The following is a 111,853-nucleotide window of genomic DNA, read 5'->3' on the forward strand; positions in this document are numbered from 1 at the left end:
GGAGGAACCGACCATCGTTTCAAGCCGCTCTTCGTTTGCCGTAATGCCGTCGATGCAGTTGGTGCGGAGCGTGTGGCAGGCCTGGGCCATCCACGTGATGCTCTGCATGAGTGAGTGCGCGATGACCGGTTCGAAGGCGTTCAGCTGGAGCTGGCCGGCCTCTGCTGCCATGGTGACGGTCATGTCGGCGCCGACGACCGAGAACGCGACCTGGTTGACCACTTCGGGGATGACCGGGTTGACCTTCCCGGGCATGATGCTGGATCCGGCCTGGACGGCCGGGAGGTTGATCTCGCCGAACCCGGCTTGCGGGCCGCTGGAGAGCAGGCGCAGGTCGTTGCATATCTTCGACAGTTTGATGGCGGAGCGCTTGAGGGTTCCGCTGAACGACATGAAGGCACCGGCGTCGCTCGTCGACTCGATCAGGTCGGGGGCGGTCTCGCAGGAGAGACCGGTGATCCTGTTGAGGTGGGCGACCACAGCAGACGCATAGCGGGGATCGGCGGTGATCCCCGTTCCGATGGCTGTTGCGCCGAGGTTGATCTCCGCGAGCAGCCACCGGGTCTCGAGCAGCCTCGCGTGGTCTTCGCCCAGGGTCGTGGCGAAGCCGTGGAATTCCTGTCCGAGCGTCATCGGGACGGCATCCTGCAGCTGGGTCCTGCCCACCTTGAGGACGTGCCTGAACTCGGCCGACTTGCGGGAGAACGCATCCTGCAGGAGAGCGAGTTCGTCGAGCAACGTCTGCAGCGAGAACGACAGGGCGATCTTGATGGCGGTCGGGTAGACGTCGTTCGTGGACTGGCTGCGGTTGGTGTGGTCGATCGGCGAGATGTAGCCGTAGTCGCCCTTCTCGCGCCCGGCGAGCTCGAGCGCGATGTTGGTGATGACCTCATTCGCGTTCATGTTGGTCGACGTTCCCGCGCCGCCCTGGATGACGCCGACGACGAACTCCTCGTGGAACTCGCCGTCGATGATCCGCTGGCAGGCCCTGTCGATGAGGTCGCCCTTCTCGGCGCCGAGCACGCCGAGCTCGACGTTGGTCCTGGCGGCAGCCTGCTTCACGCTGGCGATGGCGACGAGGAGGGCCGGGTAAACCGAGATGGGCCTCTTCGAGATGGGGAAGTTCTCGAGCGCCCTGGCGGTGTGGATACCCCAGTAGGCGTCTGCAGGAATCTCCATGGACCCGAGCGAATCCGTCTCGGTCCGGGTTCTGCCTTGTGACGTCACGTGTGACCCCTGTTCCTGTGGTTCTACCTCGAGTCCGCGGTTGGCGGGCGTGATGAGTCTCACTGTGGCTCCATTGCCTGTCGATGCTTGTGGCGGGACGGTATCGACTTTACTCCGTCCGTCACGGCGGCGGGGTGGCCAGACTGGCATGCAGCGCGCAAGAGCGAGCCAGTCTGTCGCCGTGACGCCGCCACCGGGGAAGAGTAGTCTCCGAAGACCATGACCGAAGGAACATCAGAGACCCCCTGGAAGCTCACCACCGCGCCCGGATCATCGAACTACGAGATGTACGTCTCGGGTGACGAGTTGGTCTGCCAGGTCGGCTCGACTCGGCTGACCTACCAGGCCAGGGCGATCGACGATCTCTACGCCTGGCTCGTCGAACAGGGTGACTGGGTGCCGCTCGGTGCCGCCGATGAGTCGAAACCCGCCGCAGACGGGACCGTGGAGGCGTGGGGCCGTTCAGAGTCCAATCCGGTCGGAGGCTGGTACGGGCTCCGTAAGGGTTACCGTGGACGGTTCGGCATGTACCTGCCCCCGCTGCTCGAAAAGCTGGGGCTCGTCGAACTCACCCACACCCCTCGAAACAACTCCGTCCGCGCGCTCCCGGCTCGCTAGCGATCGCTCGACGGCAGCCTCAGCGCTTGCGCGAGAAGGCCTCGACCCGCTCCTCAGGGCTCAGCGCCTCCATCTCGGCGATGAACTCCTCAGTGAAGTTGTCGGCGGTCTGGAAGTCGCCGATCGGCACGACCGAATGGGTGATCCGGTCGTCGTAGACGTGCACGAGGTTGTACGACTGCCCACCGTTCATCCCGTTCGTCGCCCTCGGCGGGTTGGAGAGGTTCATCGTGTAGCACGTAGCCGCGGCGACGGACACCGGAATCCCGGCGAACATCGCGTGCATCGCGTAGTGGAGGTGCCCGGCGAGGACGGCCCTGACGTCGGTGCCCACAAGAACGGATGCCAGGCGGGGCTGGTCGCGGAGCTCCAGCAGGTCGAACAACGGCTGCGGGGCCGGGGCAGGCGGGTGATGGAGGCCGACGATCGTTCCGAACTCCGCCGGCGTCGCGAGCTCGGCAGCGAGCCAGTCCAGCTGCGCGTCGTCCAGCTCGCCGTGGTGGAACCCGGGGACGCTCGAGTCGAGGCCGATGAATCGGAGCCCGCCGAGGTCCCAGACGCGGTCGACTGGGCCGTCCGACGGCGCCTCGCGCAGAAGCCCCTGCCGCATCGGTCCGCGCTCGTCGTGATTTCCCATCAGCCAGATGAGTTCGGCGCCGAGCCGCTCAGCGACCGGTTCGACGCGATCGCGGAGCCTGGTGTACGCATCAGGTTCGCCGAGATCGGTGAGGTCACCGGTGAAGACGAGGGCAGACGGCCGGATGCCGGTGGCCTCGACCTGCAGGAGCGCCCGTTCGAGGTTGGATTCGGTGGTCACGCCGCCGTGGAGCAGTGCTCCCCCGGCGAGGAAATGGGTATCACTCAGGTGCACCAGCACCTGGCGAGCGGGCGGATACTGACCAAGCTGAACGGACATGCGCCCAGCCTAGCCAGCACCACCGATGGTGGCTCAGCCGAACAGCGCCTCGATCGGCCCGCGCGCGAAGTAGATGAGGAAGCCGGCCGCGACGACCCAGAGCAGGGGGCTGATCCCGCGGGCCTTACCGCTGAGCGAGCGAAGCACCACCCAGGCGATGAACCCGGCACCGATACCGTTGGCGATCGAGTAGGTCAGTGGCATGACCGTCACGGTCAGGAACACGGGAAGCGCCGTGGAGAACTCGGTCCACTCGATGTCCCTGATCTGCGACATCATCAGCGCACCGACGATGACGAGAGCCGCCGAGGCGACTTCGCTCGGCACGATGCTCGTGAGCGGTGTGAGGAACATGGCGAGGACGAAGAGGATGCCTGTGACGAGGTTGGCGAAACCGGTGCGCGCTCCTTCACCGATTCCGGCACCGGACTCGATGAAGACCGTGTTCGACGACGCGGACGCAGCGCCACCGGCGACGGCACCGACACCCTCGACGATCAGCGCGGACTTCAGCCGCGGGAAGTTGCCCTTCTCGTCGGCCAGGCCGGCTTCCTTGCTCAGGCCGGTCATCGTGCCCATGGCGTCGAAGAAGTTCGTGAACACCAGGGTGAAGACGAGCATGAGGGCCGCGAGCACGCCGATTCGCTCGAAGCTGCCGAAGCTGAACTGGCCGATCAGGCTGAGGTCAGGGACGCTGAAGATCTGGCTGGGCAGCGCGGGAACGGAAAGGCTCCAGCCGCCCGGGTTCTCGCCACCGTTCGACGCACCGACGGGGAAGATCGCCTCGGCGATGAGAGCGAGGACGGTGCCGACCAGGATGCCGATGAGCAGCGCGCCCTTCACCTTGCGGGCGACGAGCACGCCGGTGATCAGCAGGGTGAGGATGAAGATGATCGTCGGCATCGTGGCGACCGACCCGTCGGTGCCCAGGCCGACTGGCGGCGACGCCTGCCCCGTCGAGGTGACAAGTCCGGCGTTGACGAACCCGATGAACGCGATGAACAGGCCGATGCCGACGGTGATCGCGATCTTCAGCTGGATCGGAACGGCCTCGAAGATCAGTCGTCGGAGGCCGGTGGCCGCGAGCAAAACGATGAGGAGGCCGTTGATCACGACGAGGCCCATGGCCTCCTGCCACGTGACCTGACCGACGACGCTGAACGCGAGGAACGAGTTGATGCCGAGGCCGGCCGCGAAGGCGAACGGGAGTCGGGCGATGACGCCGAAGAGGATCGTCATGACGCCGGCGGTCAGCGCGGTGACCGCGGACAGCTGCGCGAAGCCGAGGGAGTTCCCGTCGACGTCGACACCGCTCGACAGGATGATCGGGTTGAGGATGACGATGTAGGCCATCGCCACGAATGTGACCAGGCCGCCGCGCACTTCACCGCCGAACGTCGAGCCCCGTTTGGTGATCTCGAAGAATCCGTCGATCCGGTTCTTGATTGTCGGCGCAGCTGTCGATGTCACTCGGGGACCCTCCGAAGGGAAAAGTGGTGGTGGATGTCGCCCGCGGATGCTCACGCGATGCGCAAGGTTCAAGCATATTGCCAGCTGGATGCCCGTCGGCGCGCGCTCGCGATTGTCGGTACGGTAACGGAGGACTCCCGTCCTCTCCCCTGTCACGAAAGAAGCACGAATGGCCCTGCCCTGGAAACTGCACGGCGACGGTAAGAACGTCGGAGCCCTCGAAGTGGTCGGCCCAGCCGAACGCCTGACCTGGTCGAGGATGGTCGGGCTCGGTGCCCAGCACGTTGTCGCCATGTTCGGTGCGACGTTCCTTGTGCCGATCCTCACCGGCTTCCCGCCGTCGACGACACTCCTGTTCTCGGGCCTCGGGACGATCCTCTTCCTCCTCATCACCCAGAACCGCCTGCCGAGCTACCTTGGTTCCTCGTTCGCGTTCATCGCACCGATCACCGTCGCGACGACCGCCCAGGGAATGGGCAGCGCCCTCTTCGGCATCGTCGTTGTCGGCATTCTCCTCGCCCTCGTCGGCCTGCTCGTCCAGGTCACCGGGATCGGCTGGATCAACGCACTGATGCCCCCGGTCGTCTCCGGCGCCATCGTGGCACTCATCGGGTTCAATCTCGGCCCTGCCGCGTGGAACAACTTCCAGAAGGCGCCACTCACGGCGACCATCACCCTCGCGGCCGTGGTGCTGGCATCCGTTCTCTTCCGCGGCATCCTCGGCCGGATGTCGATCCTCGTGGGTGTCGTCGTCGGATACGTCGCCGCCGTCCTGTTCGGTGAGGTGACGTTCGACGCCGTCGGTGAGGCGGCGTGGATCGGGCTGCCCGAGTTCAACAGCCCGGCCAACCCGTTCACGAACCCGGCTCTCTGGGCTCTGCTCCCCGCGTTCCTTCCGGTCGTCCTCGTGCTGATCGCCGAGAACGTCGGGCACATCCGCGGAGTAGCCCAGATGACCGACGACCAGTCGATCAACGCCCTGACCGGCCGCGGCCTCTTCGCCGACGGACTCGCGACGGTGATCGCGGGCTTCGGTGGCGGCTCGGCGACGACCACGTACGGCGAGAACATCGGTGTGATGGCGGCGACCCGTGTGTACTCGACGGCCGCGTACTGGATCGCCGCGATCTTCGCCATCCTCCTCGGCCTCTCCCCCAAGGTCGGCGCAGTGATCAACACGATCCCCGCAGGCGTGCTCGGCGGAGTGACCACAGCGCTTTACGGGCTCATCGGCATCATCGGCGTGAAGATCTGGCTCGACAACAAGGTCGACTTCTCGAAGCCGAAGAACCAGTTCACGGCGGCCACGGCGCTCATCATCGGCATCGCCAACTACACCTGGCAGACCGGGGACGTGATCTTCAACGGCATCGCGCTCGGAACGGTCGCCGCGATCGTGATCTACCACGTGATGAACGTGCTCGGCCGGATCCGCGGAACCGACTGACGCTGCGGCATCCGGTCTCCTCACCGGTTCCGGACGTACTCACCTCGCGTACCCGGTGAGTGCCTCCGGAAAAGCCAGGCCGCACACGGCGTGAACGCGGCCAACGAGAAGCGGCGCGTGACCCTGATGGTCGCGCGCCGCTTTCTGTTCGTCCTGATGGACTCAGCTTCCGCTGAGCGCAGGGACGATGAGGTAGATGCCGTACAGCACGGCCAGCGCGCAGATCGTGAAGCACGTGTAGGCCCCACCGAGTGCGAAGCGCTTCTGCATCGGAGTGAGTGGGTTCTTGCGCGCCGCTTTTGCAGCCTTCTTCGCAGCGGACTTGATCTCAGCAGCGGTGAGCACTGTGATGGCGTCTGTGAACGTGGCGGGGCTCACGACGGGGACGCGGCCCGCGACGACGAGGAGTCGGAGTCCGAGTGCGAAGAAGCCGACGACCACTACGGTTCCGACCATTGCGACGACGAAGACGATAACGAAGGCCCACCAGTCGATCATTTGGTCACCTTCTTCGTTTCGGGTTCAGCGGCCATGACGACGGCCTCGCCTGACGCTGCGACCTCGCTGACGACGTTGTGGTGGCCGACCTGGTCGCGACGGGACCACAGGAAGATGAAGAGGATCACGCTGACACCGACGACGGCATCCACGATGATTCCCCAGGTGCCGAGACTGGCCACGAAAGCCGCGAGCGCACCGACCAGACCGGCCGCGGGCAGGGTGAACAGCCAGCCGACGAGAATCTTGCCCGCCGTCTTCCACCTCACGGTCGAGCCGCGGCGGCCGACGCCTGAACCGATCACCGAACCTGAGGCGACCTGGGTGGTCGAGAGCGCGAATCCGAGGTGGCTGGACGCGAGGATGGTTGCTGCCGTGCTGGTCTCGGCCGCGAAGCCCTGCGCGGGCTTCACGTCGGTGAGGCCTGTACCGAGTGTCTTGATGATGCGCCAGCCGCCGACGTAAGTGCCGAGGGCGATGGCGACGGCACAGACGACCACGACCCAGAACGGTGGACCGGAGTCCGGCGCAAGCAGGCCGACCGAGATGAGGGCCAGGGTGATGACACCCATCGTCTTCTGCGCGTCGTTGGTGCCGTGCGCGAGGGCGACCAGGGAGGACGAGAAGATCTGCCCGTACCTGAATCCCGAGCGGCCGTCCGGCTTGTTGTCGTATCGGCGGGTGATGCCGTAGGCGAGCTTCGTGGCGACGAAAGCGATGAGGCCCGCTGTGAGCGGCGCGAGCACGGCAGGGAGGATGACCTTCGACAACAGAACGCCGAAGTCGATGGCGCCGATTCCGAACCCGACGAGGGCAGCTCCGATGAGCCCGCCGAAGAGCGCGTGCGACGAACTGGACGGGAGTCCGAGCAGCCACGTCAGCATGTTCCAGACGATCGCTCCGATGAGGCCGGCGAAGATGAGCTCAGGGGTGATCAGGACACCCTCGTCGCCCTCCTTGATGATGCCGCCCGAGATGGTCTTGGCGACTTCAGTCGACAGGAAGGCGCCGATGAGGTTGAGGATTGCTGCGAGTCCGACGGCGACTTTCGGCTTCATGGCGCCCGTTGCGATGGGGGTCGCCATCGCATTTGCGGTGTCGTGGAATCCGTTGGTGAAGTCGAAGAAAAGGGCTAGTGCAATGACGAGCACGATAATGAGGGTGATATCCACCGGCATAGTTCTCTGAGTCGGGACTCCCCGGCGCACACGTCTGCCCGGAAGAAATTCACCGGGAGTTCATGGATGCAGGGTTGCCAGTTGAGGCGGCCACACTGATACTTACACCCCTCGCCTGATGCGTCAACTTGACACCCGTTTTGCAGGAAATCGTCAGCGTCCTCCTCCGCCGCCTCCCCCGCCGCCGCCACCCGAGAACCCGCCCCCGCCCGACCCGCCCGAGGTGCTGGCCGTCGCGCTGGCCGACCACGGTGTCGACGATCCGGACGAGGTCGAGAACGCTCCCATCGACGACGCGAAGGCGTATGACGAGAAGCCCGAACGGCTGAAGTACCAGTCCGGGTCGCTCCCCGCCCGTTCGTAGTACCGGCCGAGTTCCTCTGACCACTCCTTGTCGACGCCCCAGAGAACGGCGAACGGCAGGAGCTTTTCGTAGAAGGCGACCATCTGGACGGTGTCGCCAGGGTTCACGATGTCGTCGACGCTCACGCGCTCCGCTCCGGTCGGGCTCTGAAGCATGGCGATCCGGTCCGCCTCGGCGAGCGCGAGGTACTCCCGCAGCCCGAGCAGGTAGTCCCGCACCTCGACCCCGCTGTCGGTGAGCGCCTTCCGTGGGAGGACGGCGATGATCGTGCACACCAGCGCAGCGATGCTGACGATGAGAGCGAGCACCACCCAGGCGTTGGCGCCGTAGTTCGCGACGGAGGCGATGAACAGGGCCATGACCGCTATGAACACCACTGCGGCGATCGCGAGGTACCAGCCCGCGCCTGGCACGCGCCTCTTCACCCGATACCCGGCGTCGACGGATGCCTGGGGCGCTCCGGCAGCGAGCGCTTGTACCGCTTTCGCCAGCTCGGTGTCGGTCGCGCTGAGGTCCTTCACCTCGCCTGCCCTGCGATTCTCTCCGAACAGCTCGTCGAGCACTCCCCTGTCAGCAGCGGATGCTCCCGCGTCGGTGAGGAATTGGAGCCGGTACTCCCGCTTCGACGAGAACATCGACGACGATTCGCCCTCGTCGATGATGCGGAGGTTGCGTCGCACGGCGAGGCTGAGGATGAGGGCGGGCATGGCCTGCGCGGTCTTGCCGATCAGGTCGGCGGCCACGAAGATGTCGAGACCCTTCGGCACCGTGTACTGGGGAACGATGATGCCCCGACCGGCGGCGTCACGTGTGGCCCGTCGCCGCGCGATGACGGCGCCGAGGAGCGAGAGAATCCCGAGACCGGCGAGTCCGGCCGGCGCGACGGTGAACGCGGGCCAGGTGGACGGGATCTCCGGGGTGACGAAGGTGCCCGGTTCGAATCCGATGGCCAGCGAGATGTTCCCGCCTGGGCCGAGCGGCATCTCGGGTGAGGCGAACTCCGTCGCGCCGTCCTCCGTCGTGGTGGAGAGCTCGCAGGTGGTGTCAGACCCCTGCTCACCCGAATAGCACGCGGCGTCTCCTGTCAGCTCTCCGGAGAGTTCCTCGGGCACGACGACCCGCATCTGCGCCGCGGCGAACGGCTGCTCCCAGCCGGTGCCGGGGGCGTCCCAGTAGAACTCGTCCGCCTCGGTGTCCGCGAACGCCCTGACGGCGTCGCGCTGGGTGTACTCGATCACGTAGGTCTGGCTGCCGCGCACGTAGTCGTCCGTGCCGAGGGCGAGTTGGATGAAGCCGTCCTCCGTCTCCGAGTCGTCGAACGGGACCGGGTTGCCGTCGGCATCCGTCACCGAGACGATCTCGGTGTGCAGGTTCACGCCGAGGTAGCCCTCCGGGATGGCCCGGATGATGCCCTTGTTCTGGTCGAACTCGGGGAACTCCGCCACGAACGTCTCGACGGCCCTGAGCGTCGAGTGCCCGTCGGCGTCCCGGCCGAGGGTGTACTCGCCGTCGAACGAACTGAAGGTGAAGTCGGAGACGTCGGAGCGGATGCCTCCGGCGTGGGCCGCTGACGGCAGTGCCATGGCCGCAGTGATGAGGAGAGCTGCAATGACGGCAGCCATGCCTCCGATGCGTCGCTGCGTCGAGCGGGGAACAGGTCCAGGCTGGGGCGTCATGACCCCAGCCTACGAGGACTACATTTCCTCGTGTGTGTTCGGGTCTCCGCCGAACAACCGTCCGTCCGCACGACCGAGGCCGGTGATCGCCGAGAGTTCGTCATCGGTCAGCGCAACCCGCGGAAGATCGAAGTTCGCCCGCTGGCGTTCAGGGTTCCCCGATTTCGGGATCGGGACGACCCCACGCTGCTGGTGCCAGAGGAGTACCACCTGGCTCGGTGTGATCCCGTAAGCCGATGCGATCTCTCCTACGACGGGTTCCTCGTACGGCGCCGCACGCTTGCCGAGCGGGCTCCACGCCTCGGTGACGATCCCGTGTTCGGCGTGGAACTCGAGCAGCCCCTCCTGAGGGAAGTACGGGTGCAGCTCGACCTGATTGACCGCGGGGAGCACCCCGGTCTCGGCGCCGAGCCTCTGCAGGAACTCACGGGTGAAGTTGGAGACACCGATCGAGCGGACCCGGTGGTCCTTCTTGAGCTGGACCATGGCCTTCCACGAGTCGGCATAGCGCCCGACACTCGGATTCGGCCAGTGGATCAGGTAGAGGTCGATCTGGTCGACGCCGAGCGCAGCGCTCGAGGCGTCGAACGAGCGCATGGTGGCGTCGTATCCGTGGTCGCGCCCCGGCAGCTTCGTGGTGAGGACGATCTCGTTGCGGGGAACGTCGGTCGACGCGATGGCGCGGCCGACGGCATCTTCGTTGCCGTAATTGACGGCGGTGTCGATCAGCCGGTAGCCGATGTCGAGAGCGGAGCGCACGGCATCCGTCGCCTCATCGCCCTTCATCGGGTACGTGCCGAACCCGATGGCGGGGATCGACTGGCCGTCATTCAGTTTGCGCGATGGAAGTGTGCTCATGCTTCGACCCTACGCCGGTAGCGTTGGAGGATGGCCCTCCCCACCCCTCCCCGCGCGGCGATGCACCCGACCGAGAGAACCCACCACGGCGACACCGTGATCGACAACTACGAATGGCTGCGGGAGAAGGACAGCGACGAGGTCGTCGCTCACCTGACCGCGGAGAATGCGTGGACCGAGGAACAGAACGCACACCTCGCCGATCTGCGGGAAACCATCTTCGGAGAGATCAAGAACCGTACCCTCGAGACGGACCTCAGCGTTCCTGTGCGTGAAGGCGAGTGGTGGTACTACGGCAGGAGCATCGAGGGGCAGGAGTACGGGGTGCACTGCAGGGCTCCGATCACCGGCCCCGACGACTGGACTCCCCCGGCCCCGGAACCGGGCACGCCTATCGCACACGAACAGATCCTCCTCGACGGAAACCTCGAGGCCGCCGGCCACGATTTCTTCTCCATCGGCTCATACGACGTCTCCCGCGACGGTTCCCGCCTGGCCTACGCGGTCGATGTCCGCGGCGACGAACGGTTCACCCTCCGAGTGCGTGACCTGGCCACCGGCGAGAACCTCCCCGACGAGATCGAGAACACCTCTCATGGTGCGGTGTTCTCACCCGACGGCGAGTTCGTCCTCTACACGACCGTCGACGAGTCGTGGCGCCCCGACACCGTGTGGCGACACCGCATCGGAACGGCGCGCGAGGAGGACGTCGTCGTATTCACCGAACCAGACGAGCGTTTCTGGCTGGGAGTGGGCGTGACCCGCAGCTCGCGATACATCGTCGTTGTCGCCGGGTCGAGCGTCACAAGCGAATGGCACCTCATCGACGCCGAGTCCCCCGAGTCCGAGCCGCGGGTCGTCTGGCCGCGGCAGGACGACGTCGAGTACTCGGTCGAACACGCCGTCATCGACGGACGGGACTGGCTACTCGTGCTGCACAACGACGGGGCACCGAACTTCGAGCTCGTCGCCGTCCCACCGGATGCCGTCGGCACCGGTCCACAGGACGCGACCGTCGTGCGCGCGCACAGCGACGACGTGAGGCTCGAAGACGTGGAGGCCTTCGCCGGGCACCTCGTCTTCGGGTACCGTCGCGACGGGCTCAGCCGCCTGGCCATCGCCGGGCTGGACGGAGTTCCGTCGCCTGAGGCCATCAGCATCGACGAGGTCGGCTTCGACGAACCGCTGTACACGGTCGGCCCCGGATCGAATCCGGAGTGGCACCAGCCGAACGTCCGGTTGTCGTTCGGGTCCCTCGTCACGCCTGCGACCGTGTTCGACCTCGATGTCGCCGACCGGTCGCTGACCCTGCTCAAGCAGCAACCGGTGCTCGGCGGGTACTCGGCGGAGGACTACGAGCAGAGGCGAGAATGGGCCACGGCGGATGACGGCACGCGTGTTCCGATCTCGCTGGTCTGGAAGCGCGGATCGACGGGCCCAGCGCCCCTCCTGCTCTACGGCTACGGCTCGTACGAGGCAAGCATGGACCCGGCGATGTCGATCGCCAGGCTCAGTCTCCTCGACCGCGGCGTGACCTTCGCGATCGCACACGTTCGAGGGGGCGGCGAACTCGGCCGCGCCTGGTACGAGAGCGGCAAGACGCTGACGAAGAAGAACACGTTCTCCGATTTCGTGGCGTGCGCCCGTCACCTCGTCGACGCGGGGTACACGACGACGGATGCCATGGTCGCCGAGGGCGGCAGCGCCGGCGGCCTTCTGATGGGCGCCGTCGCCAACCTCGCGCCCGAGCTCTTCGCGGGAATCCTCGCCGAGGTCCCCTTCGTGGATCCGCTCACGAGCATCCTCGACCCGGAGCTTCCGCTCACCGTCATCGAGTGGGACGAGTGGGGCAACCCGCTCGAGGATCCTGACGTCTACGCGTACATGAAGTCGTACTCACCGTACGAAAACGTCCGCGATGACGTGACGTACCCACGCATCCTCGCGGTGACGAGCATCAACGACACCCGGGTGCTCTACGTTGAGCCCGCGAAATGGGTCGCCCGCCTCCGGGAGGTGGACGCCCCGGTGCAGCTCAAAGTGGAGATGAGCGCAGGGCACGGTGGAGTGAGCGGCAGGTACAACGCCTGGCGCGAGCGTGCTTACGAGCTCGCGTGGGTGTTGGACACGCTCGGGCTGGCACAGAGCCCGGGCTGACGAGATGGCTGGGGGTGGCAGTCCTGTTTCGCAGATTACCTCGGTACTGGCTGCCGCCTTTGTTGACGCTTCGCGTCAACCAAAGAGGATCGCGGCTTCGTCGTATCGTGCCTGTGGCACAGTCTTCAACCCGCCCAACGCGTCAGCGAACGGCACGTTGACCAGTTCCGTGCCACGAAGCGAGACCATGGTGCCCCACTCCTGTTTCATGACGGAGTCGATGGCCGCCATACCGAGGCGGGTGGCGAGAACCCGGTCGTACGCGCTCGGGACGCCACCGCGCTGGAGGTGACCGAGCACGGTGGCTCGCGACTCGATGCCGGTGCGCTCTTCGATGATCGGCGCGAGCAGGTCTGCGATGCCTCCGAGGCGTGGACGGTTGAACGCGTCGAGGCCCTTCTCGGAGTGTGCGGTCTCCATGGTGTCGAGGGTGAAGCCCTCTGACACGACGATGACAGGTGCGCGTCCGCGGTCGCCGACGCTCTTGGCCCATTCGCAGATCTGATCGAGGGACTGCGGCTGCTCGGGAATGAGGATGGCGTGGGCGCCAGCGGCCATGCCGGCGTGGAGCGCGATCCAGCCGACGTGGCGACCCATCACTTCGACGACCATGCACCGACGGTGGGACTCCCCCGTCGTGCGGAGCCTGTCGATGGCTTCCGTGGCGATCTCCACGGCCGTGTCGAAGCCGAACGAGTAGTCGGTGGCGTCGAGGTCGTTGTCGATCGTCTTGGGAACCCCGACGATCTTGAGGCCGGCATCCGTCAACCGCTTCGCCGCGGCCAGGGTGCCTTCGCCTCCGATGGCGATCAGGGCGTTGATGCCCAGACGGTCGAGCGTCGCCTGGATGTTCTCGGGTCCGCCGTGTGGCCCGTCGAACGGGTTGGTGCGACTGGTGCCGAGGACGGTGCCGCCCTGCTTGCCGAGCCCGCGGACGCTGTGCCGGTCGAGCGGCATGGTCAGACCTTCGACGACACCCTTCCAGCCGTCGCGGATTCCCACGAACTCCTGGTTGTGGATCTTTGTGCCTTTCAGCACAGCGCCGCGGATGACGGCATTCAGTCCGGGGCAGTCGCCGCCGCTGGTGAGCACACCAATTCTCATAGGTTGATTCCTCGTACTGGAGCTTGGGGGAATGAAAAGAGCAGCGTCGTTGCTGCATCGAGAATAGCGTGAGACCCGGCCCTTCGTTGGCCGACCCCGTCCACGTCGGATCCCGACACCCCCGAGAAGGCTGCTTTCCTATGAATTTCGTCCCCGCTGACGGCACGATCACGATGTTCTCGACGACCTGGTGCGGCTACTGCAACCGCCTGAAGTCCCAGCTCGACAAGGCGGGGATCGGCTACACCGAAGTCAACATCGAAGAGGTCCCGGGAACGGCCGACTACGTCGCGAGCGTCAACGGTGGAAACCAGACAGTCCCGACCGTCGTCTTCCCGGACGGATCGACAGCAACCAACCCGTCGCTCATCGCTGTGAAGGCAGCCCTCGGCGTCTGACCGCCTGCGCATCCCGAATGCAAGGGGTGGAGCGGTATTCACATGCGAGGCGTAGCCTCGAAGCATGACCAACGAGACCGACAGCCAGAACAGCGCCAGCAACGATCCGCTCACTGATTTTTCCGTCCCGCAGGACGCCGACATCATCGCCGACGACCCCGCGGGCGGCGAAACCGTCGCTGACGACACGGGCGAACACGCAGACAAGGTCGCCGAAGACCCTTCGGTGAAGGCTGACACTCCTGCAGAAGCCGAGGAACTCACCGCCGAACCGGGCGCTTAGCCCCAACGGCTGCAGGTTCCGTCGAGCGCTGCAGGTTCAACGGCACTCGGCCGGATGTGCAGCGCCAGACGTCAGCGCCGCGCGCGCTCGGCTTCCGGCGTGGGCACCCGGATCATCACACCGGCTGCCACGAGGAAGATCGGGGCGATCAGCTGTGCCGAGAACCAGCCCGGTCCGCTCAGGCCGAGTGGCAGCACGGGATTCCACAGCACGATGATCGGCACGAGCGCGAGAAGCCACCACCATGTGCCCGCCTGGATGGCGAACCAGGCGATGACCGCCGTCAGGATCGTCACGACGAAGTGCACGACGATGAACCAGGTGCTGTCGAGAAACGCGACCCCGGCCATCAGGACGATCGCCGCAATGATGGCAGGGGCAAGCGCCGGGCGCGTGAACGCCGGCTTCGGGGGCGCCGCAGCCACGACTACGCCTCCAGCGCGTCGCGCAGCAGTCCGATGAGCGCGTTGAGCTGGACGGAGTCGCTTGACGTGATGTCCTGGTCGCTGCCGTCGAGAGCGCGAGCAGCCAGGCCGTGCTTGCTGTCGATGAGCTCGGCGATCTTCGCATCGATCGTATGTGCGGCGATGATCCGCCAGGCGGTCACCGGCTCGTCCTGACCGATGCGGTGCACCCGGTCGATGGCCTGGGTCTGCTCGGCGGCCGTCCAGCTGAGTTCTGCGAGGACCACGTTGGATGCCGCCTGCAGGTTGAGGCCGACACCCGCTGCGGTGAGCGAACACACTGCGACCGCGACATCCGGATCGTTATTGAACGCGTCGATGGCCAGCTGGCGTGCCGGTGTGGACTGGTCGCCGCGAATCGACACGGTGCGGAGTCCACGACCGGCGAAGACCTGCTCGGCCGTGTCCATGACGTCGATGTGCTTGGCGAAGAAGACGACCTTGCCGACCGAGTGGGCGAGCTGCGCCGTGTAGTCGGATGCCAGCACGGCCTTGGCCTGACCGATCTTGCGCACCATGGTGAACACGTTCTCGGCACCACCAGAGGCCTTCGCCTCGTCGAGTTCGCCCTGGGCGACGAGCCGCATGATGTCGGTGTCCGGCGCTCCGGCGAACGACGCGCGTTCGCCGCGAGCCTCGATGATCCTGCGGTACTTGGCCAGCAGGCGCGCGCCGAGTTCGCGTTCCGCGTCGCGGATGGACCGACCGAGGTCGTCATCGAGTTCGACGGGCATGTCTGCGATCATCTTGGACGGAAGGTCCTTGGCCACGTCGATCTTGCGACGGCGGACGATGCCCATGTCGATTACCGCACTGCGGGCCTCAGGATAGAACTCCCGCTCAGCAGGCGTGAGCCCGGTCTCCTCGAGCTTCTCCATCAGCGCAGGTTCGGGCTTGTCGCCCTTGGTCCAGCCGAGGAACTGCCAGATGGCGTTGAAGTCCTCGACGTCGTTGATCAGCGGGGTTCCGGTGAGCGCCATCAGCAGCGGATTGCCGCCGGGGGTCTGCTTGCGGATGCGCGAGGCCAGCGACAGAACGTGCTGTGAACGCTGGGAGTGCAGATTCTTGATGAAATGCGCTTCGTCGACGACCATGCCCTTGAACCCGAGGGTTCCGAGCCAGGCCAGGTGGCGGTCCAGTACTTCGTAGTTCACGATCACGACATCGGCGAAGGCGTCGAGGTCACGCCCGTCACCGTGCACGACGGTGGCGCGGCGGTTCGGCGTCCAGCGTTCGACCTCACGTGCCCAGTTCATCTTGACGACGTTGGGGACGACGGCCAGAAGGGGGTACGCGTTCGCGACCGATGCGGCAAGGACCGACTGCGCGGTCTTTCCGAGTCCGGGCTCGTCGGCGAGCAGGAACGTTCGGTGACCCTCGCGCACGGCTTCGACGAAGCGCGCCTGGTGGCGCATGATCTCGAGGTCCTTCGGCGAGAGCCGGTCGATCTTCGGCGCCTCAGGCAGGTCCATGCTGGCCGCACGGCCGCCTGAGCCCTGCTCGAATGCCTTGTACAGCGGGCCCATGAGCTCCCAGTTGCCGAGCCGCCCGCGGACGGGCGGCGGCGGGGCCGGCTGGTCGAGGTCGGGGGCGAGGAAGGGGTTCGCAAGGAGTCGCGATTTCACGGACTGCGGGATGACCTGCTTCTCGGCGAGTTCGGCAGGCACGACCTGTTCGACGGCGGGCTTGTTCGTGGTGATGATGAGTTCGTCCGGGCTGAGCTCAGCCCCTGACTCGATCAGCCAGTCCCGGCGGAGCTTCTGCGCGACCGGCGTCGTCGCGGCATCCGCTTCGAGCAGGGTGATGAGGGAGGTATCCCTCGCCGCGGTCTTGGCCAGGATCGTGGCGACACCGTCGAGGCGCTTGAGCAGTTCGACGCGCGACGCATCGCTGAGCTCTTTGTCCGCCTTGACCTTGGCGCGTTCCTCGCGCACGAGGAAGGCGATGACCTGGAACTTGGTCCGGTTGGTCGGTCCGACTTTGCCCTTCTGGGCCTTCGCTTCGACCTCGCGCACCTTGCGGGCGAGGATCGGGATGATCGGGGCTTCGTCGTCGTGACGTGAGCCTGAGCCGCGTGACTGTGACCCGCGGGACTGGGATGATCCACGGGTCGTCTGGCGGCCGGATGAACGGCGTGTACCGGTGTACGGCATGCTCCTCCTGAGCAGTCGAATGGCCAGGCGGATGCCGGTGGCCGAGACATGCGGGCGCTGGGTCGATGGCCGATCAACGCGGAGGGTACTTGCGGATCGACACACCGGGAAAAGCGGGCGCACAGCCATTCTAGGGCATCAGCGCCGGAGTTCCCTGTGCCTTTCGCTGTCGGCGTGGTGGGCCGGTTCAGGCACCCGCCCGGAAACGCCTGAGCCTGAGACTGTTGAGCACCACGAAGACGCTCGAGAACGCCATGGCCGCTCCGGCCACCATCGGGTTGAGCAGCCCGAACGCGGCGAGCGGAAGAGCGGCGACGTTGTATGCGAAGGCCCAGAACAGGTTGCCGTGGATCGTGCCGAGGGTCCTGCGCGACAGCTCGACCGCGTCGGCGACACCGCCGACGTCACCGCGGACGAGGGTGATGTCCGCGGCCGAGATGGCGGCATCCGTCCCTGTTCCCATCGCGATGCCGAGGTCTGCGGTGGCCAGGGCGGCCGCGTCGTTGACGCCATCGCCCACCATGGCGACCCGCGAACCTGTCGACTGCAGCCGGAGGATCTCCGCCACCTTCTGTTCGGGCAGCACGCCTGAGACGACCCGGTCGATGCCGACCTCCGAGGCGACACGCTGCGCCGCGCGCTCGTTGTCTCCCGTGAGCAGGACAGGGGTGAGGCCGAGTGCCCGCAACCGGTCGACGGCCTCGCGCGCTCCGGTCTTGACCCGGTCGGACACCTCGAAGACACCGCGCACCTCGCCGTCCCAGCCGACCACGACGGCAGTGGCGCCACGGGCCTCGGCCGCCGACACCGCATCGGCGAGAGGACCGGGCATCACGCAACCGTGCGCCGCGGCGAATCGGGGCCTGCCGGCGACGACATCGAAGCCGTCGACGGTCCCGGTGACTCCGAGTCCTGCCACCGCGACGAATCCGGCTACCGGCGACAACGGGAGGTCGCCTGCCCCCGCGACGATGGCGCGGGCGATCGGATGCTCGGACGCCGCCTCAAGCGACGCCGCACGGGAGAGCGCGGCAGCATCTGTCGTGGTGATGTTCACGAGCGTCATCGCTCCCGTTGTGACCGTTCCGGTCTTGTCGAGGACGATGACGTCGATCCCCCTGACGCGTTCGAGCGCCTCCGGCCCGGTGATGAGGATGCCGGACTGCGCGCCGCGACTGGTGCCCACGAGCAGCGCGACAGGCGTCGCCAGGCCGAGCGCACACGGGCAGGCGATGATGAGGACGGCGACGGCGACAGTGAACCCGGAGGACAGCGGGTTGCCGGTGATCACCCATGCCGCGAGCACGACAACGGCCAGGCCGATGACGATCGGTACGAAGATCGCCGAGATACGGTCGGCCAGCCGCTGCACCCTGCCCTTCCCCAGCTGGGCGGCTTCGATGAGTCTGGCCATCTGCGCGAGCTTCGTGTCGCTCCCGACGCGGGTCGCCCGCACGACGAGCCGTCCACCGCCGGCGACGGTCGCCCCGGTGACGTGGTCGCCTGCGGTCACATCGACGGGCACGGATTCGCCGGTCAGCATGCTCACGTCGACGGCAGCGCTGCCCGACTCGACGATGCCGTCCGTGGCGATCCGCTCCCCCGGACGCACGAGGAAGACGTCGCCGACGGCGAGCTCGTCGACGGGGATCGTCTTCTCGGCGGCGTCCTGGAGAGCCGTCCCCGGCCGCAGCACCGTGACGTCTTTCGCGCCGAGCTCCAGGAGCGCACGCAGCGCCTGCCCGGCCGTGCGCTTCGAGCGCTGCTCGATGTATCGGCCGAGCAGCAGGAAGACCGTGACCCCGGCGGCGACTTCGAGGTAGATGGCGGATGTCGCATCCGCGTCTGGAGTGAACAGCCGGAACTCGTGGGTCGCCCCCGGCATCCCGGCCATCCCGAAGAAAAGCGCCCACACCGACCAGAGGAATGCTGCACCCGTGCCCATGGTGATGAGGGTGTCCATGGTGAGCGCGCCGTGCCGGAGATTGACCCAGGTGGCGCGGTGGAACGGAAACCCGCCCCACACGACGACCGGCGCGGCCAGGGTAAGCGACAGCCACTGCCAGTTATCGAACTGCCACGCAGGGACCATGGCAAGGACGACTACCGGAAGACTGAGGAGAGTGCTGATGATCAGCCGGGTGCGCAGCGGCGTTGTGGCGACCGGAACGGGAGGATCGGCCGGCGGCGACACCTTCGCGGGTTCGATCGTGGCGAAATACCCGGCCGATTCGACCGCGGCGACGAGTTGATCGGTGGACACAGCGTCCGGGTAACTGACGTGTGCCTTCTCGGTCGCGAGGTTGACCTCCGCCGTGACCCCGTCCAACCGTGTGAGGCGCTTCTCCACCCGGGAGACGCAGCTCGCGCAGGTCATACCGGCGATGTCGAGTGTTGCGGTGTTCCCGGTCATGACGCCCCTCCCGCGCCCATCGGGCGCACGCTGTCCACGATACCCCTAGGGGGTATCGTGGACAAATCGCGTCAGGTTCCAGGGGCGGTGTCCGCAAGCCATCGGTCGAGCTTCGACGGTTTGTCCGTGATGATGCCGTCGACGCCCAATGCGCGCGCCTGCGCCCAAGTCTCGGTCGAGTTGAGCGTGTACACCATCACACCCAGTCCTGCTGCGTGCATCGCATCAACGACATCCGGCCTATTTTCGATCGCCTGCGCCGGCGTGACGACCCCGATCACCCGGAAGGACCTGGCGAATGCGACGACATCGTCGGGCAGCGAGCGGACGATGGCGACGCGCGGCGTGGCGGGCGCCAGGGCCGCTGCGCTCGACAGCGAACCGAGGTTGAAGCTCATGAAGATGACCCTGTCGCCGAGTTCATAGCTGGTGAGCAGATCGGTGACCACACCGAGGTCGTCGACTGACCAGTACCCCTTGAGCTCGAGCAGGGCCTTCTTGCCGCTCGGCGCGAGGACGGCCAGGAACTCTTCGAGGGTGGGGATCCGCTCCCCTGCGAAGTCGCTGGAGTACCAGGAGCCGGCATCCAGTGCCTTCAACTCAGCGAGGGTCTTCTCGGCAACGGGACCACTGCCATCCGTGGTCCGGCCGACGTTCCTGTCGTGGAAGAGCACGGGCACGCCGTCACTGGAGCGGGACACGTCGGTCTCGACGAATTCGAGCGGCGAGTCGATCGCCCGGCCGAGCGCGGCGAGCGTGTTCTCCGGCGCCGTCGACCGGTCTCCGCGATGGCCGGCGACGAAGGACGGGTCGCCGGGATTCCGGAGCTCTCCGAACATGTCTGTGGCGTACACGGGAGTGCTGGCCGGGTTGAGGATGAGCAGGACCACGATGGCAACGGCCGCGCAGAAACTGGCGCCGAGCGGGTAGATCCCCGCTGGGCGCGTGCTGGGTGTCGTCATCGACCACCTGTTCCTTTTCGGGCAGAAATTGGTGTGGATTCACTCTAGGGGCGTTGTTACCATTTCGTTACTTTCGTGTCTCGTCTTTGGGACCCCAGTACGGGGGTGGGTAGCGGAGCAATGGAATTTGCTCCTCAGCTCAGACATTGAGCGGGGTCGCGGAACGATGGTGTCTGCTCCTCAGCTCAAACATTGAGCGAGTACCGGGCCCTCCGGCCGCGGACGGCCTCCGAGCCCGCTACGCGCTCAAAACTCGACACCCCGCAGACACCATCGCTCCGCTCGGCTATCCGGGCGAGACGCCGGATGATCCTCTCGTTGCGGCGCTCGGAAGGCCGACCTACTCGGGCGCGGCGCGGAGCATCCGTTCGGCAGACTCTCGCACGAAGGCCGCGAACTCCGGGTTCCCCTCGATCCGGTAATCGACTCCCGCCTCGATCCACGCCAGCGCTCCGATCATCGCCTCGAACGATTCGCCTCCGATCGGCCATCTTGTCGCCTCGGGTCCCGCTGACGTCGCGCCGTCCGACCACGGACCGAACCGGGCGGTCATGACATCCAGGGGGATATCCATCACCACATCGGCTGTCTGCCGAACCTCGTCCAGCGAAGCGACCGCCGCCTGAATGAACTCGGCAGCGTCCTCGGCGGGAAGTGTGCGCTCAGGACCTCGCACCCTGGTGTTGAACAGCCCGCTCAGCCGGTCGACACGGAAGGTGCGCCAGTCGGAACGGTTGACGTCCCACGCCACGAGGAACCAGTGACGCGAACTCGACACGATCGAGTGGGGTTCCACGAGCCGTTCGCTCTCAACGCCGTCTCTCGCCACGTAGTGGAACCGGATGCGATCGCGGTCGCGGCAGACGAGGGCGAGTTGCCCGAGCAGGTCGGCAGGCACCCGTGGCACGTTGCGGCGGCGCATCGGCTGCACGTCGGCGAGCGCGTTGACCCGGCGGCGGAGTTCAGGCGGCAGCAGCTGTTCCAGTTTCGCCAGGGCCGTCAGGGCGGTCAGCTCGCCGTCGGCAATGCCTTCGGAGGCGTACGACCGAAGTCCGATGGCGAGGGCGACGGCCTCACCGTCCGTGAGCAGGAGCGGCGGCATGTCAGCGCCACCCTCGAGCTGGTAGCCACCGATCGACCCGCGGGTCGCCGAAACGTTGTACCCCAGCTCACGGAGGCGTTCGATGTCTCGGCGCAGGGTCCTGGCGGTCACCCCGAGACGCCCGGCAAGTTCGGGTCCCGGCCAGTGCCGATGCGTCTGGAGCAGGGTGAGGAGCTCGAGGGTCCGGGATGTGGTCTGCGACATACCTCCATCTTTCCTCGCAAAGAGGACAGAAAGCGACCTCTTTCCCTTCTACCGTTGTTTTCATGACGAACGACACCATGATCAGCACCTCGAACCTGGGCAAGCAGTTCCGGGTCAAGAAGACCACGACAGACGCCGTCACCGACCTCAACATCGAGGTGAAACGCGGCGAGCTCGTCGCGTTCCTCGGCCCGAACGGTGCGGGCAAGTCCACCAGCCTCCGCATGCTCACCACCCTCCTTCCCCCGACGCGGGGGTCAGCGACCGTCGCGGGTTTCGACATCCTCAGGCAGCCGGCCGAGGTTCGGTCGCGGATCGGTTACGTCGGGCAGGGAAATAGCGGCGGCCACAATCACCGGGTCAGGGATGAGTTGCTCTACCAGGGGGCGTTCTACGGGATGACCCGCCCGGCGACGGCGAAGCGGGCGGATGAGCTCATCGAGTCGCTCGGCCTGGCCGGGCTGGAGAAGCGCGCGGTCCTCGGGCTGAGTGGAGGCCAGAAGAGACGCCTCGACATCGCGCTCGGTCTCGTCCACTCCCCCGAACTGTTGTTCCTCGACGAGCCGTCGACCGGTCTCGACCCTCAGAGCAGGGCCAACCTGTGGCAACACATCCTGACCCTCCGGCGGGAACACGGAACGACGATCTTCGTGACCACCCACTACCTCGAGGAAGCCGACCAGTTCGCCGAACGCGTGATGGTGATGGACTCGGGACGGATGATCGCCGACGACACCGCGCCCGCGCTCAAGACCAGGCTGGCCGGCGACGTCATCAGCGTGGGTTTCGGCTCTCCGGCCGAGGCTGCCCGTGCCGACGACCTCGTCCGGTCATGGATTCCCGGTGCCAGGACGGCGCGATCGGCGTCGGACGAGCGCACTCTCGAGATCACCCTCGAGCACGGCGAAGGCGTGCTTCCGCGGATCATCCGCGACCTCGACGACTCCGGACTTCCGCCCGTGACTGCGGCGCTCCGCCAGCCCACGCTCGACGATGTGTTCCTGGCCCTCACCGGGCGCAGCATTCGCGACGACAGCGCGACCGAACCGACCGCCGATCCCTCGGCATCCCCCCAGAATGCAGAGGTGTCCTCATGACCGCGATCGCCCTTCCCACCAGATCCCATGTGGTGCGGGACACCTGGAACGTGTTCCGGCGCGAGCTCCAGCCGGTGCTGCACGACCCGTTCTCGCTGATCTTCAGCCTGCTCCAGCCGGTCGTGTTCCTCGGCCTGTTCGGGCCGCTTCTGATCGGGTCGTCTGGCGAGCCGGTCTCCGTGGTGCTCGCGTGGTTCGTCCCCGGCATCCTCGTGATGATCGCTCTGTTCGGAACCAGCGCCACCGGCTCTAACCTGCTCTACGAGATGCAGACCGGGTCGCACGAACGCACACTCGTGGCCCCGATCGCGCGGTCGGCGCTGCTCGTCGGCCGGGCGCTCAAAGAGATGGTCCCGATCATCGTGCAGGCGACCGTCATCGCGCTCGTCACGATCCCGTTCGGGTTCCAGCTCAACGTCGCCGGTTTGGTGGTGTCGCTGGTGCTGCTCGCCATCTTCGGGATGGGCTTCGGTGCGCTGAGTTATGCCCTCGCCCTTGCCAGCCGCGCCAAGGACTGGATGTTCTGGGCGGTGCAGCAGGCGCTGATCTTCCCGCTCATGATCCTGTCCGGGATGCTCCTGCCCATCGAAGAGGGACCCGAATGGATGCAGGTGGCTGCGGCGTTCAACCCGATCAGCTACGTGGTCGGAGCGACTCGCGCGCTGTTCGCAGGGGACTTCGGGTCACCCGATGTTCTCGCGGGTTTCGTGGCAGCAACGCTTCTCGCGATCGTCGGTCTGCTGGTCGGGATCACGGCGATGAAGAAGAGCCACTAGTCGGTCGTACGAGATCCGCGCGAACGACGTGTGATCGGTCCCCGTCGTGCGTGCACACGCGCACTCAAGGGGCTGACGAGTGTCTGCGGGGTGTCGAGTTTTGAGCGTGTAGCGGGTCCGGAGGCCGTCCGCGGCCGGAGGGCCCGCTACACGCTCAATGTCTGAGCTGAGGAGCGGACACTCGTCAGCCCGACCACTCAATGTCTGAGCTGAGGAGCAAACTGCCCTCAGCCCCGCACTGCCAGCAAAACTAGATCAGGCTCTTCGTGTGCCAGACGGTCTTCGTCTCCGTCAACGCCGTGATCCGGTCGAGGCTCGGCGCCGCCAGGTCGGTTCCACCCTCTGGGCGGAGCACCCGCTTGAGTGTCTCAGCTGCGGCGATCTCGAGGTCGACCCAGTCGAGCGCAGCTGCGCCGGTCAGGTCGATGGCGTTGACGTCGGCGTGCGACGCCAGCCACGGTGCCACTTCGGCAGATGATCCCGTGAGGATGTTCACGACACCGCCGGGGACGTCGCTCGTCGCGAGCACCTCGGAGAGGCTGATCGCCGAGAGGGGCAGCCGCTCGGATGCGAGCACCACGACGGTGTTGCCGGCGACGAGTGCAGGAGCGACGACGCTCACGAGGCCGAGCAACGACGAGTCCTGCGGGGCGACGATGGCGACGACACCGGTCGGCTCGGGTACGGAGAGGTTGAAGTAGGGGCCGGAGACCGGGTTCGCGTTGCCGGTGACCTGGACGTACTTGTCCGCCCATCCGGCGTACCAGACCCAGCGGTCGATGGCTTCGTCGACCTGACGTGTTGCTGCGGCGGTCGAGACGCCCTCCGACTGGACGATCTCGTCGATGAACTGCGCACGACGACCTTCGAGAAGTTCGGCGATGCGGTAGAGCACCTGGCCGCGGTTGTACGCGGTGGCGTTCGCCCAGCCGGACAGGGCGCCGCGGGCGGAGAGGACCGCGTCACGGGCATCCTTGCGGGATGCCTTGGCGGCGTTCGCGAGGAACGCGCCCTTCTTCGTCACCACTTCGTAGGTACGGCCAGACTCCGAACGGGGGAACTTTCCGCCGATGTAGAGCTTGTAGGTCTTGGGAACGGCGAGGCGGCTCATTTGTCGCTCCCCTTCTTCTTCGTGATCGTTGCGGTTTCGGTGACGTCGGCTGCCGGAGCTGCCGTGACGGCGCGCGGCGTTCCGGCCGGCTTCAGGTAGGCGGCGAGTCCATGACGACCGCCCTCACGGCCGTAGCCGGACTCTTTGTACCCGCCGAACGGGCTGGCCGGGTCGAAGCGGTTGAAGGTGTTCGCCCAGATCACGCCGGCGCGGAGCTTGTCTGCGACCGCGAGGATGCGGCTGCCCTTGTCGCTCCAGATGCCGGCCGACAGGCCGTATGGGGTGTTGTTGGCCTTGGCGATGGCTTCGGCGGGCGTGCGGAAGGTCAGGACGGACAGCACAGGCCCGAACACCTCCTCGCGGGCGATCCGGTGGCTGGTCGACACGTTCGTGAAGATCGTCGGCGCGAACCAGAAGCCGTCTGTCGGCAGAACGCAGTCCGGGCTCCACCGTTCGGCGCCTTCGCTTTCGCCCACGTCGCTCAGGGTCTTGATCCGCTCGAGCTGGGCGGCCGAGTTGATCGCCCCGATGTCGGTGTTCTTGTCGAGAGGGTCTCCGAGGCGGAGGGTCGACAGGCGTTCCTTGAGCCGGTCGACTACCTCGTCGTGGATGTTCTCCTGCACGAGGAGACGCGAGCCTGCGCAGCAGACATGGCCCTGGTTGAAGAAGATCCCGTTGACGATTCCCTCGATGGCCTGGTCGATGGGCGCGTCATCGAAGACGATGTTCGCGGCCTTTCCGCCGAGTTCGAGGGTGACCCGCTTGTCTGTGCCTGCGATCGCCTTCGCGATGCCCCGGCCGACATTGGTGGATCCGGTGAACGCGATCTTGTTGACATCGGTGTGGTTGACGAGCGCGGATCCGGTTGCGCCGGCACCGGTGATGATGTTGACCACACCGGGCGGGAGGTCTGCCTGCTGGAGGATCTCGGCGAAGAGCAGCGCGGTGAGCGGTGTCGTCTCGGCCGGCTTCAGTACCACGGTGTTTCCGGCAGCGAGCGCAGGCGCAATCTTCCACGCCAGCATGAGCAGCGGGAAGTTCCACGGGATGATCTGGCCTGCGACGCCGAGTGAAGCGGGGCCTGCGCCTGCACCGGCGTAGTCGAGCTTGTCGGCCCAGCCGGCGTAGTAGAAGAACCAGGCGGCGACGAGCGGCACGTCGACGTCGCGGCTCTCCTTGATCGGCTTGCCGTTGTCGAGGCTCTCGGCCACGGCGAGTTCACGGGCGCGCTCCTGGACGAGGCGGGCGATGCGGAACAGGTACTTGCCACGGTCGGCGCCGGACATCCTGGACCAGGTCTTGTCGTACGCCTTGCGTGCGGCGGCGACGGCGCGATCCACGTCTTCGTCGTTGGCCGAGGCGATCGTGGCGATCGTCTTCTCGGTGGCCGGGGAGATGGTCTGGAACGGGGTACCGTGCCCGTCGACGAATTCACCGTTGATGAACAGGCCGTACTCGCTCCTCAGGTTGAGGATCGCGGTCGATTCCGGTGCTGGTGCGTAGTTGAGAAAGCTCATGGTCATCCTTAATCGATCGTGACGTAGTCGGCGCCGGAGTAGTGCCCGGTCGTCATCTTCTGCCGCTGGAGCAGGACGTCGTTCAAGAGGCTCGACGCGCCGAACCGGAACAGGTGCGGCTGCAGCCACTCCTCTCCGACGGTCTCGGCGACGGTCACGAGGTATTTGATTGCATCCTTCGAGGTGCGGATGCCTCCGGCCGGCTTGACGCCGATCTTCTCTCCGGTGAGGCGGTGCCAGTCGCGCACGACTTCGAGCATGAGGAGCGTGACCGGGAGGGTGGCCGCAGGGGCGACCTTTCCTGTGGAGGTCTTGATGAAGTCGCCACCGGCGAGGATCGAGAGCCAGGATGCGCGGCGGACGTTGTCGTAAGTGTTGAGCTCGCCGGTCTCGAGGATCACCTTGAGGTGGGCGTAGCTGCCGTCTGATCGGCGGCAGGCCTCCTTGACGGCGACGATCTCGTCGTAGACCTGGCCGTAGCGGCCGGAGAGGAACGCGCCGCGGTCGATGACCATGTCGATCTCGTCTGCACCGGCGTCGACGGCATCCGCGGTGTCGCTGAGCTTGATCGCCAGCGAGGCCCTCCCGGACGGGAACGCCGTCGCCACAGCGGCGACGTTGATACCCGAGTCGGTGCCGGCTGAGTGGTGGGAGCCGAGCGCGTCGACGGCATACGGGACCATGTCGCCGTACACGCAGACCGCGGCGACTCTCGGGGTCGACGGGTCGGAGGCATCCGGCGTGACCGCCTTGGCGACGAGCGACCGCACCTTGCCCGGGGTGTCGGCACCCTCGAGCGTGGTCAGGTCGATGAGTTCGATGATCGTGTCGAGCGCCCACTTCTTCGATGTGGTCTTGATCGAGCGCGTGCCGAGGCCGGCTGCGCGCTGCTCGAGGCCGACGGCGTCGACCCCGGGGATGCCCTCGAGGTAGCGTCGCAGGCTCGCGTCGGTGACGGGGCCGTCGAAGAGTTCGAGCGCTGTCGGCCGTGGAACCACGGCCTTCTGGGTGTCTGTCATGGATTCCTCCTGTGCGGTGGCCGGTTCAGGCCGAAAATTCGGGATTCAGCAGATCGAGGGCCGTGCCCTCGTCGGTGACGAGTACCGTGCAGAGCCCGCTGGTGACGACGGCGCGGGCGACGGCGTGTTTTCCTTCGCCCGCGATGACCGCGATGCTCGTCTGGGCGTTGCGGAGAGTGTCGAGGCTCATACCGACGGTTCGCTCGTTCAACGACGGGTCGACGATCATCCCTGCGGCGTCGATGTACCGGCCGACGACGTCGCCGACGGCACCACGTCGAACGAGTTCGTCGACGTCGGCCCCTGTGAGGTATCCGCTCTCGACGAGGGCGGAGTCGGCGCCGGCGACACCGGCGCTGTAGAGGTAGGCGGAGGCGTTCGCCGCCATGCTGAGCACTCCGGCCACCGTGCGGTCGGCTTCGATGCTCTGCTTGGTTTCCAGACGTTCGAGGATCGCCGGGCTCGGCAGCAGAGTGGCCTGGCCGGATGCTTTCCGTGCGATCTCGAAGGCCGTGGCGGCAGCGGTTCCCGCGCGCTGGTTGACGCTGACACCTCCGTTGATCTGGACGACGTTCACGCCCGTCGCCCAGTCCTCTGCGAGGTGCTCGGCGACGTCGTGGAGCGTGCGACCCCAGCTGATGCCGAGGGTGCGGGGAACGGGTCGGAGACTCGCCAGGTAATCGGCTGCGCCCTGAGCGGCGCGGGCGCGGAGGTCGTCGGCTCCGTTGGTGCCTGCTGTCGGCACCACGATGGCATCGGAGAGACCGAAACGTTCGGTGAGGGTGCGCTCGAGGGTGAGGCGGCGTGCTCGCGGGTGCACGATCTCGATGCGGATGAAGCCCTTCTCCTTGGCGGATGCGAGGAGGCGACCGACCTTCCACCGGGTGAGCTTGAGGATCGCTCCGACTTCGTCCTGCGTCTTGTTCTCGTCGTAGTACAGCTCGGCTGCGCGGATGGAGAGCAGTTCGTCGTTGTCGATCGTCGTCACCGCTTTTCCCTTCACCCTGGTCGTGTTCCAGCGTAGGTGGAGGCCGTGCTCATATCAACACTCGTAGGGGTTCCTGCTCATATGAGCAGGAGGACCACACCTGTTCCCCCGGATGTTGGGCCGTCAGGCCCCGTCTTCGAGCTTGCCTCCGCGGGCGAGGACGGGCCCGGCGGCGGTGACGGCCAGGGCGAGCACGAGAAGGATGAGAAGCGGCACCGTCCATCCGCCGGTCACCTCGTGCACGATTCCGACCACGAGGGGCCCGAGCGCGCCGACGAAGTAGCCGACGCTCTGCACGAAGCTGCTGAGCGCGATGGCTCCGTCATGTGTCCGTGTCCGCAGGTTGATCAGTACGAGGGCGAGCGGGAAGAGGAGCGGTCCGAGACCGATGAGCGCCACCCACACGATGGTCGCTGTCGCGGGGAAGAAGAGCAGGCCAAGGTACCCGGCGACGAACAGGCAGACGGCGAGATAGACCAGGAGCGCCACGTTCTTCATCCGGCTGGCGAGCACGGGGATGAGCAGGCCGGCCGGGAATCCCATGAGCGCGAAGACGGACAGCATTGCGCCCGCGGTCGCCTCGTCCATCCCGGCGATGTCCTGCAACATCACGGGGAGCCAGGCGAACATCGCGTACGCGCTCATCGAGGAGACGGCGAATGCCGCGGTGAGCGCCCAGGCGAGCGGCGAGCGCCAGAGCCCGCGGACGACATCCGAGCGCGCCTCCTCGACGACGCTCCTGTCGCCGTTCCGACGCCCGTGCACGAGCGCACTGATCCATGGGATCACCGCGACAAGGCTGACGACCGCCCACATTCCCAGCGACACGCGCCAGCCTGCGGCATCCGCGACGGGGACGACGATCAGGGGCGGGATGAACGCGCTCACCGAGAGCATGGTCACGTAGAGGGTGGTGAGGAGGGCGATCCGGTCAGGGAAGTACTTCTTCACGAGCGGCGGCAGGAGAACGTTGCCGATGCCGAGCCCGGCGAACGTGACGGCACTCCCGAGGAGGAGGATGCCGACGTTCCCTGCGGTGCTGCGGATCAGGTGCCCGGCGAAGATCGCCACGAGCGCCGCGATCAGCACGGGTTCCAGGCGGGCCCGACGGACGAGCATCGGGGTGACGATGCCGAAAACGGCGAAGCAGATCGGCGGGAGGGCGCCGAGGACGCCGATCGCCACAGCGCTGAGCGGGATCTCGGCGGAGACGCGCCCGAGGATGGGCGAGAGAGCGCTGACGGCCGCGCGGAGGTTCGCCGCGACGAGGATGATGCCGACGAAGGCCAGGACGCGCCCGGCGAGAAGGGGGCGTTCGGCGGCAGTCACCCGTCAAGCTTAGGCCGCTCATGGCGCTCGACCGCCTCGAGCGGACCCGCGTATGGTGGGGGCATGTCTGCCCCCGGTTCACGCTCAGATCGCTCCGCCTCTGCGCGCGGTGAACGGATCGCCGACGCACTCGACATCGTCTGCGACGGCCTCGACCGCCTCACCGCCTCACAGTGGACGGCCCCGAGCATGTGCGACGGCTGGAGTGTGAAGGATGCGATCGCCCACCTGGTCTGGCGGGTGGGCACTCCATCGCTGAGGCTCGCCGGCGATGTCGTGCACGCGTCTGTGGCCGGGCGCCACCTGAACCCGATGGCGTCGTTCGATGACATCGCCCGCGGAATCGCGGACAGCGGCGGCACGGACGATCTGAGGCGCAGGCTGCGGGCGGTGGCGAGGGACAAGGCGGCCGGTCGCGGTCGGCGCAACCCCGGCGAACTCGTCGAAGCCGTCGTCCACGGGTACGACGCGCTCCACCCCCTGGACGTCCGCCTGCCGTTCAGTGCCGAGACCACCTACGAGGTCGCGACGATCAGCGCGGTCACCGCGACACGGCACACCAGGGCTTTGCTGCGGCACCGCACCCTCGTTGCGGCCGACGCCGGCTGGCGAGTCGGATCCGGGTCGGAGATCGTGGCGGATGCCGCGAGCATCATCCTGTTCCTCAATGGCAGGAAGGCGATGCAGCCACCTCAGCGGTCGGCCATCTTTGCGCCGGCACCGACACCCGGGCTCGCGTAGGACTGCTCGGCCCGGCTCAGGAGAGCAGCTGGCGCACGCGTTCGACGTCATCGCCCATCTGGACGATCAGAGGCTCGATACCGGTGAAAGCCACCATGCCGCGGATGCGTTCGACGAACTGGACCTCGACGATCTGGTCGTAGAGATCGATCTCCTCGTCGAGCACGTAGGCCTCGACCTGCTTTTGGGCGACGCCGTCGAAGGTCGGGTTGTTACCGACCGAGATCGCCGCCGGATACCGGGCCTGGCCGACCTTCAGCCAGCCGGCGTACACGCCGTCGGCGGGGATGAGGCCGTCGGAATCCGGGGAGAGGTTCGCGGTGGGGTAGCCGAGCTCGCGGCCGCGTTTCGCACCGTGGACGACCATCCCGCGCACGGCGGGGGCGTGGCCGAGGAGCACCGCGGCGTCGGAGACACGGCCGTCGGCGAGGAGTTCACGGATCCAGGTCGACGAGACCCTCCGTCCGTCCCTCGGCATGACGTCGCCGACGATCTCCACATCGAAGCCGTGCCGGCGACCGAGCTCGGTCAGCAGGGCGACATCCCCCGCGCCGCGATGGCCGAACCGGAAGTCGCTTCCGACGAGGACGAGCCTGGCGTGCAGCGCATCGACGAGGATGGTCGTCACGAAATCCTCGGGGCTCTGCAGCGAGAGCGCGCGATCGAAGGCGAGGATGAGGGTCGCATCGACCCCGGTGCCGGCGAGCAGGTCGATCTTCTGCTCCGGTCCGACGAGCGCAGCAGGGCATTTCTCGGGCGCAAGCAGGGCGAGCGGATGGCGGTCGAAGGTCACGACGACCGGGCGGAGCCCCTGCTCCCCCGCCGCCTCGCGCAGTCGGCTGATGACGGCGCGATGACCGGCATGCACGCCGTCGAATTTGCCGATGGTCACCGCCGATGGGCCGAAATCATCTGGGACGTCGGCCGGCCTCGAAAACGTGATCATGCAGCGGCACCGGATGCCGGGCGGTGCCTGGCCAGCCACCACAGGCCGAGGATCGGCAGTACCAGCGGAATGAAGAGGTAGCCGCGGCCGAAGTAGGACCACACGGTGTCATGCGGGAAGAGCTCCGGGTCCAGGATGCTGAGCATGCCGATGACGAGGACGCCGACCAACTCGAAACCGATGGTGATCCAGGCGACGCGGTACCAGCCGGAGCCGCTCCGGACGAGCGCGATCGTTGCGACGATGTACACGACGGCGGCGAGCGCGGACAGCGCGTAGGCGACGGGTGCCTCGGAGTAACGGCTGACGATCTGAACGAAGGAGCGGCCGGTGGCGGCGAGGGCGAGGATGCCGTAGACGACGACGAGTACCCTGCCGATGCCCGAGATACGCGCGGGTCGTGCCACGGTCGTGGTGGTTGAGTCTGTCGTCGCAGGAGATTTCGTCATGACCACACCAGTGTATTCGCCATCGGGACCGCCTCAGGTTCGCCTGTCACGGCGTCGGTGTCGTCCAGATCTGCTGCATCCGGTAGACCATGACGGCGATGGCCAGCGCCGCGGTTCCGAGGATCACCGTGCTCCACCTGCTGCGATCGACAAGCGCCCAGAACCCTGCGGCGATCGGCAGGATCACCGCCGAGACCAGGTAGGTGTAGAACTCGAGCACGTTGCCCACCGGTTCGTTGCCCGCAGCGGGCGAGACGATGGCGACCACCAGCTGGACGATCAGCAGGAGTTCGACGAGGGCGAGCGCTCCGAGGCTGAGGTCGCTGGGTTTGCGCCCCGCGAAACCGAGAGAGAGGCAGAGCAGGCCGGCGAGGACGGCGACGACGACCTGGATGGTCGTGAACCACTCGATCATCGCGCGGCCTTGTCAGACGCGGCCTCGTCTGCGGGGAAGTTCACGGCGCTCTTGGCGACACCGTCCGTCACCCGCAGCAGCCCGACGAGCCGGTGGTCGGGGGCGACCGCCGCATACAGGCCGTCGGCTCCGGGCTCGCCGATGGTGCCGAGACCGTCGGCGTCGATCCGTTTTCCGTGCCCGAGGTCGATCGCCTGGGTCTCGGTGAGCGCCACGGCCGGGAAGATGACGGATGCCGCGTCTGCCGGTCCGATGAGGCTGGTCGCGACGTCGAGGTCCTCGAGCCGTGGGGCGTCCGTCACTTCGAACGGTCCGATCCGCGTGCGGCGCAGCGCGGTGAGGTGCCCGCCCACTCCGAGCGAGGCGCCGAGGTCCCTTGCGAGCGCGCGGATGTACGTCCCGGACGAGCATTCGACCCTCACGTCCAGGTCGATCGTGCCTGCGGCATCCGTCCGTCCGAGGACTTCGAAGGTCGACACCGTCACCGGGCGAGGCTTGAGTACGACCTCTTCGCCCGAGCGGACCAGGGCGTATGCACGTTTGCCGTCGACCTTGATGGCGCTGACGCTCGAGGGCACCTGGCTGATCGGGCCGGTCAGGGCCGCGACACCTGACGTGATGGCGTCGTGGCTGACCCCAGCGACGGCATCCGGATCCGCCGTCGTGACGGTGTCGCCCTCGGCGTCGTCTGTCGTCGTCGTCTGGCCGAGACGGATGGTCGCGAGGTACTCCTTGTCCTGCCCGACGAGATACGTCAGCAGACGGGTCGACGAGTTGACGCCGAGGATGAGCAGACCGGTGGCCATCGGGTCGAGGGTGCCGGCGTGGCCGACGCGTCGCGTCCCCGCCAGCCGACGGGTACGCGCGACCACGTCATGACTGGTGATTCCCTGGGGCTTGTCCACGAGCAGGATTCCCGAACTCACTGCACTCCTCTTGCCGGCCGACAGACCATCTTCCCACAGCGGATCGGACGCCGCGGCGGCCTCGAGGATCGTAGGCTGGCGGAATGCGAATCGCCGTGATCGGAGCCGGAGCACTCGGCTGCACCTTCGCCGCCCTGCTCGACCGGGCGGGCCACGATGTGACCCTGGTCGCCCGCGGGGCGCAACTCGAGGCCGTGCAGGCATCCGGTCTGACGCTCTCCGGAGGATTCGGGGACTGGCAGACGACCCGGCTCGTGGCCGCACAGCGCCTCACCACCCAGGCGGACCTCGTACTCCTCTGCGTGAAGGCCCAGGACTCCTCCGCGGCACTGGCCGAGCACGGCGACAGCATCGGCGGCGCGCCGGTCCTCGTCGTCCAGAACGGCCTCGACGGGGTGGCGACTGCGGCCGCCGCGCTCCCGGACTCGTCGTGCTTCGGTGCCCTGTCGATCATCGCCGCGTCCTACCTCGAGCCGGGGTCGGTGACGGTGACCACACCGGCAACCACCTACATCGGCCGCGGTACGGGCGAGCCCGACGACGAGGTGCTGCACTGGGAGGCGGAACTCGGCGAGGCACTCCGGCTGCGGGCGATCGGAAACTTCGTCGGGGCCCAGTGGACCAAGCTCGTGGTGAACCAGATCAACGCCCTGCCTGCGATCACCGGGCTGAGCGCGCAGGAGGTCATCGGCGACACCAGGCTGCGTCTCGTGATGACCAGGAGCATGCGGGAGGCCGTCCGTGCCGGCGTGCTCCGCGGCATCCGTTTCGGTGCCCTGCAGGGACTCGGAGACCGTCGCCTTCGGCTGTTCGCCCGGCTCCCCCTCGTCATCGGCCAGGTGCTGCCGGCCCTGTTCAAGGCGAGGATGGGCCCTGTGCCGAATCCGGGTTCGACACTGCAGTCGCTCAAGCGCGGGCAGCGCACCGAGATCGACTACCTCAACGGCGCCGTCGTGAGGGAGGCCAGGCTGGCCGGGCGCAACGCACCGGTCAACGCGACTCTCACAGCACTCGTGCACGAGGTCGAGGAGTCCGGCCGGTTCCTGACGCCGGCAGAGGTCCTGGCTCGACTCCCCCGCTGACCCGCCGATCTCCTACGTACTCACTCTTTCCGGACCTGCTCACCCGAAACGCGGGGTGAGTGCGTCCGAAACAGGTGAGTGCGCCGGGAATGTCGGCCGTCAGCAGCTGTCGAGGTACAACCGCGACGGATGCGACTCGTCGGTGTTGTCGATGGCGATGGACGCCCTGGTGCGCGGGCCTGAATCGGCCTGATAGATGGCCTGCCCGCCGACGTAGCGTGCGTTGGATGCGGCATCCGGTCGCGGATCGACCCGGATGGACTTCTGCAGCCTCTGGTAGGCCTCGGCGGCAGGGACCTCGAGCCAGATCGAGTAGTGCCACAGTCCGCGCAACTCGGGTCTGTGGAGGAAGACGCCGTCGACGACGAGGAACGCGTCCTTCGGACCGGTGACCCAGCGCATCTCTTCGCCGACGTTCCGTTCCTCGTCGAAGCCGACGAGCTGGAACCCGGTGCTCCCCGCCATCCGGAACGGCTCGATGAGCGCACGTTTGAAGAGGGAGTAGTCGAACGAGTCGTTGTAATACCCGTCAGCCGAGTCACGGCCTCGGGCGTAGCGCTCCTCCCGTGGCCGGTGGAAGTCATCGATCGAGGCCCGGAACACCGCATGATCGTCTTCGCGGAACACCTCGGCGAGATCGTCTGCGAACCCGGCCGTGCCTGAGCCGCTTCTCCCGTCGACCGCGATGATGACCCGTCCGACGCGGTAGTTGTGGGTGATCTCCGTCCGAAGGTCGCGCAGGAGGTCGACCCGCGGCGTGGTGACAAGTCTCATGTTCCCGAGCCTACTCCGCAGGAATTCGCGGCTGAAGTGAGAGCACCGCCCGGTGTCGCCTACGCTGGATCCGATGCGCACCACGCCAGCCCTCGCCACCCGGATCATCGGCTGGTTCGCCGAGAACGGCCGCGACCTGCCCTGGCGCCGACCCGGTTTCCCCGCCTGGGGAACCCTGGTATCCGAGTTCATGCTGCAGCAGACGCCGGTCGCCCGGGTCATCCCCCGGCTCGAAGAGTGGCTCCGACGCTGGCCGACGCCGGCCGACCTCGCAGCGGTGCCTGCCGGGGAGGCCGTGCGCGCCTGGGCCAACCTCGGCTACCCGCGCCGTGCGCTGTGGCTGCACCGGGCGGCCGTCGAGATCACCGAGCGGTACGGCGGTGTCGTGCCGCACGATGTCGACGACCTTCTCTCGCTCACGGGGGTCGGCGACTACACAGCGCGGGCCGTCGCCGTGTTCGCGTACGGCCATCGGCATCCGGTCGTCGACACCAACACGAGGCGAGTGCTCGCCAGGGCCGTCGACGGGGACGGCGAGCCAGGGCCGCCGTCCGCCCGGCGCGACCTCGCGGCCCTGGTGTCGCTGCTGCCCGACGATCTCGTGGAGGCACAGGCGTTCAACGCCGGGATCATGGAGCTCGGAGCGATCGTCTGCACGGCGCGGGCCCCCCGCTGCGAGGCATGCCCGATCGCGGATGCCTGCGCGTGGCGGCTGGCCGGTTACCCGGCGTTCGAGGGAAAGCGGAAGGCCGTGCAGAAGAAGTACGAAGGAAGCGACAGGCACGTACGAGGGCTCATCATGGCCGAACTGCGCGCCGCCCACGTGCCGGTGACGAGACCGGAGATCGATTCGCTCTGGCCGGATGCCGCCCAGCGCGACCGAGCGCTGGCGGGTCTCGTCTCCGACGGGCTGGCCGTGGAACAGAAACAGGGCTACGTGCTGCCCTGAGGCGGCACGCAGCCCTGTCGGTCTGTGTCCTAGTCTTCGTCGTCCGCGATGACACGCGGCTTGACGTACGGGTCCTCGTCGCCGGCGTATGTGGCCGTCGATTTGAGCGCCTCGATGGACTCATCCCGCTCACGCGCCTGGGCGAGGAGCTCGTCCAGGTGCTTGGCGTTCTCCGGGAGAGCGTCGTGGATGAACTCGAGGCTCGGGGTCAACCGGGCCGTGATGTTCTTGCCGACCTCGCTGCGGAACATCCCCTTGGCTGCTTCGAGAGCAGCAGCCGAGTCGGCGCGTTCCTCGTCGGAGCCGTACACCGTGTAGAAGATGCTGGCGTGCTGGAGGTCGCCGGTGACCCGGACATCTGTGATGGTGACGAAACCGAGCCGGGGGTCACGCATCCCGCGCTCGATGCGCTTCGCGATGATCTCCTGGATACGGTCAGCCAGTTTGCGTGCTCGTGGGTTCTCGCCCATGATTTTCTCCTTCGGCCAGGGACCCGGGTCGGGTCCGTGGGAAATTCATCACCGGGAGCCGACGACGGCAGCCTCCGAAGAGGCTGCCGCAGTCGACGAGAGCCTAGACGCGCGGCTTCTCTTTCATCTCAGTGGTCTCGATCTCGTCACCGATCTGGATGTCGTTGAACTTGCCGAGGCCGATACCGGCTTCGAAGTCCGTCCGAACCTCGGTGACGTCGTCCTTGAAGCGACGCAGCGACTCGATGGCCAGGTTGTCCCCGACCACGACACCGTCGCGGATGACACGGGCACGAGCGTTCCTCGTGATCGTGCCGGAGCGGACGATGACACCGGCGATGTTGCCGAACTTGGAGGAGCGGAACACCTCGCGGATCTCGGCGACACCGGACTGGACTTCTTCGTACTCGGGCTTGAGCATGCCGGTGAGGCTTGCTTCCACATCGTCGATGGCGTTGTAGATGACCGAGTAGAACCGGATGTCCACGCCTTCACGAGCGGCACGTTCCCGAGCCTTCGGGTCTGGGCGCACGTTGAAGCCGATGATGATCGCGTTGTCGATGGTCGCCAGGTTGACGTCCGACTCGGTGATCGCGCCGACACCGCGGTGGATGATCCGGAGCTGAACCGAATCGTCGACCTCGATCTTGAGCAGCGACTCCTCGAGTGCCTCGACGGCACCGGAGACGTCACCCTTGATGATGAGGTTGAGCGATTCGACCTTGCCCTCTTCGAGTGCACGGGTGAAGTCCTCGAGGCTGATGCGCTTGCGGGACTTGGCCAGCTGGGCGTTGCGCTCCGCTGCTTCACGCTTCTCGGCGATCTGGCGTGCGGTGCGGTCATCATCAGTGACGAGGAACGTGTCACCGGCGCGAGGCACCGAAGACAGACCCTGCACCTGGACCGGGCGGGACGGCGTGGCGAACTCGACGGCGTCGCCGTTCTCGTCTGCCATGGCGCGAACGCGACCGTAAGCGGTACCAGCGACGATGGGGTCTCCGACCTTCAGCGTTCCCGACTGGATGAGCACGGTTGCAACAGCACCGCGTCCCTTGTCGAGCTTCGCCTCGATGGCGACACCGCGTGCGTCCTTGTTCGGGTTGGCGCGCATGTCGAGTCCGGCGTCAGCGGTGAGCAGCACGGCGTCGAGCAGCTGCTCGATACCGATGTTGTTCCGCGCAGACACGTCGACGAACATGACGTCTCCGCCGTACTCTTCGGCGACCAGTCCGTATTCGGTGAGCTGCTGGCGCACCTTCTGCGGGTTGGCGTCGTCCTTGTCGATCTTGTTCACTGCGACCACGATCGGCACGTTGGCGGCCTGTGCGTGGTTGAGCGCCTCAATCGTCTGCGGCATGATGCCGTCATCGGCTGCGACCACGAGGATCGCGATGTCGGTGACCTGCGCACCACGTGCACGCATGGCGGTGAACGCCTCGTGACCAGGTGTGTCGATGAAGGTGATGGCGCGGTCGACGCCTTCGTGCTCGGCGTGCACCTGGTAGGCACCGATGTGCTGGGTGATGCCACCCGCTTCGCCTGCGACGACGTTCGCGTTCCGGATCGCGTCGAGCAGTCGGGTCTTACCGTGGTCGACGTGTCCCATGACCGTGACAACGGGGGGACGCGCTTCGAGTTCTTCGTCGGTTTCGTCTTCGAGCTCCTGGTCGAGGTCGATGTCGAAGCCTTCGAGAAGCTCGCGATCTTCTTCCTCGGGAGACACGATGAGGATCCGGTAGCCCAGTTCTTCACCGAGGATGCCGAAGGTCGCCTCGTCGAGGGACTCTGTCGCCGTGGCCATCTCACCGAGGTGGAACAGCACGGTGACGAGGTTTCCGGGGCTGGCGTCGATCTTGTCGGCGAAGTCCGAGATGGATGCTCCGCGGCGGAGACGGACGATGGTCGTACCGTCACCACGGGGTACGCTCACGCCGCCAAGCGACGGAGCTTCCCTGAGCTCGAATTCCTGCCTCTTGGCCCGCTTCGACTTGCGCGACTTGCTCTTGCCGCCACCGCGACCGAACGCTCCAGCGGTTCCACCGCCGGGGCCACGGCCACGACCGCCGCCACCTGCGGGACGGTTCGGACCGAAGTTCGAGCCGGGTGCACCGGCAGGTGCGCCGCCTGGGCGCTGGAAGCCGCCGCCTGCAGCGCCGCCTGGGCGCTGGAAGCCGCCGCCGGCCGGACGGCCTGCGCCGCCTGGACGCTGGAAACTGCCGCCGCCTGGACGCTGGCCCTGGCCGGGTCCACCCGGACGCGGTGCGCCTGGACGGGGTGCCCCTGGCCGGGGTGCCTGCGGACGAGGAATGTTGCTCGGGGTGGGTGAGGCCGGGCGCTGGCCCATGCCCTGTGCACTCGCGAACGGGTTGTTGCCCGGACGCGGCGTACCGGTCGGGCGCTGGCCCATGCCCTGCGCACTGGCGAACGGGTTGTTGCCCGGGCGCGGTGCGCCTGGACGGGGTCCGCCTGGTGAGGCTGTCTTGTCTTCGGTGCCGGCTTCTGCGGCTGCGGCGGCAGGAGGCTCGGCAGCGGCGGGAGCCGGAGCCTCGGTCTTCTCCGGGGCAGCAGGAGTTGCGGGAGCCTCAGCTGCCGGCGCCTTAGGGGCGGCCGGAGCTGCTGGTGCGGGGGCCGGAGCGGGTGCAGGTGCCGGAGTGGGGCGTGAGCCCGGCTTGGCAGTTGACTTTGCCGCGGTTTTCGCTGCGGGTGCGCCGTCGCCTGCGGCAGCGGGCTTGGCGCCGTCTGCCTCGAGGGCAGCACGAAGCTTCCGTGCAACGGGGGGTTCAATGGTCGAAGAGGGCGACTTGACGAACTCGCCCAATTCCTTCAGTTTCGCAAGGGCTACCTTGCTGTCGACACCGAGCTCGGAAGCGATCTCGTGTACGCGTGGTTTTCCAGCCACAATTCTCCTGTCTGGGTCCACCCAGACAGGGCAGACCGTTAGTTACGGACGGGTCTCATTTCGAGCCGCTCATTAGTTGTCCATTAGCCGTTCAGCCTGTTCTCTCGTACTGAATTTTCTAGTGCTGCCGTGTCGAGGTTCCCGCTGTGTCGAAGGGCACGCCCGAAGGCCCGCCGCTTCACTGCGAGTTGGTAACACTGGATTTGCGGATGCAGCCACGCCCCTCGACCGGGCAACGTCGCGGTGGTGTCCACCACGAGTTCCGATTCCCGGGCGACGACCCTCAGCAGGGAGGATCTGTCGGCGCGCGTGCGGCATCCGACGCACGTTCTAACAGGTTCCATCCTAGCACCCCGCGAAATCGGTCCCTCTTCTCCCCGGATGGTGTCAGTTGTCTTCGAGGATCGAGTCGGGCTGGATGTCGATCTTCGCGCCGGTGAGCTTCGCGGCGAGGCGGGCATTCTGGCCCTCCTTGCCGATCGCCAGGGACAGCTGGTAGTCGGGGACGAGCGCGCGGACGGCCTTCGTCGACTCGTCGAGGATGAACGAGCTGGTCACCTTGGCCGGCGACAGCGCGTTCGCCACGAACGTGGCCAGGTTCGGCGAGTAGTCGACGATGTCGATCTTCTCGGCGCCGAGTTCTTCGGTGACGGCGCGCACGCGGCGGCCGAGCTCGCCGATGCAGGCGCCCTTGGCGTTGACGCTCGGGTCGTTGGCGCGGACGGCGATCTTGGTGCGGTGGCCGGCTTCGCGGGCGAGCGAGACGATCTCGACGACGCCTGACGCGATCTCGGGAACCTCGAGTGCGAACAGCTTGCGGACGAGCGACGGGTGGGTGCGCGAGAGTGTGATCTGCGGCCCCTTCATCCCCTTGGAGACGCTCGTGACGTAGACGCGGATGCGTGCACCGTGGCGGTACTCCTCGCCCGGGACCTGCTCCTCGGGGGGCATGATGCCCTCGATGGTTCCGAGGTCGATGTGCACCATGCGCGGGTTGGGGCCCTGCTGCACGACACCGGCGACGATGTCGCCCTCGCGGCCCTTGAACTCGCCGAGGATCGCGTCGTCTGCAAGGTCGCGCAGGCGCTGGTTGATGACCTGCTTGGCAGCGAAAGCGGCGATGCGCCCGAAGTCTTCAGGGGTCGATTCGGCTTCACCGATGACAACGCCTTCATCGTCGAGTTCAGGCACGAGGACGGCGACGTGGCCGGTCTTGCGGTTGAGTTCGACGCGCACGTCGGGCTCGGCTTCGCCCGGTTCGGTCTGGCTCTTCACATACGCGGTGCGAATGGCCTGTTCGATGATCTCGACGAGCTCATCGAATGGGATCTCTTTCTCCCGCTCCATCATCTTCAGTACGTTGAGATCGATGTCCACCGGGGTACCCCTCTATTCAGCTGCCACCGCCACGCAAACATTGGCGGATCGATCTACTAACTTACCCGACCTCGCCGGCATCCGTCACCACTCAGGTCACGCAGCCGCGTTACGGGCAGCTAGCAGCTGGCGAGGAACGACTGCGGCGCGAAGATGCTGTTGAGGACATCATCGTGGGCGTACACCCTGACGCCCGGTCGTTCGTCTTCAGGATGAGTCTCGAGCTGGGGCGGGCTCACACCGTCCATGAGTACGTCGATACGGATGCCCTCGTAGTACCAGTGCTCATGAAGGGTGTCAGGGATCTCTGCCAGCAGATCGGCGAATGAACCGCCGATGCGCCCGCCGTGCAGGGTCTCGACGATCATCGTGCTGTGCTCGGCGACCTCGTCGGTGCCCGCGGAGAACCGGGTGGGATCCTTGGCATCCCCGAACACGTAGATCGACAGGCCGTCCCATTCGTAGGTCGTCGTTTCGGGTTCGCAGATGTGGTCGCCCAGGGTGTGCGTCGTCTCGGGTGGCCCATCGAAGAGTCGGGTCATCGTCCCGATCGCCCGCGCAGGGTCCGTCCCGTAGTGGAAGAACGCGATTTCGTCTCCGTCGGCGGTGCGCACCGACAACCCTTCGTCTGCGATCACGACACGGGCTGCGCCCTCGGGCTGGGAGACGGGGATGGGCCGCACCGGCGCCGATGGCGACGGCAACGGTGACGGCTGTGCGGCGGGCGACGCTGGCATCGGCGCACAGCCGGAAACGGCCAGAGCGACCAACACCGCAAGAGCTGAAAGCGAGCGCGCCCGGACCGCCATGATTCCCCCGAAAACCTGTCGGCGTGACCCCGATGTCCGCCGTTGATCACAAGTTACTGGATAAGCCCGAGCTGCGACGTATCGCCTGATAACGAATGGATTCCGGATGCTCCGGATCGAGCGATCGATCCCGCCTTCCGGTCACCGGCTTGCGGTGTATTCCGCTCGCAGCAACGCCCAGATTTCGACGTCGTGATTGCGGCCCTGGTGGTACCACGCGCCCCTGGCCACGCTTTCGAAGGTGAATCCGGACTTCTCTGCCACCCGCCTGGATGCCTGGTTGCCCGGGTGGATGACGAGGCGGAGCCTGTTCACCTTCGTGCGCCCGAACAGGTAGCCGCTGAGCAGCCGCACAGCCTCGGTCACGATCCCCCGGCCGGCGTACTCGCTTGAGTAGAGAATGTAGCCGAGCTCGATCTCGTCGAGGTAGTCGACCGTCGCGAAGAACTCGATGTGACCGAGCATGGCATCACCGTCGCCGGCGATGATCAGCGTGCCTTCCTTCGGCTCCCAGAAGCCCGTCTTCTGAAAGCGATCCCGGAACGTCGGCCAGGCAGAGACACCGATCGGGTAGAACTCGCCACGGTTTCGAATGTCTTCGTGGAAGTCGTACATGCGCTCGAGGTCCGTCTCGCGGACCAGCCTGAGGTGGATCTGGTCTCCCTGGAGCACGATGCCCCCTTCGCTCAGCTGCGCGGGCCGGCGGTGGCCCCCGGCTCACAGGTTACCGATGGCTCCGGATGCCGTCCACCGCCGGCCGGCAGGTCGCGCCGTCCCCGAGAAAAGTGGCCGAACCGACCCGAAACGCTGCCCGCCAGGTCGGCGGACAGCGTTTCGGGTCAACTCAGGAACGAGAGGCGTCAGCCCCTGAGCGCGGCGGCAGCTTCGGCGATCGGCACCGGGGTGCGCTCGCCGGTGCGGCGGTCCCAGAGTTCGACGAGACCGTCTGCGACTCCACGGCCGGCGATCACGATCTTCGGGATGCCGATCAGTTCGGCGTCACCGAACTTCACGCCTGGGGACACTTTGGGGCGGTCGTCGTAGAGGACGTCGAACCCGGCCTCCTCCAGCTGCGCCGCGACCGTGTCCGCCGCTTCGAAGACGGCGGCGTCACGGCCCGTCGCCACGACGTACACGTCGAACGGGGCGACGGTCGCAGGCCAGATCAGGCCCTTGTCGTCGTTGTTCAACTCGGCGATGATCGCGAGGATGCGGGTGACGCCGATTCCGTACGACCCCATGGTGACCGTGACGAGCTTGCCGTTCTCGTCGAGCACCTTGAGCCCGAGAGATTCGGCATACTTGCGGCCGAGCTGGAAGACGTGACCGATCTCCATGCCGCGGGCGAGTTCGACGGGGCCCGAGCCGTCAGGTGCGGGGTCGCCAGCACGCACGTTTGCGGCTTCGACGACGCCGTCGCCGACGAAATCGCGACCGGCCACGAGTCCGAAGACGTGCCTGCCGTCGGCGTTGGCGCCGGTGATCCAGCTGGTGCCGTCGACGACGCGAGGGTCGAGGAGGAAACGGATGCCTGTGGCCGACTTCTCGCCGAGCACAGGTCCGGCATCGCTCCAGGGTCCGATGTAGCCCTTGACGAGTCCAGGATGCTTCGCGAAGTCCGCCTCGGTGGCCGCCTCGATCTCGGCGGGGGCGAAGGCGACTTCGGCGCGCTTGAGGTCGACGTCACGGTCGCCGGGGAGGCCGATGATGACGAGTTCGCGGCTGCCGTCGAGGTGGTTCAGGGCAAGCACGACGTTCTTGAGGGTGTCCGCAGCGGTCCACGCGACACCGTCCTCGCGCGGGTGCTCGGCGTTGGCGAGGTCGACGAGAGTCTGGATGGTGGGCGTGTTCGGGGTGTCGTGCACGATGGCGGCCGCCTGGCCCTCGATGGCGATCGCCGGAGGCACCTCGGTCACCCAGGCTTCGACGTTGGCTGCGTAGCCGCCGGCCGAACGGACGAAGGTGTCCTCGCCGACGGTGGTGGGGTGCAGGAACTCTTCGCTCTTCGAGCCGCCCATCGCACCGGCATCCGCGTTGACGATGACGTACTCGAGACCGAGACGGGCAAAGATCCGCTCGTACGCGTCGCGCTGCGACTGGTAGCTGGCGTCGAGTCCCGCATCCGTGTAGTCGAAGGAGTATGCGTCCTTCATGGTGAACTCGCGGCCACGCAACAGGCCGGCACGGGGACGTGCCTCGTCACGGTACTTGTCCTGGATCTGGTAGATCGAGAGCGGCAGGTCCTTGTACGACGAGTACAGGTCCTTGACCAGCAGGGTGAAGACCTCTTCGTGCGTCGGGGCGAGGAGCATGTCGCTGCCTTTGCGGTCCTTCAGCCTGAACAGCCCGTCGCCGTACTCGTCCCACCGACCGGTGACTTCGTAGGGTTCGCGCGGGAGCAGCGCAGGGAAATGCACCTCGTGGGCACCGGCGTTCGTCATCTCCTCGCGGATGATGCGTTCGATCCTGGCTTTCACCCGCAGACCGAGCGGCAGCCAGGCGAAGATGCCTGGGGCCTGTCGCCGGATGTAGCCCGCACGCACGAGGAGTCGGTGGCTGATCACCTCGGCGTCGGCGGGGTCTTCGCGGAGGGTCTTGAGGAAGAAGTTGGTGAGGCGCGTAACCATTCGTCCATGCTATCGCCGAGGAGAGCGGCATCCCGCCGCAGCAGTTCAGGCGGATGCCGTCACCACGGCTTCTCGACGTAGTCGGGGCTGTTGTCCTGGCCGCGCTGGTTCGAGTCCTGGTTCTGGCGCTCCTGTTCGGCTTCGTCGCCCTTGTCCCTCAGCTCGTCGACCTTGCCGCCGTCGCCCGGCTCCTCTTCCTCCTCCTCAGGCGTGGAGGGATCGCCGTCGTCGTCCTGCTGCTGCTCGCGCTGCAGCCCGCTCTCCCGAAGTTTCTCGGTGAGCCGCTGATCGGCCTGCTCGAGCTTCTCCTCAGTACCCTCGGTCCCGTCAGGCTGCTGTGGATTCGTCTGCTCATCAGGTGGTTCCTGACCGTCCTGCGGGGGCTGCTGCTGGTCGTCGGGGTTCTGGCCATCCGTCGGAGGCTGTTGCTGCTCGCCTTCGTCGGGCTGCTCCTCCTCTGGCGGCGGAGGCTGTTCTTCCTCTGGCGGAGGCTGCTGCTCGAAACAGCCCTCCTCTGCGCCGGCATCGATGACGGCCTTCGCCGTCTCGTACAGGGATGCCGCCCCGGCGAAATAGCCGGCAGCGAAGTAGGCGTCGCCTTGCAGCTCCCAGGCGAGAGCGAGGTTCACCCGCACGTCGCAGCGGCGGTCCTCCGGCGCACGCTCCAGAGCCTTCGCGAGGTCGTCTGTCGCCTGCGAATAGGACTCGCCTGCGGCGAATGCGGTTCCGCGGTTGAAGTACGGGATCCAGTCCTCGACGACGTTGAGGAACATCAGGGCATCCGACGATTCTGCGCTCTGCTCGAATTGCTCGCGGTCGTATGCGTCGATGGCACGCCCGGCGAGCACCGGCATGCTGATGAGTTTCCAGGCGATGAACAGGGCGAGGAGCACGACGGGCAACGAGAACAGGAGCATCCGGCGGCGGGTGCGCGCGACACCTGCCTTCGACTTAACCAGCACGGCGGACCCCTTCCAGCCGGCGGAGGTCGCGAAGTGCCCCGGCGAGCACAGCGATCTCGATGAGCGCCAGCATCCCGAGCCCGATGGCGAAGATCCAATAGAACTCGGGAGTGCTCACGACAGGGTCCGTCCCGGCCTGCACGTCTCCGACGGTGACCCCGGCTATCACCGGTGTGATCGGCTCCCCCGCGTCGCGATGCAGGTAGTCGACGCCGAGTTCGCCGGCGATGCCCGCAAGGGCGGTCTCATCGATGCGGGAGATCGCCTCCTGCTCGCCCGAGTCGCTGAACCAGGTGATGTACGGAAGGTCGGCGTCAGCAGAGTCGTAGCCGCTGAACTGCCTCATTCGTCCGCCTTCTTCGGTCCCGTAGCCGAGCACGGCTCCCTCGTCGATGAACTCGGAGACGGGCTCGAACGTGCCGGGGGCTTCGGCGACCGTCTGCTCACCGTCGCCGAGGTAGAACAGCACCCGCGTCCTGTCCGGATTGGTCTCAGCGTCCTGGGCGAGCCGGTCCGCGATGAAGTCCACGGGGGCGGAGATGCTGCTGCCCCCTGAGTAGACCGTCACTTCCTGGTTCAGCGCCTTGACACCGGACACCACCGCGGACGTGTCGGTGGTGAGCGGAATCCTCTGCACCGTTTCGGCATCGAAGGTGATCAGCGAGAACCGTGCGCCGAGAAGTTCGGTGGTGATCGCTTCGAGATCGGCTCTGACACCGACGAGCCGCGGCTCCTGTGCCGTTCCGTAGTCCTCGGCGGCCATGCTGCTCGTGGTGTCGACGACGAAGTAGACATCGACGTCGCCGGATGCCGTTGGCGGGTGCAGGTTCGTCGGGAGGCCGGGGCGCAGCGCCAGCCCGAACAGCAGGATCACCATGCCGAGCCGCAGGAGCCAGTGCCAGGCGCCCTGCTTGCGCGGTGCCCGCGCAAATTGCACGATCGCGAAGAGGGCTAGTGCACCGAGCACGACCACGAGCATCCCGACGGGGAGGATCGGCGAGAACGTCATCGCTTGAGCCTCCATCCGAAATACATGATCAGAATCGTGCCGGCGAGTCCGATCAGGAACGGCCAGGTGGGCTCGTCCGTGCGAACCAGGATCGGCTCGCCCGTGAGTCGCGTGGTCTGCTGCTGCTCGATGCCGTCGACGATGGACGGGATCGCCGACGGGTCAGCGAGTGCGTAGTAGCCACCGTCCGTGGCGAGCACGACCTCTTCCATCTCTGTGGCGAATTCGGCGATGTAGTCCTTGCTTGACACGTCGCCCGGGTTGATCCCGTAGACCCGCACGTTCCGGTCCCTGGCGAACTCGCCGGCCTCAGGCAGGGTGAGGATCGGTTCGCCGGCCACGTAGTTGTCCGTGGCGAGGACCACGGATCGTGAGCGCTCGGCTTCGATGTCGTCGAAACGCATGACGCAGGACCCGAGACCGTCGCCGATGAGCGACGAGCCCTCGCCGAGCAGGGTCCCGTTGATGAACTCGTAGTCGGACAGCGGCGATGACAGGTCGTTCTCAAGGTACTCCAGCTGCTCGTGGACGAAGGTGTAGTCGCTCGTCAGCGGGAAGTAGGTCACGGCGGAAGCGTTGAACAGGACGAGGCCGATCCGTTCGCCGTCGAACTCGTCGACGAGGTCGCGGAAGGTTCGCACGATCGCTGCGTCGTAGTCGATCATCGAGCCGGACACGTCGAGACACAGCACGATGTCACGGTTGCGCATCTCGGGCTGGTAGGCGCTGATGCTGACCAGCCGCGAGCTCATCACGACCGCCGCGATCAGGACGATCGACAGCACGGCGACGGCGCCGTACAGGGTGGCGCGATAGCGCGCGAGGGCTGCGCGGTATGCGGGAAGTTCGGTGAGCCGCTCGGAGTGCGCCAGGGGCACGGCGTCTGCACCGGTCCTGGCGTGTCTGCGGGCACGCAGCCACAGCGCGAAGGCGACGACGCCCGCGATGAGGACGAGCCAGACGATCGGCAGCCACCAGTAGATCAGTTCCACGTGCCCACCACCTCACGCGCTATGCCGGCCGAATGCGGCACGTCACCCTGGTCGAGTGGTGCGAACTCGGCCGGGTAGTACAGTTCGACGGCGTCGGCGACCGAGCGGAGGTTCGCCTGGTTGAGGTCCTCGAGCGTCATCACCTGCGCTTTCCGGCCGCTCGATTCGAAGACGAAGAACCGCACGAGGGTGCCGAGCTTCTGATGGGCGGCCCGCGTGGTGAGTTCGTCGCGGCGCCAGGCCTCTTCGACCTCCTCGATGAGGTCGTAGTACTTGTCCTTCAACCGCCCGGCCTCGAGGATCGGATTCGTCTCGGGCTGACGCGGCGGCATCCGGTGCTTGCGCCTCGACCACCACCAGACGAACACGTACCAGAGGGCGACCAGCACGAGGATCACGACCCCGAGCATCGCCCAGATCGGATCGTAAGACGTGGGCGGGAAGTAGCCGTCAACGCCGGGCATGGTTGTGCACCTCCAACAGGCGGAACAGCCCTGGCACGACATCGTCGCCGCCGGTCACGCGGCAGCTGGAGATGCCGATCCGGTCGAGCAGGTCTGCGGATGCCGCTGTGCGCGTGGCGACCGCCGTGGCGAAGTCCGCGCGAAGGGCGGTGTCTCTGCGGAGGAACGGCGGGAGCTCCCGGCCGTCCGCCACGTCGAACATGTCGCGTTCGGAATATTCCTCGAGCGTCGGGTCGGCATCCCCCACCGTGACCCAGAGGATCTCGTGCTGGGCATGCAGCAGGCGGAGCAACCGGAGCTCCTCTGTGCGTTCGGCGTCGATGGCGCCGTCGTCTGCGATCACGACCAGGATCATCCGCCTGCGGAAGGTGCGTCTCACGAACTCGAGCTGGCTGAGGAGGCGACTCGGGCCCGCGGCGAGGGTGGTGCGGCGGTGAATGACGCCGAGGATCCGCTCGAGGTGCGATTCGGTTCCCCGGAGTGCGACATGCTCTGTCGTGTCGGCGTCACCGGCCACGAGTCCGACGTGGTCGCCGTGCCGGACCGCCAGATACCCGATCACCCCGGCGGCGAGGACAGCGACGTCCCGTTTCGTCGCGCCACCCGCTGCCATTGCCGCGAAGTCCCTGCCGGTGTCGACGACGAGGAGGACGGCGTGTTTCCTGGCCGCGATGTACCGCTTCGTCAACGGCGAACCGACCCGAGCCGTGGCCTTCCAGTCGATGTCCTTGACGTCGTCGCCAGGCGTGTAGGCGCGGAGATCGTCGAAGTCGAGGCTCTTGCCGTGGAACAGAGAGACGTACTCGCCGTCGAGAAGCCCGCGAACCTTGCGGTGTGCGCGAATGAAGAGTCGTGTCTTGACCCGGTGGAGCAGCTCGTCCACGTCGATTCCTACGGAACGGAGATCGCCGCGAAGATCGCGTCGATGATGGTGTCAGGTTCCACGTTGTCCGCGGCCGCTTCGAAGCCGAGGATGAGGCGGTGCCTGAGGACCTGGTGGCGGAAGAACTTGACGTCCTCAGGGATGACGTGGTCGCGGCCATTGAGGAGGGCGAGCGCCCTGGCCACGGCGCTGAAGGCGATCGATGCCCTGGGGCTGGCGCCGTACTGGATGTACCCGGCCAGCGTTGGTGGAAGGTACTGTGCCGCGTTCCGCGACACGAAGACTGCCTGGACGATGTAGTTGAGGATCGACGGGTCAAGGTAGACCCTCCTGACCAGGGCCTGCAGGAAGAGGACGTCGTCGATCGACGCATGGGGCAGCTCGGTCGCCTGCGAGTCGTAGACCCCGGCGTTGACGCGGCGCACGATCTCTGCCTCATCGGTGAGGCTCGGGTAGGCGAGGATCTCCTTGATCAGGAACCTGTCGAGTTGTGCCTCGGGCAGGTGGTAGGTGCCCTCCTGCTCGATCGGGTTCTGTGTGGCGAGCACGAGGAACGGCTGCGGGAGCGGGTAGTTCACACCGCCGATGGAGGTCTGGCGTTCCTGCATCGCCTCGAGCATGGCCGACTGGGTCTTCGCGCTCGACCGGTTGATCTCATCGAGCAGGACGAAGTTGGCGTGGACAGGCCCCAGCTGGGTGTCGAACCGCCCTGTTCCCGGGTCGTAGATCTGAGTTCCGATGATGTCGGACGGCAGCAGGTCTGGTGTGCACTGGATGCGCTTGAACCTGGCCTGCACCGATTCGGCGATGGCCTCAGCAGCAGTCGTCTTGGCCAGGCCAGGCACGCTTTCCAGCAGCACGTGCCCGCCGGTCATCAGGGCGACGAGGAGACTGGTGCGCAGGCTGGTCTGCCCGACGACCTTCGTGCCGTATGCACGGACGATCGTCGTGAGGATGTCGTGGGCTCGCGACAATTCGGCCGGCTGGACGGGCGTGTTCGGTTCGGCAGTCAAGGTCACAGCGGGCTTCTCCCCGGAAGTCGCGTGGCAGTCGGGCATCGGCGCCCACCCACGATTCGGTCAGTCTAATCGACCGAATCCCCCGCTCCGCTGGGAATTCGCGCACTGTCTTGCGGTCAATCGACGGGAACGAACCGGGCCGACTCCCGACCGTGCGTGCGAGCGATGCGGTAGTAGTCCTGCGGCGTGAAACCGGTGAACGTCTTGAAGGCGCGGATGACGTGGGACTGGTCGTAATAACCGGTCGCCGCCGCGAGTTCTGCCCAGGGCACGTCGTCGCCGAGCGGAAGCTCGTCGATGAGGCGGTGGAACCGGACGACCGTCGCGTAGAACTTCGGTGTGACGCCCGTTGCCCGGCGGAATCGCTCGATGAGGCTCTTGTGGGACAGGCCGAATTCCGTAGCGACCGATGCGACGGAGCGGGACGGATGTTCGCTGAGCACCGCCACGGCGCGCCGGACGACGGGATCGGGCGCGGTGCCGCGCAATGACCGCACGAGAGCGGCGTCGAGGGCGTCCAGCAGCGCCTCGCTCCCGTGCCCCGGTCGATCGAGTGCCCTTCCCCCGTGATCGAGGAGGGCGTCTGCGGCCGTGTCGAGATCCCCATCGAGATCTTCCGCAGCCAGGGCGTTCTCGCGCACCCGCGCGACTTCGGGCAGGACGGCCTCGACGTTCACCACTCTGCCCGTGATCACCGACGGTTCCAGGCCGAGCCGGCCGACGGCATCCGGTTCGATGACGGCACCGAGGTTGAACACTGTCTTCGGATTCTCGCTCAGCGTGAAGTGCGACTGCAGCCCACTGCAGAACACAGCCGTCAGGGGCTCGGATGCTACGCCGTTCAGCGGGTCGGTCGCTCGGTATGGACCGGAAAGATTGACGATCAGATGGGCGAACGGCATCGGGAAGATGCGTTCACGGCTCTGCTGCACCGGCCCGCGCACCAGCCAGAGCGAGCGCACGACGCCGTCGAGAGCTCCGCTCGGTGTGCGTTGCAGAAATTCCATCGGGCTCCTCTGTGCGGGTAAAGATTATCCAATCGGTGCAAAGGCCCTGGCTCCTAGTGTTCAAGCGAAGAAGGGATGCATCATGCCTCAAGCTTTTTGTGACGACACAACGATCCAGGCGTCACCCCACGACGTCTGGAAGACGCTGACCGACTGGTCAACGGCATCGAAATGGATGCCAGGGGTCAGCGACATGCGTGCGGCCGGCGATATCGCGGTCGGCACAGAACTCACCTTTATCGCCCGCGGTAAAGACCGAACCTCCACCGTGACCGCGCTCGAACCCGGCAGGCTCATCACCATGTCGAGCACGATGCCCGGCGTGCTCGCCGACTACACCTATGCGCTGGAACCGGCGGGTGACGGTACCGCCGTCTCGCTCGTGGCCGATGTCGAGACCAGCGGACCGATGAAGCTGATGGGCAAGGTGATCCGTTCGGCGATCGCCAAGGAGGACGGTGTGCAGCTGGCCAGGCTGAAGGCATTCATCGAGTCGCGCTGAGTTGGCGCGTGGTCGCTACGATGACGGACTATGGAATGTCAGATCGACGGAGTTCTGGTCCATTACGTCGAGCACGGTAATGGAACCCCCCTCGTGGCACTGCACGGTGCCGGGGTCGATCACCGCGAAATCGAGGCGGCACTGGAAGCAGTGATACCGAGCACGGGGTACCGCCGCATCTATCCGGATCTGCCGGGGATGGGCCGCTCCACCGCGGATGGTCTTTCGAGCAACACTGATGTGATCACACTGCTCGCAAAGTTCCTCGATCGCCTGGGCGCTGGACCTGTGCTGCTGGTCGGGCATTCATACGGCGCCTACCTTGCCCGAGGACTTGCCGCGGCGAAACCGGACGGGGTGCTCGGTCTGGCCGCGATCTGCCCGATCGGCGAGACCTCGCAGAGTGTCCCAGACCACAGCGTGACCCGGCAGGACCCCGACGCCTACGATGACCTCCCCCTCGAACATCGCGCGGGTTTCGATGAGTACTTCGTCGTGCGCACCCGGGAGACCGCACGTCGCTACCTCGATCACGTGGTTCCCGGCACGGCGCTCGCTGCCGAAGCCGAACTGGAGCGCATCTTCTCCGGCTGGGCCGTGGACGTCGGATCGAGTGAGTTCCTGGCGCCGACCCTCATCGTTGCAGGGCGACGCGACTCGGCTGTCGGGTACGCGGACTCGACGGATCTGCTCGATCGGTATCCGCACGCTTCCCTCGCGGTCGTCGAGAGTGCCGGCCACGCACTCATGCATGAGAGACCCGAACTGTTCGGCGCCCTCATCGATGAGTGGCTGGATCGGACACGATGAGCGGCGACACCGGTGCCGGGCGCATTCTGGACCGTCTCCCCCAGGATGTTGCGGCGGGGTCGGGTGCCGGGCGCGAGCTGGAGCTGTCAGATTTCGCCGGTTCGGTCGACGACTACGCCCGAGCGCACGACCGCGCTCTCTCGGACGGTGAGCATCACGCTCGGGCCCGCGCGTGTTGGGGCCTGGTCGCTCAAGGAGTCGGTTCGCTGGCATGGGTGGAGCACGAGTTGGCCAGCCAGGACGATGAACGGATCGAGGACGCCGCGGGTGTGCTGAGGTGGATCGGTGTGCCCGCAGCGTTGGTTCCGGAGCTGCGGGTGTTGGTGGACTCGTTGCCGGACGGACAGGCAGCCGACGCTGTTGCCGCCGCGTTGCAGAGTGCCGTGGGACCGGAGCCCTCAGCGGCTCCGGTTCCCGTCTCCGGGGAGCTCTTCGACGGATCGCTGGCTGCGTTCACCGGCACGATCTGGTTCGTCGACGCTCCCTTCGACGCTGTTGTCGACGAAGCGACCGCGTGGGTGGCAGAACTCGGCGGCCGCACGTCCACGCGGCTGGACGGGATCCTGCCGACGATGCTCGAGGCGCTGGAACCCTGGGCGATGCCGTCGTGGAAGCAGATTCTGGTGCAGACCCGGTCGAATTGGACGGCGATCTTCAGTCAAGGCAGCGACATCGGTACACACGATGTCGTCGGGCGCAGACTCCGATGCCGAAGCCTCAGAACGAGTTACTCACCCCACACGGTCCGTGACGGTTCAGTGGTCAGCTTCGGTGACTGTGCGTTCTGGTTGAGGAATGCAGACGACTCCACCCGCAGCATCCAGACCTCGTTCCAGTCCCGATGGCGGTGGGACCTTTACGGAGAGCCGCTGGAATTCGAGGACCAGTCTGCCTACGAAGCGAAGCGGATCCCGGAACGGTTCACCCTGGCTCGGATGAATTCGTACTGTCGAGCGCTCGGAATCCGACGGAACGAACCAGACTTCTACCTGCCCCGCGGGTGCCTCATCGAGAAGGACACCAGCGGTTGGCAGCCTCCGCGGACTTTGTCGAGCCGGGAATGGCACGCTCGCAACCGGTGACAGGGCGCCGCTCCGGACGGCGCGATCGGATCGAACCGCAAAAGTCGGGCGAGAGGGTGGATCGACGAGCAGTCTGGAGGCCGAAGGAGGAGAACGTGATCGCAGTTCTGAATCGAGTCGTCGATTTCGTCGAGGAACACCTCACCGAAGACATCGACATCGCCGGCCTGACGAGCGGCCTCGGCACGACCGAGTATCACGTGCGCCGAATGTTCTCGTCTCTGGCCGGCATGCCGTTGTCCGAGTACATCCGGCGGCGGCGGATGACCGTCGCGGCCGCTGAAGTCATCGACGGTCGCGACCTGCTGGCGACAGCGGTGCGCTTCGGCTACGGCTCCACCGAGGCCTTCAACCGCGCCTTCCGGGCGGTGCACGGCGTCAGCGCCGGTGATGCCCGTCGAGACGGTGGCCCCCTTCGAACACAACCACAGCTCAGGTTCCGCCTGACCGTAGAAGGGAACACCACGATGGAAACTCGTATCGCAGATCGACCGGCCTTCCGGCTCATCGGCCACGCCGCTCGCGTACCGCTGATCCACAACGGCCCCAACCCGCACATCCAGGCGCACATTGCCTCGTTGCCAGATACGGAACACGTTCGGCTCAAGGCGCTGAGCAACACCGAGCCGGCGGGGCTGCTCCAAGTGAGCGCAGACGTCGACCCCGACTACGCCGAGGGCAGCGAGCTGACGTACCTGCACGGCGTCGCCGTCAGTGACGGAACGCCGGTGCCCGACGATCTCGAGACGATCGACGTCGCATCCGGTGCGTGGGCGGTCTTCCGCTCGGCAGGGCAATACCCCGCGGCGCTGCAATCAACGTGGGCCGCCACCGCCACTGACTGGTTCCCATCCAACCCCTGGCGGCTGAGGCCGGGTCCGTCGATGGTGGCCGTGCTCGAGCGCGCCGCCGACTTCAGCACCGCGACCACCGAGTTGTGGCTGCCCATCGAACGCGCCTGAAAAAGGCCACTACAAACGTAGTGGTATTGAGCGTATCCTAGGCGCACGACAAACAGTCAGTGTCGAGGAGGTGCGACATGACCACCACAATGACAGCCAGACCCGCAATGCCGGTCGTCGACGGCGTCGATCACGAATTCGTGGCCCTGGCGGACGGACGGATGCATGTCGCCACCCTGGGCTCAGGCGACCCGGTGCTGCTGCTGTCGGGATTCGCGCAGACGTGGTGGGAGTGGCGCGACCTCATGCCTGCGCTCGCCGCGGCCGGGTACCGGGCGATCGCGCCGGATCTGAGGGGCGAGGGATGGAGCGACCTGCCCTTCGATACGATCACGCGGACGCGCCGCACGGAGGACGTCATCGCCCTGCTCGATGCGCTCGGGCTGGACCGGGTGCGACTCGTGAGCCACGACATGGGCGCGATCAGCGCCTTCCAGCTCACCCTCGACTCCCCCGAACGGTTCTCTGCGCAGGTCATGTTGTCGGTACCGCCGCCACAGATGACGTTCTCGTTCGACATGACTCCCGGCATGCGGCACCTCTGGCACCAGGAGGCTCTCGCGATCCCGGGCATCGGGCCTGCCCTCCTGCGGGCGGGACGCCTGCCGCGCCACCTGTTCTCACAGTTCTCGGCACAACGGATGGATCCGGACGTCGTCGATTTCTACGTCTCGTTGTTGCGGGATCCCGAACTCTCGCGGGCCGCGGCGCCCTTGTGTCGACGGATGGTCCTCCCCGAACTCGGACGGATCATCCGCGGGACCTACCGGCACGACCGATTCGCCATGCCGTCCCTGTTCGTCTTCGGCACCGATGACGTCGGATTTCCTCCACACGTCACACGCAAGGTCTTCGCAGATCCAAGCGCTTTCGGCGCCGACGTGCGCCTCGCGCTCGTCGAAGATGCCGGACACTATGTCGCCGACGAAGCACCCGGCCCCACCTCGACACTCATCGTCCAGTTCTTCGCCTCGGTGTCGCCCGCGGCGAGAGATCCGCTCTGACGGCAAGCCGCTATGCAGCTTGTCCGTGAGCGGCCCGAAGGCTGGCTACTCTGGCGAGATGGAGATCATCCTCGCAATCGCCGGATTCGTCGTCTTGCTCGTCTTGTATTGCGTGGGCTCGTTCCTCGTCGATATCTTCGTCGTCGATCCGGTGACCCGTTGGAACGACCGTCGGCTCGCGAGAGGGTCGACGTTCCACTGCGGAATCCGCGTTGTCTCCGGCAAGCTTCCGGGGTTCACCAAGGCCTGGCGCCACGGACCCACCACGATCAGCCCCGGCGTCATCCGATTCAAGGATGAGGCCATCCGCGTGATCGACCTCGCCGCGCACTCCCGTCAGCCCGTTTTCGGTGAGTGCTTCTGGTCCGGCTTCGACCACCGGGTCATCGTCCTCACAACGGAAGCCGGCGAAATCGAGTTCGCTGCACGCAGACCCCAGATGCCAACGATTCGAAAAACGCTCAGCGCAGGTCCCTCAGCCGATCAGTGATGCTGTTCTCCTCGCCTGCTCGGCGCTCATAGGTGACGGCGATGATAAGAAGAACGGCGCCGACGACCGCGAGGGTGATCCACCACGGCATCGACTCGATCCCCCGGCCGATCTGCACGAGGAACACGAGCACGTTTTCGACCGGAAGCACGACGATGCCGATCAGGAACGGCGCCGCGAGCTTGAGACTCGAGCCGACGAGGATGGCGATGAGCGCGATCACGATCACGAAGATCGCCCGCCAGGTCAGCGGATCGGTGAAGGTCGCGATGACGGATGCCAACATCATCGTCACGATGCCCGGGGCGAGCAGAGGCCATGAGCCGCTCCAGCCTGCCGGCCAGCTGTCCACCGTGCTGCCCCGCCAACGATCGCTACCCGGATGCCGGCGCGCAGCATCCAAAACAACGGCGCCTGCAGCGAGCAGGAAGAGGCCAAGCGGCAGCGAGAACCATTCGACACGCAGATCTCGTGGACTCCACGCCACGATCGCGGTGACGAACGCGATCGCGAAGGTGAACCACACCGGCGGCAGGCTGGTCGGTCGGGTGCGCAACCGCCAGGCGATGACGACGACGATGACGAGGTACGCGAGCATGAGCGACCACATCGCCCAGATGGTGAACCAGTCGCGCTCGATCGCCGCCCACGTCGCGACCGCGACGTACAACGCAGCGGGCGCATACAACCAACGGGTGCGGGCCAACCGTGATCCAACCTCGGCGGCCGAGCGGATGCCCCTCGCGGCAGAAGCTGCCGGCAGCGCGCCCGCCATGCCGACGGCGGAGCAGATCAAGATGAGGGGTACGCCGCCGGTCATGATCGTGTCAGCGCCGATCCCGAATCGAACGCCCTGAATCGCACCCGCCGCACCGGCCGCGATCGCGATCGCCAGTGTCGGCACGCGCAGAGCCCGCAACAATCCGGCGCGCTCGGAAGTGCCCCTGCCGAGCAGCAGGCCGAGGCCGAGAAGGAACCACGATGCAGCGACGAGCCCATACCCACGCCAGTGTGCGAGCGCGTTGGCTTCCGAGCCGGACACCGCCAGGACCACGAGGATCGGCGCGACGGCCATGAGGAGTCCGGTCGCATAGAGCGGCACGGCGCCTGAGCCGCGCGCCGTGAGGATCAGGCCGATCGTCGCGGCAGCCAGGCTCGGTGGGAGCAGATACGGTTCGAGGACGTCGATACCGGCGAGGGCCCAGAGGCACCAGAGCGCACCCGTGAACGCGGCTGCGGCGACCCACCACCCGTAGCGGCGCTTCGCCCAGAATGAGGTCGCCGCTGCGCCAAGCCCGAGGATGACCAGCACGATGAAGGTAGTCGGCAGACCAGCCGCGTCGCGGACCAGCGCCAGCAGGACAGCGATCGCGCCCGTGAGCAGAGTAGAGGCTTCGATCGCGATCCGGGCAGCCGACGCATCACGGGGCACGATGCCGCGCTTGGTCAGGACCGAGGCGATCAGGCCGGTGCTGGGCAACACGACGGCGACGATGGTGGCGATCACCGGAAGCGTCACCGGAGAAGCGCTGCTGAGGAGCACCTGTGCTCCGAGGCAGACCACGACGACAGCGAGCGACGGAACGAGGAGACCGGCGGCGATGGCGCGGAGCGCGACTCCGAGGCCGGCGCGGCGGGTCACGAGAAGCGTCAGGGCGAGCAGGAAGATAAGGGCAGTCGAGAGCGCCGTCCAGCCGCTGCGCTCGAAGATCACCTGCACGACCCCGATCAGGAATGGCACAGCGGTGACGGCCAGGATCGCGTACCACGACCGAGGTGCGACCCATCGGAGGAAGGTTGCCGCGATCGCACCAACCGAGGCGAGCGATGTGGTGAGGCAGAGCAGGGGGATGGTGCCGACGCCGAGTTGGTCGAGCGCCGTCGCGAAGACGAACAGCGCGTATGCGTAGCCTGCACCGACGTGCACGAACCGCTCCTGCGACGGGATGGTCCGCGCGACGACCGCGATGGTGGCGACGACCGCGACACCTGCCCAAACAATGACTGCATCGTCCGCCAGGGAACACGCAACGCCCAGCAGTACCGCGAAGTGGCTGCCGACAGCGAGTGGCAGCCGCATCCTCAGCGAGGCGTCCCGGATTCGGGGAACAGTGAGGAGTGCGATGCTTGTCGCCACGGCAAGACCCAGGGCGATCGTGATACGCAGCCACAGGGGGAAGACGGCAAGGCAGGCGAAGGTCAGCCCGGCGAGGGCGGCAAGCCAGAGCGCCAGCGAACCGGTCGATTCCGGCAGCTTCGGGGAGGCAGAGTAGCGCTGTGGGACATCCATCGGGGCAGGGCCGGTGCGCCTGGTGATCACCGAGAGCGCTCCGAAGCCTGCCGACAGGGCGACGAGGCCGAGCACAACGGCGAGATCACCGTTGGGAGGGAGGATGACGTTCTCGCTCAGATCGACGCGGCTGAGCGAGCCGATCACCGTAGCGGCCGCGATCGACGTCGCGAGGAAAGCGGTCGAGAACGCGACCACGCCGATGACCGCGAAGACGCCGCGGAGGAACGGCCGCCGTCTGAGGGTGCGCGATCGCGGAGCAAGGGCATTCAGTGCGAGCAGCGCGGCGGCCCCGGCCGCGGGCGTGATGGCGGGGTACCACACGGACGCATCATGTGCTCCGAGGTCGAGGGCGAACGGCAGACTGACGGCGGCGGCCATGCCAGCAGCTCCGCTCAAAGCGCTCCAGAACGTCCTGGCGAGGTTGCGCGTCGCGAACACGGCGAGCACCGCGACCGCGGCCAGCAGAGCGGCGATCGTCATCCAGAATTCGGTCGTCGTGGCAAATTCGATGAACCACATCTGGGCAACCACGATCAGGGTCGCGACGACCTGCAGCGTCGAGATCGTCATTTCCTCCGACCGCAGGCGCCCATCGAACCGCGGCGCGAACCGGGGTATCGCAGCCATCACGGCGAGCGCCGCGAACGCCACTCCCAGGTGACCGAGGGTGGATGCCAGTGTGTTTCCGCCCGCGTATCCCAGCATGGCGGGAACGACGGTGAGCGCGACGAGCGAGATCCACAGCCAGCTCCGGATGCGCGCTCGCGTCGCCACGAAGACCATCACGGCGCCGCTGACGAGCGTTCCAACCGCGGCGAACGCCCACGCGCTGACCCCGATCGGCGCGAGTTCCGAGAACGCGTAGACATCGAGGGCGACGAAGACCATCCCGAGGCCGCCGACGGCCTCCGCCGAGAACTGCAGGTTGCGGCGAGCAAGCAACCACGCACCGCCGAGGAAGAGCATGGTGATCAGGCCGACGATCACGCTGCGGAGTGCGCGATCGGTGAGGTCGGGGTTGAAGAAGGTGAAGACGATCGCGGAGACCGCGAACAGTCCTGCACCCGCGACGGCCAGCACGGACTGCACCGTCGCGCTGGATCGGGGTGCCGCGCTCGCCGGTGCGCCGGATTGCCCTGGTGCTTGCGGTCCCGGTGTCTGCGCGGGACGGACCGGTGCCTGTGCAACTTCGGGACGAGTGACCCGGTTGAGCACGTCCTGACGTGCATATAGCGCCTGCGCGGCCGCCTTCGAAGCGTCCCAGAGTTCGAGCGCCAGGTCCTCGGTCAGTTCGACGCCGCAGTTGTGGCAGCGCCGATCAACCAACGCGTCTGCCTGACATACCGGGCACGACCTGGTGTCCAGGAGGATGCTGATCGCGACGCTGCTCCAGGGCTGCACTACCTGCGGGATGGTCATGCCTCGGTCACCGCGGTGCCTGCGGAGGCCGACCTCATGGTCCGGGTTTCGTTGTCCATCGTTGGCTCCTGACAGGTAGGGAGGTCTTCTTGCCGGCAGAGTCAGCGCAGGCGACAGAACCACCGACGTTACAGAGCCATGGCGTCGCGCGCGCGTCCCAGAGGTGGGGTGGTTCGGCACTAACCGACGGGACGGTCGTACGCCTGAAGGCGACTCGGTAGGCCGTGATGCCGAGCACAGCAACCACGCGCGGACGAACCCGTTGAAACGGGCCCGATCGTCGCTGACATCATGAGGAGATGACTTTCTACTCGGACTTCGGCCCTCGCAGAACCCGCCAGATCATCGGCGACGTGCTCGCAATCATCCTGATAGGCGCGTGGGTGTGGCTCGGCGTGACCGTCTACCTGCTCGTCGAGAATCTCGCCGCGTTCGGCGTGCAGATGGAGGAGGCGGGCGCGGGCTTCGAGGAAACCATGACCGAGGTCGGCGACACCCTCGGCGGAATTCCGCTCATCGGCGGTGGGATCCGGGCACCTTTCGACGACGCGAGCGGTGCCGGTGGTGCACTCGAGGCCGCCGGGCAGAGCCAGCAGGTCGCCGTCAATCAGCTCGCCACTGGCCTCGGCGTCGGGATCGCCGCCCTGCCGATCATCATGATCCTCCTGCTCTGGCTCATCCCACGCATCCGGTTCGCGCGAAAAGCCGGGCAGGCCAAAGTGGCAGTCCGATCAGGAGCTGGCATCGACCTGCTCGCTTTGCGGGCACTCGCCACCCAGGAGCTCTCGACTCTCTCGACGATTGATCCGGATGCGATGAGCGCTTGGCGGCGCGGCGACGAGGGCGTCATGCGTGCCCTCGCCCAGCTCGAGCTGAAGAGTTCAGGCGTGCGTCTTCGCGAGGGGTGATCGCGCGAACGTCCTGGGCGGCATCCGACCACCTGCGACAATGGACGAGTGACTTCGTGGAAACCCGATTGGACGGACTTCCCTTCGCTCCTCCTGAACTTCTGGACCGAGCGGCATCTGTGCACTCTCGCCTCCGTTCGCGCCGACGGCCGGCCGCACCTTGTCCCGGTCGGTGTCGCTTTGGACCTGGACGAACAGTGCGCCTGGGTGATCACGAACAAAGGCTCGCACAAGGTCACCCACATCTCCGCCGACGGCAGGATCGCAGCCAGCCAGGTAAGCGGGCGCCACTGGTCGACGATCGAGGGCACCGCACAGGTCCTGTCCGATGAGATCTCCGTCGCCCGCGCCGTCGACCGCTACTCTGCGCGCTACCGCGAACCTCGACCCAACCCATCCCGGGTCGCCCTCCGAATCGAGATCGATCGTTTCCTCGTCTCGCCAGGCTTCATAACGGCCGGTTGAGATCGGCTTGCGGCCTGCTCGGCCACACTGGAGCTCAGCAGTCCGGGCTTGGTAGCCTGCAACGCATGCCCATCAAACTGGAGAACGTCGGCATCGCCGTTCGCGACCTCGAAGCAACAATCGCCTTTTTCACCGACCTCGGCCTCACCGTCATCGGCCGTGACACGGTCAGCGGCGAGTGGGCCGACACTGCCGTCGGGCTTGACGGCAACCACGCCAAAATCGCGATGCTTCAAACGCCAGACGGCCACGGCCAGCTGGAGCTCTTCGAGTACATCCATCCCGACGCGATCGAAACGAACCCGACCCTTCCCAACGAGATCGGCATGCACCGCGTCGCGTTCTCGGTCGACAACATCGACGAAGCCCTGGCCATTGCGGCGAAGCACGGATGCTATCCGCTTCGGGGCGTGGCGAACTATCAGGACGTCTACAAGCTTTCTTACGTCCGAGGCCCCAGCGGCATCATCGTGATGCTCGCTGAAGAACTGACAAGGGCTGACGGCTGAATCGGCGGGCCGCAGGTGACGCGAGGCGAGGCCCTCGGAATAGAGCATGATTGGCGCATGCCGGAACAATTCGAATGGGTGCCTGATCTTGCGCGGGGCGAGTGGCTCCGGCCGGTGGAGGATGAGCCGTTTGGCAGCATCCTGTCCGTTGTTCCACGCGGCTTCGAGGCATATGCGCGGATATTCCATCCTGTCGAACGCGATCGCCCGCGTGCCACAAAGTCCTGGTATGGCGTTGATCGCGAGACGTTCTACGACGGTCTGGGAGTCATCGAAGACCACGATGATTTGCTCGAGACCGAGCGGGCTACATGGGCCGATGCCGCGGCATCGTTCAACACCACGTTGCACGCAGAGGCGCAGTACGCGCGGCTCGTGCGGGGCGACTATGGGGATGATGGCGGGATCGCCGCAGATGGATGGTCCTATGACAGCCCGGCCGAAGGCTGTCTTGACACATTGTCGCTCGCGGCGGCGTCGGAAGTTCTCGCTCGCCACACGACGACTCCGGATTCCGGTGTCGCTGCGATCTGGGAGGGATGGGGCGGGCTCGTGAGTTCTGGCGGGGTCAGGTACCTCGCTTTCGAGCCAATGGCCGGATGGCCTTCCGACGGAACTGCTGCGCCGCTCGCCTCTCCGTCGTTTCGTGACCGACTTGCTGCGGCAACCCGGCGCGGACTCGCCCGGGCGAGATACCAGATCAGGGCTCTTCGGCGGCCGGACCTCAATGATCCGGTGCCAGGTACTGGGCTGCTCTCCCCCGAAGTCGCTTCCGGTCCACATTTCGATCTGCATGGAGACTCGGGGCGGCACTACATCCTGTTCGAAGCGGGCGCGAACAGTTTTGCGGACCCTGCCTGGCCCGACCGGGCGCCGTGGATCGATGGGAACCGGTGGTCGCAGTCGCCCAGCATCATCTGGCCGGATGATCACTCGTGGGTGCTCGCCACCGAGATCGACTTCGACTCGACGCTCGTTGCAGGCACGACGGAGCTCATACGGGAACTCGTGCAGACGCCAGGCCTGGAGGTATTCCCCATTCGCATCGACGCCGATCTGACGTGGGGCGGCGACCGGATCAATCACCCCGACTGAGGTCTCAACGCTGGACCCGATAGAGAGTCAGGTGCTGCGGATGAAGGAGACCACGGATTCGAAGCGGGCGGCGCGGAGATCGGTGTCACGGATCCAGATCTCGAGTCGTCCGCCGTCGCCAAAGACCGAGTCGAAGCTGTGCTCGCCAGTGATGTTCAGCATCAGAACGTGTCGGTCGTCTCCGACGAGTGGTAGCTCTCGCTTGAGCAGGTCGACATCCTCATCGGGCAGGTCGAAGTCGTAGCCCTGGACTCCGAACATCCGCGTAGCCGGCAGCTCGGTCCGCGTGAACGGATCGGTGGATGCCTCGAACTCCTCGCTGAAGTTGCCATTGCGCGCCCAGATGTCGGCGAGGCTTTGCAGCTCGACCACCGTCTCCGCTGAGCGATCCGTGACGGCGGGTCCGTTCCCGAAGCTGAGTCCAAAACTCGCTTGGGCTCGCGACGGAGGATAGACCGCGCATTCTGCGTCCAGATCGAGCGGCAGACGATGTGCGAGGCTGGGTTCCGGTAGATATCGCAGGGTCGCTCCTCCCCCCGGAACATCCGGATCGGTGCGGGAGTCACCGGTCGTCGTGTGGAACACCTGGAGCAGACCGTCGCCTGGAACGCCCACACTCTGGAGCAGCCGCAACAGTCGCGGGTCACCCGCGTGGTCTTTCGGGATACCGCGGAAGTCGATCTGGAGGAGGAAGGCGTCTTCGGGCAACCGCAGGCCGGTCACTCGAGAGGGCGTGCCTCCGATGCGGGACAGGTTCCGGAAGGGCTCGTCGTGATCCAGCTCGTCCGCGAGATCCCATCCGTAAATGTCTTCGAGATCACCGGCCGTGTTCTCGGCCAGGTACAGTGCCGGCGCCCCGATGAGTTCTTCGGACGTCAGCGCGACGCGTGGATCGTTCCTGACCGTGTCGACGTCCTCCGCTTCCCACACCACGAGTGGAGCGATCACCAGGTAGACGAAGTCCCGATCGGCCTGGTCCGTGATGTCCGGAACGGCAGCACGCAGCCGGTCCACAACATCGGTTTCCCGAATCGCCCGGTCCGTGGCGGCGAGGAGACGGTCGATCAGCCGGTTCCATTTGCCAGTCGGGATGGCCAGCCAGTCGTCGCCAAGCGCCCGCTTCTCCGCTTCGATATCGAGGGCCTTCTGCCATGCCGGCGCGTCAATGGATCGCAGGTCAAAACTCAAGGTTCACCAATCATTTGGTCTTACGTCGCATCATGAAGCGACCGCTTTCGCTTCGATCTGCCGGAGGATAAGCATCTGTTCATCCTCGCTGACCGTTTTGCGGTCGGCGTCGCGGAGACTGAGGATGAGGTCACGCCGTCTCAGCGCTTCGCGGCGGTTACGAGAAGGTTCCGGGTCACCGTCCAACTGGAGCGCCAACGCCGGACGGGGCCAGTCGCCGGCTTCCTCGGCGAACACGATGCCGTAGATGTCGGCATAGCTGACGCGCAAGGTCGGTTCGGGGTGGCCGGCCTCCCAGAAGGTGATGTCCGTGCCGAAGGCAACACCAATGATCGGCACGGGCGCGAATCCAAATCCGTTGAGGCGCCAACCTAGACGTTCGAGGTCATGACGGGTTCGCTGGTACACGAACACCAGGTACCTCGCGTCGAATGGCCGCTCCTCACCCATGAGCTGCCACGTTCGCCGTGCTTTCCGTGCTCGCAAACGCGACAACACCCAGATGATGATGGCTGCGAGCGCGAGCACGGCGAGAACGGCCGGGCCGGTCACGGTTTGCCAGAGTTCAATCCGCTGTTCCAGGGTGAGGCCGCTGCGACGTCGTCCAGGCAGAAACGTGGAGAGCAACATTCCCGCGAGGCCGACCCCAAGCATCCACAAGACGCCCCGCCACATCTTCGTTGTCATGCTCTCAACCTTCGGATCGGTGCCGGCGGGCGCTCGCCTCATCCGCGGTATACGGGCGCGGTGCAAGTTCGTGCCTCTGGCGCCGGGCGCGATCGCGCTGAGGCGTCGGTCAGCTTTCTCAACATACCGCCAGCCAGCACCCTCCGCGGGAACGCGTTGCCCCCCTTACTGAGGTGGAAGCGTTGCGACCGCGACAGTGATTTGGAGGAACCTACGAGCGGCATCCGAACGGTGTCAGTGGGTCCGCTCGCTTGCCGCCTCAATATGAACGAGCTCGACGACAACGGAGGTGATCCTGCTCACCGGTTTGCTCTTCCGGTTCTCCGGTTGGAGCCGGAACGTTGCCTCTTCGCCGACACGGACAGTATCGAAGTCGGCCACCGGCATTGCTGCCCGGTCCCCCGCGAGTTGTTCTGAATCCGGACGCTCGCCCGGGATTCGGGTGAGCGTCACTGGCTGGTCCTCTTCGTTGACGAGGACGTATTCGGACCCGGAGGCGGTGACGATCCGGAACGTCCCGCGCGTGCCGCAGGTGAGAACTTGGAGGTTCATGGGCTCATCATCAGTTACTCTCCGGCCGCGCGTAACCCCCTCCGACGACTCGAGTGAACCAGGAGTGGGATAAATCAACTCGAGAACAGTCGCCGGAAGACCGCGACGGCTACGATCGACCACACGCCACCCTCGGACAACCAATGCCCCGGGACGCTTCACGATAAGAGCATGAGACCCGGAGAAAGCATGGATGCCCGAGACAACGCGGCGCAACGCCCCCTCCTCATCCTCTTCTGTGGTCTGCCGGGATCCGGTAAAACCACGGTTGCACGCGACAGAGAACGAGAGACGGGTGCCATCCGGTTCAGTACGGATGAATGGATGGCGGATCTAGGTGTCGACTACTTCGATCAGATGCGCGACAACCTGCAGATGCGGCTGAACTCGCTCTGGAAAGAACTGCTCGAGCACGGGCAGAGCGTCATTCTGGAAGACGGGACCTGGAAACGAGAAGAAAGAGATGCGCTCCGCCAACTCGCGAAGACGCTCGACGCCGTTACCGAGATGCACTACTTCGACGTTCCGTTCGATGAGCTCTGGCGGCGGCTCGAAGCCCGCAATGCCGTCTCGACACGCGGAACGGTACCGATAAGCAAAGCACTCCTGGAGGACTGTTTGCACCGGTTCCAACAACCCGACGAGGACGAGCTATCCCTGTTCGATCGACCGATCGTGCACCGTTAGGAAGATTCGACGTCGCGTTTTGCCGGACGATCACCGGCGAGTGCCGCGCGGAGGTCGCCCTCTTCGTGCCCGCCCTTCTCCTTGCCGAATGGCAGCACTTTCAGCAGCGGGTGCAGGATGGCCATGACGATGAGACCCCAGGCGAGTCCGAGGACGGCCGAGCACAGGGTGTTGACGAGCCACGCCAGGAATCCGCCCACCACCGGGATGCCGGCGAAAGGTCCCTCGAGGACATGGACCAGGTCGTACGGCAGGTGCCAACCGAGGTCGTGGGCACCCTGAAGCATGATGTGACCACCCACCCACAGCATGGCGATCGTCCCGATAAAGGTGATCGCTGCCAGGACCGCGGGCATCCCCCTGACCAGCAGTTCGCCGAAGCGCTTGGCGCCCGCAGAGTCTTTCGTGGTCAGGTGAAGGCCGAAATCGTCCATCTTGACGATGAGCGCGACAGCACCGTAGACGGCTATCGTGATCGCCACCGCGACGACGACCAGGATGATGGCCCGGGCCCACAAGGACTCGTCGGCCACCTCATTCATCGCGATCACCATGATCTCGCACGACAGGATGAAGTCGGTGGTGATGGCGCCCTTCGTGACCTTGGCCTCCGCCTCTGGGCCCCGTTCGACCGCCGGCGCCTTCTCCGCCGCGGAGTGGCCGCGGAGCTTGTGCCAGACCTTTTCGGCACCCTCGTAGCAGAGGTACGTGCCACCCAGCATGAGAATGAACGGGATGACCCATGGGATGAACGCGCTGATGAGGAGCAAAGCCGGCAGGATGATCAGCAGCTTGTTCCGGAGCGAGCCCCAGAAGATCCTTTTGATCATCGGCAGTTCGCGGGATGGGTCAGCCCCTGACACGTACTGCGGAGTGACCGCCGCGTCGTCGATGACCACGCCGGCGGCCTTGACCCCCGCCTTGGCAGCTCCTGCCGCGACATCGTCGACGGAGGCGGCGGCGATGCGGACCAGGGCTGCGACGTCGTCCAGCAGGGCGACGAGACCGCCGCTCACCGGGCGCTCCCGGAGTGCTCACGGGTGGACGGTTGAGCGAGGATGCCTCGCGTGATTGGCATGCTCAAAAGTATAAGGTGGCCGGCCGGCCCTCGACCGACTGCCGTGCGTCAGCGCTTCCTAAGCGTCGGCCCTCAAAAGGGCGAGGCGCGTTTCGGAAGCTGAGCCCGGGTCGGCGTGATAGATCACGACCACTTGCCCGGTGTCGCGTTCCCCTACTGAGAGCTTTTCGTACAGGAGGTCGAGTTCCCCCACAACCGGATGCAAGAGGAGGGATCGCCCTGCGGCCTTGGGACGCACGTCGTGTCTTGCCCACAACGAGGCGAACTCCGGACTTTGAACGACCAGCTCACTCACGAGTGCACCGAGCGTCGGGTCACCGTTGTCAGCACCCTGCTGCGCTCGCAGCCCGGCCACAGTTGTTTCCGTCATCCGACTCCAGTCGCGGTACAGCGATCTCACGTCGGGGTCCAGGAACGCAGCCCGCACCAGATTGACACCTGGGGTGAATATTGGCGACAGTGCCCGTGCCATCTCGTTTGACGCCAGCACGTCGAGTGTCCTGCTTTGAACGTATGCGGGCGTGGACGTCCACAGATAGAGCAATTGCCGGAGTCCCACCGCGACGTTGTCGGCCTTCGCGCTCGTCGGCCGAACGAACGGTCGAGCAAGGGCGAAGAGATGGACGGTCGCGTCGTCGTCGAGCTGGAGCGCACGGGCCAGACCGGCGATGACCGACTCCGACGGATGCCGTTCGCGGCCTTGTTCGAGGCGCAGGTAGTACTCACTGCTGATCCCTGCCAACATCGCGACCTCTTCACGACGCAACCCGGGCACTCGACGCCGGGTCGTCGCGCGGATCCCCACATCGGTCGGGGTGATCTGCTCGCGACGCGCGCGGAGGAAGTCACCGATCCGGTTACCCCCGCTGGCCATGCCCCTCATGCTACTCGCGCAGCAAGTCGCTGTCCTGACCGTGCCACTACCAGTACCCGCTCACCCACGACTGCCGGTATGGATGCCGAATTCTCGCTGTTCCATCAGGCAACAGAAGGAGAAGCACATGACCCGCATCACATCCGATTTCGGATTCACCTCAACCGCCGAAGACGTCACCGAAGGCATCGACCTCCGGGGACAACGAGCAATCGTCACCGGCGCCTCATCCGGCATCGGTGTCGAAACAGCCCGAGTCCTGGCGCTCAGGGGCGCCGACGTCACCCTCGCCGTCAGAAATGTCGGCGCCGGCGAACAAACTGCCGCGGAGATCACATCTTCAACCGGCAACCCCGACGTGCGGGCGATTCAGCTCGACGTCTCCGACCTCAGCTCAGTCCGCACCTTCGTTTCAGACTGGACCGGCCCGCTGCACCTGCTCATCAACAATGCCGGAGTCATGGCCACGCCAGAGGAACGAACCGCAGACGGGGTCGAACTGCAGTTCATGACCAACTACCTGGGCCCGTTCGCGCTGGCGCTGGGCCTGTACCCGTCACTCGCGGCCGCCCATGGTGCCCGCGTTGTGTCGGTCAGTTCCAGCGGTCATCTCATCTCACCGGTCGTCTTCGATGACCTGAACTTCAGATTCCGTCCCTACGATCCGCTGGCGGCGTACGGACAGTCCAAGACAGCGTCCATCCTGTTCGGCGTCGCGGCCCGTACTCGCTGGGCAGGAGACGGCATTACCGTGAACGCGGTCATGCCAGGAGCCATCGCCACCAATCTGCAGAAGCACACCGGCGGCCTGAAGACGCCGCCGGCCGGCCGGAAGACGATCGAACAGGGCGCGGCCACAACGCTCTTCGTCGCGACATCACCGTTCCTTCACGACATCAGCGGACGCTACTTCGAAGACAGCAATGAGGCGATCACCGTGCAGGACGGGAACGGATGGATGTCGGGGGTCGCGTTCTACGCGCTCGACCCTGGTAACGCCGACCGCCTGTGGGAGCAGTCGCTCCAGCTCATCACCCTCTGAACCCCTCACACGAAAGGCCCGACATGAACACGCCAACAACCGCTCCCGTCGTCGGATTCATCGGACTCGGCGATCAAGGCGCCCCCATGGCCCGCGCCGTCGCCGACTCCCCGTTCCCACTCCGCGTCTGGGCGCGGCGGTCGGCGTCGCTTGATGCGGTCGCCGGATCGCCGCACACCGTTGATCCCTCCCCCGCTGCCCTTGGCGCGGCATCCGACATCGTCTTGCTCGTCCTCCGCGACGATGCCGATGTCGAAGGGATACTCACCGACGGGGGCCTCCTCAACGCGATGCGCCCCGGGTCGATCGTCGTCAACCACGGCACCGGAGACCCGCAGACCGCCCGACGCTTCGCAACCCTGGCCGCTGACCGCGACATCGCATTCCTCGATGCCCCGGTCAGTGGAGGCGGCCCAGGCGCGGAAGCGCGAAGCCTGACCACGATCGTCGGCGGGGACCACGACGCTTTCACCGCCGCCGAGCCGGTGTTCGACACATTTTCCGACTCCGTCGTCTTCATGGGCGCTTCAGGTGCCGGACAGCAGGCCAAGCTCCTGAACAACGCCCTGACCATGACCAACCTGCGGAACGCGGAGCAGGTCTTCGCGATGGCAGACAGCACCGGAGTCGACGTGGCCGCGCTTCAGCGGCTTCTCGCGACGAGCAGTGGAGGCAGCTTCATCATCCAGGCTCTCGGGACGCAGATCACCCCAGCTCTCGCGCCGCACCTCCAGGGGCTCATGCGCAAAGACATCGAGCACTTCGCCGACGCACTGGGTCGCCTGGGCGCCGACGTCACGGACCTGCGAAACCGTGGTCTTGCCGGCGCGGACGGCCTGATCGCGGTGACCGAGCTCCTGAGTGTGCTCCCGGCCCAGGCGGAGCGCTCGAGGCGAGAGTGACAGAATCGACGTGCATACATCGACGAACGGATAAGCATGGCCCTCCCGACATTTGACACGATCGTCACCTATTCGGACGGGGCGACCACCTCCACGGGGACCGTGCTGCACATCGAGGCACTGCCAGGGGGGCGCTCAGCGGTCATCCTCGACAGGACCGCATTTCACCCGGTCGATACCGCGTGGCCGGATCAACCCGCTGACCGCGGCATCCTCACCACGACCCACGGACAACAGCCCATTGTGGATGCGGTCACTGGCGGCATTCATGGCGGCCGACTTCATCTTGCAGGGGACCTGCCCATCCGCACGGGAACGGACGGCTGGACCTTCGTCGTTGCTCACATCACCGAAGGGCCGCCGCCGGCGATCGGCGATTCCGTTCAGATCGCCGTCGACCAGGACTACCGTGCGTCGCTTTCCGCTGCACACACCGCCTGCCACCTCGCATCGCTCGCGCTCGATGCGGCGCTGGCAGCGGCCTGGACCAAGACCGCGCCAACAGACGGGTTGGGCAACCCGGCCTTCGACGCGCTGGCGATACAGAGCTCACGCATACACCCGCACCGGTCCACCGACACCTACCGCATCGGCAAGTCCCTGCGCCGCAAAGGCTTCTCGCCCATCGCCCTCGCTGATCCCTCCGTGGTCGCAGAGCGCGTCAATGCTCAACTTTCGGACTGGATCGCGTCCGGCGGACCTGTACGAATCGAACGAGACAATGACGCGCTCTCGGCCCGACGCACCTGGGTGTGCGAACTCCCCGCCGGCCGCACCGACATCCCCTGCGGTGGCACCCACATCCGCGACATCACCGAGCTCGCAAGCATCACCACCTCGCTTACCACCCGCGAGATCGACGGTGGATTCGAATTGACCATGGAAACGGTTGCGACCCCGAGCTGAAACCACCTGCTCAAAGTCTCGGCATCCTCACCCCGTTCACTACAGTCGAGCTGCTCGCGCTCGCGCCTTGATCTCGAGGATGATGTCGGTCTTGGCGTCCGCGTAGGCGTTCATGTCGTCCCATCGGTCACGGAGCAGCGACCTCTTCGTGCTCTCGTAGAGACCACGATCGTCTGGGTTGGAGCGCAGCCAGTCCCGGAGCAGCAGATACTCGTCCACCGCAGGATCGCCCTGCTCATAGATGTGCACGTGAACGTCGCGGGCGGGCGTACGCACGAGACGGTGCCCCGGTTCGCGGACCCGCAGTTCGTATCCGGAGACCAGCAAAGCGTCGAGGTAGTCCTCTTCGGCGGTGATGTCGTCGACGGTGACCACGATGTCGATGATCGGTTTCGCCGCCAGCCCGGGAACGGAGGTGGAGCCGATGTGTTCGACGCCGACATGTGCTGCCGCGAGAGCGTCCAGGATCCGGCGTCGGTGATCCCGGTAGAGTCCGACCCATCGCTCGTCATAGGGGTGGAGTTCGAGCTTGAGGGGTTCCGGGCCGCCCACCAGGTCCACCTCGGCAACGTCTGGCCGGCGCGCACCGCTGCTTTTCTTCACGAGGATATCCTCGCACCGGGGACGCGCCTCCTCCTCCGGCGGCTCGTTCAGCGTTGTCGAAGCCTCTGCAGTTGCCATTCGTGGACGTCGGCCAACCATTCCAACGGCGCCGACGGGCCGACCCGCGAATCCGTACTGTCAGCACCGTCTCGCAAAGCACGAAGGTAGGCGCGATCCTGTTCGATTCGCGCCCGCAGTTGATCGGGACCGGCGACGGATCCGTGGCCGGGAACGACAGCGACGACATCGCCTGCCAGTCCCTCGAACATTTGCAGTGCGGCGGCGTAATCGTCGATCGGGTCTGACGCATCGAGGTCGAGGAACGGGATCAGGATGTCGGAGAGCATGTCGCCGGCGACGAGAACTCCGCGCTCCTCGACGACGAGCGCTGCATGGCCCGGCGCGTGGGCCTGGTGCTCGAGGATCCGGACCGTGGGCCCATCCCACGGAACCCGGCTCGCTCCGGCGGGCAGCGCGGTGATTCGTCCGAACAGGTCCATCGGAATCGCCTCCGCGTACTCCGGCGGGAGCATCCCGGCCACCTGCGCTTTCCAGTCCGGTAGTGACAGCAGATCGCTGAGGGCTGCCGCACACCGGGCGGTGCCGTACCGTGGCACATCTCCGAAGTTCGCGTGCCAGAGCGCGTGGTCCCAGTCTGGATGCGTGGCGAAACCCGCGACGACCGGTTTGCCAAGCCTGCGGAGTTCGTCCGCCAGGGATTCCATTTCATCCGCTGTGATCCCGGGGTCGATGAGCAGCACCCCGTCCTGGCCCTCGACGACCACCGAGTTGCTGTGAATGAACTCGCTCTCGTGCGTGAAAACGCCCTCTGCGATCTGCGTGAACATGAGGTTCCTTCCTTCTGTGGTTTCAGGGGATATGGTTCGGGTGCATCGGTCTTCAGCCCAGCGCGATAGCGGCGACCGCGATCGTGCAGACACCGATCCCTGCACGCTGAGCGATCCCGATCCGCTCCCCGAGGAAGCCGGCCGCGAGCGCCACGGTGACGGCTGGGTAGAGGGATGCGAGAACGGAAGCGATTCCGAGATTGATCGCTCCAACCGCGATCAGGAAAGCCAGGGTGCCCAGTGCGCCAAGCACCCCGGATGCGCTCCCCCAGCCGAGCACTCCAGCCGTAGGCCGCCAGACCTGTCCCAGACTCGCGGCCGTGATGATCGTCAGAACGGCTCCGATCGACTGATTGGCGGCGAGCGGCAGCAGACCTGCGTCATCGCCGATCTGCGCCAGCGCGATGAAGAGAATCCCGAAACCCACCCCCGCGAGTGTCCCGTCGATCAGTGCTGCTCGCGCGTCGGTGCGCGGGTGTGGAGAGGGATCGTAGGAGACGAGCCAGATGCCTGGCAGCGCGACACACATGCCCGCCCAGACCAGCCAACCGGGGCGTTCACCGAAGGCGACCCCCGCCAGTACCGGCAGCACTGCCGCCCCGACGGCTGAGATCGGGGCGACGAGACCCATCCGCCCGCGAGCGAGGCCGCGGTAAAGGAAGATGCTCCCGGTCGCCGAGCCTCCGCCAGCAAGGAGCGCCCAGGCGAAGTCCAGCATCGCCGGGCGAGCCGGCAGCGCCATCCCGGCCACGAGCATCACGACCGCACCCGCGCTTTGCCCGACCAGCACAACCTGCCATGTGGAATAGCGGCGCGACCCGACCCCGCCGATGAAGTCCGAGGCACCATACGCGAGGGCTGACGCGAGCGCCAGGAGAATGCCGATGCTCATGGGATCGAGTCTGACCTTGAGGCGGACTGGTCAACAGGTCCGCTCAGGTACCCAAAGAATGGACCATTTGGTCTAATGGGACCATGACGGTGAAGTGGGCACGGAGCGGCCCGGACCTGCTCGTGACGCTTGATCGCGAAGCGGGGGCGGTGGGGAGTCAAATCCAGGATCAGTTGCGGTCGGCGATCCGTGATCAGCGCCTCGGCTCCGGGGAGCGCCTGCCGTCGACCCGGCGCCTGGCCGAGTTGCTCGGCGTCTCACGTGGCACGGTTGTTGATGCCTACGAGCAGTTGCTCGCCGAAGGTTACGTCGAGTCGGTCGTCGGTTCCGGCACTCGCGTGGCGGCGATCCAGTCGTCATCCGGAAGATCGCCCGGGGAAGCCGCCCCCGGCCCTCTCCCGGGGAAAACCGGATCATCCCGGTTGGTAGAGATCAATTTCGAGTACGGCGTCCCCGACCTCGGCTCGGTGCCATTGACCGACTGGAGCTGGGCGGTATCCGAGGCGACACGCACCCTTCCAACCGCGGAGTTGGGCGACGAGGATCTGGCGGGATCGAGCCATTTGCGGGCGGTCGTCACCGCCTACCATCGCCGCGTGCGGTCAGGTTGCGCCGGCGTGGAGGACGCCGTGATCGTCTCGGGATTCCGGCAAGGGCTGACCTTCGCCCTCGCAACGCTCGCACGGCACGGCATCCGGCGCATCGGGCTGGAGAATCCGGGCCCGCGCGAGCATGACGTGATCGCGCGCCGCGCCGGCCTCGACGTCGTGCCGGTTCCCGTCGACGACCTCGGCCTCGATGTTGACCGACTTCGCGCGAGCGGGGCTCGGGCGGTGCTGGTGACACCGGCCCACCAATGCCCAACGGGTGTCGCACTCGATCCATCGCGGCGACGCGAGCTGGTCGCGTGGGCCGACGAGGTCGACGGGGTGATCCTCGAGGACGATTACGACGCCGAGTTCCGCTACGACCGTCAGCCCATCGGGTCGCTGCAGGGACTGCACTCTGGCCGGGTGATCGCACTCGGATCTGTCAGCAAAACCCTCGCACCCGCCATCCGGCTGGGTTGGGTGCTCGCGCCTCCCCAGTTCGTTGGAGGGATCATCGAGGAAAAGCGGCTGAGCAGTCGAGGGGCTCCCGGCCTGGACCAGGAAGCACTGGCCCTTCTCATGGAATCGGGCCGTTTCGACCGCCATCTGCGACGGATGCGGGAGGTTTACCGCGCCCGCCGTGACACGCTGGCATCCGAGGTCGAACTCCACTTCGGACCGGGACGGCTTCACGGGCTGCTGGCCGGATGCCATGCACTTCTCTCTCTGCCCCCCGGGTCATCCGAGCGAGCGATAGCGGCGCGTGCGGCGACGATGGGGGTCCGCGTCAATCCTCTCAGCCACTATCGACTCACGACCGCAAACACTGAGACCGAGTCGCCAGCACTCCCGCCGGCGCTCGTGCTCGGCTTCGGCAACACCTCCGAAGACCAGATTCGCCGCGGCACTCGCGTTCTTGCCGACGCGGTTCGCGCCGAGACCACAATCACGCCCTCGTAGCGGCCGCCGCTGGGCGGAACACTGACGAATGGGTGCCTATTGTCTGTTGGCGTCGATCTCACGCACATGGATGCGAACGAGATCCTCGATCAGACGATTCGGCAGGGTCTTGTCCAGCGTGAATTGGATCGCGTGTTCGCTGGTCTTGTAGTCCCTTGAGCTGGTCCTTCATCTCCTCGATCGCCCAGGACGACGGGTAAAAAGTCATGTGCCTTTTTGACGCCGTGAAGTACACCAGCGCCCGGTTCTTGTACTTGAGGGTCGGCATTCCGTAGCTCATGGTCTCTTCGGTATCTGGCACGAGTTCCGCGACAAGCGCGCGAATCCGTTCGAGTTCTGCCCGGTACGCGGGGTCGAGTGCATTGAGATACTCTTCGACGCTCTTCGCTTTCTCAGCCATGACATGAGTTTAACTGTGGCCACCGTGGGGCGTTCCGTCCTGACATCGGGTGCGAGATAAGGGGCCTGTTCGTCATGTGGCCGCTGTGATCGCCTTGACGATCCTCGTCACGCCGAACTCCCATGCATGCTCGATATTTCCTCCGAGATTGAAGCCACCGTTCAGTTCCATGCTGACAAAGCCGGCGGCCCATGCGGTGAGGGTTCGTGCAGCTTCGAGCGCGTTTTCCGAACCGGCGAGTGCGCCTGCCAGGTGGAGGACGGCCTGACTCGCCGCGGCCCCGAACTCGGGCCGTGCAACCGGAGTTCCGGCCCCGGGCGACATGATCAGCTGAAAGGCAGCGGGATGCTCGTGGCCGAAGGCACGGAACCGGTTCGCGAGTTCCACGAGATCCGGTACGGAATTCAGGCGGTGGGCCAGGTCGGTCAGGCTCGCCTCGGCCACAAGCTGGATGAGTTCATCCCGGCTTTGCACGCGCTTGTAGAGAGAGGGGGCACGTACACCCACGCGATGCGCGACGGCCTGCATCGTGAGACCGCCCAGCCCGTCTTCTTCGAGAAGGTGGCGGGCGGCCAGCACAATGGCGTCGAGAGAGGTCTTGTCCGGAGTAGGCATAGACTCAGTATAGCTATTGACAGTAGCCATGATGGCTACGTACGATAGCCAACATGCAACTCGACAGATTTCTCCACCGCATTGGCAACGACATCGTTGCGGCATACCTCGTCATCACGCCCGAGGGCGTGACCGTCATCGACGCGGGCCTCGCCGGCCACTGGCGGGACCTGCTCGCTGAACTCAACTCGGCCGGTCGCACGATCGATGACATCAAAGGGGTGATCCTGACGCACGGCGATTCTGACCACGTTGGATTCGCCGAACGGCTACGCCGCGACCACGGAGTGCCCGTCTACATTCACCCGGGCGACGCGGGCCGAGCGAAGGGCGGCTCGAAGCCCGCAACCGCGAAGCAGTCGATGCGTTGGGGCCCGTTGCTCGGGTTTGCGGCATACTCGCTCCGCAAGGGCGGGATCCGAACAACCTGGCTTACCGAGGTCGTCGAGGTGCGAGATGGCGAGACACTTGATCTTCCCGGCTCCCCGCAGATCATCGGGATGCCCGGGCATTCCGAAGGGAGCATCGCTGTGTACGTCCCCATCGCAGATGCCGTATTCGTGGGCGACGGTCTCACAACTCGCCACGTGCTCACTGGCGAGACGGGCCCCCAGCCTGCACCGTTCACCGATGAGCCGGACGAGGCGATCACGTCGCTGCGTGCCATCGTTGGCACCGGTGCGACGTGGGTTCTGCCCGGCCATGGGGCTCCATGGAAATCCGGCGTCGAGGCCGCGGTCGCCGCCGTCGAGACTGCGGCGCGCAAGGCAAAGTAGCGCCTCGCAGTTTCACGGGCAGACGCGAACCCTGCGCCCGTCAAAGCTGACGACGTCTCCGAGCTGCAGCTGCCTTCCGCGTCGGCGATCGACCTCGCCGTTCACGGCCACGAGGCCGTCGAGAATGGCCTCTTTCACGTCTCCGCCGGAATCGAAGAGGCCAGCGAATTTCAGGAACTGCCCGAGTCGAATGACCTCACCACCGATCGCGACATCGTCGATCTGAGCCGGATTCGTCATCCCCGAATCCTAGTCGGCCTGATGCTCGCCCCTGAGCCGATCACCGACTGAACACCAACCCTCAGCGGAGTATCCGCCGCAACTCCCTACTACGGCCAGGTAACCTCACGCGCCGGAGCGACGGCGGCATTCAGGATCATGCGATCAGCAAGTGGCCGCTCGAGGTCGACGGTGAACGGTGTCGGCGGATTCGACTGGCAGGTTCGGATTCCGCCCGTATTCGGGTGAACTCCGATGACGAGTTCAACGGTGGTCGCGGTCTCGACGAGTTCGATGAGCTCGATCCGACCGGTCGCCGGCTGGCCCGAGTTGCAGTCGTGCTCACTGACGAGCAGGGCGATTCGTTCGTCTCCACTCTGAGGCAGTGCATCCGGGTCGAGCGTCACTCCAGCCTCGGTGAACGAACCGAGATCTATCGTCGGTGTGCGATTCGTTGATCGCTGAAGCCCCCATGGTGCCTCGAGAGGAAGTGCCTGCTCTGCGCCCGCGCCGATCGTGATCAGTGCGTATGAGCTGATGTCCCCTGCACCCATATCTAGGGGCTCTTCGAGCTCGTGCATGACGGTCACCAGCTCTGCGCTCTCGTGTGCGATCAACCATTCGGAGAGTGGCTCTTCGATGCCAACCAGGGGGTCTTCAAGCACAGCCACCACCTCGGCCGGAAGCTCGGTAGCCGGCCTCGGTGTGGTCAGCGCCTGCGCTGGCACTGGAGTGCCTCGGCACATGAGCATCTCGTCGGAATTGCTGCTGCTCGCCGGCTCCTTCACCGTGGCGCGTTCCGCAGCGGGTGGCGGACCGGCCGAAGCACACGCCGCGAGCAGGAGGACGCTGAGAGCGGCCGGAATCGTGAACGCGACGGCCGAGCGATGCCGTGCCCTTCGAGGGGATACTCCCCGCTCTGACTGTCGTCGCATGTCGTGATCCTACTCAGCGCCGGGGGCGGCGGACAGTGACTCGTCCCGACCCTGTCGGCGTTGCGCGAGGCCACTTGAACAGGCGATAGACCAGAGGATGTTCTCGTTCATGATTGTCCTTCATTGATTCGCGACGGGAGGCGTGCCTGGCACTGAATCCATACCCTGTCTATGTGCCGAACGGACGTCTTCTTGCGTTGCACGACGGTTCACAGTGGTCGGTGAGCCATCGCGACGACCCTCGGTGATCTGACGTGATCGGACGCTCCTTCCGGAGAGAGGCCTCCGAACGAAGCCTCTCGGAGTACGATCCGGTGAAACGCGCTGCGCGCATCAAGGGAGGATCCCGATGAGACCACTTCGATACTCGATCAACATCACGCTCGACGGCTGCTGCCATCACGAGGCGGGGCTTCCCCCTGACGAGGAGTCGATGCGCTATTGGACTGCTGAGATGGAACGAGCCGATGCCCTGGTGTTCGGCCGGGTGACCTACGAGATGATGGAATCGGCGTGGCGGAAGCCGGCCACGGGTATGTGGCCCGACTGGATGGATGAATGGGAGGTCCCATTCGCCGAGACCATCGACCGGGCGAAGAAGTACGTCGTGTCGGGCACGCTGAGCGAGGTCGATTGGAATGCCGAGCTGGTCAACGGCGACGTGGCGCAAACGGTTCAGCGGCTCAAGGAGGAGCCAGGTGAGGGCCTGTGGGTCGGTGGTGTGACGCTTCCCCTGGCGTTGGCAGATCTGGGTTTGATCGACGAGTACGAATTCCTCGTTCAGCCGGTCCTTGCCGGACACGGGCCGACGTTGCTCGCCGGTCTGCGGGAGCGCATCCAGTTGGAGCTCGTGGATCGCCACGAGTTCCGGTCGGGCGCGGTCGCCATGCGATACCGACCCCGCGAGTGAGGGTGGACCCTCATCAGGTCCCGATCCGTATGCGCTCTCCTAGATCGACGCGGTTTCCGCAGCGATCATGGTCACGGCGTAGTTGACGACGATGACAACGGCAAGGATGCTGCCGGCATACCAGATACACCAACTGAGCCGCCGATTGAAAATGATGATCCGCGCTGAGGCGACACGAGCCCGGATGGCGTGCGCTTCGGCGATGGCGGTTTGTCGTCCGTAAATCCAGGGGATGTTGACCACGATCTCCATGACGGAGAGCACGGCCAGGAGTTCCATTGCGACGAAAATGAGACCTGAACCTGAGTTCATGGTGGCAAGGGCGACAACGCCGACAAGGCCGAGCGCACCCGCGTTGATGAGTGAGAATCGCTGCCAGACCGTCGCGAACCCGGCGGCCGCCGCATCAATGCTCGGCGCCGATGAGGCTACCTCCGCGGCTGCTGCCCGGCGAAGACGCACGAGCATGTATGTCACGAACGTCGTGTACGGGACTGCGATGAGAATCAGGCCGAACGCTGCGAACATCGGGATGACCACCACGAAAGCCGACAGCGCGGCGACTGGGACCACGGTCGCGGCGTAAACGAGCACAGTCTTCCGCCACGTCCACGGCGAGTCAGTCGGCGTCTGTACTGGGTTCGAAGAGACACCCTCTCCGTCATGCGCTGGTGACAGGTCGGCCGGCTGGGTCATGACGTCACCATATCGGTCGGGACGCGCGCGATGTCGACTGAGGCAAACTCACCCAACGGAATCGTCGACGCTCTTCGTAGGGCGTCTCGTCGATGAGGAACTGGACGTGGGGTTTTCCTCGGGTGGTGACGTGCAACTCTCCTGGGATGACCCCTGTCAGGCGGACTTCGTTGTCGGACTCATGAATGCTCTCCAGAATCAGGTCGCCGGTGCCACCCGTGGCGTCCCACCTGAAGCTGATGGCGTCAGAGATCCGAAGCAGGATTCGGTACCTCGCGACTGGGCGGCGAGCCCCGAATTCTGTGCCCTCGACGTAGCCCCAGACGGTGAACGCGCCCCCATTGCAGCTTGCTTCATCCATTGGGAAGAACGGGTCATCGATCTGGTCGAATGTGACGGGAATCAACACATCCCCTAACCGCTATGACGCCGCGGGTAGTCGAACCCTCTGAGTGACAACGAGCGGCGGCGGCGGGCGATGATCGCCGCGTGCGGCCGCTTGCCAGGATCGGCTCGGGTGTGGGTCTCGACGATCTCGAAGCCAGCGGCGGTCAACTCATCTCGCATAAGCGGGACCGGCCAGAAGTACGCCGTCACGACGGCGTGGTCGAACGCTGTGATTTGCTCACCCTCGAAGAAGCCGAGAAGAAGTGATCCGTCCGGTTCGATGCATCGGGCGAACTCGCTGAGCACCGCCGGTACATCATGCGGCGGGGTGTGGATGAGCGAGTACCACGAGAGGATCGCGGCCAGTGCACCGTCGTCAGCTGGCAGCGCTTCGAGCGTTGCGACTCGAAATGGAACCTCAGGAAATCGGGCAGTTGCATGATCGATGAACTCACTCACCATGTCGATGCCTTCGGCAGCCACCCCGTGGTCATGCAGGAACTTTGTCCAGTGGCCGGGGCCGCATCCGGCGTCGATCGTCGGGCCGTCGATATCACGAGCCCAACCTGAGATGAGATCCTGATCCTCTTCCGCCATCGCGGAGAGCGAGCCGAGTACCTCCGTGTATTCGCCGGCTCTCTCGGCGTAAGCGCGCCGCACTGCATCCGTCAGCATGCAACCAACCTAGCCGCGCATCATCCCTGCCACCGATGCGCAGTCGACCTGCGCGACAGAATCGTCCCGCACATCCGGCACATTACCCAACCCGTCCGCCCCGCGCGACGAGAGTGCCAGCGTGAGTCAGTCGTCGGTATCGGTCCAGGAGGCGATGTCCACGCCGTGGTTGTCGGGCGACGCGAGCGACCACCAGTCGGGAGCGTGCGAATCGTCAGCAAGCCGTCCTCCGGCGGCGAGCGCGGCGTTCACTCGTGCCTGTGCCTGATCGGCCGGCACAAAGACGTCGAAATGCGTGCGGCCTCTCGCCGGAGTGTCGTCAGTGATCGGGTTGAAGGCGAGCTGCGGCCCGCAGCGCAGCGGATCGACGGCATCCGTGTCGCCGTACGGTTCGTAGCCCAGTGCGGCCGTGAAGAACGGTCGCACGTCGGTCTGGGAATGCTGGGCGACGTAAATGCCGATCGACTGCGCGAGCGAGGGATCGGCGGCCAGCAGCAGTCCGGCTGCTGCCTCGGATACGGCGGCCGCAAAATCTACAGCGGCAACGGGGATGCCTTCCAGACCCCGGTACGGGATGCGCACGACGACACCCTCGGGACGCACGTCGATGTCGGGCAGTATGCCGAATCTCTTAGCGGCGGCGACGATCGGATCGAGAAGGCTTGAGGCGTGGGAGAGGGAGGTCGCGGTGAAGACGCCCTGCGGGCCTGTGCCTGTGACACGCCAGTCCGAAACGCCTGGCCTCCGGTGGAACTCCGCCGCCGTAATCCATTCCAATCCGCTCGTCGACTCGTCCATGGAGAGCTCCTTCGCACGCTGCGAGTCCCCCGCCCCGGAACGGGCGGGACCCCGCGCGGAGTCCACGGTACTCGGACCTCGCGGAGCGGCGCCAGCGTGACGTGACACCGCCGCTGCCGCTGTTCGAGAAGGATTCGTGACGGGCGCCGTGAATTACTCGGTGCGGTTATCCTCCCTCCCCTTTGCGGACCCTCAGCGGGGACCTTCAGCGGCACAAAGTATACGTTCAGGCGGGGATTCGGTAGCGCGCTGTGGATGCCGCGACGTACTATGCGGTGAGATTCTTGCTACGGAGGAGAGGCCGCCCGTGACTCAACACACCCTCGAACTTCCAGAGGTCGACTTGGTCTACGACGTGCACGGGCCACTGCCGACCACGGATAGCCGCCCACCGCTGGTGATGATCGGTCAGCCGATGGACGCGAGCGGGTTCCAGGCCCAGGTGAAGTTGTTCGAGGACCGCACCGTCGTGACGTACGACCCGCGCGGCTTGGGCCGGAGCAGACGGAAGGACGGCGGGGTCACGAACGAGCCGGAGACCCAGGCCGAGGACATCCACGCGATCATCCAGGCGCTGGGCGCCGGTCCGGTGGAGATGCTTGCCAGCAGCGGCGGCGCGGTGACCGCGCTCGCGTTGGTGGCGGCGTACCCGGACGATGTGTCGACGCTTGTCGCACACGAGCCGCCGATCGACTGCGTGTTGCCAGATGCAGAAGCTGTCCAGCGGGCCCGGGCGGCATACACCCAGGTTTACCTGGACAAGGGTTGGGGCGCCGGAATGGCCGCGTTCATCGCGATGACGTCGTGGGAGGGCGAGGTCACGGATGAGCACCTCGCCCAGCCCGCGCCCGAACCTGCCGCGTTCGGAATGCCCACGGAGGACGACGGCACACGGGAGGACCCCCTGCTGTCAGACCGCTCCTGGGCGGTGCCCCTCTACCAGCCAGATCTTGAGGCCCTGAAGGCGGCGCCGACCCGGATCGTGGTCGCGGTCGGGGAGGAATCCATGAAGGTCTATACCGGCCGGACTGCGATCGCGTTGGCCGAACAGCTCGGCCAGAAGGCGACGGTCTTCCCCAGCCACCACGGCGGCTTCATGGGTGGCGAGTTCGGCTACGCCGGCCAGCCTGAGGCCTTCGCGGATAAGCTTCGCGAGGTACTCAACCAGCCCTGAAGCCAACATCGTTTCCCGGCCCGTAGGTGAGGCGCGGTAGCTGCGCTCGTTGCTCCTCGGGGTCGTCCCGCAGCGTCTCGCTGAGGGGCCTGCCGTCAGCCTAAAGAGCACCGCAGGGCGGCCAGCCCCATCAGTCGCTGGAGTTCAACGCGCTGCCTAACAACGCCGTCGATTGCGGGACGAGGTCTGGCAGCCGATCGGGTCGCACCTCGAGCGCCCATCGGATCACGTCCAAGGCCTGCAAGACCGTCAGTTCACGCACAACCGTGGTGGCTTCCGCATCGGTGAGCCCACTTCCCTCGAGCACATTGGCCCAGGCCACATCGCTCACGGCGGATTCGGGATCCTCCAGCAGCTTCCAGCGATGGATCCGCTCGAGATCACCCCAGACGACCGGACCGACTGTCGCCGCGCCCCAGTCGATGAGGGTGTATCGCTCACCGCCCAGGAGATTCCGCGTGGACATGTCGCCGTGAATAAGCCCTTGCGGAAGCGATCGTTGCTGAAGTGAGTCCAGCAGATGGAGGAATCGTGAGCGTTCGCGGGGGCGGTAGAGGCCGATTTCCACCAGTTCGTCGCCCTCGGTGAGCGCTGCTCTGTTGTAGTCGAGGTGCGCCAGCCACGCAGCCCCAAGGTCACGCCCGAAGCGTGAGAACAGCGCCTCTGGAGCATCGGTCACATCGAGTTCAGCAAGCGCAGAGGCGAATCTGCCGATCGATCTCCATGCTCTCGGATCACTCGCCGACGCGGTGCTCCCTGCGACATGGTCGACGACGAGATACGAGAGACCGTTCAGCCATCCCCTCGCGACCATCGGAGAACTGGGGATCCCCGCGGTGGCGGCGGCCCGCAGGCACCACGCTTCGACGTCGAATGGATCGACAATCTGATCGTCGACCTTCGCGAACCGAACGACGAGATCGCGACCGCCCCCGTTCACACGCACGACGTGGTTTTGATTTCCACCTCGAAGTACGGACGTTCGAGCAACGTTGATCCCTAACGACCGCACGATCGAAGTAGCGAGCGCCAATATCTCCACACACCTACGGTAGCGTCAGCAGGCTTGCCACCTATCCGCGCCGGGAACCCATCAGGAACCCCCAGCGAGAACGTCCAGCGGGGCCGGCCTGTGGTGTTGACTGTGACAATGACATCCGCGCCGCCAATCCTGTCCATCAGGGACGAAACCGAATGGCGAGCGGAGAAACTTCCGCAGATCGACGTGAACTTGCGCACCTGCATTTACTACAGCGACTGGTTGGCTGACGCCCCTTCGGCGTTGGACACCGAGCACTCGGAGACTGCTCGTCTCTATGAGACCAACAGCGGCATATCGCCTACTATCCTCGGCGGATCTCACCCTGACCAACCTGGCAAATCAATTCCGATGGGCTACACAAACCTGCAGCTTCTCGAAAAACGCGCCGTCATCTTCGAGGGCGCACTCGTGCGACTGTGGAGTAGTCGCTACAAACCGAGCGTCCCGATGGACGCAGCCGGCTTCGATGCCGTAACCGAAGGCGACACGTGGAAGCATTTGAGGCTGGGCCTCGACCAGTCGATCGGCCACGCGGTGGGCCAAGCCCAGACGCTGTCAGCGCGAATGAACGGCGCCCCCGTAATCGTCACTCGTCTGCTGAGCTCGACGTACTGGCATTGAATTGAGCCTCCTTACGCCGCTCGAGAGACACCCTTTATTGGAACTTCAGCCGGACAGCCCGCGTCGCCCAAGCGATCGCCGAGCACTTCACCTCTGATTGCACTTCGCTCAGCGGGCCCCCTTCTGCGGTGGGTTCCTCGAGCTACGGTTCGGGCCGGAGCGACCCAGGGGCTAGTTCGGCCGTAGGCTCTCTGTCGTGCCTCGCGAACTCTCACTGGTCAATGTAATCGTCTGGCTGGTCATCTCCACAACGACCCTGGTCGTCTTCGTACCCACCGCCGTTTTCACAGTCGCTGCGACGACGGACTGGACGACGGCACTCATAGACGTCGAACGTGGCGAGGTGGATCTGCCTACATGGTTCACGTTCGGCATGAATTGTGGGCTGGTGCTCGCCGCTGCACTCTGCGCCTTCGGGACAGCGGGACTCCTCATCCGTCGCCTGTGAAGACGAGCCGACCCGGAAGCCGAGCCAGCGAGCTAGGCGTACTAGGCCAGGACAAGGCCGCCGACAACCTCGTCGCTCGAAGTCGAGCCTTTGAGGGACGAGGTGTTCTGCCTTCAACCATCGACCTAGCCAAGGGGTCGTCACGCCTCGGATTGACAGATCCCACCTATTGCATCCAGCTGCGTGAAGTCGTGAAGTGTCCGGCACGGTTGTGAAGTCGGAATGCCGCGCCGCGTGCGGAAGCGATCGTCACAGCCGCCAGAACTTGCGCAGTGCTGACCCGGGCAGTGCGGTGATGACGATGGCGACCAGTACGAGCAGTGTGCCGAATATGGTTTGCGGATAGATTGCGCTGCCCGCCACCGGCAGCAGCCAGTCCATGAGCAGGGCTCCGATCAGCTGGCCGGCGATCATGCTCAGCCCCGTGAGCAGCACGCCGATATGCCGAATCAACAAGGCGCTCAGGACGAGGTTGATGCATCCAAGCGCGCCGCCGGTGTATAGCCAGGGCTCGGGCGGAAGTGTGGGCATCCCGCCGGTGAGTGCCAGACTCAGCACCCAAATGAACGCCAGCCCGACACTGCCGACCACATAGTTAACCAGGGTTCCCGGGATTGGCGAGTGGACCTGCGCAGCGATCCTGCCGTTCACGGCGTGCTGAAACGTCATCAGAATCGCGGCTAGGACAACCAGTGCGAGCGGGACCAGCATTCCTTCGGGATTCGGCATGTCCGAGAGTCGAGGGGACACCGCCCAGGCCACCGCGCTCACCGTGAGTATCAAACCGAGTACACGCATCGTGGTTATCGCCCGTTTGCCGCCGGGGCCAATACCGAGCCGGTCTACGGCTAGTCCGCTGACCGTCTGGCCAGTCACGACCGCCACCGTATAGATCGCGATCCCGACGCTTGCGACAAAGCTTGTCTGGGCAAAGATGAAGTACGCGCCAACGATGCCAGCACCGTGGAAGTACCAGGGAACGGTGCCCTCGCGGGTGCCGGAGAGGAGTTTCCCGAAGGCGGCACGTCCAGCGGGTAGCAATACTGTGACAGCGGCCATGATCAAGGCGGCACCGCTGAAGCTAAACAACCCTGCCAAGAGCGGATCCTGTAGTCGTTGTCCCAGTTCGCCGTTGATCCGGGCCTGCAGTGGCAGCGTTAGACCTGCGGTCACGGCCAGAGGGATTCCCGTAGCCAGTGCACGTGCTGCCGATCTAGGCCGCTGAACCACTGGAATACTGACAACCTGCTGCACTTAATAGCCCGTCGGGAAGGCGGTGGCGAGCCCCGGAACGACCAAGGCGGGCGTACCGCTGCGCACAAGCATCGCGGCATCCTCGCTCGCCCTGCAGACGGTTATTGCGACTGCCATATTGCGGTTCCTTCTGTTTGTTGTGCCTGGGCGGTTTGTCGCGACGCAATGAGTTTCGGCGAGGGCGCAGGGGCAGGCGTGGCGCCTTGGCGCCTTAGAAGAGGTCGGCGTAGTCGAGCGCGACCATGTCATATGAGGTCTGCAGGCACTCGAGCGGGGTGCGGCCGTACTGCTCGTCCTGCTCGTCCAGGAGGTACTGGCGCCAATCTCATCGGGATCTGCGAGATCTGCACGGCATGGCTGCCGATCTCCCTCAACTACCGAAGAGTCTCGAAAGGGCCATCGTTGCCTGTACGCCGATTTTCGCCATTGAAATTTGTCCTCCTCGGGCCGGGGTTTCCTTTTGGAAACCGGTTGCCAATTTGTACTTTCGCACACTTACGTCCGACGTGCAACCGTTCGACCCGGGTCTTTCTACGACACTCGTGGGAGAAAACACTAGATCGGCGTCGCAGGGCCAGGCTGGCCTGCACGCGCACACCGCGTCTAAGTGGGGCCCTCGAGGACTCACCAAGTCGGCAGCCATCGAGTTGGGTCTTGGTACCTGAAGTATTGACCCCAGTTCATCCACGAGACCCCAGCCTCAGAGAAAGGTGGCGCCTTCTTCTCGGTCACCGTAGGATCGCAATAGCTGATCCCCCGGACCCTGGGACGTGTAAACAAACATTCCGGGAGATAGCTATGGGTACTCTTTTGTACGACGGCGGCAGCCCCATCGAGTTCGACGACCGCACGTTGGCGCACCTTCAAATCGTGATCGGTTCCAAACTGCGCCGGGGCGAGTCATTCTACTTCAGTTGGCCGGCGAGGGACGGTGGACGAACAACCATCTGGTTGCACCCCACGTTGTCTCTGCGATACGACTACACGACGAACGAGATGCCTGCCCTCAATCGAGCGTGGGTCGACAGGCTCGCGGAACGCGCGTACACGCCGGGTGGTCTCGTCCTCCTCGCGGAACCCGAGACGGCGCACGTCGTCCCGCAACCCCTCACCCCTGTGGGTGCACAAACCGTTGAGGTCAAAGATCTTGCCGGTAGTCGTTGACATAGCTCTCGTAGGAGATATCGTCCTCGAAGTTCGGAATACCGATCTCGTACTCCTCCGACGATTCAAAGAGCACCGGCAACCCGGGCGTGACGATGGCACGGACAGAGTGGGCGCCTGCTGCAGGAATAGACACCGTTCCCCCGCCAGCGCGCATCGCCGCAACCAGCTCGTCTTCCAAATCGGAGACATTTGCATCCTGCACCAAGCGAAAACGTCGGTCGCCGATCGCGAGAGTGGTGATGATCATGGCAGCCGCCTTTCTCAGTCGTAACGATACGTCGAATCGGCAACGGAACGCACGGTTTGCGATCCCTCGTTCGGCTTGCTACGTCCACGGCTCCACCGAAGTTCGCCTTGCGTGCTTTCGCCCTGCTTACTCCTGCATTCCCGCGAGTGCAAAAGATGCTTTCTGTCTTGACATAGTCACCAGCCTGCCCCGAGAGCTGGAGCGTGTTGTGACGGGGGCATCTTGAACGCCGCGCAAGCAACATCAGATCTGGGACGAAGACTCTCCGCCCCCTTCCTCGACCTGCTGCCGATCAACGGTGTGGCCATCTCTGTCCTCAACCGAGACGAGAAGGCTCTGGTCATTCACGCGAGTGATGACACCGCCGCCCAACTCGAGGAAGCCCACCTTGACCTGGGCGAAGGACCGCTCTTCGACTGCGTCGCCGCCGCGCGACCCGTGTTGATTCCCGAGGTCGCGACCGCTGACCGATGGCCGTTATTCCTCGCCCGCGCCCAAGACCTTCAAGTGGCTGCTGTCTTCCTTTTTCCGCTGACCCTCGGCGCCGCCTGCGTGGGCGCCGCACTCTGTTACAGGAACACCCCCGGCGCCCTGGACATTGAAGCCCGCGACGTCGGCCGCTCACTCGGCCGCGCGGTCGCAGGCCAGGCACTCCGCCGGGCGATCGCACTCGCCGACGGCGAGGAGTCCGACGAGACCGCGCCGATCGAAATGCGGCGTGAAGTGCATCAAGCTACCGGGATGGTACTCAGCCAGCTCGATATCACGGCGTCCGATGCGTTGGCTCGAATGCGCGCATACGCCTTTTCCAACGGCGTCAGCCTTCGCGAGGTCGCTCGTGACGTGGTGGACCGACGGCTCGACTTTTCAATATCGAGGGACTGATCTCAGATGAGCAAAGAACACATGGTGAGCGAGAAGACGCGGGAAGCGAAGATCAACGCGGCCTTCATAGCGATGGCCGACGCGCTGATGAACGAGTACGACATCGTCGATCTCCTGTCGACACTTCTGAACGCCTGCACCGATATCCTCGGCGTCGAAGCCGGCGGCATCCTATTGGCGGATGCCGCCGGGGATCTCGAGCTGGTCGCCTCCACCAGCGAAGAAGCGGAACTGGTCGAAACCATCATCATCGCCGCGGGCGAAGGACCGTGCTTCGATTGCTACAACACTGCTGCGCCGGTCACCGTTGCAGACATCGAAAAAGTGGCGGAGAAGTGGCCCAGGTTCCATCGGACGGCCCTCGAGCAGGGATTCCGCGCCACCTACGCCGTCCCGATGCGACTACGGAACGACGTGGTTGGGGTGATGAACCTTCTGCACTCCCAGCCTGGCCCGACTTCCGAAGAGGACGGAAGCGTCGCACAAGCACTGGCCGACCTCGCAGTCCTTGGCGTCCTTCACGAACGCAACTTCCGGACACCGTTCGCAATCACCGAACAGTTGCACCTCGCCCTGGATACCCGCATCCTCATCGAACAGGCCAAAGGGGTGCTCGCTGATACAGAAAATCTCACGATGACAGAGGCCTTCAACTCGCTCCGGCGCTACGCGCGTGCGAACGGCACCACTCTCCGCCGCGTCTCTGAAGCCATCACTCGCGGCACAATACCGACAACTGAAATCGTCTCCGAAGACCTCACCGACTGACCAGGCCCTCGTCCTTAGCCCCGTCGAATACCCCTCTCGCTGTCATTACCTCCAGGCCAAGCCGGCACGCTGAGCTCGTCGACAAGATCGCCAACGGTAGGTACGGTGATGATGGACGCAGCGGAATCGCACCACTGTCACGGAGCGTTTGCCCGAACCTAGGAACGGATGCCCAGGCGCAGATTCCAGACGGACGGGAAGCGCGTGGATACACGTGGATTTGAGCCCATCGGGCCCGGATCGAGGAACTCCGATGGGGAAGTTGACGTACGACGGAACGACAACCGTGAACTGCGACGACCGGGTCCTCGCTCACCTTCAGATCGCGATGGGAGCGAAGCTGCGCCGCGGAGAGTGCTTTTACTTCACTTGGCGGGACGAGTTCAGTTCTCCCAACGGCATCAACACCTTATGGATGGCACCGCACATCTCGCTGCATTTCAAGTACTACGGATCTCGGGTGCCGATCATCAACAGCAACTGGGTAGCGGCGCTCGCGCACTGCTCGAACACGCCCGGCGGCCTTCACATCGTCCCGGAGCCCAGCGACACCCAGCAAACGACACAGGCCGAAGTCTGACCCTGTTCCGAGGACTAACGCCGCCGGCGGTGGAGACTGTGCTGGCACGGCAGCCAATCCGCACGTCAGATCGGTACGAAACTTCCTTGAGGCCAGCTTCATCAACGCGACCCACAGGGCAAGGGGGAACGGTCACTGCGAGCTGACAACCACGACTAGTCCGCCGTCGGCCGGCACAACGATGCTCGGCCCGCCGGGAGGGCTGTAAGTCGCCCCGCCTGACCGGTCGCCCAGCTGGACTAGCGTGTAGGGCGACGTGCGCTTCCACGAGTCGACTCCTGCATCTGTGAACCCGAGCTCACGCAGACGATCTTCTAGCGTGGACGGCGAGTTCTCTATCGAGATCAGGAGCAGCTCAACAGTCGGTCCGCCCTCCTCTATAGCTCCGGACTGCCCGTCGTGAACTTCTGATGCAACGTCCCCGACACTTTCCAACTGGAGGTCGGCGCTGACAGCATCTACAACCTGGAAATCACTCGAAGGCGCACATCCCCCGAGAGTCGCGACTGCAAAAACCGCAAGCGAGGCCGCGAGTACAGAGGCGAAGCGACGTGAGTTGGTCATGGACGCAATCCAACCTGATCGCGTCGACACTATCGAGACGATTGCTCGCGCGCACGCGGGGAGGTTCACCGGGGTGGGCTCTTTCGAATGAGACCGATAACGCTCGCTAGAAGGCCGTCCGAGGGACCTCACGGACGTACCTATCGACAGCCGCTGAGTCCTCTCCCATGGGCCTTTTCGATGGCTCAGGCCTGAGGGGGCGGTTGAACAGCTTTTGAGTGAGGGCCATAATTTGGGCCATGAGCGAAGGCGCTAGATTCATACGAACGCCCGACCAGCGCCTGCGGGTTTTCGTTAGCTCGACCCTCAGGGAGCTTGCGCCGGAGCGGCGTGTGACCCGTTCGATCATCGAACGTCTCGCGCTGTCGCCGGTGATGTTCGAGTTGGGCGCCCGGCCACATCCCCCGAGGTCGCTGTACCGCTCTTATCTCGAGCAGTCCGAGATTTTCATTGGCATCTACTGGGAATCATACGGCTGGGTCGCGCCAAGCGAAGAGGTTTCAGGTCTGGAGGATGAGTACAACCTCGCGCCCGACATCCCGATGCTCATTTACGTAAAACGCAGTGAGCAGCGGGAAGATCGCTTGAGCGCACTGCTCAACCGCATCAGGGACGACGACCGAGTGTCATATGTGGGATTCGATGAGGCAGACGAATTGGCGGCGTTGCTCACATCGGATCTAGCAACACTTCTTGCTGAACGATTCGATGAGGGCAGGCGTCGCCGGGCTGTTCCGTCTAACAGCGCACCCGACATGTCTTCCTTTCCGTTCCTCACCCCGCCCGACCCACTGACCCGCCTGATCGGGCGCGACGACGAGGTGAATCGCGTTGTCGATTTGTTAGCGGTGGACGCATGCCGGCTCGTCACAATTACTGGCCCAGGGGGGATCGGCAAGAGCCGCCTCGCGGTAGCCGCTGCTCGAGAGCTCGAATCGTCGTTTCCCGATGGCATTGCGTTCGTGGCCCTCGCCCCGGTTCGTGACCCGAATCTGGTCATATCCTCGATCGCGACCGCCTTGGCTATTCCCGACACCGGCGAGGTACCGCTGCTGACGAAGCTGAAGCAGGCCCTCGGACATCGCCGTGTGCTGCTCCTGCTCGACAACGTCGAGCAGGTGGTGGATGCCGCCGCAGATCTGAGCGCGCTCCTCAGCGACACTTCTGTGTCGATGCTCGCCACTAGCCGCATCCTGCTCCGTATCGACGGTGAGCAGAATGTCCCACTGACGCCGCTGCCCTCTGCGTCCGCAGTAGAACTCTTCGTCGAGAGAGCGCATGCTGTGAAACCAGAGTTCGAGCTCACCGTCGACAACGCAGATGATGTTGCTTCGATCGCCACCGCCCTCGACAACCTTCCCCTGGCGCTGGAACTTGGCGCCGCACGCCTGCGCATCCTCACTCCCGCTGCTCTCTCCGAACGACTGGATAGTGCGCTGCCCCTGCTTGTCGGTGGAGCGCGTGACCGCCCGGAACGCCAGCGAACGTTGCGCGCCACCATCGACTGGAGCGCTCAGTTGTTGAGCGACACGGAGCGCGACCTGCTCCTGAGACTCGCCGTCTTCCGCAATGGATTCGCGCTCGATGCAGCAGAGTGGATGTGCGAGGGGCTCGAGCCGGAAACAGCCACAGATCTCCTCACGGGACTCGTCGAAAGCAGTCTGGTGCAGGAGCAGGACCGGGGCACGCTCTCATGGTTCTCGATACTGGCAACGGTTCGGGAGTATGCGCGAGACGAGCTCGAACGACGGGGCAACCTGCTGATCTGCCGGCAGCGGCACGCTGAATTCTTCTCGAGTCTTGCTCTCCGAGCGGAACCTCACCTGATCGGTGCCGACCAGGGACGGTGGATGGCGAGGCTCCGCGACGAGATAGACGACTTTCGGGCAGCGGTCAACCACTATTTCGACAACGCTCAGCCGGACGCTGTCGCAGACCTGATCTGGCCGCTTTACTGGTACTGGTGGAGCACCGGGCGTATGCGAGAAGGCGAAGCTTGGTTCAGACGGCTCACCGAGGCCAAGTATGAAATGAGCGACCGGACGCGCTTCAGAGCACAGCTTTACGTCGCCGGGCTGGCGACGTTGGACACGCCCGACCCAGCGCGCATTCCCGAACTCACGGACTGTGTTGCTTATTTCGCAAGCGAGCCCGACCCGTTCGGTGAGTTCCTCGCACGGCTCACACTCGGAGCACTCGAGCTGACGCAAGGCACTTCCGGACTCGGGCGCGCTGAACAGGAAATTCAACGCGCCGAAACCATAGCCAAGACTCTGAATAGCTCTTTCCTTACGTCGATGGCACTGGTGATTGCTGGGCAGGTTTCCCTGGCGCGGGGGGACGTGCCAAGGGCGATAACCACTTTTGAGGGCAGCCTAGACGCTGCAAGAAAGAGCGGAGAGGTGCTCAGCGAATCGGCGGCTCTCTACCAGCTCGGGTGGGCGCGGCTGATCCTCGGCGATCATGACGCCGCTAGCGACTACTTCGCTCAGCAGATGTCCCTCTCTTCGGATGCCCGGCACGACCAAGGCATCGCCAACGGGCTGGACGGCATGTTCGCCGTCGCCGTCGCCGCCGGCGACTTCGAACGAGCGGGCACCCTCGTCGGCGCCGCTGACGAAATACGCGAACGCCGCGGCCTTCTCGGGCCCGCCATGCTGCCCTACTACCAACAGGCCCTCGCGAAGGTTCAAGCGTCCCCGGCCGCCCGCGACTTCGATATAGCCCGCGAGCACGGCCGCCACGCAGATGTCGCGAAGATTGTTGACGAAGCACTCGGCTCGCTTCGCGCTCGCTCCGTAGCGTTCCCCCCCAGAGCAGAAGAGACCTAGCAATGAAGTATCTGCTCGCGATCTGGGACGGGGGCGGCGCAACCCCACCGAACCTCGGCATCGCCCGAATGCTCGTCGGACGCGGCCACGAAGTGGTGGTCTACGGTGACGCAACACTCGCTGCCGATGTGTTTCGGACGGGGGCCACTCACCGGGCCTGGTCGACCGCGCCGCAACGTCGTACGACTGCACTCGCGGACGATGTACTGAAGGACTGGCAATGCCGCACTCCCCCCGGCGCCGTCCTTCGATTGCGCGACCGTCTAATCGCCGGACCATCGGCGCGCTTCGCCGCCGACATCGTCGCAGCTCTGGACAATGAACGGTTCGACGCGGTGCTCGCCGACGGGATACTTCTTGGAGCGTTGGTTGGTGCAGAAGCTCGCGCAATTCCGGCCGCCGCCTTAGTCGGAAGCGTCTACCTAGCACCGTCACGTGTCCGCCCGCCCGCCGGGCGCTTGCCTCCAGCACGGAGAACGCTGGGTCGAGTGCGCGATCGCATGGGCTTCGTCCTGTCGAATCTCCTCTGGGACGGGGGCTTGCGTACCCTCAACGATGCACGGGCCAAGTACGGACTAGCCCCGCTTGCTCATCTTTGGGACCAGTGGGACCGCGCGGCACGCGTGCTGATGCTGACAGGTTCGGCCTTCGACGACCCGCCCCCGGATGCACCCAACGTGAGGTACGTCGGGCCCGTACTTGAGGACCTCCCGGCCGATGATGCGCTCAAACTCCCGCCAGGGGACACCCCACTCGTGGTCGTTGGCCTATCGAGTTCGTACATGAATCAGTACGACCTTCTTGTCCGGATCGCCCAGGCGCTGGCATCAATGCCCGTGCGCGGTGTCATCACGACCGGACCTGCGATCGACCCCGCCGATCTCGCGGCGACGGCGAACGTCGTTGTTGTGCGGTCTGCGGCGCACACCGAACTCATCCCAAGAGCCGACCTGGTGATCACCCACGCTGGCCACGGAACCCTGATCAAAGCAATTGCGGCAGGCGTGCCGACGCTCTCCATTCCGCTCGGTCGGGATCAGCCCGACAACGCCGCCCGCGCGGTACGCCACGGCGTCGGAGTCTCCCTGTCACCGCGGTCAGATGCAACCGACATAGCCAAGGCGATCCTTGAGATGCTCAGCGAGCCGTCTTATCGCGCCGCGGCGGCCGCTCTCGGAGAACGTATCCGCGCGGAAATCGCTTCGGGTTCCCTCGCGGCGGAGCTGGAGGACCTCCCACGGTCGAGCCCTTCGATGGTCGAGCGAGATTAGGTGGGGATCTCCGCTACGCCGGATGATCAACGCTCAGCGGGAAGGCCCACAGCCGGGGATCGTGACCCCGGCGCCTAGGCGGACGTTCCAAACGGCAGTCGCTTCGCGCAGCGGCCCACCCGACCCCCTATGTCCCTCGTGAAGTCGGCAGAGAGGCGATCACACTGTCGGCGCCGCCGAAGATGCTGCCACCGTCGCGGACGGTTTTGATTATCAGGGCGGTCATGGCTGCCTTGTCGTGATTGACGACTGCGATCCATTCAGGCGGCGCGTCAGTGTCGGGGTCGATTTGGGCGCTCCAGTGAGCAATCTCGAGCAGGATGGGGATGAGTGCGAGACCGCGCTCGGTGAGGCTGTAGATGATCCGTCGGGAATCGGAGGGGTCGGGGGCCCGGCTGAGGATGGCGTTGTCTTCAAGCTGAGCGAGCCGGGCTGCCAGCACGCTCGGGGCGATGCGCTCTTCGGCGGCCAGGAATTCCTTGAAGGAGCGCTTGCCGAAGTAGACGATGTCGCGGATCACGAGCAGTGACCACGGGTCGCCGAAGGCCTCCAAACCGAAGTTGATCGGGCAGTGCGATTTTCCGTTCGTCCGTTTCACTCAGACCTCTTGACATTCATACTCGTAGTGATAGCGTCATTTCACTACGATTATCATACTGAAAAGGCAAGGCCATGAGCAGCTCTCATCCGACATTCGAGGTCCGGTCTACGAGGGTGTTCCCGGTGCCGGTTGAAGCGGCCTATGCGGCCTGGACCGAGCCCAGTGTGGTCAAGCAGTGGTGGGGGCCTGCCGGCTTCACTTGCCCAGTTGCGGATCTCGACGTCAGAAGCGGCGGCGTCTCCCTCATCGCGATGCGGGCCCCAGCGGAATTCGGCGGCGCCGAGATGTACAACACCTGGACATACACGTTGGTAGACCCGCCGAATCGGCTCGAATACGACATGCGGTTCTCCACCGCCGATGGACGAAACATCAGCCCTGCCGACGCTGGCATCCCGGGCGGTGTGCCCGACGCCGTCCCACATGTAGTCACCTTCGAACGACTCGAAGACAGCCACAGCAAAGTGAGTGTCACCGAATACGGTTACACCGACCAGGGGGCCCGGGACATGTCGCAAGCCGGCCTCGACGAATGTCTGGACAAGCTCGCCCGTCTCTTTCTGTCGCGATCTTTGTAGCGCGTTCGCGAGTTCCGCGAACACTTGGCTGCGTGAGGCGTACTCCAGAACTTGATTCCTGTATGCCGTGTGAGAGGCAGGTCGAGATACACGAGTTTGGGCAGTCCTAATAAGAACTCGCGGGATTCGCACTCTGACGGCTTGACCCTGACGTTGCGTCAACCCTGCACGCTGGATGGCATGAAGCAGAAGGCAACACGACGCAGAGGGCGAGTGGGGACACCCACGATCAGCACGACCCAGCCCTGGACCGGCATGGTGCCGGTGGATGACACCGCTCTTGCCGTCACCGATTCAGGGGGCTCAGGGCCCACCGTGGTCTACCTCAACGGACAGTTTGCCACCCAGGGATACTGGCGGCGGGTCATCGGCGAGTTGGGGCCGGGGTGGCGGCACATCACCTACGACGAGCGAGCCCGCGGGCGGAAGTCGGGGCGTTCCGCGGACTATTCCTTCGAGGCAAGCGTCCGCGATGTCGATGCCGTGCTCGACGCTCGGGGCATCGACCGAACCCTCGTGGTCGGGTGGTCGTACGGCGCGTTCGTCGCCGCGCACTGGACGAGTCGCAATCCGAACCGGGCGATCGGAGCAGTGCTCGTCGACGGCGCGCAGCCAAACGACTGGCTCACCGATGAGATGGAGCAGGGCATCCGGAAGATCTTCCGGCGGATGCGGTGGCTGATGGTGCCACTCCGCGTGACCGGACTGACGCCCCGGATGACCGCGCCGGAGATGGCCGAATGCAACATTGAAGTGGGCAAGCTCGCGCGCGAACGGGAACTCGGTCCGGTGATGGATAGGATCACTGTCCCGACCCGATACGTCCTCGCGTCCGGAACGTCGTTCGGTAGCAAAGGCGATGGGCAGGAAAAGATCCGCGCGAGCGTGCCTGCGGTGGCCGACCGCAACCCACACATCACGATCCACGCGAAGGTCGCGAGCAATCACGGCGCGATCCTCCGCAAGGACTACCGCGAAGTCGCCGAGGCGGTCCGCGGCGTCGTCCATTGAGGCAGGATGGGGCCATGCTCACGATCAGCCAACTGGCGTCGTACGCCGGAGTGACGGTGCGCACAGTCCGTCACTACCACCAGATCGGCCTGCTCGCCGAGCCCGGACGCGACCACTCCGGCTACCGCAGCTACGACGCAGCCGCCGTCGTGCGGCTGATCCGCATCCGCGTGCTGGCGGATGCGGGTGTGCCACTTGCGCGAGTACAGGAGCTCCTCGTCGCCGGCCCGGATGAGTTCACTCGTGCTGTCGAAGAGATCGACCATGCCTTAAGCGCCGACATCCGTCGCCTCCAGAAAAACCGCAAGCGAATCGCCATGCTTGCCGCCGGCGATCACCTGACCCTCCCCCAGAGCGTCGTGGACTACCTGAACCGGCTGCGCGCGCTCGGTATCGGCGAGGCGTACATCGAGCTCGAAAGGGACGCCTGGATCATGCTCGCCGCGCAGTATCCGCAAATCATCGACTCCGTGATCGCCGAGAAGAACCGCCATCTAGACCAGGACCCTGATATGACGCGGCTCTATCGCCTCCTCGGCTCTGCGCCTGATTGGTCGGCGGACGATCCGCGAGTTGTCGAACTCGCCGACCTCGTCGAGCAACTCCGCATCCGCGCTGTTCAGAGCGGTGAGTTGGAAATTGTCGGCGCCGATCAGACGGATCCGCTCTTGGCCCTGCTGGACGCGGCCATGACCGAGTCCGCACCGGTCGCTCGACGGCTGCTGGCGATCCTCGAGGAACGCGGGTGGCGTGGCTGGACGCAGCTCGAAAAAGTCCCGGCAACGCGAATCCAAGGCGATCGCTAAGCGAGGCTCCATTCGGTGAAGCGGATCGCGAGCTTTACTGCGCTCGTGATTCTCGCAAGGAACCCTCAGCGGGCTCAAACCGACGCTGCGTGTGATTGGCATGCGCATCGTCTGATTTCTCCACGGATCAGCGATCCATTCACGCCTTTCGCGTTGAGCTCCGACAGCGGTGGATTTGCTAACGGTACCGTCGAACCATGCAGTTTGACGTGGAAGCACTTCTGTTCGATATCGATGGCACTCTCGTGGACTCCACGCCAGTGGTCGAGCGGACGTGGAACACCTGGGCCTCCAGGCACGGACTGGACGTCAACGCGATTCTTGCGGTGTGCCACGGCCGACGGACGGAGGACACCGTTGCCGAGTTCCTCCCCGAATCTGAGTGCGCGGCCGGCGCTGCAGAACTCACTCAGCTGGAACTGGACGATTTGGATGGCGTCGTCGCACTACCTGCCGTGCTGGACCTGCTGATGAAGCTGCCACCGGACCGGTGGGCTGCCGTTACCTCTGGATCGCAGGAGCTTATGCGCGCGCGACTTACCGTCGCCGGACTGCCGATCCCTCCGGTCTTGATCGCCGCTGAAGACGTGACCCACGGCAAACCGGATCCGGAAGGCTATATGAAAGCCGCGGCTGCGCTGGGTCGGACCCCGTCAAATTGCCTCGTCATCGAAGACGCGCCAGCCGGCCTCGTGGCGGGCCTTGCCTCAGGCGCGAGGGTACTGGCAGTCGCCACGTCGCAGTCTCCAGACGTCCTGGGTTCTGCCCATGCTGTGATTCCCGATCTGACCTACTGCACAATCGCTGCAACCGATACGGGCATTCGCGTCGAGACGCGCCCGTGAAGATCATCCCACCTGGCGGAACCATCAACCGGCCGGGCAGCCCGGGTGAAAGTGGTTGAGTTGTCGGCGGCGATTCTCTCGAGTCGTTCAGGAAAGTCCCGGAGTAGTCGCTGCCTTCGAGCTTTCTGAGTGTCGATGTTGCGGGGTTTCAAGGCGGCGGCGGCCGAAGGCGCTGCGAGGTGGGCCTGACGTCGCGGCCGGCCCGCGTGAACAAGGCATCAGCCGCGGGTCGGCGGGACCGTCTTACGCATCACGGTCTTGCTCTTGCCAATGTGACGCTCGAACGTGAATCCCGCCTTCTCGAACATGGCCCTCGTGCCGTTGTGGAGAAACGAGGACGACGTCCTCTGGCCCGGCGCGAGTTCGTTGGGGAACGAAACCACCTCGCCACCGCCAGCCCGCGCGATCAGCTCGAGCGCGCCATCCAGCGCCTCCCGCGCCACGCCCGAACGTCGGTGGTCGCGGTCGACGAAGAAGCATGTGATGCGCCACGGCGCCGGCTCGGTCTCCCCTGCGTCGTACTCCCTGCGGTGGTAGATGCGCGGCAGTTCGACCGGGCTGCCGTACTCGCACCACCCGATCGCGTCGTCGCCGTCGAAGACGAGCGCGGCGTGCGCGACGCCCTCCGCCACGAGTCTCTGTTTGAACGTCGGCCCGTCGTACTCGCTCTTGATGGTGTGCTCCGTGTCGTCATGGAAATACGAGCAATAGCACCCGCCCCAGACTCCGTTGTGCTTCTGCGCGAGCGCCAGCCACGCCGGGAAGGTTTCGGGAGTGAGCGGTTTGGTCACGTGTGAAGTCATCAAGCCCATCCTCCGGCGTTGTAGGGGAACGAGTTCAAGAAGGTCAGGAAGCGTGCCTCCTTACGTGTGCCAACCAGTAAATCTGATACCGAACGCTTCTTCAAGAAAATTCAGCACCTGAGTACCGCCTGAAGCGGTCTCCACTAACGCGAACGCGGAAACCAGGTAATCGCCCGCAAGACGGACGTCCAAGGCGCAGCGAACTCGTCGGTCGAGGGCAGATGGCGTCGGTCCCCGATGCCACGGATGACGCGATCGCGGCGAAGGCCGTCCCCCAGATCGGAGAACGGCCTTCGCTGCGGCAAAAGCTGCCTAGTGGCCGTTGTTGTCGTTGTCCTCGTGTCCGCGCGTACCGGACTTCGCGAGGCCGCGGCTGATCAGGTAGCCAACTGTGACGAAAGCGACGTACTGCCAGGCGTGGTCTGCTCCGAAACCCTGGCCGTCATCGCCGTTGTCGGTGACTGCTGCCGCGATGAGGATTGCAACAGACACAATGAGCCACACGTAGAACTCGGTGGTCTTGAAGGCTGCTTTAGATTCGACAGCACGACGGGTCGTGGTGACGTTCTGGTTGGAGGTGCGTGCGTTGTTAGACATAGTTTCGCTTTCGTTGGATGGGCGGATGAAGTCCGCGCAAAGTCGGAAACGCTGCACACAACGGGGTCCGGGCTGGAGCTGCAAGATCTTCGCGACACCAAAGCTACGTTTCCTGCGACGAAACTGCATGGGGATGGAAGCTGATCACATACTGTGCTACCGAACGCGGTTTTGGAACGCCCGGACATTCTGCATCGGTGGTGACCTGTCCTGCGCTGCCCTTGTTGCGCTCGACATCCGGATCGCGGGGATTGATGAGTAAGCCGTCCGAGCCACCAGCCTGGCCTGTGGACAGGGCGCGTCAGTCGGATAGCCGAACCCTCAGCGGGACAGCCCGCGTCGCCCCAGCGATCCCTAACCGCACAAGCGCCGCCGGCTATGCCGCGCTCGCGTTGCCACCGGACCTCAGCGGTCCACCTACGCGGCGATCGCCTCGATCGCGGCGGACGTCCAGGCCCGGTCGGCTCCCGCGATCCCGGCCAGGTAGGCGCCGATGCGCGCGGGTGACCAGTTCCGCGACTCACGCAGTCCAGCCGCCATCACGCGCAGATAGGACTCGGCGGGTGCTGCGAGGTCCCGCTCCCCCGCCGCGGCGCTCGTGAAAGTCACCACCGGGAGGCGCGCACGGGTGCCTACACGGATCAGGGTCTGATAGCGACCGGGCCCGACGGCCAGTCGCCCGGCGCGATGCAGGGCAGAGAGATCGAGGTCGACTCCAGGGTGCTGGCGCGTCTCCTGCGCGAGCACATCCGCCAACTGCTGCCCGGCTAGGAGGTACGCCCGGCCAGCCACCATTCCCTGCGCTTGTGCATCGTAGACCGCCATACCGCCACCCCAGACGCTCGAACGACCGGTGAAGGAGAGCGCACCGGGGATGTCCAGGTCGACGTCGCCACCGGGTTCGGTCCGGTCGCGACACCCGGGATAGGTGCGGGATCCGCCGACAGGTCGTCCACCGACGATGTAGCACCGGAAGCGGGCAAGACTCAGGTTCGTGCCGTACGCGACGTACCAGAGCCGATCCACGGAGCCTCCCTCTACTCCGGGAGTGTACTCTCCATGCCACCGACCGTGGCTTCGTCCAACAGCACGCGTCGCGCGCGCTCGTACAGTTCCATCGCCTGCGCCGGCGTGTCACCGACTGCCGTCATCCCGACACGGCCGTGCTCGGTGATGCAGCTGATCATGTGGAAGACGATGCCTGACTGGCGCGATTGATCGTAGTGGAGACCGTGCCTGGCGACGACGTCGAACAGGTCGCCGACCGAGAGTCCCCGCAGCTCGACCGCCTCGAGATGATCTGTGGCGACGAGGTGCTTCTCGGCGCCATCGGGGGTGACGTACCGACCCGATTCCTGGTCGTACCGGCCATCGGTCAGGAACTGGAGTGTGAGGAACGGATGCGTCGTACCGCCCTTGCGCAGATTGAGCTCGATCGCGTACGCGGACCATTCGCCCGCCGCGTCCCGCACCACTACGAAGTCGACCGCGAACCGCCCGAGCACCCCCTCGGCCGCTAGCCGCTCTCCGATCGCCATCGCCGGCTCGCTGATCAGTCGCGAGTAAGCCGGATCGGCCGGAAAGGTACATCCCAGATAGCTCTGACCACTGGCCCCGCCAAGGAGTTGATCGTGTGTGGAGAGGAGTTCGACGGTGCCGTCCGGCAACGCGCGCAATTGCACGCTCGGGCTCAGCAGACCCTCGCCGATGATGCGTTCCTCCACGATTCCGCCGTCGGATTCGAGCTTGGCCACGTAAGCCTCGAACGGAGTGTCCGGCGACTCCAACTGCATCCCCCTGACGCGTTCTGCGATCGTCGCGCGTCGGTCCGGCGCTGGGAGATCTGCGATCCCGACGAGATCGACGAGCGCATTGCCGGCACCGGAGACCCCTTCATTGAGTTTCACGATCACCTGGCTCATACCCGGTCGCCTGGTCAGAAGTTCTCCGATCGCGTCGACGACATCGTCGAGACCGTGCAGATCCTCGGCGCCGAGCGGATACGGCACGCCGACCTCGCCGAAAAGCCTCCGGCAGCCGGTCTTGGTTCCGAGACCGGAGAGGCGCGGGTCTGCACCGTACATCGGGACGCCGAGGGTGAGGGCGATGTCACGTTCGAGCTCGGTCGTGTTGTACGGGATCAGGTGGCTGTGCGCCCGGTTCGGGACCAGCGCGGCGATCCTGGCGAGCATCCTGGGCCGCTCGAGCAGCTTCTCGCTCAACGGTCGAGGAGACGAGTCGCCCACAGACACCATCGAGAGCCTGGCCAGGGCATGACTCGGAATGACTCCAGGAAGCAGAGCGAGGTAGTACTCGATGATCCGCTGATCGATGGGCATCGAGGTCACGTAGACCATCCGCAGCCTCGGCTGGCGCAGCAGCAGGAGGAGGAAGAGGAAACGCTCTTCGAACGCCTGAGCCATGCTGCCGCTGCCCGGAACCGCCGTGCTCAGCGTGACCGACGGCACGACAATGACCGACTCGTCGTCGAAGTCGAGCTTCATCGAATGCCACACCGATCCCATGCGGTCCTGCAGCATTCGGAACCGGGCGCTGCGGGCTTCGCCATCGAGGTCGGCCAAGGTCGTGGCCGCGCGGGCCACCGCCGCGCTCTCGAGTCTCGTCATGTGCTCACTCCTGCCTTCGTCTCATCGATACCGGTGACCTCGAATGCCCGGATCGGACGGCTGAAGCCCCTCAACTCGAGTTCGCCCACCGGGTTACCGGATGCCACGCCCTCTGCGGCTGAGAACACCCGCTGGGCGACGAGGATCTGCCCGGGGCCGGCTTCTGCACAGAGGCGTGCTGCCAGATTGGTCACGCTCCCGATCGCGGCGTAGTCGAACCGCCCCTCGAAGCCGATCCGGCCGAGCGTGGCGAAGCCTTGGGCGATACCGACGCCGAAACCGAGGTCGTTGCCCTGCCTGGCCCATCCCGCAGCTAGGTCGGCGACCCGATCCCGCATCGCGACAGCCATCGAGACAGCGCGTTCGGCCGCGTCGTCGCAGGGCAGCGGGTCGTTGAAGAACACCATCAGCCCATCGCCCGTGAAGCGTTCCAGGGTGCCCTCGTATTCGTGAATCAACGCGCCGAGCGCGGCGTGATACTCGGCGAGGACTCCCATCACCTCTTCCGGCTCGCTCGCCTCGGCGAAGGGAGTGAATCCCCTGAGGTCGCAGAAGACGACGACGATCTCGCGACGATGGCTGCCGAGGAATGCCTCGTCGCCGGAGTCGATCAACAGATCCACCAGCTGAGGCGACAGGAAACGGCGCAGCCGGTTGACCTTCTGGAGCTCATCCACCTGGGCGCTGACGCGGGCCTCGAGCTCGACGTTCCACCGGGTGAGCTCCGCCGCCTGCCGTTCGATGGTGTCCTGGTAGCGCTTGACCTTGGCCAAAGAAGCGATGCGAGCGAGTAGTTCGCCCTGGTTGAACGGCTTGCTCACGAAGTCATCCGCTCCGGCCTCGATGGCGCTGAGCTTCTCCTGGTCGCCGCTCGCCGTGATCATCACCACAGGCAGGAATTCGAAGCCCGGGCTGCTCCGGATGCGGCGACAGACCTCATAGCCGTCGATCCCCGGCATCACGATGTCGAGGAGCACGAGGTCGGCACCTGATGTCGGCAGCATCGCGAGTGCCTCCTCGCCGGACGTCGCCGTGAGCAGCCGATAGCCGCGGGGGCTGAGGACGGCATCGAGCAGCCTGAGGTTCTGGGGCAGGTCATCCACGGCGAGGATGGTGATGGCGTCAGCGGCCATCGGATCGCCCGTTTTCCAGGAAGCCCCTGACTTGGTCGGGCAGCTCCCGCACACTGATCGGCTTGCCGAGGTAGCCGTCGAAGCCCTCACGGGAGGTGCGCTCCCGGTCCGTCGTCATGGCGAACGCGGTGACGGCGACCACCGGAACATCGCCGAATCCGGGATCCTGCCGGAGCAATCGGAGCGCTTCGTAGCCGTCGATACCCGGCAACTGAAGATCCATAAGCACCAGGTCGGGAGAACAGGTTCGGGCGAGCGCCACCCCCTCTTCGCCGGACTGCGCCTCCACCACCTCGTAGCCGAATGCGGTCAGCACGTCTCGAACGAGCTTGAGGTTGAGCGGGTTGTCCTCCACCACGAGGATGCGATGACCGGACATCAGAGCGCTCCCTTCGACGGTACGGCCTCGCGACCGCCTGGTGCCGTTGGTGACTCGGCATGAAGTCCTCCCGACCGCCGCAGTGCGCCGACGAGCGCATCCCGGCTCACGGGCTTGATCAGGTAGTCCGTCGCACCGAGCCTGATGCCACGCGCCTTCTCGTCGAGGATCGAGACGACGATCACGGGTACCGCCCGCGTGGCCTCGTCTTCACGCATCCGAGTGAGCACTTCCCAGCCATCCATCCCCGGCAGTCGGATGTCGAGCACGACTGCGGCCGGTCCTACGGCGCGGATCAGATCGAGTCCCTCCTGCCCGTCGCGGGCGAGGAGCACCTGGACGCCGAGCCCTTCGAGGTACGCCGTCATCAGGTCGAGGGATGCCCGGTCGTCGTCGATGACGACCACGACGGGAAGGTGCGTCGTGTCGACGTGCGCCGCCGGATGCTCCTCCGCCGCACCGCTCATCGGAACGCTGAAGCCGAAGGTGCTGCCCACCCCGACCTCCGTCTCGAGCCACATCCTGCCGCCGAGGAGCGAGACGATCCTCCGGCACAGGGTGAGGCCGAGGCCGGTCCCCTCCTTCCGTCCCGCACCGCGTCCACCCTGCTGGAACGACTCGAAGATGCGTTCCCGGTCCTCGGGTGGGATGCCGGTCCCGTTGTCCGTGACGGTGATCGTGAGATCGGGCCCGTCGTGACGGGCGGCCACTTCGACGTGGCCGCCGTCAGCCGTGAACTTCACCGCGTTGCTCAGGAGGTTGAGGAGCACCTGCTTGAAGCGGAGTTCGTCCGAGTCGATGGTGGCCAGTCCCGGTTCGACGTCGAGGGTCACGTCGATGGCGTGGAGGGCTGCGCGTTCCCGCACCATGGAGATCCCGTACTCCAGGGCCGAGTGGATCGAGAACGGTGACGAGGCGAGTTCCATGCGTCCGGCCTCGACCTTGGAGAGGTCGAGGATGTCGTTGAGCAGATCGAGCAGGTGTCTGCCGGAACCGAGGATGTCGTGGAGGTACTCGTCCTGGCGTTCGTTGAGGTCGCCGAACATCCGTTCCAGCAGCACTTCGGAGAAGCCGATGACCGCGTTCAACGGTGTGCGGAGTTCGTGCGACATGCTGGCGAGGAACTCGGACTTGTGCTGGCTGACGACCTGGAGCTCTGCGGACTTGGTCTCGAGCTCCCGGAACAGGCGGGCGTTCCATACGGCCAGCGCCGACTGGCTCGCGAAGGTCTCGAGGAATTCGATCGTCTCGTTCGAGAAGTCTCCGGGAGTCTTGCGTCGCACGACGAGTGCTCCGAGGATCTGCGCACCGCGGAGCACGGGTACCGCGAGAACGGATCGCCACCCATCGTCGTACAGCAGTTTCAGGTGCGGGTCCAGCTCGACGGTTTCGAGGTCGGCCACGGCGATGGGGTGTCCCTCCAATGCGGACCGGCCGACGAGGGTGGTCTCCAACTCGATCCGGGTCGCGCGCAACGCGGCCAGGAGTCCCGCGCTGCTCGCGTAGGCGCTCCGCACCGAGAAGCAGCGCTCCTCCTCTACGTACTCCATCATCGAGCCACCGTCACAGCCGGAGAAGCGGACGGCGTTCATGATGATGTTCGAGAGCACCTCGTCCAGGACCAGGCTCGAGCTGACGACACCGCCGACCTCGCTCAGCGCCTCGAGCTGCTCGACCCGTCGGGCGAGCTCAAGGCCCCGCTCTCCGAGCGCGCGTACCAGGTGCACGTTCCTCACTACGATCGCGGCCTGCGCGGCGAACGCCGCCAGCAGCGCCATGGCCCGGTCGTCGAACGGCTCGACCTCTGTGCGGAAGAGCGAGAGCGTGCCGACCACCTCGTCGTCGAGCATCATGGGTGCCGAGATGAGGGTGCGGTATCCGCCGATCGCCTGGAGGTCCTGGCGGCCGTAATCGGGGTCGATGAGCGCATCGGGCACCTGGTTGATCTTGCGGTCCAGGGTCACACGCCCGACCAGCGTCTTCCGGTCGAGTTTGAGCGGGTGGGCGGCTACGTAGCTCAGGAACTCGCCGGTGAGGCCGACGGAGGACGAGAGCACGAATCGGTCTCCGTCGAGGAGGTAGATCTGGCCGGCCGCCGCCAAGCAGAGCCGGCGGGCGCTCTCCACGACCGTGTCGAGCACGGCGTCCGGGTCGGACGCCGACCTGCCGAGCGTGGTCAACACCTCGTTCATCGCGGCGAACTGCTCGGTGGCGTCGGTGTAGTCACGCTGGAGGCTTCGGAACTCCTCCATGCTCACCGGGCGACCTCGCTCGCTGATGGTGGCCTCCCTCTATAGAAACCGCGGGCATATGCGACTGCAGGGGTCATTGTCCTCGCGACCTGCAGGGTGCGCAATGGGTTCGAATCGCTCAGCGACGGCTCCCGTGACGCAACGATCGGCATGGGAACGACGGCGAACGGGGCGGGCGGACGCTCTCCACGGCACGCGCCAGACGGAGGCCCATTCTCGCGGTCCCGGCGAAAAAGTACCTGCCATTTGGAGGTTCCGAAGAGGATCAGTGAGTTCAGTCCTTCAAGGAACCGTGAGCGGGTGAACTCGTTGCTGCTCAGGCTCAGCCGTCAAAAACGTCTGACTCCTCGGATCGTCGACGTGGCCGGACTAAGAGACCCCCTCCAAAGAAGGTCACCGTCCTAGAGAAGCTCGATGAGCAGCTTCTCGGTCGTGGAACGCTCAGCTCGGCACGTGTGTCTGGGTCGCAACGACAGTGGCCTCCGAGCAGGGCCCTAGGAACGCGCTGCCTCAGCTGCGACCATCAACGCTCGATCTGCCTCCGCGCCGAGTTCATGCTCGGCGAGCAGCGCGCTCGCGGCGGCGAGGTCGGAGGCCGGGTCCGCTCCGGTACGTACTTTGAGTTCCGCGCGGTAGAGCAGCGCCTCGAACACTTCGATCGGCGGCGCGTCGGGATGACGGATGAATCCTGCGTCGAGCACCGCGATCGCTTGTGCGTCGTCGCCGCGAGAATCCCCCTGCCGCGCGGCGACGTCGATCACCCGGCCCAGGCCGGACCGTCGTTCCGTCGCGTCGTCCTCGGAGGAGCCCGCCCGATAGAACCGGAGCCAGTTGCCGCCGACGTCCACGACCGAGAACCCGGTCGCGGTGCCTGCCTTGCGTCGCGGGGGAAGCAGGCGCGGGATACCCTTGATCGGAACCTTGCCGAACCGTTCCCGCAGTCCCGCCTTGAACGCGTCGTGGCGCTCTCCGGGCTCTGCGACGGTGATGATGGCGCTACCGTACGAGGTCGCCGGGTCGAAGCCTTCCATCGCAAACAAGTGAATCGCTATGTCGTCCAACTCCACGACCGCGCAGGGGTAGGGACGGCGCTGCTCGAAGCTCACGGTGAACCCGAGCGCGACGTAGAACGCGAGTGCGTCGTCCAGGTCCGCGCATGGCAGCACGGGGTAGGTGCGTTCGCCGGCCATTTCGGTCCCTTCCCGCCGAGTAGTCACCATTCTACCGGCGCAAGCGAGCCAGCCGCGGCTCAGGGCGACGACTCAGTCGAGGGCCTTCTGGGGTCTCGACACCGCGGCCGCGAGCGAACTTCCCATCCTCAAGTGAATCCCGTCATGGCGACGTCAGGCTTCATCCGGGCACCCCCTTTCCCGGTGGTGTGCCCGGGGGGACAATCAGGGGCATGGATGCCCCGGGAGAGTCGGCCGACTTCGAGGAATCGGACGAGTTGCAGCGCCTGCGACGACGCGCGTACGGACCGAATGCCGACATCGCGGGGGATGCGGCGGCTCAGGCTCGACTTTCCGAACTAGAGGCCGCCCAACGTCGAGAGCGGGCCCCCGTCGTCGATGCCGCCGCAGCGCTCCCAGCCCGTGTCTCGGAACGCGTCCCGGTCCCTAAGCCTCTCGAAGGGTCGCGCCCTGCGTCGACATCGATCCCGCAGCCCGTCAACGGGGCGTCCGCCGAGCGTGACCCTGACGAAGGGTCGGTCAGCGAGCAAGACCCCGCCGGGGCGCCGATCGCCAACTCTGGACCGATCGTCGGAGCCCTCTCGGCACCGTGGTGGCGGCGCCGCCGCTCGCTGCCCTGGGTCATCGCAGCGGTGGCGGTGCTGTCCGCAGCCATCGGCATCGGTGTCTTCGTCGTCGATGAGTCGAAGCAGCGCACATCGGTCGCACAACTCACTCCGCAGGGCCAACCCGGGAATGCGTCCATTCCTGTCGACGATGAAGTCCTTGTGAGGTATGACGTGACGGTCGAGGACTTCGTCTCGTACGGCTCGTACGGGCCGCTGCAGATATGGAGCACAACGAAGCCGGAGAATAAGCGATGCATCGCCGTGGTAGTGGAAAACCACATCTCGGTGTTCGAGTGCACGGCGCCTTCTGCCGACACCATCGCCGATTACAACATCGACCCCAACCTGATCCCACCCACGCCGTCTGGTGAGCCGACGCCATACGTCCGATTCGTGCTCCACGATGAGGTCGTCGACGTGTACCGACCGACAGAGGAGGGCGAGTTCTTCGGATCCACGCCGCGCGAAAGCCAGGCGCCACGTCAGACAGTTGTCACGGCTGACTATCAGTTCGAAAACTCGCTCGCCGACTCGGTTGGCGCCGCCACGGAGCTCTCGGCGATCGGTGCCCACGCCACTGGATTCATCGACGAGGCAGTGCTCGGTCAGGCGCGCCCTGTGCTGACGTTCGATCGGGGCAGCGGCCTCGAGCTCACCCGCGCATCGGTGGCGATCAGCAGCGAGTACACGATCGAGTTGGTGTTCCGCTTCGATCGACTCGATGGCTATGCGAAGATCGTCGACTTCAACAACGCCACGAAAGATTCCGGCCTGTACAGCTTCGACGGACGGATTGAGTTCTGGCCGATCACCGCCGGGCTCCGCGCGGCGCTCGAAGCGGACTCGTACGCCCACGTCGTGCTCACCAGGGACGCCACCGACAACGTGGTCGCCTATGTCAACGGGGCCAGGCACCTGTCCTTCCACGACACAGGCGACATTGCCGTGATCGACGCCAACGACACGCTTCGGTTGTTCAGCGACGACACCGTCACACCGAACGAGGACTCCAGCGGAGCGGTGTCCCAGATCCGGCTGTACGACGGACCGCTCAGCGCCAACGACGTCGCCGCGCTCGCCGCCGAACTGTTCCTGCGCTAGGAGGCCGCAGCGGGACCGATTCAGCGGCGCCGTGCTGGTCACCAGAAACGGCGAGGTGCTGTCCAGCCAAGCTGTGGGACTGGCCGCCCTCGACCGCGCGATCCCGAACACCCTCCAGACGCGCTTCCCGCATCGGGTCGATGAACAAGATGATCACCGCGGTCGCCATCCTCCAACTCGTCGAGGCCGGGAAGATCGACCTCACCGCGCATGTCGGCGACTACCCACTACCCGCAACGCCGTCGCGGATCGCCACCAGGACGAAATCGACGCGCAGCTCACCGAGTACCCGACAGAATCCGGGATCTGACTCGACGGCAAGAGACAGCCGTACGCTAGCCTGCAACCACAGAACGCGCGAAAGGTGAACCGATGACGAGTGAAGTCACCGACGGCGCGCATCAAGCGGGGTACGGTCTCCAGCATCGCCGCCGTAGTGGGCACCGCACACCTGCGACCGAAAACAATCCGCACCCCGTCCGTACGCCGGACGATCAATGGAGATTCGCCGCGCCCGTGCTTTCGACAGAGTTTTCCAGCGGGATCAGCGGATCGGACCACTAGCCAGGCTTGTCGAATACGCCCTGGATGAACACCGTGCGCCCGGCGTCGGTGTTGCGCCCGGAGTTACTCATCTTGACGGCTGCCTGTTCTCCCAGCACGAGATGCATTCCAAGCGGAGGAGGGGCGCTGGAGCCGCTCGCACCCGAGGCTTGCGCCTTCGCCTGCTGTGCCTTGCGCGCCGCCACGATGTCGGCGGTAATGTCGCGCCAGGTGCGCTCCAGGAGACCTGCACCGCGGATCAACCCGCGGAGGGATTCCGCATCGGCCAGATGGCTCTGGTTGGGGCGGCTCGCCCATGGGACCGGAAGCTCGATCGGCTCGCCGTTCCCCGCGCAGATTTCCTGGCAGACGAACAGCCCGCCCGGCCTGAGTACCCGGGCGATTCCGGAATACAGGCGGCGCTTGTCCCGGATGTTCATCTGCATTTGTATCGTCCACACCACGTCGAAGCTGGACGCGGCGAACGGAAGCTCCAGGGCATCACCCGCCTGAAAGCGGGTGCGATCGGACAACCGCGTCATCCGAGAAAGGGCGTTGGCCACCCCGCAGAATTCAGGCGAGAGATCGATGCCTGTCACGTCGCAACCCAAAGTTGCGGCGAGGTAACGCGCCGGGCCGCCCAACCCGCTGCCCACGTCGAGCACTCGCGATCCTGGCGGAATCTTTGCAAGCTCCACCAATCCGCGCGTGGCCGAACGTCCCGCGGAGTGAAACTCGTCGGCCGGCGCGAGATCTTCGTGCGTGACCGAGTCCAGGTCCTTGCCGAGAGCTTGCAACCCCGCCACGATTCGCGGCAGAAGTCCGCCCGGCTCGTAGTGACGAAGCATTTCCTCGTGCGACTCGCCCATGGACACAAATCCTGCGCGGATTTCGGGGAGCCGTCAAGTAAGCGCTTGCTCCCACCACCCCGTCACCTGCCCTCCTCCGGCAGGAGGGAGGGTCTGGCCTGTGCCCTAACGAGGTCTCCACTCGACCGCAGAACGGCATCGCAGACCCCCCTGACCAGCAAACGATCTCTGTCCTCCTAAACGACATCGGAAGGGTCGCGGTCGTGCAATTCTCCCTTCGTCCCAAGGGTCCGTGGGTGGCTGACAACCTGGATCAGCGGATAGCTCGCCTCCCCGCAATCGCTTACGGCTTCGTCGTCCGCTGGACCGTTCCCGAGATGCGATCCATGGCGCAATTCCTACTGGTGCTGTCAGGCGTCTTGCTCGGCACCGCAGCAACGCTTCTTATCGAATTTCTCCTGCCCCGCCGTGCGGCAGAGAAGGCAGTGGCGGCGACGGATGCGTCGCGAGAAATTCAAGAGACGTCGCTAGAACTTCTTCGCGAGACTCAACTCCTGCTCGCCCACGCGCAGGCCGAGTTGCGTCAACGACCCTGGTGGCGACGGCGGCCGAAAGGTTCAAGGCGATACAAATAGGAACCTTATCCACCTCGACCCTGTCGTCTCGCGGAGGCCAACGTCGCCGCTCAGCGATCACAGCGAGCCACCAGCGTTCGTAAGCCGGACGCTCACTGCGCCATCAAAGGTCCCGACTGTGAAAGATTGTGCGGACGTTGAGCTCACGGCGCGTAGCGTTGCGATCTAAGGCGTCGATCGCTACCGAGGCGCCGAGCCATTGCGCGCCGGCGAGTTCGACAATCTGCTTGAGCGCGGTGAGTTGGCCCCCTGTGTCGACTATGTCGTCGATGGCGAGAACTCGGTCGTTGGGCGAGAGGATGCCTCGGCGAAGTCCCAACTTCAGATGACGGTCTTGGTAGTCGGGTGGCGTCGTGACGACGATCCACCGATCGCTGTCGACAGCGGCGACCGGCTCCTTGCGGACCGTGGCAAAACCTAAACCTAAATGATTGGCGACCAGCCCGCCAAGGAAGTGTCCGCTCGCAGGCGGCCCAATGATTACCGTCGGTGCGGGTTCAATGAACGGCGAGGCCATCAAGCTCCCAATGCCCGAAAGCACCGTTGCATCTCTCCACACGGTTGCAGGTTCACGTATGCGGACTGGTCACCGCTATCAGTCACCGGAACGTAAAGTTCAGCCATACGTTCACGAACGTCCGAATTGGTCATCCCAGAAGCAAAGGAGATCCGTGCAGGCACCCCACTGAGCGATGCGCGGCGACCCATTCGCGCCTCTCCACTTGGCGCAGATGCGCGATCTTCCGCGTGCTGGATCTTGACCGCTTTGAGGGGGCGGGCCCAGTCTGCGCTTCATGACTGAATTACTGATTGGCTACGCACGCGTATCCACAAGCGAACAGGATCTGACGGCTCAACAAAACGCTCTCGAACACCTCGGCGTGAGACAAGCGCTGATCTATACCGACCACGGACTCACCGGCACCAACCGAGCACGACCCGGTCTGCGCGAAGCTCTCGCAGCTTGCCGCAGCGGCGACACCCTGGTTGTCACGAAACTCGATCGACTGGCCCGCTCCCTCCGAGATGCGAAAGACATCATCGACGAGCTGACCGCCAAAGACGTCAAGCTCAGCATCGGCGGGTCCATCCACGACCCAAACGATCCCGTTGGACGGCTGCTCTTCAACGTGCTCGCGATGGTCGCTGAATTCGAATCCGATTTGATCAGGGCACGAACCCGCGAAGGCATGCAAGTCGCCAAAGCTAAAGGGCGACTCCGCGGCAAGCAACCCAAGCTCTCGAACGCGCAGCAGAAGCACCTGATGGAAGTGCACAATGCCGGCACTCACTCGACAGCGGAGATCGCCGAGCTCTTCAACGTCGCCCGGTCAACTGTTTACCGGACGATCGAACGACAGCTCCGAGCTGGCCACTGACCGCAACTCCACCGGCGCGGCCGCAAACTGGCCTGCGGCCGCATCCGGAACCCTTAGAGGAACCTCGCAGATTCTGAGCAGCAGATAGGTCGAGCCGCCGCAGTGAAGGGACCCTCTACGGGACACTTCCGACAGTTCCGCGGTCGTCACCACAGGCTCCGGTCTAGGGTCGACCTAACCATTTCTCGCGGAACTGGGTCGATGCGAGAGATGCGAAATACCGCGTCGGCGGCACCGAATCGGCTGCCAGACAACGCGAACGGGCTCCCGGGGCGCCAGCGCCCCAGCCCACAGTCTCCGGAGGCGCCTAATGCTCTGGACCGTTGCAGGAGCCTAGGGGGAATCGGCCCCCAATTGATCTGGCTCAATGCCCCGTCACGCGCCTAGGGGATGACCCGCGGCGCTGTATCCCCCGCGATGGATCGCCGGCTGAGTAGTGCGGCGGCGAGGAAGCACAGAGCACCGAGGAACGTTCCGAGGTTGGCCCAGAGGAGGCTGACGAAGCTTCCAGTCGATGGTACGAGGAAGGCACCGACGGCGGATGCTCCGAAAAAGACCGAGCCGAGCATGTTCAACCAGGTGCACCGCCATGTGCGGGCGCGGGGGTCCCACAGTCCCTCGCGCTCGGTCGTGGCGACAACCGCGAACGCGCTGGCGACCAGAAAGCAGATGGAGCCGAAGGCATCCGGTCGCCATCCATCGCCTACCCGCGTATCGGCGTTGGCTGCGGTGATGAGCGCCGCGGTAGTGCTCAGGTTGAAAAAGAGTGTTCCGACGAACTGAACGGCCGCCGCCCACCAGTCCCAGCGGTCGGCCCGGTGCGTGCCGCGCCGGGGCGGGCGCCGGCCGCTTAACGCTAGCTGGATGAGGGCGGCGAGTGTGAAGAAGATCGCTCCTACGAAGAACGTTAGGTTTGTGGCTACCGGCCCGGCGGCCTCCGCGTAGAGCGGCACGGCCCCTACGGCGAAGAACACGGAGCCGATCATGAAGCCCCACGCCTCGCGGCGAAGACGGACACTGCGATCAGGTGCCATAGATCACAGGCTAGTGCGGACCGCGCCGCGCACATCACCCCGATCGTATGAGGCGGAAGCGGCACGCAAAGGCCTGCCTAGGGCGGCATCACGACAATGCCTCGCGGCAGTGAGCTCACGCACTCCTTCACAGGAATCGGCGAACAGAACCTGCACAACCCGATGTTCGCACGCGAGTGGGA

At 65.4% G+C, this 111,853-nt stretch carries 113 protein-coding genes (1 of these 113 cut by a window edge); 44 read left to right on the forward strand and 69 right to left on the reverse strand.

Annotated features, from left to right (window positions below; genetic code table 11):
- Nucleotides 1-1,227, reverse strand: the 5' portion of a protein-coding gene (locus AC1M2K_RS00575; protein ID WP_480238433.1) for an aspartate ammonia-lyase. Its footprint begins 270 nt before the window's first position; the window shows 1,227 of its 1,497 coding nt (coding positions 1-1,227); it begins with the start codon at nt 1,225-1,227; its stop codon lies off the left edge, out of view.
- Nucleotides 1,228-1,446: 219 nt separating this feature from the next.
- Here AC1M2K_RS00575 and AC1M2K_RS00580 point away from each other — a divergent pair, with 219 nt between their 5' ends.
- A complete protein-coding gene (locus tag AC1M2K_RS00580; protein ID WP_480239418.1) occupies nt 1,447-1,845 on the forward strand; it encodes a DUF6855 family protein in 399 nt (132 codons plus the stop codon).
- 19 nt (nt 1,846-1,864) lie between these two features.
- Here the strand turns inward: AC1M2K_RS00580 and AC1M2K_RS00585 are convergent, their stop codons facing one another.
- Together AC1M2K_RS00585 and AC1M2K_RS00590 are read right to left on the reverse strand one after the other, a co-directional pair.
- Complete coding sequence (locus AC1M2K_RS00585; RefSeq protein WP_480237483.1) at nt 1,865-2,761, reverse strand: phosphodiesterase; 897 nt, start codon at nt 2,759-2,761, stop codon at nt 1,865-1,867.
- A gap of 33 nt (nt 2,762-2,794) precedes the next feature.
- Nucleotides 2,795-4,231, reverse strand: a complete 1,437-nt coding sequence (locus AC1M2K_RS00590) for an NCS2 family permease (RefSeq protein WP_480237484.1) — start codon at nt 4,229-4,231, stop codon at nt 2,795-2,797.
- A gap of 169 nt (nt 4,232-4,400) precedes the next feature.
- Between AC1M2K_RS00590 and AC1M2K_RS00595 the strand changes: the two genes are divergently transcribed.
- Nucleotides 4,401-5,678, forward strand: a complete 1,278-nt coding sequence (locus tag AC1M2K_RS00595; protein ID WP_480237485.1) for a uracil-xanthine permease family protein — start codon at nt 4,401-4,403, stop codon at nt 5,676-5,678.
- A gap of 162 nt (nt 5,679-5,840) precedes the next feature.
- Here AC1M2K_RS00595 and AC1M2K_RS00600 read toward each other — a convergent pair whose 3' ends face one another.
- From AC1M2K_RS00600 to AC1M2K_RS00615, 4 genes are all read right to left on the reverse strand, one after another.
- Complete coding sequence (locus tag AC1M2K_RS00600) at nt 5,841-6,176, reverse strand: peptidase (RefSeq protein WP_480237486.1); 336 nt, start codon at nt 6,174-6,176, stop codon at nt 5,841-5,843.
- Nucleotides 6,173-7,348 (reverse strand): inorganic phosphate transporter, encoded by a 1,176-nt coding sequence (locus tag AC1M2K_RS00605; RefSeq protein WP_480237487.1) that lies wholly within the window; start codon nt 7,346-7,348, stop codon nt 6,173-6,175. Before AC1M2K_RS00605 ends, AC1M2K_RS00600 begins: the two co-directional genes overlap by 4 nt.
- Before the next feature lie 159 nt (nt 7,349-7,507).
- Nucleotides 7,508-9,394, reverse strand: a complete 1,887-nt coding sequence (locus AC1M2K_RS00610) for a DUF2207 domain-containing protein (RefSeq protein WP_480239419.1) — start codon at nt 9,392-9,394, stop codon at nt 7,508-7,510.
- A gap of 18 nt (nt 9,395-9,412) precedes the next feature.
- Nucleotides 9,413-10,252, reverse strand: coding sequence for an aldo/keto reductase (locus AC1M2K_RS00615; protein WP_480239420.1), 840 nt, complete (start codon nt 10,250-10,252; stop codon nt 9,413-9,415).
- 30 nt (nt 10,253-10,282) lie between these two features.
- On the opposite strand from AC1M2K_RS00615, the gene AC1M2K_RS00620 reads away from it, so the two are divergent.
- Entirely contained in the window at nt 10,283-12,409 is a 2,127-nt protein-coding gene (locus tag AC1M2K_RS00620; protein WP_480239421.1) for a S9 family peptidase, read from the forward strand.
- A 75-nt stretch (nt 12,410-12,484) separates the two neighbouring features.
- Here the strand turns inward: AC1M2K_RS00620 and AC1M2K_RS00625 are convergent, their stop codons facing one another.
- Complete coding sequence (locus AC1M2K_RS00625) at nt 12,485-13,513, reverse strand: 6-phosphofructokinase (protein WP_480237491.1); 1,029 nt, start codon at nt 13,511-13,513, stop codon at nt 12,485-12,487.
- A gap of 140 nt (nt 13,514-13,653) precedes the next feature.
- Here AC1M2K_RS00625 and AC1M2K_RS00630 point away from each other — a divergent pair, with 140 nt between their 5' ends.
- Together AC1M2K_RS00630 and AC1M2K_RS00635 are read left to right on the forward strand one after the other, a co-directional pair.
- On the forward strand, nt 13,654-13,911 hold the full coding sequence (locus AC1M2K_RS00630) for a mycoredoxin (protein WP_480237492.1): 258 nt from the start codon (nt 13,654-13,656) through the stop codon (nt 13,909-13,911).
- A gap of 64 nt (nt 13,912-13,975) precedes the next feature.
- Complete coding sequence (locus AC1M2K_RS00635) at nt 13,976-14,194, forward strand: hypothetical protein (RefSeq protein WP_480239422.1); 219 nt, start codon at nt 13,976-13,978, stop codon at nt 14,192-14,194.
- A 71-nt stretch (nt 14,195-14,265) separates the two neighbouring features.
- Here the strand turns inward: AC1M2K_RS00635 and AC1M2K_RS00640 are convergent, their stop codons facing one another.
- From AC1M2K_RS00640 to AC1M2K_RS00660, 5 genes are all read right to left on the reverse strand, one after another.
- Complete coding sequence (locus AC1M2K_RS00640; RefSeq protein ID WP_480237494.1) at nt 14,266-14,619, reverse strand: DUF6804 family protein; 354 nt, start codon at nt 14,617-14,619, stop codon at nt 14,266-14,268.
- Between the two features lie 2 nt (nt 14,620-14,621).
- The gene (locus AC1M2K_RS00645; RefSeq protein WP_480239423.1) at nt 14,622-16,811 is read right to left on the reverse strand and encodes a DEAD/DEAH box helicase; all 2,190 of its coding nucleotides are present in this window, start codon (nt 16,809-16,811) and stop codon (nt 14,622-14,624) included.
- A 187-nt stretch (nt 16,812-16,998) separates the two neighbouring features.
- Nucleotides 16,999-19,224, reverse strand: a complete 2,226-nt coding sequence (locus AC1M2K_RS00650; protein WP_480239424.1) for a heavy metal translocating P-type ATPase — start codon at nt 19,222-19,224, stop codon at nt 16,999-17,001.
- A 71-nt stretch (nt 19,225-19,295) separates the two neighbouring features.
- Nucleotides 19,296-20,186: a glycerophosphodiester phosphodiesterase gene (locus AC1M2K_RS00655; RefSeq protein ID WP_480237497.1), complete on the reverse strand. Its 891-nt coding sequence runs from the start codon at nt 20,184-20,186 to the stop codon at nt 19,296-19,298.
- A gap of 340 nt (nt 20,187-20,526) precedes the next feature.
- Entirely contained in the window at nt 20,527-21,492 is a 966-nt protein-coding gene (locus AC1M2K_RS00660) for a helix-turn-helix transcriptional regulator (protein WP_480239425.1), read from the reverse strand.
- 62 nt (nt 21,493-21,554) lie between these two features.
- Here AC1M2K_RS00660 and AC1M2K_RS00665 point away from each other — a divergent pair, with 62 nt between their 5' ends.
- Both AC1M2K_RS00665 and AC1M2K_RS00670 read left to right on the forward strand, forming a co-directional pair.
- Nucleotides 21,555-22,589, forward strand: coding sequence for an ABC transporter ATP-binding protein (locus tag AC1M2K_RS00665; RefSeq protein WP_480239426.1), 1,035 nt, complete (start codon nt 21,555-21,557; stop codon nt 22,587-22,589).
- Nucleotides 22,586-23,365 (forward strand): ABC transporter permease, encoded by a 780-nt coding sequence (locus AC1M2K_RS00670; protein WP_480239427.1) that lies wholly within the window; start codon nt 22,586-22,588, stop codon nt 23,363-23,365. The genes AC1M2K_RS00665 and AC1M2K_RS00670 overlap by 4 nt, the downstream gene beginning before the upstream one ends.
- Nucleotides 23,366-23,615: 250 nt before the next feature.
- Here AC1M2K_RS00670 and AC1M2K_RS00675 read toward each other — a convergent pair whose 3' ends face one another.
- From AC1M2K_RS00675 to AC1M2K_RS00695, 5 genes are all read right to left on the reverse strand, one after another.
- Nucleotides 23,616-24,476, reverse strand: a complete 861-nt coding sequence (locus tag AC1M2K_RS00675) for an aldehyde dehydrogenase family protein (RefSeq protein WP_480237501.1) — start codon at nt 24,474-24,476, stop codon at nt 23,616-23,618.
- On the reverse strand, nt 24,473-25,993 hold the full coding sequence (locus tag AC1M2K_RS00680) for an aldehyde dehydrogenase family protein (RefSeq protein ID WP_480239428.1): 1,521 nt from the start codon (nt 25,991-25,993) through the stop codon (nt 24,473-24,475). The genes AC1M2K_RS00675 and AC1M2K_RS00680 overlap by 4 nt, the downstream gene beginning before the upstream one ends.
- Before the next feature lie 8 nt (nt 25,994-26,001).
- Nucleotides 26,002-27,012 carry a deoxyribose-phosphate aldolase gene (gene deoC, locus AC1M2K_RS00685; protein ID WP_480237503.1) on the reverse strand — a complete coding sequence of 337 codons (1,011 nt, stop codon included), beginning with the start codon at nt 27,010-27,012 and terminating at the stop codon, nt 26,002-26,004.
- Nucleotides 27,013-27,037: 25 nt separating this feature from the next.
- A complete protein-coding gene (locus AC1M2K_RS00690; RefSeq protein WP_480237504.1) occupies nt 27,038-28,000 on the reverse strand; it encodes a sugar-binding transcriptional regulator in 963 nt (320 codons plus the stop codon).
- 123 nt (nt 28,001-28,123) lie between these two features.
- Entirely contained in the window at nt 28,124-29,329 is a 1,206-nt protein-coding gene (locus tag AC1M2K_RS00695) for an MFS transporter (RefSeq protein ID WP_480239429.1), read from the reverse strand.
- Nucleotides 29,330-29,392: 63 nt separating this feature from the next.
- Here AC1M2K_RS00695 and AC1M2K_RS00700 point away from each other — a divergent pair, with 63 nt between their 5' ends.
- On the forward strand, nt 29,393-30,070 hold the full coding sequence (locus tag AC1M2K_RS00700) for a maleylpyruvate isomerase family mycothiol-dependent enzyme (RefSeq protein WP_480239430.1): 678 nt from the start codon (nt 29,393-29,395) through the stop codon (nt 30,068-30,070).
- Between the two features lie 16 nt (nt 30,071-30,086).
- Here AC1M2K_RS00700 and AC1M2K_RS00705 read toward each other — a convergent pair whose 3' ends face one another.
- The 4 genes from AC1M2K_RS00705 to truB are packed head-to-tail and all read right to left on the reverse strand — an operon-like array spanning nt 30,087 to nt 32,806.
- Entirely contained in the window at nt 30,087-31,016 is a 930-nt protein-coding gene (locus tag AC1M2K_RS00705) for a bifunctional riboflavin kinase/FAD synthetase (RefSeq protein WP_480239431.1), read from the reverse strand.
- The gene (locus AC1M2K_RS00710) at nt 31,013-31,465 is read right to left on the reverse strand and encodes a hypothetical protein (protein WP_480239432.1); all 453 of its coding nucleotides are present in this window, start codon (nt 31,463-31,465) and stop codon (nt 31,013-31,015) included. Before AC1M2K_RS00710 ends, AC1M2K_RS00705 begins: the two co-directional genes overlap by 4 nt.
- A 46-nt stretch (nt 31,466-31,511) precedes the next feature.
- The gene (locus tag AC1M2K_RS00715; protein WP_480237509.1) at nt 31,512-31,880 is read right to left on the reverse strand and encodes a hypothetical protein; all 369 of its coding nucleotides are present in this window, start codon (nt 31,878-31,880) and stop codon (nt 31,512-31,514) included.
- On the reverse strand, nt 31,877-32,806 hold the full coding sequence (gene truB, locus AC1M2K_RS00720; RefSeq protein WP_480239433.1) for a tRNA pseudouridine(55) synthase TruB: 930 nt from the start codon (nt 32,804-32,806) through the stop codon (nt 31,877-31,879). Before truB ends, AC1M2K_RS00715 begins: the two co-directional genes overlap by 4 nt.
- A gap of 83 nt (nt 32,807-32,889) precedes the next feature.
- On the opposite strand from truB, the gene AC1M2K_RS00725 reads away from it, so the two are divergent.
- The gene (locus AC1M2K_RS00725) at nt 32,890-33,888 is read left to right on the forward strand and encodes a ketopantoate reductase family protein (RefSeq protein WP_480239434.1); all 999 of its coding nucleotides are present in this window, start codon (nt 32,890-32,892) and stop codon (nt 33,886-33,888) included.
- 99 nt (nt 33,889-33,987) lie between these two features.
- Here the strand turns inward: AC1M2K_RS00725 and AC1M2K_RS00730 are convergent, their stop codons facing one another.
- Nucleotides 33,988-34,662, reverse strand: a complete 675-nt coding sequence (locus AC1M2K_RS00730; protein ID WP_480239435.1) for a nucleoside/nucleotide kinase family protein — start codon at nt 34,660-34,662, stop codon at nt 33,988-33,990.
- Nucleotides 34,663-34,735: 73 nt separating this feature from the next.
- Here AC1M2K_RS00730 and AC1M2K_RS00735 point away from each other — a divergent pair, with 73 nt between their 5' ends.
- Nucleotides 34,736-35,611: an HhH-GPD family protein gene (locus AC1M2K_RS00735; protein WP_480239436.1), complete on the forward strand. Its 876-nt coding sequence runs from the start codon at nt 34,736-34,738 to the stop codon at nt 35,609-35,611.
- A 29-nt stretch (nt 35,612-35,640) separates the two neighbouring features.
- On the opposite strand, the gene rbfA is transcribed toward AC1M2K_RS00735, so the two are convergent.
- From rbfA to AC1M2K_RS00805, 14 genes are all read right to left on the reverse strand, one after another.
- Nucleotides 35,641-36,081, reverse strand: a complete 441-nt coding sequence (rbfA, locus tag AC1M2K_RS00740; protein ID WP_480237514.1) for a 30S ribosome-binding factor RbfA — start codon at nt 36,079-36,081, stop codon at nt 35,641-35,643.
- A 103-nt stretch (nt 36,082-36,184) separates the two neighbouring features.
- Nucleotides 36,185-38,980, reverse strand: a complete 2,796-nt coding sequence (infB, locus tag AC1M2K_RS00745) for a translation initiation factor IF-2 (RefSeq protein ID WP_480239437.1) — start codon at nt 38,978-38,980, stop codon at nt 36,185-36,187.
- An 83-nt stretch (nt 38,981-39,063) separates the two neighbouring features.
- Nucleotides 39,064-39,441, reverse strand: a complete 378-nt coding sequence (locus tag AC1M2K_RS00750; protein WP_480239438.1) for a YlxR family protein — start codon at nt 39,439-39,441, stop codon at nt 39,064-39,066.
- Nucleotides 39,368-40,357 carry a transcription termination factor NusA gene (gene nusA / locus AC1M2K_RS00755; RefSeq protein ID WP_480239439.1) on the reverse strand — a complete coding sequence of 330 codons (990 nt, stop codon included), beginning with the start codon at nt 40,355-40,357 and terminating at the stop codon, nt 39,368-39,370. The genes AC1M2K_RS00750 and nusA overlap by 74 nt, the downstream gene beginning before the upstream one ends.
- A gap of 119 nt (nt 40,358-40,476) precedes the next feature.
- Nucleotides 40,477-41,094 (reverse strand): hypothetical protein, encoded by a 618-nt coding sequence (locus AC1M2K_RS00760; protein ID WP_480239440.1) that lies wholly within the window; start codon nt 41,092-41,094, stop codon nt 40,477-40,479.
- A 213-nt stretch (nt 41,095-41,307) separates the two neighbouring features.
- The gene (locus AC1M2K_RS00765) at nt 41,308-41,838 is read right to left on the reverse strand and encodes a GNAT family N-acetyltransferase (RefSeq protein ID WP_480239441.1); all 531 of its coding nucleotides are present in this window, start codon (nt 41,836-41,838) and stop codon (nt 41,308-41,310) included.
- Between the two features lie 188 nt (nt 41,839-42,026).
- Complete coding sequence (locus AC1M2K_RS00770) at nt 42,027-43,793, reverse strand: proline--tRNA ligase (RefSeq protein ID WP_480239442.1); 1,767 nt, start codon at nt 43,791-43,793, stop codon at nt 42,027-42,029.
- A gap of 59 nt (nt 43,794-43,852) precedes the next feature.
- Nucleotides 43,853-44,755, reverse strand: a complete 903-nt coding sequence (locus AC1M2K_RS00775; protein WP_480239443.1) for a hypothetical protein — start codon at nt 44,753-44,755, stop codon at nt 43,853-43,855.
- Complete coding sequence (locus tag AC1M2K_RS00780) at nt 44,745-45,764, reverse strand: vWA domain-containing protein (protein WP_480239444.1); 1,020 nt, start codon at nt 45,762-45,764, stop codon at nt 44,745-44,747. Before AC1M2K_RS00780 ends, AC1M2K_RS00775 begins: the two co-directional genes overlap by 11 nt.
- Complete coding sequence (locus tag AC1M2K_RS00785; RefSeq protein WP_480239445.1) at nt 45,761-46,756, reverse strand: VWA domain-containing protein; 996 nt, start codon at nt 46,754-46,756, stop codon at nt 45,761-45,763. Before AC1M2K_RS00785 ends, AC1M2K_RS00780 begins: the two co-directional genes overlap by 4 nt.
- Nucleotides 46,747-47,220 carry a hypothetical protein gene (locus AC1M2K_RS00790; protein WP_480237523.1) on the reverse strand — a complete coding sequence of 158 codons (474 nt, stop codon included), beginning with the start codon at nt 47,218-47,220 and terminating at the stop codon, nt 46,747-46,749. Before AC1M2K_RS00790 ends, AC1M2K_RS00785 begins: the two co-directional genes overlap by 10 nt.
- The gene (locus AC1M2K_RS00795; RefSeq protein ID WP_480239446.1) at nt 47,207-48,103 is read right to left on the reverse strand and encodes a DUF58 domain-containing protein; all 897 of its coding nucleotides are present in this window, start codon (nt 48,101-48,103) and stop codon (nt 47,207-47,209) included. Before AC1M2K_RS00795 ends, AC1M2K_RS00790 begins: the two co-directional genes overlap by 14 nt.
- 8 nt (nt 48,104-48,111) lie before the next feature.
- Nucleotides 48,112-49,161 carry an AAA family ATPase gene (locus tag AC1M2K_RS00800; protein WP_480237525.1) on the reverse strand — a complete coding sequence of 350 codons (1,050 nt, stop codon included), beginning with the start codon at nt 49,159-49,161 and terminating at the stop codon, nt 48,112-48,114.
- Nucleotides 49,162-49,238: 77 nt separating this feature from the next.
- Nucleotides 49,239-50,129 carry a helix-turn-helix domain-containing protein gene (locus AC1M2K_RS00805; protein ID WP_480239447.1) on the reverse strand — a complete coding sequence of 297 codons (891 nt, stop codon included), beginning with the start codon at nt 50,127-50,129 and terminating at the stop codon, nt 49,239-49,241.
- Between the two features lie 82 nt (nt 50,130-50,211).
- Between AC1M2K_RS00805 and AC1M2K_RS00810 the strand changes: the two genes are divergently transcribed.
- The 6 genes from AC1M2K_RS00810 (at nt 50,212) to AC1M2K_RS00835 (ending at nt 54,979) form a co-directional block, all read left to right on the forward strand.
- Complete coding sequence (locus AC1M2K_RS00810) at nt 50,212-50,631, forward strand: SRPBCC family protein (RefSeq protein WP_480239448.1); 420 nt, start codon at nt 50,212-50,214, stop codon at nt 50,629-50,631.
- Between the two features lie 30 nt (nt 50,632-50,661).
- On the forward strand, nt 50,662-51,441 hold the full coding sequence (locus AC1M2K_RS00815) for an alpha/beta fold hydrolase (protein WP_480239449.1): 780 nt from the start codon (nt 50,662-50,664) through the stop codon (nt 51,439-51,441).
- On the forward strand, nt 51,438-52,523 hold the full coding sequence (locus AC1M2K_RS00820; RefSeq protein ID WP_480239450.1) for a hypothetical protein: 1,086 nt from the start codon (nt 51,438-51,440) through the stop codon (nt 52,521-52,523). Before AC1M2K_RS00815 ends, AC1M2K_RS00820 begins: the two co-directional genes overlap by 4 nt.
- Before the next feature lie 95 nt (nt 52,524-52,618).
- A complete protein-coding gene (locus AC1M2K_RS00825; protein WP_480237530.1) occupies nt 52,619-53,485 on the forward strand; it encodes an AraC family transcriptional regulator in 867 nt (288 codons plus the stop codon).
- Nucleotides 53,486-53,562: 77 nt separating this feature from the next.
- The gene (locus AC1M2K_RS00830; RefSeq protein ID WP_480239451.1) at nt 53,563-54,489 is read left to right on the forward strand and encodes an alpha/beta fold hydrolase; all 927 of its coding nucleotides are present in this window, start codon (nt 53,563-53,565) and stop codon (nt 54,487-54,489) included.
- 58 nt (nt 54,490-54,547) lie between these two features.
- Nucleotides 54,548-54,979, forward strand: a complete 432-nt coding sequence (locus tag AC1M2K_RS00835; RefSeq protein ID WP_480239452.1) for a hypothetical protein — start codon at nt 54,548-54,550, stop codon at nt 54,977-54,979.
- Here the strand turns inward: AC1M2K_RS00835 and AC1M2K_RS00840 are convergent.
- Nucleotides 54,951-58,691 carry an SCO7613 C-terminal domain-containing membrane protein gene (locus AC1M2K_RS00840; RefSeq protein ID WP_480239453.1) on the reverse strand — a complete coding sequence of 1,247 codons (3,741 nt, stop codon included), beginning with the start codon at nt 58,689-58,691 and terminating at the stop codon, nt 54,951-54,953. The genes AC1M2K_RS00835 and AC1M2K_RS00840 overlap by 29 nt on opposite strands.
- 299 nt (nt 58,692-58,990) lie before the next feature.
- Between AC1M2K_RS00840 and AC1M2K_RS00845 the strand changes: the two genes are divergently transcribed.
- From AC1M2K_RS00845 to AC1M2K_RS00860, 4 genes are all read left to right on the forward strand, one after another.
- On the forward strand, nt 58,991-59,599 hold the full coding sequence (locus AC1M2K_RS00845; RefSeq protein WP_480239454.1) for a hypothetical protein: 609 nt from the start codon (nt 58,991-58,993) through the stop codon (nt 59,597-59,599).
- A 48-nt stretch (nt 59,600-59,647) separates the two neighbouring features.
- Entirely contained in the window at nt 59,648-60,064 is a 417-nt protein-coding gene (locus AC1M2K_RS00850) for a pyridoxamine 5'-phosphate oxidase family protein (protein WP_480237535.1), read from the forward strand.
- 65 nt (nt 60,065-60,129) lie between these two features.
- Entirely contained in the window at nt 60,130-60,573 is a 444-nt protein-coding gene (locus AC1M2K_RS00855; protein ID WP_480239455.1) for a VOC family protein, read from the forward strand.
- A 15-nt stretch (nt 60,574-60,588) separates the two neighbouring features.
- The gene (locus AC1M2K_RS00860; RefSeq protein ID WP_480239456.1) at nt 60,589-61,668 is read left to right on the forward strand and encodes a hypothetical protein; all 1,080 of its coding nucleotides are present in this window, start codon (nt 60,589-60,591) and stop codon (nt 61,666-61,668) included.
- 27 nt (nt 61,669-61,695) lie between these two features.
- Here the strand turns inward: AC1M2K_RS00860 and AC1M2K_RS00865 are convergent, their stop codons facing one another.
- The 3 genes from AC1M2K_RS00865 to AC1M2K_RS00875 all read right to left on the reverse strand — a co-directional run bounded on the left by AC1M2K_RS00865 (nt 61,696) and on the right by AC1M2K_RS00875 (nt 64,095).
- A complete protein-coding gene (locus AC1M2K_RS00865) occupies nt 61,696-62,856 on the reverse strand; it encodes a DUF1963 domain-containing protein (protein WP_480239457.1) in 1,161 nt (386 codons plus the stop codon).
- 30 nt (nt 62,857-62,886) lie between these two features.
- On the reverse strand, nt 62,887-63,543 hold the full coding sequence (locus tag AC1M2K_RS00870; protein ID WP_480239458.1) for a hypothetical protein: 657 nt from the start codon (nt 63,541-63,543) through the stop codon (nt 62,887-62,889).
- Nucleotides 63,544-63,777: 234 nt separating this feature from the next.
- A complete protein-coding gene (locus tag AC1M2K_RS00875; RefSeq protein ID WP_480239459.1) occupies nt 63,778-64,095 on the reverse strand; it encodes a hypothetical protein in 318 nt (105 codons plus the stop codon).
- A 189-nt stretch (nt 64,096-64,284) separates the two neighbouring features.
- Here AC1M2K_RS00875 and AC1M2K_RS00880 point away from each other — a divergent pair, with 189 nt between their 5' ends.
- Entirely contained in the window at nt 64,285-64,782 is a 498-nt protein-coding gene (locus tag AC1M2K_RS00880) for a P-loop nucleotide/nucleoside kinase family protein (RefSeq protein WP_480239460.1), read from the forward strand.
- Here AC1M2K_RS00880 and AC1M2K_RS00885 read toward each other — a convergent pair.
- A complete protein-coding gene (locus tag AC1M2K_RS00885; protein ID WP_480239461.1) occupies nt 64,779-65,798 on the reverse strand; it encodes a DUF808 domain-containing protein in 1,020 nt (339 codons plus the stop codon). The genes AC1M2K_RS00880 and AC1M2K_RS00885 overlap by 4 nt on opposite strands.
- Before the next feature lie 120 nt (nt 65,799-65,918).
- Nucleotides 65,919-66,734: a helix-turn-helix transcriptional regulator gene (locus AC1M2K_RS00890; RefSeq protein ID WP_480239462.1), complete on the reverse strand. Its 816-nt coding sequence runs from the start codon at nt 66,732-66,734 to the stop codon at nt 65,919-65,921.
- Nucleotides 66,735-66,861: 127 nt separating this feature from the next.
- Between AC1M2K_RS00890 and AC1M2K_RS00895 the strand changes: the two genes are divergently transcribed.
- Genes AC1M2K_RS00895 through AC1M2K_RS00905 form a run of 3 tightly spaced genes read left to right on the forward strand, consistent with a single transcriptional unit; the run spans nt 66,862 to nt 69,584 of the window.
- Nucleotides 66,862-67,776 carry an SDR family NAD(P)-dependent oxidoreductase gene (locus tag AC1M2K_RS00895; protein ID WP_480239463.1) on the forward strand — a complete coding sequence of 305 codons (915 nt, stop codon included), beginning with the start codon at nt 66,862-66,864 and terminating at the stop codon, nt 67,774-67,776.
- A gap of 23 nt (nt 67,777-67,799) precedes the next feature.
- A complete protein-coding gene (locus AC1M2K_RS00900) occupies nt 67,800-68,678 on the forward strand; it encodes an NAD(P)-dependent oxidoreductase (protein ID WP_480239464.1) in 879 nt (292 codons plus the stop codon).
- 36 nt (nt 68,679-68,714) lie between these two features.
- Entirely contained in the window at nt 68,715-69,584 is an 870-nt protein-coding gene (locus AC1M2K_RS00905; RefSeq protein ID WP_480239465.1) for an alanyl-tRNA editing protein, read from the forward strand.
- Nucleotides 69,585-69,623: 39 nt separating this feature from the next.
- Here AC1M2K_RS00905 and AC1M2K_RS00910 read toward each other — a convergent pair whose 3' ends face one another.
- The 3 genes from AC1M2K_RS00910 to AC1M2K_RS00920 are packed head-to-tail and all read right to left on the reverse strand — an operon-like array spanning nt 69,624 to nt 71,927.
- A complete protein-coding gene (locus tag AC1M2K_RS00910; RefSeq protein ID WP_480239466.1) occupies nt 69,624-70,187 on the reverse strand; it encodes a GrpB family protein in 564 nt (187 codons plus the stop codon).
- A gap of 47 nt (nt 70,188-70,234) precedes the next feature.
- Nucleotides 70,235-71,035, reverse strand: coding sequence for an MBL fold metallo-hydrolase (locus tag AC1M2K_RS00915; protein WP_480239467.1), 801 nt, complete (start codon nt 71,033-71,035; stop codon nt 70,235-70,237).
- A 52-nt stretch (nt 71,036-71,087) separates the two neighbouring features.
- The gene (locus AC1M2K_RS00920; protein WP_480239468.1) at nt 71,088-71,927 is read right to left on the reverse strand and encodes an EamA family transporter; all 840 of its coding nucleotides are present in this window, start codon (nt 71,925-71,927) and stop codon (nt 71,088-71,090) included.
- Between the two features lie 83 nt (nt 71,928-72,010).
- On the opposite strand from AC1M2K_RS00920, the gene pdxR reads away from it, so the two are divergent.
- On the forward strand, nt 72,011-73,477 hold the full coding sequence (gene pdxR / locus AC1M2K_RS00925; RefSeq protein ID WP_480239469.1) for a MocR-like pyridoxine biosynthesis transcription factor PdxR: 1,467 nt from the start codon (nt 72,011-72,013) through the stop codon (nt 73,475-73,477).
- Nucleotides 73,478-73,535: 58 nt separating this feature from the next.
- On the opposite strand, the gene AC1M2K_RS00930 is transcribed toward pdxR, so the two are convergent.
- Complete coding sequence (locus AC1M2K_RS00930; RefSeq protein WP_480239470.1) at nt 73,536-73,877, reverse strand: iron chaperone; 342 nt, start codon at nt 73,875-73,877, stop codon at nt 73,536-73,538.
- Nucleotides 73,878-73,949: 72 nt separating this feature from the next.
- Nucleotides 73,950-74,492 carry a TetR/AcrR family transcriptional regulator gene (locus tag AC1M2K_RS00935; protein ID WP_480239471.1) on the reverse strand — a complete coding sequence of 181 codons (543 nt, stop codon included), beginning with the start codon at nt 74,490-74,492 and terminating at the stop codon, nt 73,950-73,952.
- Between the two features lie 53 nt (nt 74,493-74,545).
- Here AC1M2K_RS00935 and AC1M2K_RS00940 point away from each other — a divergent pair, with 53 nt between their 5' ends.
- Nucleotides 74,546-75,268, forward strand: coding sequence for an MBL fold metallo-hydrolase (locus tag AC1M2K_RS00940; RefSeq protein ID WP_480239472.1), 723 nt, complete (start codon nt 74,546-74,548; stop codon nt 75,266-75,268).
- 12 nt (nt 75,269-75,280) lie between these two features.
- Here AC1M2K_RS00940 and AC1M2K_RS00945 read toward each other — a convergent pair whose 3' ends face one another.
- Nucleotides 75,281-75,508: an RNA-binding S4 domain-containing protein gene (locus tag AC1M2K_RS00945; RefSeq protein ID WP_480239473.1), complete on the reverse strand. Its 228-nt coding sequence runs from the start codon at nt 75,506-75,508 to the stop codon at nt 75,281-75,283.
- 89 nt (nt 75,509-75,597) lie between these two features.
- Nucleotides 75,598-76,422 (reverse strand): hypothetical protein, encoded by an 825-nt coding sequence (locus tag AC1M2K_RS00950; protein WP_480239474.1) that lies wholly within the window; start codon nt 76,420-76,422, stop codon nt 75,598-75,600.
- A 349-nt stretch (nt 76,423-76,771) separates the two neighbouring features.
- On the opposite strand from AC1M2K_RS00950, the gene AC1M2K_RS00955 reads away from it, so the two are divergent.
- Nucleotides 76,772-77,332, forward strand: coding sequence for a dihydrofolate reductase family protein (locus AC1M2K_RS00955; RefSeq protein ID WP_480239475.1), 561 nt, complete (start codon nt 76,772-76,774; stop codon nt 77,330-77,332).
- Between the two features lie 39 nt (nt 77,333-77,371).
- On the opposite strand, the gene AC1M2K_RS00960 is transcribed toward AC1M2K_RS00955, so the two are convergent.
- The 3 genes from AC1M2K_RS00960 to AC1M2K_RS00970 all read right to left on the reverse strand — a co-directional run bounded on the left by AC1M2K_RS00960 (nt 77,372) and on the right by AC1M2K_RS00970 (nt 79,888).
- The gene (locus tag AC1M2K_RS00960; RefSeq protein ID WP_480239476.1) at nt 77,372-78,028 is read right to left on the reverse strand and encodes a hypothetical protein; all 657 of its coding nucleotides are present in this window, start codon (nt 78,026-78,028) and stop codon (nt 77,372-77,374) included.
- 414 nt (nt 78,029-78,442) lie between these two features.
- The gene (locus AC1M2K_RS00965; protein WP_480239477.1) at nt 78,443-79,090 is read right to left on the reverse strand and encodes a class I SAM-dependent methyltransferase; all 648 of its coding nucleotides are present in this window, start codon (nt 79,088-79,090) and stop codon (nt 78,443-78,445) included.
- A 126-nt stretch (nt 79,091-79,216) separates the two neighbouring features.
- Nucleotides 79,217-79,888 carry a VOC family protein gene (locus AC1M2K_RS00970; protein WP_480239478.1) on the reverse strand — a complete coding sequence of 224 codons (672 nt, stop codon included), beginning with the start codon at nt 79,886-79,888 and terminating at the stop codon, nt 79,217-79,219.
- 307 nt (nt 79,889-80,195) lie between these two features.
- On the opposite strand from AC1M2K_RS00970, the gene AC1M2K_RS00975 reads away from it, so the two are divergent.
- Entirely contained in the window at nt 80,196-81,062 is an 867-nt protein-coding gene (locus tag AC1M2K_RS00975) for an alpha/beta fold hydrolase (RefSeq protein WP_480239479.1), read from the forward strand.
- A 130-nt stretch (nt 81,063-81,192) separates the two neighbouring features.
- Here the strand turns inward: AC1M2K_RS00975 and AC1M2K_RS00980 are convergent, their stop codons facing one another.
- Nucleotides 81,193-82,104 (reverse strand): aminoglycoside phosphotransferase family protein, encoded by a 912-nt coding sequence (locus AC1M2K_RS00980; RefSeq protein WP_480239480.1) that lies wholly within the window; start codon nt 82,102-82,104, stop codon nt 81,193-81,195.
- A gap of 108 nt (nt 82,105-82,212) precedes the next feature.
- Here AC1M2K_RS00980 and AC1M2K_RS00985 point away from each other — a divergent pair, with 108 nt between their 5' ends.
- Both AC1M2K_RS00985 and AC1M2K_RS00990 read left to right on the forward strand, forming a co-directional pair.
- Complete coding sequence (locus AC1M2K_RS00985) at nt 82,213-82,725, forward strand: hypothetical protein (protein ID WP_480239481.1); 513 nt, start codon at nt 82,213-82,215, stop codon at nt 82,723-82,725.
- Nucleotides 82,726-82,921: 196 nt separating this feature from the next.
- Nucleotides 82,922-83,173, forward strand: coding sequence for a hypothetical protein (locus AC1M2K_RS00990; RefSeq protein WP_480239482.1), 252 nt, complete (start codon nt 82,922-82,924; stop codon nt 83,171-83,173).
- 249 nt (nt 83,174-83,422) lie between these two features.
- On the opposite strand, the gene AC1M2K_RS00995 is transcribed toward AC1M2K_RS00990, so the two are convergent.
- The gene (locus AC1M2K_RS00995; protein WP_480239483.1) at nt 83,423-84,346 is read right to left on the reverse strand and encodes a DMT family transporter; all 924 of its coding nucleotides are present in this window, start codon (nt 84,344-84,346) and stop codon (nt 83,423-83,425) included.
- Nucleotides 84,347-85,225: 879 nt separating this feature from the next.
- Here AC1M2K_RS00995 and AC1M2K_RS01000 point away from each other — a divergent pair.
- The gene (locus tag AC1M2K_RS01000) at nt 85,226-85,591 is read left to right on the forward strand and encodes a DUF7882 family protein (protein WP_480239484.1); all 366 of its coding nucleotides are present in this window, start codon (nt 85,226-85,228) and stop codon (nt 85,589-85,591) included.
- On the opposite strand, the gene AC1M2K_RS01005 is transcribed toward AC1M2K_RS01000, so the two are convergent.
- On the reverse strand, nt 85,566-85,841 hold the full coding sequence (locus AC1M2K_RS01005; protein ID WP_480239485.1) for a hypothetical protein: 276 nt from the start codon (nt 85,839-85,841) through the stop codon (nt 85,566-85,568). The two genes, AC1M2K_RS01000 and AC1M2K_RS01005, sit on opposite strands and share 26 nt — an antisense overlap.
- Nucleotides 85,842-86,063: 222 nt before the next feature.
- Between AC1M2K_RS01005 and AC1M2K_RS01010 the strand changes: the two genes are divergently transcribed.
- From AC1M2K_RS01010 to AC1M2K_RS01020, 3 genes are all read left to right on the forward strand, one after another.
- A complete protein-coding gene (locus tag AC1M2K_RS01010) occupies nt 86,064-86,726 on the forward strand; it encodes a GAF and ANTAR domain-containing protein (RefSeq protein WP_480239486.1) in 663 nt (220 codons plus the stop codon).
- Nucleotides 86,727-86,732: 6 nt separating this feature from the next.
- Nucleotides 86,733-87,494 carry a GAF domain-containing protein gene (locus AC1M2K_RS01015; protein WP_480239487.1) on the forward strand — a complete coding sequence of 254 codons (762 nt, stop codon included), beginning with the start codon at nt 86,733-86,735 and terminating at the stop codon, nt 87,492-87,494.
- Nucleotides 87,495-87,747: 253 nt separating this feature from the next.
- The gene (locus AC1M2K_RS01020; RefSeq protein ID WP_480239488.1) at nt 87,748-88,074 is read left to right on the forward strand and encodes a DUF7882 family protein; all 327 of its coding nucleotides are present in this window, start codon (nt 87,748-87,750) and stop codon (nt 88,072-88,074) included.
- A gap of 132 nt (nt 88,075-88,206) precedes the next feature.
- Here AC1M2K_RS01020 and AC1M2K_RS01025 read toward each other — a convergent pair whose 3' ends face one another.
- Nucleotides 88,207-88,638: a hypothetical protein gene (locus tag AC1M2K_RS01025; RefSeq protein WP_480239489.1), complete on the reverse strand. Its 432-nt coding sequence runs from the start codon at nt 88,636-88,638 to the stop codon at nt 88,207-88,209.
- A 239-nt stretch (nt 88,639-88,877) separates the two neighbouring features.
- Between AC1M2K_RS01025 and AC1M2K_RS01030 the strand changes: the two genes are divergently transcribed.
- Complete coding sequence (locus AC1M2K_RS01030) at nt 88,878-91,469, forward strand: DUF4062 domain-containing protein (protein WP_480239490.1); 2,592 nt, start codon at nt 88,878-88,880, stop codon at nt 91,467-91,469.
- Between the two features lie 2 nt (nt 91,470-91,471).
- Nucleotides 91,472-92,740 (forward strand): nucleotide disphospho-sugar-binding domain-containing protein, encoded by a 1,269-nt coding sequence (locus tag AC1M2K_RS01035; RefSeq protein WP_480239491.1) that lies wholly within the window; start codon nt 91,472-91,474, stop codon nt 92,738-92,740.
- Between the two features lie 127 nt (nt 92,741-92,867).
- Here AC1M2K_RS01035 and AC1M2K_RS01040 read toward each other — a convergent pair whose 3' ends face one another.
- The gene (locus tag AC1M2K_RS01040; RefSeq protein ID WP_480239492.1) at nt 92,868-93,338 is read right to left on the reverse strand and encodes a winged helix-turn-helix transcriptional regulator; all 471 of its coding nucleotides are present in this window, start codon (nt 93,336-93,338) and stop codon (nt 92,868-92,870) included.
- A gap of 125 nt (nt 93,339-93,463) precedes the next feature.
- On the opposite strand from AC1M2K_RS01040, the gene AC1M2K_RS01045 reads away from it, so the two are divergent.
- From AC1M2K_RS01045 to AC1M2K_RS01060, 4 genes are all read left to right on the forward strand, one after another.
- Entirely contained in the window at nt 93,464-93,919 is a 456-nt protein-coding gene (locus AC1M2K_RS01045) for an SRPBCC family protein (protein ID WP_480239493.1), read from the forward strand.
- 180 nt (nt 93,920-94,099) lie between these two features.
- Nucleotides 94,100-94,930, forward strand: a complete 831-nt coding sequence (locus AC1M2K_RS01050) for an alpha/beta fold hydrolase (protein WP_480239494.1) — start codon at nt 94,100-94,102, stop codon at nt 94,928-94,930.
- A gap of 14 nt (nt 94,931-94,944) precedes the next feature.
- Entirely contained in the window at nt 94,945-95,736 is a 792-nt protein-coding gene (locus AC1M2K_RS01055; protein WP_480239495.1) for a helix-turn-helix domain-containing protein, read from the forward strand.
- A gap of 197 nt (nt 95,737-95,933) precedes the next feature.
- Entirely contained in the window at nt 95,934-96,581 is a 648-nt protein-coding gene (locus tag AC1M2K_RS01060) for an HAD-IA family hydrolase (RefSeq protein ID WP_480239496.1), read from the forward strand.
- Between the two features lie 218 nt (nt 96,582-96,799).
- Here the strand turns inward: AC1M2K_RS01060 and AC1M2K_RS01065 are convergent, their stop codons facing one another.
- The 8 genes from AC1M2K_RS01065 to AC1M2K_RS01100 form a co-directional block, all read right to left on the reverse strand.
- The gene (locus AC1M2K_RS01065) at nt 96,800-97,384 is read right to left on the reverse strand and encodes a GNAT family N-acetyltransferase (RefSeq protein WP_480239497.1); all 585 of its coding nucleotides are present in this window, start codon (nt 97,382-97,384) and stop codon (nt 96,800-96,802) included.
- Between the two features lie 312 nt (nt 97,385-97,696).
- Nucleotides 97,697-97,981: a hypothetical protein gene (locus AC1M2K_RS01070; RefSeq protein WP_480237577.1), complete on the reverse strand. Its 285-nt coding sequence runs from the start codon at nt 97,979-97,981 to the stop codon at nt 97,697-97,699.
- A 417-nt stretch (nt 97,982-98,398) separates the two neighbouring features.
- Nucleotides 98,399-99,007, reverse strand: a complete 609-nt coding sequence (locus AC1M2K_RS01075) for a histone deacetylase (RefSeq protein ID WP_480239498.1) — start codon at nt 99,005-99,007, stop codon at nt 98,399-98,401.
- Nucleotides 99,008-99,018: 11 nt separating this feature from the next.
- Entirely contained in the window at nt 99,019-100,608 is a 1,590-nt protein-coding gene (locus AC1M2K_RS01080) for a peptide ligase PGM1-related protein (RefSeq protein WP_480239499.1), read from the reverse strand.
- Nucleotides 100,605-101,741 (reverse strand): adenylate/guanylate cyclase domain-containing protein, encoded by a 1,137-nt coding sequence (locus AC1M2K_RS01085; protein ID WP_480239500.1) that lies wholly within the window; start codon nt 101,739-101,741, stop codon nt 100,605-100,607. The genes AC1M2K_RS01080 and AC1M2K_RS01085 overlap by 4 nt, the downstream gene beginning before the upstream one ends.
- A complete protein-coding gene (locus tag AC1M2K_RS01090) occupies nt 101,731-102,120 on the reverse strand; it encodes a response regulator (protein ID WP_480239501.1) in 390 nt (129 codons plus the stop codon). Before AC1M2K_RS01090 ends, AC1M2K_RS01085 begins: the two co-directional genes overlap by 11 nt.
- Nucleotides 102,120-104,372: an ATP-binding protein gene (locus AC1M2K_RS01095; RefSeq protein WP_480240790.1), complete on the reverse strand. Its 2,253-nt coding sequence runs from the start codon at nt 104,370-104,372 to the stop codon at nt 102,120-102,122. Before AC1M2K_RS01095 ends, AC1M2K_RS01090 begins: the two co-directional genes overlap by 1 nt.
- Before the next feature lie 494 nt (nt 104,373-104,866).
- A complete protein-coding gene (locus AC1M2K_RS01100; RefSeq protein WP_480239502.1) occupies nt 104,867-105,562 on the reverse strand; it encodes a VOC family protein in 696 nt (231 codons plus the stop codon).
- A 212-nt stretch (nt 105,563-105,774) separates the two neighbouring features.
- On the opposite strand from AC1M2K_RS01100, the gene AC1M2K_RS01105 reads away from it, so the two are divergent.
- Complete coding sequence (locus AC1M2K_RS01105) at nt 105,775-107,271, forward strand: LamG-like jellyroll fold domain-containing protein (RefSeq protein WP_480239503.1); 1,497 nt, start codon at nt 105,775-105,777, stop codon at nt 107,269-107,271.
- A 131-nt stretch (nt 107,272-107,402) separates the two neighbouring features.
- Nucleotides 107,403-107,639, forward strand: coding sequence for a serine hydrolase (locus tag AC1M2K_RS01110; RefSeq protein WP_480240791.1), 237 nt, complete (start codon nt 107,403-107,405; stop codon nt 107,637-107,639).
- 192 nt (nt 107,640-107,831) lie between these two features.
- Here the strand turns inward: AC1M2K_RS01110 and AC1M2K_RS01115 are convergent, their stop codons facing one another.
- Nucleotides 107,832-108,683, reverse strand: a complete 852-nt coding sequence (locus tag AC1M2K_RS01115; RefSeq protein WP_480239504.1) for an SAM-dependent methyltransferase — start codon at nt 108,681-108,683, stop codon at nt 107,832-107,834.
- Nucleotides 108,684-108,919: 236 nt separating this feature from the next.
- Between AC1M2K_RS01115 and AC1M2K_RS01120 the strand changes: the two genes are divergently transcribed.
- Entirely contained in the window at nt 108,920-109,258 is a 339-nt protein-coding gene (locus AC1M2K_RS01120) for a hypothetical protein (protein WP_480239505.1), read from the forward strand.
- 103 nt (nt 109,259-109,361) lie between these two features.
- On the opposite strand, the gene AC1M2K_RS01125 is transcribed toward AC1M2K_RS01120, so the two are convergent.
- Nucleotides 109,362-109,775, reverse strand: coding sequence for a phosphoribosyltransferase family protein (locus tag AC1M2K_RS01125; protein WP_480239506.1), 414 nt, complete (start codon nt 109,773-109,775; stop codon nt 109,362-109,364).
- A 277-nt stretch (nt 109,776-110,052) separates the two neighbouring features.
- Between AC1M2K_RS01125 and AC1M2K_RS01130 the strand changes: the two genes are divergently transcribed.
- Entirely contained in the window at nt 110,053-110,637 is a 585-nt protein-coding gene (locus AC1M2K_RS01130) for a recombinase family protein (RefSeq protein ID WP_480239507.1), read from the forward strand.
- 383 nt (nt 110,638-111,020) lie between these two features.
- Here the strand turns inward: AC1M2K_RS01130 and AC1M2K_RS01135 are convergent, their stop codons facing one another.
- Nucleotides 111,021-111,671, reverse strand: coding sequence for a hypothetical protein (locus tag AC1M2K_RS01135; protein WP_480239508.1), 651 nt, complete (start codon nt 111,669-111,671; stop codon nt 111,021-111,023).
- Nucleotides 111,672-111,853: the final 182 nt, after the last annotated feature.

The sequence above is a fragment of the Mycetocola sp. Y171 genome, from assembly GCF_056713165.1.

Bases quoted from the DNA above. Each gene is read 5' to 3' on its own strand.
- AC1M2K_RS00580 (WP_480239418.1), top strand. From the start codon at position 1,447: ATGACCGAAGGAACATCAGAGACCCCCTGGAAGCTCACCACCGCGCCC.
- AC1M2K_RS00585 (WP_480237483.1), bottom strand. From the start codon at position 2,761: ATGTCCGTTCAGCTTGGTCAGTATCCGCCCGCTCGCCAGGTGCTGGTG.
- AC1M2K_RS00595 (WP_480237485.1), top strand. From the start codon at position 4,401: ATGGCCCTGCCCTGGAAACTGCACGGCGACGGTAAGAACGTCGGAGCC.
- AC1M2K_RS00600 (WP_480237486.1), bottom strand. From the start codon at position 6,176: ATGATCGACTGGTGGGCCTTCGTTATCGTCTTCGTCGTCGCAATGGTC.
- AC1M2K_RS00610 (WP_480239419.1), bottom strand. From the start codon at position 9,394: ATGACGCCCCAGCCTGGACCTGTTCCCCGCTCGACGCAGCGACGCATC.
- AC1M2K_RS00615 (WP_480239420.1), bottom strand. From the start codon at position 10,252: ATGAGCACACTTCCATCGCGCAAACTGAATGACGGCCAGTCGATCCCC.
- AC1M2K_RS00620 (WP_480239421.1), top strand. From the start codon at position 10,283: ATGGCCCTCCCCACCCCTCCCCGCGCGGCGATGCACCCGACCGAGAGA.
- AC1M2K_RS00625 (WP_480237491.1), bottom strand. From the start codon at position 13,513: ATGAGAATTGGTGTGCTCACCAGCGGCGGCGACTGCCCCGGACTGAAT.
- AC1M2K_RS00630 (WP_480237492.1), top strand. From the start codon at position 13,654: ATGAATTTCGTCCCCGCTGACGGCACGATCACGATGTTCTCGACGACC.
- AC1M2K_RS00635 (WP_480239422.1), top strand. From the start codon at position 13,976: ATGACCAACGAGACCGACAGCCAGAACAGCGCCAGCAACGATCCGCTC.
- AC1M2K_RS00645 (WP_480239423.1), bottom strand. From the start codon at position 16,811: ATGCCGTACACCGGTACACGCCGTTCATCCGGCCGCCAGACGACCCGT.
- AC1M2K_RS00650 (WP_480239424.1), bottom strand. From the start codon at position 19,224: ATGACCGGGAACACCGCAACACTCGACATCGCCGGTATGACCTGCGCG.
- AC1M2K_RS00655 (WP_480237497.1), bottom strand. From the start codon at position 20,186: ATGACGACACCCAGCACGCGCCCAGCGGGGATCTACCCGCTCGGCGCC.
- AC1M2K_RS00660 (WP_480239425.1), bottom strand. From the start codon at position 21,492: ATGTCGCAGACCACATCCCGGACCCTCGAGCTCCTCACCCTGCTCCAG.
- AC1M2K_RS00665 (WP_480239426.1), top strand. From the start codon at position 21,555: ATGACGAACGACACCATGATCAGCACCTCGAACCTGGGCAAGCAGTTC.
- AC1M2K_RS00670 (WP_480239427.1), top strand. From the start codon at position 22,586: ATGACCGCGATCGCCCTTCCCACCAGATCCCATGTGGTGCGGGACACC.
- AC1M2K_RS00675 (WP_480237501.1), bottom strand. From the start codon at position 24,476: ATGAGCCGCCTCGCCGTTCCCAAGACCTACAAGCTCTACATCGGCGGA.
- AC1M2K_RS00680 (WP_480239428.1), bottom strand. From the start codon at position 25,993: ATGAGCTTTCTCAACTACGCACCAGCACCGGAATCGACCGCGATCCTC.
- deoC (WP_480237503.1), bottom strand. From the start codon at position 27,012: ATGACAGACACCCAGAAGGCCGTGGTTCCACGGCCGACAGCGCTCGAA.
- AC1M2K_RS00700 (WP_480239430.1), top strand. From the start codon at position 29,393: ATGTCTGCCCCCGGTTCACGCTCAGATCGCTCCGCCTCTGCGCGCGGT.
- AC1M2K_RS00705 (WP_480239431.1), bottom strand. From the start codon at position 31,016: ATGATCACGTTTTCGAGGCCGGCCGACGTCCCAGATGATTTCGGCCCA.
- AC1M2K_RS00710 (WP_480239432.1), bottom strand. From the start codon at position 31,465: ATGACGAAATCTCCTGCGACGACAGACTCAACCACCACGACCGTGGCA.
- AC1M2K_RS00715 (WP_480237509.1), bottom strand. From the start codon at position 31,880: ATGATCGAGTGGTTCACGACCATCCAGGTCGTCGTCGCCGTCCTCGCC.
- AC1M2K_RS00725 (WP_480239434.1), top strand. From the start codon at position 32,890: ATGCGAATCGCCGTGATCGGAGCCGGAGCACTCGGCTGCACCTTCGCC.
- AC1M2K_RS00730 (WP_480239435.1), bottom strand. From the start codon at position 34,662: ATGAGACTTGTCACCACGCCGCGGGTCGACCTCCTGCGCGACCTTCGG.
- AC1M2K_RS00735 (WP_480239436.1), top strand. From the start codon at position 34,736: ATGCGCACCACGCCAGCCCTCGCCACCCGGATCATCGGCTGGTTCGCC.
- rbfA (WP_480237514.1), bottom strand. From the start codon at position 36,081: ATGGGCGAGAACCCACGAGCACGCAAACTGGCTGACCGTATCCAGGAG.
- AC1M2K_RS00750 (WP_480239438.1), bottom strand. From the start codon at position 39,441: ATGCCCGCCTCGCCGCGAAGCTCACCGGCGCGAAGATCGACATCCAGC.
- AC1M2K_RS00760 (WP_480239440.1), bottom strand. From the start codon at position 41,094: ATGCCAGCGTCGCCCGCCGCACAGCCGTCACCGTTGCCGTCGCCATCG.
- AC1M2K_RS00770 (WP_480239442.1), bottom strand. From the start codon at position 43,793: ATGGTTACGCGCCTCACCAACTTCTTCCTCAAGACCCTCCGCGAAGAC.
- AC1M2K_RS00780 (WP_480239444.1), bottom strand. From the start codon at position 45,764: ATGACGTTCTCGCCGATCCTCCCCGTCGGGATGCTCGTGGTCGTGCTC.
- AC1M2K_RS00790 (WP_480237523.1), bottom strand. From the start codon at position 47,220: ATGCCCGGCGTTGACGGCTACTTCCCGCCCACGTCTTACGATCCGATC.
- AC1M2K_RS00800 (WP_480237525.1), bottom strand. From the start codon at position 49,161: ATGCCCGACTGCCACGCGACTTCCGGGGAGAAGCCCGCTGTGACCTTG.
- AC1M2K_RS00805 (WP_480239447.1), bottom strand. From the start codon at position 50,129: ATGGAATTTCTGCAACGCACACCGAGCGGAGCTCTCGACGGCGTCGTG.
- AC1M2K_RS00810 (WP_480239448.1), top strand. From the start codon at position 50,212: ATGCCTCAAGCTTTTTGTGACGACACAACGATCCAGGCGTCACCCCAC.
- AC1M2K_RS00815 (WP_480239449.1), top strand. From the start codon at position 50,662: ATGGAATGTCAGATCGACGGAGTTCTGGTCCATTACGTCGAGCACGGT.
- AC1M2K_RS00820 (WP_480239450.1), top strand. From the start codon at position 51,438: ATGAGCGGCGACACCGGTGCCGGGCGCATTCTGGACCGTCTCCCCCAG.
- AC1M2K_RS00830 (WP_480239451.1), top strand. From the start codon at position 53,563: ATGACCACCACAATGACAGCCAGACCCGCAATGCCGGTCGTCGACGGC.
- AC1M2K_RS00835 (WP_480239452.1), top strand. From the start codon at position 54,548: ATGGAGATCATCCTCGCAATCGCCGGATTCGTCGTCTTGCTCGTCTTG.
- AC1M2K_RS00840 (WP_480239453.1), bottom strand. From the start codon at position 58,691: ATGACCATCCCGCAGGTAGTGCAGCCCTGGAGCAGCGTCGCGATCAGC.
- AC1M2K_RS00845 (WP_480239454.1), top strand. From the start codon at position 58,991: ATGACTTTCTACTCGGACTTCGGCCCTCGCAGAACCCGCCAGATCATC.
- AC1M2K_RS00855 (WP_480239455.1), top strand. From the start codon at position 60,130: ATGCCCATCAAACTGGAGAACGTCGGCATCGCCGTTCGCGACCTCGAA.
- AC1M2K_RS00870 (WP_480239458.1), bottom strand. From the start codon at position 63,543: ATGACAACGAAGATGTGGCGGGGCGTCTTGTGGATGCTTGGGGTCGGC.
- AC1M2K_RS00875 (WP_480239459.1), bottom strand. From the start codon at position 64,095: ATGAACCTCCAAGTTCTCACCTGCGGCACGCGCGGGACGTTCCGGATC.
- AC1M2K_RS00880 (WP_480239460.1), top strand. From the start codon at position 64,285: ATGGATGCCCGAGACAACGCGGCGCAACGCCCCCTCCTCATCCTCTTC.
- AC1M2K_RS00890 (WP_480239462.1), bottom strand. From the start codon at position 66,734: ATGGCCAGCGGGGGTAACCGGATCGGTGACTTCCTCCGCGCGCGTCGC.
- AC1M2K_RS00895 (WP_480239463.1), top strand. From the start codon at position 66,862: ATGACCCGCATCACATCCGATTTCGGATTCACCTCAACCGCCGAAGAC.
- AC1M2K_RS00900 (WP_480239464.1), top strand. From the start codon at position 67,800: ATGAACACGCCAACAACCGCTCCCGTCGTCGGATTCATCGGACTCGGC.
- AC1M2K_RS00905 (WP_480239465.1), top strand. From the start codon at position 68,715: ATGGCCCTCCCGACATTTGACACGATCGTCACCTATTCGGACGGGGCG.
- AC1M2K_RS00915 (WP_480239467.1), bottom strand. From the start codon at position 71,035: ATGTTCACGCAGATCGCAGAGGGCGTTTTCACGCACGAGAGCGAGTTC.
- AC1M2K_RS00920 (WP_480239468.1), bottom strand. From the start codon at position 71,927: ATGAGCATCGGCATTCTCCTGGCGCTCGCGTCAGCCCTCGCGTATGGT.
- pdxR (WP_480239469.1), top strand. From the start codon at position 72,011: ATGACGGTGAAGTGGGCACGGAGCGGCCCGGACCTGCTCGTGACGCTT.
- AC1M2K_RS00930 (WP_480239470.1), bottom strand. From the start codon at position 73,877: ATGGCTGAGAAAGCGAAGAGCGTCGAAGAGTATCTCAATGCACTCGAC.
- AC1M2K_RS00935 (WP_480239471.1), bottom strand. From the start codon at position 74,492: ATGCCTACTCCGGACAAGACCTCTCTCGACGCCATTGTGCTGGCCGCC.
- AC1M2K_RS00940 (WP_480239472.1), top strand. From the start codon at position 74,546: ATGCAACTCGACAGATTTCTCCACCGCATTGGCAACGACATCGTTGCG.
- AC1M2K_RS00945 (WP_480239473.1), bottom strand. From the start codon at position 75,508: ATGACGAATCCGGCTCAGATCGACGATGTCGCGATCGGTGGTGAGGTC.
- AC1M2K_RS00950 (WP_480239474.1), bottom strand. From the start codon at position 76,422: ATGCGACGACAGTCAGAGCGGGGAGTATCCCCTCGAAGGGCACGGCAT.
- AC1M2K_RS00955 (WP_480239475.1), top strand. From the start codon at position 76,772: ATGAGACCACTTCGATACTCGATCAACATCACGCTCGACGGCTGCTGC.
- AC1M2K_RS00960 (WP_480239476.1), bottom strand. From the start codon at position 78,028: ATGACCCAGCCGGCCGACCTGTCACCAGCGCATGACGGAGAGGGTGTC.
- AC1M2K_RS00965 (WP_480239477.1), bottom strand. From the start codon at position 79,090: ATGCTGACGGATGCAGTGCGGCGCGCTTACGCCGAGAGAGCCGGCGAA.
- AC1M2K_RS00970 (WP_480239478.1), bottom strand. From the start codon at position 79,888: ATGGACGAGTCGACGAGCGGATTGGAATGGATTACGGCGGCGGAGTTC.
- AC1M2K_RS00985 (WP_480239481.1), top strand. From the start codon at position 82,213: ATGACATCCGCGCCGCCAATCCTGTCCATCAGGGACGAAACCGAATGG.
- AC1M2K_RS01000 (WP_480239484.1), top strand. From the start codon at position 85,226: ATGGGTACTCTTTTGTACGACGGCGGCAGCCCCATCGAGTTCGACGAC.
- AC1M2K_RS01005 (WP_480239485.1), bottom strand. From the start codon at position 85,841: ATGATCATCACCACTCTCGCGATCGGCGACCGACGTTTTCGCTTGGTG.
- AC1M2K_RS01015 (WP_480239487.1), top strand. From the start codon at position 86,733: ATGAGCAAAGAACACATGGTGAGCGAGAAGACGCGGGAAGCGAAGATC.
- AC1M2K_RS01020 (WP_480239488.1), top strand. From the start codon at position 87,748: ATGGGGAAGTTGACGTACGACGGAACGACAACCGTGAACTGCGACGAC.
- AC1M2K_RS01025 (WP_480239489.1), bottom strand. From the start codon at position 88,638: ATGACCAACTCACGTCGCTTCGCCTCTGTACTCGCGGCCTCGCTTGCG.
- AC1M2K_RS01030 (WP_480239490.1), top strand. From the start codon at position 88,878: ATGAGCGAAGGCGCTAGATTCATACGAACGCCCGACCAGCGCCTGCGG.
- AC1M2K_RS01035 (WP_480239491.1), top strand. From the start codon at position 91,472: ATGAAGTATCTGCTCGCGATCTGGGACGGGGGCGGCGCAACCCCACCG.
- AC1M2K_RS01050 (WP_480239494.1), top strand. From the start codon at position 94,100: ATGAAGCAGAAGGCAACACGACGCAGAGGGCGAGTGGGGACACCCACG.
- AC1M2K_RS01055 (WP_480239495.1), top strand. From the start codon at position 94,945: ATGCTCACGATCAGCCAACTGGCGTCGTACGCCGGAGTGACGGTGCGC.
- AC1M2K_RS01060 (WP_480239496.1), top strand. From the start codon at position 95,934: ATGCAGTTTGACGTGGAAGCACTTCTGTTCGATATCGATGGCACTCTC.
- AC1M2K_RS01065 (WP_480239497.1), bottom strand. From the start codon at position 97,384: ATGACTTCACACGTGACCAAACCGCTCACTCCCGAAACCTTCCCGGCG.
- AC1M2K_RS01070 (WP_480237577.1), bottom strand. From the start codon at position 97,981: ATGTCTAACAACGCACGCACCTCCAACCAGAACGTCACCACGACCCGT.
- AC1M2K_RS01080 (WP_480239499.1), bottom strand. From the start codon at position 100,608: ATGACGAGACTCGAGAGCGCGGCGGTGGCCCGCGCGGCCACGACCTTG.
- AC1M2K_RS01085 (WP_480239500.1), bottom strand. From the start codon at position 101,741: ATGGCCGCTGACGCCATCACCATCCTCGCCGTGGATGACCTGCCCCAG.
- AC1M2K_RS01090 (WP_480239501.1), bottom strand. From the start codon at position 102,120: ATGTCCGGTCATCGCATCCTCGTGGTGGAGGACAACCCGCTCAACCTC.
- AC1M2K_RS01095 (WP_480240790.1), bottom strand. From the start codon at position 104,372: ATGGAGGAGTTCCGAAGCCTCCAGCGTGACTACACCGACGCCACCGAG.
- AC1M2K_RS01100 (WP_480239502.1), bottom strand. From the start codon at position 105,562: ATGGCCGGCGAACGCACCTACCCCGTGCTGCCATGCGCGGACCTGGAC.
- AC1M2K_RS01105 (WP_480239503.1), top strand. From the start codon at position 105,775: ATGGATGCCCCGGGAGAGTCGGCCGACTTCGAGGAATCGGACGAGTTG.
- AC1M2K_RS01115 (WP_480239504.1), bottom strand. From the start codon at position 108,683: ATGGGCGAGTCGCACGAGGAAATGCTTCGTCACTACGAGCCGGGCGGA.
- AC1M2K_RS01125 (WP_480239506.1), bottom strand. From the start codon at position 109,775: ATGGCCTCGCCGTTCATTGAACCCGCACCGACGGTAATCATTGGGCCG.
- AC1M2K_RS01130 (WP_480239507.1), top strand. From the start codon at position 110,053: ATGACTGAATTACTGATTGGCTACGCACGCGTATCCACAAGCGAACAG.
- AC1M2K_RS01135 (WP_480239508.1), bottom strand. From the start codon at position 111,671: ATGGCACCTGATCGCAGTGTCCGTCTTCGCCGCGAGGCGTGGGGCTTC.